The organism is Devosia sp. MC1541 (assembly GCF_012847305.1).
Lineage (GTDB): Bacteria > Pseudomonadota > Alphaproteobacteria > Rhizobiales > Devosiaceae > Devosia.
This window is the reverse complement of sequence record NZ_JABBDZ010000003.1, coordinates 1-114,349: the sequence shown is the minus strand read 5'-3', so window position 1 is coordinate 114,349 and position 114,349 is coordinate 1. Positions and strand designations below refer to the sequence as shown.

General features: G+C 57.9%; 109 protein-coding genes and 1 pseudogene. 52 read left to right on the top strand and 58 right to left on the bottom strand.

Annotation, left to right across the window (positions count from 1 at the left end):
• Positions 1-18 precede the first annotated feature (18 nt).
• Together HKD40_RS04955 and HKD40_RS04950 are read right to left on the bottom strand one after the other, a co-directional pair.
• A pseudogene (locus HKD40_RS04955) lies at positions 19-479 on the bottom strand (DUF5680 domain-containing protein).
• Positions 480-632: 153 nt separating this feature from the next.
• On the bottom strand, positions 633-1,523 hold the full coding sequence (locus tag HKD40_RS04950) for a LysR substrate-binding domain-containing protein (RefSeq protein ID WP_169194625.1): 891 nt from the start codon (positions 1,521-1,523) through the stop codon (positions 633-635).
• A gap of 107 nt (positions 1,524-1,630) precedes the next feature.
• On the opposite strand from HKD40_RS04950, the gene HKD40_RS04945 reads away from it, so the two are divergent.
• The gene (locus HKD40_RS04945; protein WP_169194624.1) at positions 1,631-1,822 is read left to right on the top strand and encodes a hypothetical protein; all 192 of its coding nucleotides are present in this window, start codon (positions 1,631-1,633) and stop codon (positions 1,820-1,822) included.
• A 36-nt stretch (positions 1,823-1,858) separates the two neighbouring features.
• Positions 1,859-2,332 carry a Cys-tRNA(Pro) deacylase gene (gene ybaK, locus HKD40_RS04940; protein ID WP_169194623.1) on the top strand — a complete coding sequence of 158 codons (474 nt, stop codon included), beginning with the start codon at positions 1,859-1,861 and terminating at the stop codon, positions 2,330-2,332.
• A 92-nt stretch (positions 2,333-2,424) separates the two neighbouring features.
• Here the strand turns inward: ybaK and HKD40_RS04935 are convergent, their stop codons facing one another.
• The 4 genes from HKD40_RS04935 to HKD40_RS04920 form a co-directional block, all read right to left on the bottom strand.
• Complete coding sequence (locus HKD40_RS04935) at positions 2,425-2,571, bottom strand: DUF1127 domain-containing protein (RefSeq protein ID WP_169194622.1); 147 nt, start codon at positions 2,569-2,571, stop codon at positions 2,425-2,427.
• Between the two features lie 252 nt (positions 2,572-2,823).
• On the bottom strand, positions 2,824-2,958 hold the full coding sequence (cydX, locus tag HKD40_RS04930; protein WP_169194621.1) for a cytochrome bd-I oxidase subunit CydX: 135 nt from the start codon (positions 2,956-2,958) through the stop codon (positions 2,824-2,826).
• 10 nt (positions 2,959-2,968) lie between these two features.
• The gene (gene cydB / locus HKD40_RS04925) at positions 2,969-4,114 is read right to left on the bottom strand and encodes a cytochrome d ubiquinol oxidase subunit II (protein WP_169194620.1); all 1,146 of its coding nucleotides are present in this window, start codon (positions 4,112-4,114) and stop codon (positions 2,969-2,971) included.
• Positions 4,111-5,706, bottom strand: coding sequence for a cytochrome ubiquinol oxidase subunit I (locus tag HKD40_RS04920; protein WP_199368577.1), 1,596 nt, complete (start codon positions 5,704-5,706; stop codon positions 4,111-4,113). Before HKD40_RS04920 ends, cydB begins: the two co-directional genes overlap by 4 nt.
• On the opposite strand from HKD40_RS04920, the gene cydD reads away from it, so the two are divergent.
• Both cydD and cydC read left to right on the top strand, forming a co-directional pair.
• A complete protein-coding gene (cydD, locus tag HKD40_RS04915; RefSeq protein WP_349236790.1) occupies positions 5,654-7,582 on the top strand; it encodes a thiol reductant ABC exporter subunit CydD in 1,929 nt (642 codons plus the stop codon). The genes HKD40_RS04920 and cydD overlap by 53 nt on opposite strands.
• Positions 7,579-9,231 carry a thiol reductant ABC exporter subunit CydC gene (gene cydC, locus HKD40_RS04910; RefSeq protein ID WP_169194618.1) on the top strand — a complete coding sequence of 551 codons (1,653 nt, stop codon included), beginning with the start codon at positions 7,579-7,581 and terminating at the stop codon, positions 9,229-9,231. The genes cydD and cydC overlap by 4 nt, the downstream gene beginning before the upstream one ends.
• On the opposite strand, the gene HKD40_RS04905 is transcribed toward cydC, so the two are convergent.
• Positions 9,228-9,950: a Crp/Fnr family transcriptional regulator gene (locus tag HKD40_RS04905; RefSeq protein WP_169194617.1), complete on the bottom strand. Its 723-nt coding sequence runs from the start codon at positions 9,948-9,950 to the stop codon at positions 9,228-9,230. The genes cydC and HKD40_RS04905 overlap by 4 nt on opposite strands.
• A gap of 174 nt (positions 9,951-10,124) precedes the next feature.
• On the opposite strand from HKD40_RS04905, the gene HKD40_RS04900 reads away from it, so the two are divergent.
• The 3 genes from HKD40_RS04900 to HKD40_RS04890 are packed head-to-tail and all read left to right on the top strand — an operon-like array spanning position 10,125 to position 12,990.
• Positions 10,125-12,383 (top strand): heavy metal translocating P-type ATPase, encoded by a 2,259-nt coding sequence (locus HKD40_RS04900; RefSeq protein WP_169194616.1) that lies wholly within the window; start codon positions 10,125-10,127, stop codon positions 12,381-12,383.
• Entirely contained in the window at positions 12,380-12,787 is a 408-nt protein-coding gene (gene cueR / locus HKD40_RS04895) for a Cu(I)-responsive transcriptional regulator (protein ID WP_169194615.1), read from the top strand. The genes HKD40_RS04900 and cueR overlap by 4 nt, the downstream gene beginning before the upstream one ends.
• 2 nt (positions 12,788-12,789) lie before the next feature.
• Entirely contained in the window at positions 12,790-12,990 is a 201-nt protein-coding gene (locus tag HKD40_RS04890; protein WP_169194614.1) for a heavy-metal-associated domain-containing protein, read from the top strand.
• Positions 12,991-13,050: 60 nt separating this feature from the next.
• On the opposite strand, the gene HKD40_RS04885 is transcribed toward HKD40_RS04890, so the two are convergent.
• The 3 genes from HKD40_RS04885 to HKD40_RS04875 form a co-directional block, all read right to left on the bottom strand.
• Positions 13,051-13,998, bottom strand: coding sequence for a substrate-binding domain-containing protein (locus HKD40_RS04885; protein ID WP_169194613.1), 948 nt, complete (start codon positions 13,996-13,998; stop codon positions 13,051-13,053).
• A gap of 65 nt (positions 13,999-14,063) precedes the next feature.
• A complete protein-coding gene (locus HKD40_RS04880) occupies positions 14,064-15,089 on the bottom strand; it encodes an ABC transporter permease (protein WP_169194612.1) in 1,026 nt (341 codons plus the stop codon).
• Positions 15,070-16,608, bottom strand: a complete 1,539-nt coding sequence (locus HKD40_RS04875; protein WP_169194611.1) for a sugar ABC transporter ATP-binding protein — start codon at positions 16,606-16,608, stop codon at positions 15,070-15,072. The genes HKD40_RS04880 and HKD40_RS04875 overlap by 20 nt, the downstream gene beginning before the upstream one ends.
• 191 nt (positions 16,609-16,799) lie before the next feature.
• Here HKD40_RS04875 and HKD40_RS04870 point away from each other — a divergent pair, with 191 nt between their 5' ends.
• Positions 16,800-17,819: a LacI family DNA-binding transcriptional regulator gene (locus HKD40_RS04870; RefSeq protein ID WP_349236789.1), complete on the top strand. Its 1,020-nt coding sequence runs from the start codon at positions 16,800-16,802 to the stop codon at positions 17,817-17,819.
• Here the strand turns inward: HKD40_RS04870 and HKD40_RS04865 are convergent.
• Entirely contained in the window at positions 17,816-18,736 is a 921-nt protein-coding gene (locus tag HKD40_RS04865) for a helix-turn-helix domain-containing protein (protein WP_169194610.1), read from the bottom strand. The genes HKD40_RS04870 and HKD40_RS04865 overlap by 4 nt on opposite strands.
• A gap of 159 nt (positions 18,737-18,895) precedes the next feature.
• Between HKD40_RS04865 and HKD40_RS04860 the strand changes: the two genes are divergently transcribed.
• The 4 genes from HKD40_RS04860 to HKD40_RS04845 all read left to right on the top strand — a co-directional run bounded on the left by HKD40_RS04860 (position 18,896) and on the right by HKD40_RS04845 (position 24,989).
• Positions 18,896-20,974, top strand: coding sequence for an ABC transporter substrate-binding protein (locus HKD40_RS04860; protein WP_169194609.1), 2,079 nt, complete (start codon positions 18,896-18,898; stop codon positions 20,972-20,974).
• 139 nt (positions 20,975-21,113) lie between these two features.
• Positions 21,114-22,124: an ABC transporter permease gene (locus tag HKD40_RS04855; RefSeq protein WP_169194608.1), complete on the top strand. Its 1,011-nt coding sequence runs from the start codon at positions 21,114-21,116 to the stop codon at positions 22,122-22,124.
• Between the two features lie 56 nt (positions 22,125-22,180).
• Complete coding sequence (locus HKD40_RS04850; protein WP_169194809.1) at positions 22,181-23,314, top strand: ABC transporter permease; 1,134 nt, start codon at positions 22,181-22,183, stop codon at positions 23,312-23,314.
• Positions 23,315-23,324: 10 nt separating this feature from the next.
• Positions 23,325-24,989 (top strand): ABC transporter ATP-binding protein, encoded by a 1,665-nt coding sequence (locus tag HKD40_RS04845; RefSeq protein WP_169194607.1) that lies wholly within the window; start codon positions 23,325-23,327, stop codon positions 24,987-24,989.
• Between the two features lie 62 nt (positions 24,990-25,051).
• Here HKD40_RS04845 and HKD40_RS04840 read toward each other — a convergent pair whose 3' ends face one another.
• On the bottom strand, positions 25,052-26,506 hold the full coding sequence (locus tag HKD40_RS04840; RefSeq protein WP_169194606.1) for an alpha-glucosidase/alpha-galactosidase: 1,455 nt from the start codon (positions 26,504-26,506) through the stop codon (positions 25,052-25,054).
• 98 nt (positions 26,507-26,604) lie between these two features.
• Between HKD40_RS04840 and HKD40_RS04835 the strand changes: the two genes are divergently transcribed.
• The gene (locus HKD40_RS04835) at positions 26,605-27,471 is read left to right on the top strand and encodes an AraC family transcriptional regulator (RefSeq protein ID WP_169194605.1); all 867 of its coding nucleotides are present in this window, start codon (positions 26,605-26,607) and stop codon (positions 27,469-27,471) included.
• A 65-nt stretch (positions 27,472-27,536) separates the two neighbouring features.
• Here HKD40_RS04835 and HKD40_RS04830 read toward each other — a convergent pair whose 3' ends face one another.
• From HKD40_RS04830 to HKD40_RS04815, 4 genes are all read right to left on the bottom strand, one after another.
• Positions 27,537-28,274: a glucosamine-6-phosphate deaminase gene (locus HKD40_RS04830; RefSeq protein ID WP_169194604.1), complete on the bottom strand. Its 738-nt coding sequence runs from the start codon at positions 28,272-28,274 to the stop codon at positions 27,537-27,539.
• Positions 28,275-28,493: 219 nt separating this feature from the next.
• Positions 28,494-29,594, bottom strand: a complete 1,101-nt coding sequence (locus HKD40_RS04825) for a Xaa-Pro peptidase family protein (RefSeq protein ID WP_169194603.1) — start codon at positions 29,592-29,594, stop codon at positions 28,494-28,496.
• A 141-nt stretch (positions 29,595-29,735) separates the two neighbouring features.
• Positions 29,736-31,319, bottom strand: a complete 1,584-nt coding sequence (locus HKD40_RS04820; protein WP_169194602.1) for an ABC transporter substrate-binding protein — start codon at positions 31,317-31,319, stop codon at positions 29,736-29,738.
• The gene (locus tag HKD40_RS04815; protein WP_248305913.1) at positions 31,316-31,984 is read right to left on the bottom strand and encodes an XRE family transcriptional regulator; all 669 of its coding nucleotides are present in this window, start codon (positions 31,982-31,984) and stop codon (positions 31,316-31,318) included. The genes HKD40_RS04820 and HKD40_RS04815 overlap by 4 nt, the downstream gene beginning before the upstream one ends.
• 204 nt (positions 31,985-32,188) lie before the next feature.
• Between HKD40_RS04815 and HKD40_RS04810 the strand changes: the two genes are divergently transcribed.
• The 5 genes from HKD40_RS04810 to HKD40_RS04790 are packed head-to-tail and all read left to right on the top strand — an operon-like array spanning position 32,189 to position 36,205.
• Positions 32,189-33,193, top strand: coding sequence for an ABC transporter permease (locus tag HKD40_RS04810; RefSeq protein WP_248306590.1), 1,005 nt, complete (start codon positions 32,189-32,191; stop codon positions 33,191-33,193).
• On the top strand, positions 33,190-34,092 hold the full coding sequence (locus HKD40_RS04805) for an ABC transporter permease (RefSeq protein ID WP_169194600.1): 903 nt from the start codon (positions 33,190-33,192) through the stop codon (positions 34,090-34,092). The genes HKD40_RS04810 and HKD40_RS04805 overlap by 4 nt, the downstream gene beginning before the upstream one ends.
• A complete protein-coding gene (locus tag HKD40_RS04800; protein ID WP_169194599.1) occupies positions 34,092-34,925 on the top strand; it encodes an ABC transporter ATP-binding protein in 834 nt (277 codons plus the stop codon). Before HKD40_RS04805 ends, HKD40_RS04800 begins: the two co-directional genes overlap by 1 nt.
• A complete protein-coding gene (locus HKD40_RS04795) occupies positions 34,922-35,650 on the top strand; it encodes an ABC transporter ATP-binding protein (protein ID WP_169194598.1) in 729 nt (242 codons plus the stop codon). Before HKD40_RS04800 ends, HKD40_RS04795 begins: the two co-directional genes overlap by 4 nt.
• 60 nt (positions 35,651-35,710) lie before the next feature.
• Positions 35,711-36,205, top strand: coding sequence for a GAF domain-containing protein (locus tag HKD40_RS04790; protein WP_169194597.1), 495 nt, complete (start codon positions 35,711-35,713; stop codon positions 36,203-36,205).
• Positions 36,206-36,358: 153 nt separating this feature from the next.
• On the opposite strand, the gene putA is transcribed toward HKD40_RS04790, so the two are convergent.
• Entirely contained in the window at positions 36,359-39,736 is a 3,378-nt protein-coding gene (gene putA / locus HKD40_RS04785; RefSeq protein WP_169194596.1) for a bifunctional proline dehydrogenase/L-glutamate gamma-semialdehyde dehydrogenase PutA, read from the bottom strand.
• Between the two features lie 124 nt (positions 39,737-39,860).
• Between putA and HKD40_RS04780 the strand changes: the two genes are divergently transcribed.
• From HKD40_RS04780 to HKD40_RS04770, 3 genes are read left to right on the top strand one after another with little or no spacing between them, the layout of a single operon-like run.
• Positions 39,861-40,328 carry an Lrp/AsnC ligand binding domain-containing protein gene (locus HKD40_RS04780; RefSeq protein ID WP_169194595.1) on the top strand — a complete coding sequence of 156 codons (468 nt, stop codon included), beginning with the start codon at positions 39,861-39,863 and terminating at the stop codon, positions 40,326-40,328.
• Positions 40,329-40,377: 49 nt separating this feature from the next.
• Positions 40,378-41,256, top strand: coding sequence for a hypothetical protein (locus tag HKD40_RS04775; RefSeq protein WP_169194594.1), 879 nt, complete (start codon positions 40,378-40,380; stop codon positions 41,254-41,256).
• Positions 41,249-41,611 carry a hypothetical protein gene (locus HKD40_RS04770; RefSeq protein WP_169194593.1) on the top strand — a complete coding sequence of 121 codons (363 nt, stop codon included), beginning with the start codon at positions 41,249-41,251 and terminating at the stop codon, positions 41,609-41,611. Before HKD40_RS04775 ends, HKD40_RS04770 begins: the two co-directional genes overlap by 8 nt.
• Here HKD40_RS04770 and HKD40_RS04765 read toward each other — a convergent pair.
• From HKD40_RS04765 to HKD40_RS04735, 7 genes are all read right to left on the bottom strand, one after another.
• Positions 41,608-42,555: a BadF/BadG/BcrA/BcrD ATPase family protein gene (locus HKD40_RS04765; RefSeq protein ID WP_169194592.1), complete on the bottom strand. Its 948-nt coding sequence runs from the start codon at positions 42,553-42,555 to the stop codon at positions 41,608-41,610. The two genes, HKD40_RS04770 and HKD40_RS04765, sit on opposite strands and share 4 nt — an antisense overlap.
• A complete protein-coding gene (locus HKD40_RS04760; protein ID WP_169194591.1) occupies positions 42,552-43,217 on the bottom strand; it encodes an N-acetylmannosamine-6-phosphate 2-epimerase in 666 nt (221 codons plus the stop codon). The genes HKD40_RS04765 and HKD40_RS04760 overlap by 4 nt, the downstream gene beginning before the upstream one ends.
• Positions 43,218-44,093, bottom strand: a complete 876-nt coding sequence (locus tag HKD40_RS04755; protein ID WP_169194590.1) for a carbohydrate ABC transporter permease — start codon at positions 44,091-44,093, stop codon at positions 43,218-43,220.
• Complete coding sequence (locus HKD40_RS04750) at positions 44,090-45,010, bottom strand: sugar ABC transporter permease (RefSeq protein WP_169194589.1); 921 nt, start codon at positions 45,008-45,010, stop codon at positions 44,090-44,092. The genes HKD40_RS04755 and HKD40_RS04750 overlap by 4 nt, the downstream gene beginning before the upstream one ends.
• A gap of 127 nt (positions 45,011-45,137) precedes the next feature.
• Complete coding sequence (locus tag HKD40_RS04745; protein WP_169194588.1) at positions 45,138-46,379, bottom strand: extracellular solute-binding protein; 1,242 nt, start codon at positions 46,377-46,379, stop codon at positions 45,138-45,140.
• Between the two features lie 49 nt (positions 46,380-46,428).
• The gene (ugpC, locus tag HKD40_RS04740) at positions 46,429-47,490 is read right to left on the bottom strand and encodes a sn-glycerol-3-phosphate ABC transporter ATP-binding protein UgpC (RefSeq protein WP_169194587.1); all 1,062 of its coding nucleotides are present in this window, start codon (positions 47,488-47,490) and stop codon (positions 46,429-46,431) included.
• Positions 47,491-47,633: 143 nt separating this feature from the next.
• Positions 47,634-48,482 (bottom strand): MurR/RpiR family transcriptional regulator, encoded by an 849-nt coding sequence (locus HKD40_RS04735; RefSeq protein WP_169194586.1) that lies wholly within the window; start codon positions 48,480-48,482, stop codon positions 47,634-47,636.
• A gap of 110 nt (positions 48,483-48,592) precedes the next feature.
• Here HKD40_RS04735 and murQ point away from each other — a divergent pair, with 110 nt between their 5' ends.
• From murQ to HKD40_RS04695, 8 genes are all read left to right on the top strand, one after another.
• Complete coding sequence (murQ, locus tag HKD40_RS04730; protein WP_169194585.1) at positions 48,593-49,519, top strand: N-acetylmuramic acid 6-phosphate etherase; 927 nt, start codon at positions 48,593-48,595, stop codon at positions 49,517-49,519.
• A 1-nt stretch (position 49,520) separates the two neighbouring features.
• On the top strand, positions 49,521-50,009 hold the full coding sequence (locus tag HKD40_RS04725; protein ID WP_169194584.1) for a GNAT family N-acetyltransferase: 489 nt from the start codon (positions 49,521-49,523) through the stop codon (positions 50,007-50,009).
• Between the two features lie 5 nt (positions 50,010-50,014).
• The gene (locus tag HKD40_RS04720) at positions 50,015-51,040 is read left to right on the top strand and encodes a glycoside hydrolase family 3 protein (RefSeq protein WP_169194583.1); all 1,026 of its coding nucleotides are present in this window, start codon (positions 50,015-50,017) and stop codon (positions 51,038-51,040) included.
• 28 nt (positions 51,041-51,068) lie between these two features.
• On the top strand, positions 51,069-52,727 hold the full coding sequence (locus HKD40_RS04715) for an ABC transporter substrate-binding protein (RefSeq protein WP_169194582.1): 1,659 nt from the start codon (positions 51,069-51,071) through the stop codon (positions 52,725-52,727).
• Between the two features lie 83 nt (positions 52,728-52,810).
• The gene (locus HKD40_RS04710; protein WP_169194581.1) at positions 52,811-53,788 is read left to right on the top strand and encodes an ABC transporter permease; all 978 of its coding nucleotides are present in this window, start codon (positions 52,811-52,813) and stop codon (positions 53,786-53,788) included.
• A 3-nt stretch (positions 53,789-53,791) separates the two neighbouring features.
• Positions 53,792-54,679: an ABC transporter permease gene (locus HKD40_RS04705; protein ID WP_169194580.1), complete on the top strand. Its 888-nt coding sequence runs from the start codon at positions 53,792-53,794 to the stop codon at positions 54,677-54,679.
• Positions 54,676-55,494: an ABC transporter ATP-binding protein gene (locus HKD40_RS04700; protein WP_169194579.1), complete on the top strand. Its 819-nt coding sequence runs from the start codon at positions 54,676-54,678 to the stop codon at positions 55,492-55,494. Before HKD40_RS04705 ends, HKD40_RS04700 begins: the two co-directional genes overlap by 4 nt.
• A complete protein-coding gene (locus HKD40_RS04695) occupies positions 55,491-56,396 on the top strand; it encodes an ATP-binding cassette domain-containing protein (protein WP_169194578.1) in 906 nt (301 codons plus the stop codon). Before HKD40_RS04700 ends, HKD40_RS04695 begins: the two co-directional genes overlap by 4 nt.
• 90 nt (positions 56,397-56,486) lie before the next feature.
• Here the strand turns inward: HKD40_RS04695 and HKD40_RS04690 are convergent, their stop codons facing one another.
• Positions 56,487-57,236: an SDR family oxidoreductase gene (locus HKD40_RS04690; protein ID WP_169194577.1), complete on the bottom strand. Its 750-nt coding sequence runs from the start codon at positions 57,234-57,236 to the stop codon at positions 56,487-56,489.
• Between the two features lie 348 nt (positions 57,237-57,584).
• Between HKD40_RS04690 and HKD40_RS04685 the strand changes: the two genes are divergently transcribed.
• A complete protein-coding gene (locus HKD40_RS04685; RefSeq protein ID WP_349236788.1) occupies positions 57,585-58,634 on the top strand; it encodes an alanine racemase in 1,050 nt (349 codons plus the stop codon).
• Positions 58,635-58,637: 3 nt separating this feature from the next.
• On the opposite strand, the gene HKD40_RS04680 is transcribed toward HKD40_RS04685, so the two are convergent.
• The gene (locus tag HKD40_RS04680) at positions 58,638-59,414 is read right to left on the bottom strand and encodes an SDR family oxidoreductase (RefSeq protein WP_169194576.1); all 777 of its coding nucleotides are present in this window, start codon (positions 59,412-59,414) and stop codon (positions 58,638-58,640) included.
• A 20-nt stretch (positions 59,415-59,434) separates the two neighbouring features.
• Positions 59,435-59,818, bottom strand: a complete 384-nt coding sequence (locus tag HKD40_RS04675) for a RidA family protein (RefSeq protein WP_169194575.1) — start codon at positions 59,816-59,818, stop codon at positions 59,435-59,437.
• A gap of 179 nt (positions 59,819-59,997) precedes the next feature.
• On the opposite strand from HKD40_RS04675, the gene HKD40_RS04670 reads away from it, so the two are divergent.
• The gene (locus tag HKD40_RS04670) at positions 59,998-61,455 is read left to right on the top strand and encodes a M81 family metallopeptidase (RefSeq protein ID WP_169194574.1); all 1,458 of its coding nucleotides are present in this window, start codon (positions 59,998-60,000) and stop codon (positions 61,453-61,455) included.
• Positions 61,456-61,989: 534 nt separating this feature from the next.
• On the opposite strand, the gene HKD40_RS04665 is transcribed toward HKD40_RS04670, so the two are convergent.
• From HKD40_RS04665 to HKD40_RS04640, 6 genes are all read right to left on the bottom strand, one after another.
• Positions 61,990-62,838: a MurR/RpiR family transcriptional regulator gene (locus tag HKD40_RS04665; protein WP_169194573.1), complete on the bottom strand. Its 849-nt coding sequence runs from the start codon at positions 62,836-62,838 to the stop codon at positions 61,990-61,992.
• 46 nt (positions 62,839-62,884) lie between these two features.
• On the bottom strand, positions 62,885-63,961 hold the full coding sequence (ugpC, locus tag HKD40_RS04660; protein ID WP_169194572.1) for a sn-glycerol-3-phosphate ABC transporter ATP-binding protein UgpC: 1,077 nt from the start codon (positions 63,959-63,961) through the stop codon (positions 62,885-62,887).
• Between the two features lie 81 nt (positions 63,962-64,042).
• On the bottom strand, positions 64,043-65,263 hold the full coding sequence (locus HKD40_RS04655; protein ID WP_169194571.1) for an extracellular solute-binding protein: 1,221 nt from the start codon (positions 65,261-65,263) through the stop codon (positions 64,043-64,045).
• A 37-nt stretch (positions 65,264-65,300) separates the two neighbouring features.
• On the bottom strand, positions 65,301-66,143 hold the full coding sequence (locus tag HKD40_RS04650) for a carbohydrate ABC transporter permease (protein ID WP_169194806.1): 843 nt from the start codon (positions 66,141-66,143) through the stop codon (positions 65,301-65,303).
• A gap of 89 nt (positions 66,144-66,232) precedes the next feature.
• Positions 66,233-67,120: a sugar ABC transporter permease gene (locus HKD40_RS04645; RefSeq protein ID WP_169194570.1), complete on the bottom strand. Its 888-nt coding sequence runs from the start codon at positions 67,118-67,120 to the stop codon at positions 66,233-66,235.
• A 12-nt stretch (positions 67,121-67,132) separates the two neighbouring features.
• The gene (locus HKD40_RS04640; protein WP_169194569.1) at positions 67,133-68,287 is read right to left on the bottom strand and encodes a Gfo/Idh/MocA family oxidoreductase; all 1,155 of its coding nucleotides are present in this window, start codon (positions 68,285-68,287) and stop codon (positions 67,133-67,135) included.
• A gap of 355 nt (positions 68,288-68,642) precedes the next feature.
• Between HKD40_RS04640 and HKD40_RS04635 the strand changes: the two genes are divergently transcribed.
• Positions 68,643-69,131 (top strand): hypothetical protein, encoded by a 489-nt coding sequence (locus tag HKD40_RS04635; protein WP_169194568.1) that lies wholly within the window; start codon positions 68,643-68,645, stop codon positions 69,129-69,131.
• Between the two features lie 187 nt (positions 69,132-69,318).
• The gene (locus HKD40_RS04630) at positions 69,319-70,752 is read left to right on the top strand and encodes a M81 family metallopeptidase (RefSeq protein ID WP_169194567.1); all 1,434 of its coding nucleotides are present in this window, start codon (positions 69,319-69,321) and stop codon (positions 70,750-70,752) included.
• On the opposite strand, the gene HKD40_RS04625 is transcribed toward HKD40_RS04630, so the two are convergent.
• Together HKD40_RS04625 and HKD40_RS04620 are read right to left on the bottom strand one after the other, a co-directional pair.
• The gene (locus HKD40_RS04625; protein WP_169194566.1) at positions 70,749-71,468 is read right to left on the bottom strand and encodes a copper homeostasis protein CutC; all 720 of its coding nucleotides are present in this window, start codon (positions 71,466-71,468) and stop codon (positions 70,749-70,751) included. The genes HKD40_RS04630 and HKD40_RS04625 overlap by 4 nt on opposite strands.
• Positions 71,465-72,379, bottom strand: a complete 915-nt coding sequence (locus HKD40_RS04620) for an ROK family protein (RefSeq protein ID WP_169194565.1) — start codon at positions 72,377-72,379, stop codon at positions 71,465-71,467. The genes HKD40_RS04625 and HKD40_RS04620 overlap by 4 nt, the downstream gene beginning before the upstream one ends.
• A 364-nt stretch (positions 72,380-72,743) precedes the next feature.
• Here HKD40_RS04620 and ugpB point away from each other — a divergent pair, with 364 nt between their 5' ends.
• The 5 genes from ugpB to HKD40_RS04595 all read left to right on the top strand — a co-directional run bounded on the left by ugpB (position 72,744) and on the right by HKD40_RS04595 (position 77,711).
• Positions 72,744-74,063, top strand: coding sequence for a sn-glycerol-3-phosphate ABC transporter substrate-binding protein UgpB (ugpB, locus tag HKD40_RS04615; protein ID WP_169194805.1), 1,320 nt, complete (start codon positions 72,744-72,746; stop codon positions 74,061-74,063).
• 65 nt (positions 74,064-74,128) lie between these two features.
• Entirely contained in the window at positions 74,129-75,013 is an 885-nt protein-coding gene (gene ugpA / locus HKD40_RS04610) for a sn-glycerol-3-phosphate ABC transporter permease UgpA (RefSeq protein WP_169194564.1), read from the top strand.
• A 9-nt stretch (positions 75,014-75,022) separates the two neighbouring features.
• Positions 75,023-75,862, top strand: coding sequence for a sn-glycerol-3-phosphate ABC transporter permease UgpE (ugpE, locus tag HKD40_RS04605; RefSeq protein ID WP_169194563.1), 840 nt, complete (start codon positions 75,023-75,025; stop codon positions 75,860-75,862).
• Between the two features lie 5 nt (positions 75,863-75,867).
• A complete protein-coding gene (locus HKD40_RS04600; RefSeq protein WP_169194562.1) occupies positions 75,868-76,965 on the top strand; it encodes a sn-glycerol-3-phosphate import ATP-binding protein UgpC in 1,098 nt (365 codons plus the stop codon).
• Positions 76,965-77,711 (top strand): glycerophosphodiester phosphodiesterase family protein, encoded by a 747-nt coding sequence (locus HKD40_RS04595; protein ID WP_169194561.1) that lies wholly within the window; start codon positions 76,965-76,967, stop codon positions 77,709-77,711. Before HKD40_RS04600 ends, HKD40_RS04595 begins: the two co-directional genes overlap by 1 nt.
• A 55-nt stretch (positions 77,712-77,766) precedes the next feature.
• On the opposite strand, the gene HKD40_RS04590 is transcribed toward HKD40_RS04595, so the two are convergent.
• From HKD40_RS04590 to HKD40_RS04570, 5 genes are all read right to left on the bottom strand, one after another.
• Positions 77,767-78,243 carry a GAF domain-containing protein gene (locus tag HKD40_RS04590; protein ID WP_248305927.1) on the bottom strand — a complete coding sequence of 159 codons (477 nt, stop codon included), beginning with the start codon at positions 78,241-78,243 and terminating at the stop codon, positions 77,767-77,769.
• Positions 78,244-78,363: 120 nt separating this feature from the next.
• The gene (locus tag HKD40_RS04585; RefSeq protein WP_169194559.1) at positions 78,364-78,906 is read right to left on the bottom strand and encodes a biotin transporter BioY; all 543 of its coding nucleotides are present in this window, start codon (positions 78,904-78,906) and stop codon (positions 78,364-78,366) included.
• A gap of 7 nt (positions 78,907-78,913) precedes the next feature.
• Complete coding sequence (locus HKD40_RS04580) at positions 78,914-79,570, bottom strand: energy-coupling factor transporter transmembrane protein EcfT (protein ID WP_169194558.1); 657 nt, start codon at positions 79,568-79,570, stop codon at positions 78,914-78,916.
• Positions 79,567-80,241: an energy-coupling factor ABC transporter ATP-binding protein gene (locus HKD40_RS04575; RefSeq protein WP_169194557.1), complete on the bottom strand. Its 675-nt coding sequence runs from the start codon at positions 80,239-80,241 to the stop codon at positions 79,567-79,569. Before HKD40_RS04575 ends, HKD40_RS04580 begins: the two co-directional genes overlap by 4 nt.
• Before the next feature lie 67 nt (positions 80,242-80,308).
• Positions 80,309-81,397: a LacI family DNA-binding transcriptional regulator gene (locus HKD40_RS04570; RefSeq protein WP_169194556.1), complete on the bottom strand. Its 1,089-nt coding sequence runs from the start codon at positions 81,395-81,397 to the stop codon at positions 80,309-80,311.
• Between the two features lie 56 nt (positions 81,398-81,453).
• Here HKD40_RS04570 and HKD40_RS04565 point away from each other — a divergent pair, with 56 nt between their 5' ends.
• Entirely contained in the window at positions 81,454-82,617 is a 1,164-nt protein-coding gene (locus HKD40_RS04565) for an MFS transporter (protein ID WP_169194555.1), read from the top strand.
• A gap of 77 nt (positions 82,618-82,694) precedes the next feature.
• On the top strand, positions 82,695-83,093 hold the full coding sequence (locus HKD40_RS04560) for a hypothetical protein (protein ID WP_169194554.1): 399 nt from the start codon (positions 82,695-82,697) through the stop codon (positions 83,091-83,093).
• A 124-nt stretch (positions 83,094-83,217) separates the two neighbouring features.
• Here HKD40_RS04560 and HKD40_RS04555 read toward each other — a convergent pair whose 3' ends face one another.
• The 5 genes from HKD40_RS04555 to HKD40_RS04535 form a co-directional block, all read right to left on the bottom strand.
• Entirely contained in the window at positions 83,218-83,919 is a 702-nt protein-coding gene (locus HKD40_RS04555) for an ABC transporter permease subunit (protein ID WP_169194553.1), read from the bottom strand.
• A gap of 3 nt (positions 83,920-83,922) precedes the next feature.
• Positions 83,923-84,606, bottom strand: coding sequence for an ABC transporter permease subunit (locus tag HKD40_RS04550; protein WP_169194552.1), 684 nt, complete (start codon positions 84,604-84,606; stop codon positions 83,923-83,925).
• A gap of 6 nt (positions 84,607-84,612) precedes the next feature.
• Complete coding sequence (locus HKD40_RS04545) at positions 84,613-85,374, bottom strand: transporter substrate-binding domain-containing protein (RefSeq protein WP_169194551.1); 762 nt, start codon at positions 85,372-85,374, stop codon at positions 84,613-84,615.
• Positions 85,375-85,449: 75 nt separating this feature from the next.
• Positions 85,450-86,217 (bottom strand): ATP-binding cassette domain-containing protein, encoded by a 768-nt coding sequence (locus HKD40_RS04540; protein WP_169194550.1) that lies wholly within the window; start codon positions 86,215-86,217, stop codon positions 85,450-85,452.
• Between the two features lie 26 nt (positions 86,218-86,243).
• Positions 86,244-86,837: an XRE family transcriptional regulator gene (locus tag HKD40_RS04535; RefSeq protein WP_169194549.1), complete on the bottom strand. Its 594-nt coding sequence runs from the start codon at positions 86,835-86,837 to the stop codon at positions 86,244-86,246.
• Positions 86,838-87,128: 291 nt separating this feature from the next.
• On the opposite strand from HKD40_RS04535, the gene HKD40_RS04530 reads away from it, so the two are divergent.
• Positions 87,129-88,037, top strand: coding sequence for an arginase family protein (locus HKD40_RS04530; RefSeq protein ID WP_169194548.1), 909 nt, complete (start codon positions 87,129-87,131; stop codon positions 88,035-88,037).
• 197 nt (positions 88,038-88,234) lie between these two features.
• Positions 88,235-89,953 (top strand): ABC transporter ATP-binding protein, encoded by a 1,719-nt coding sequence (locus tag HKD40_RS04525; protein WP_210257023.1) that lies wholly within the window; start codon positions 88,235-88,237, stop codon positions 89,951-89,953.
• A gap of 83 nt (positions 89,954-90,036) precedes the next feature.
• On the opposite strand, the gene HKD40_RS04520 is transcribed toward HKD40_RS04525, so the two are convergent.
• The 12 genes from HKD40_RS04520 to HKD40_RS04465 form a co-directional block, all read right to left on the bottom strand.
• Positions 90,037-91,278 (bottom strand): NAD(P)/FAD-dependent oxidoreductase, encoded by a 1,242-nt coding sequence (locus HKD40_RS04520; protein ID WP_169194546.1) that lies wholly within the window; start codon positions 91,276-91,278, stop codon positions 90,037-90,039.
• Between the two features lie 134 nt (positions 91,279-91,412).
• On the bottom strand, positions 91,413-92,258 hold the full coding sequence (locus HKD40_RS04515; RefSeq protein ID WP_169194545.1) for a nitrilase-related carbon-nitrogen hydrolase: 846 nt from the start codon (positions 92,256-92,258) through the stop codon (positions 91,413-91,415).
• Complete coding sequence (locus HKD40_RS04510) at positions 92,255-92,950, bottom strand: DUF1028 domain-containing protein (RefSeq protein ID WP_169194544.1); 696 nt, start codon at positions 92,948-92,950, stop codon at positions 92,255-92,257. The genes HKD40_RS04515 and HKD40_RS04510 overlap by 4 nt, the downstream gene beginning before the upstream one ends.
• The gene (locus HKD40_RS04505; RefSeq protein ID WP_169194543.1) at positions 92,950-94,233 is read right to left on the bottom strand and encodes an FAD-dependent oxidoreductase; all 1,284 of its coding nucleotides are present in this window, start codon (positions 94,231-94,233) and stop codon (positions 92,950-92,952) included. Before HKD40_RS04505 ends, HKD40_RS04510 begins: the two co-directional genes overlap by 1 nt.
• 14 nt (positions 94,234-94,247) lie before the next feature.
• On the bottom strand, positions 94,248-94,595 hold the full coding sequence (locus HKD40_RS04500; protein WP_169194542.1) for a RidA family protein: 348 nt from the start codon (positions 94,593-94,595) through the stop codon (positions 94,248-94,250).
• 68 nt (positions 94,596-94,663) lie between these two features.
• Positions 94,664-95,470 (bottom strand): ABC transporter permease, encoded by an 807-nt coding sequence (locus HKD40_RS04495; RefSeq protein WP_169194541.1) that lies wholly within the window; start codon positions 95,468-95,470, stop codon positions 94,664-94,666.
• Positions 95,470-96,327, bottom strand: a complete 858-nt coding sequence (locus HKD40_RS04490) for an ABC transporter permease (protein ID WP_169194540.1) — start codon at positions 96,325-96,327, stop codon at positions 95,470-95,472. The genes HKD40_RS04495 and HKD40_RS04490 overlap by 1 nt, the downstream gene beginning before the upstream one ends.
• Positions 96,327-97,406 (bottom strand): ABC transporter ATP-binding protein, encoded by a 1,080-nt coding sequence (locus tag HKD40_RS04485; protein ID WP_169194539.1) that lies wholly within the window; start codon positions 97,404-97,406, stop codon positions 96,327-96,329. Before HKD40_RS04485 ends, HKD40_RS04490 begins: the two co-directional genes overlap by 1 nt.
• A gap of 306 nt (positions 97,407-97,712) precedes the next feature.
• Positions 97,713-98,378 (bottom strand): GntR family transcriptional regulator, encoded by a 666-nt coding sequence (locus HKD40_RS04480; protein WP_169194538.1) that lies wholly within the window; start codon positions 98,376-98,378, stop codon positions 97,713-97,715.
• 87 nt (positions 98,379-98,465) lie between these two features.
• Complete coding sequence (locus HKD40_RS04475) at positions 98,466-99,644, bottom strand: M20 family metallopeptidase (protein ID WP_169194537.1); 1,179 nt, start codon at positions 99,642-99,644, stop codon at positions 98,466-98,468.
• 294 nt (positions 99,645-99,938) lie between these two features.
• A complete protein-coding gene (locus tag HKD40_RS04470) occupies positions 99,939-101,294 on the bottom strand; it encodes an amidase (RefSeq protein ID WP_169194536.1) in 1,356 nt (451 codons plus the stop codon).
• Positions 101,295-101,377: 83 nt separating this feature from the next.
• Positions 101,378-102,376, bottom strand: a complete 999-nt coding sequence (locus HKD40_RS04465) for an extracellular solute-binding protein (protein WP_169194535.1) — start codon at positions 102,374-102,376, stop codon at positions 101,378-101,380.
• A 1,082-nt stretch (positions 102,377-103,458) separates the two neighbouring features.
• Between HKD40_RS04465 and HKD40_RS04460 the strand changes: the two genes are divergently transcribed.
• From HKD40_RS04460 to HKD40_RS04415, 10 genes are all read left to right on the top strand, one after another.
• The gene (locus HKD40_RS04460) at positions 103,459-103,860 is read left to right on the top strand and encodes a hypothetical protein (RefSeq protein ID WP_169194534.1); all 402 of its coding nucleotides are present in this window, start codon (positions 103,459-103,461) and stop codon (positions 103,858-103,860) included.
• Positions 103,861-104,207: 347 nt separating this feature from the next.
• Positions 104,208-104,645, top strand: coding sequence for a hypothetical protein (locus tag HKD40_RS04455; RefSeq protein WP_169194533.1), 438 nt, complete (start codon positions 104,208-104,210; stop codon positions 104,643-104,645).
• Positions 104,642-106,081 (top strand): O-antigen ligase family protein, encoded by a 1,440-nt coding sequence (locus tag HKD40_RS04450; RefSeq protein ID WP_169194532.1) that lies wholly within the window; start codon positions 104,642-104,644, stop codon positions 106,079-106,081. The genes HKD40_RS04455 and HKD40_RS04450 overlap by 4 nt, the downstream gene beginning before the upstream one ends.
• Positions 106,081-106,872, top strand: coding sequence for a metallophosphoesterase (locus tag HKD40_RS04445; protein ID WP_248305923.1), 792 nt, complete (start codon positions 106,081-106,083; stop codon positions 106,870-106,872). The genes HKD40_RS04450 and HKD40_RS04445 overlap by 1 nt, the downstream gene beginning before the upstream one ends.
• Positions 106,873-106,914: 42 nt before the next feature.
• Positions 106,915-107,394: a Wzz/FepE/Etk N-terminal domain-containing protein gene (locus tag HKD40_RS04440; protein ID WP_169194530.1), complete on the top strand. Its 480-nt coding sequence runs from the start codon at positions 106,915-106,917 to the stop codon at positions 107,392-107,394.
• 659 nt (positions 107,395-108,053) lie between these two features.
• On the top strand, positions 108,054-108,455 hold the full coding sequence (locus HKD40_RS04435) for a hypothetical protein (protein ID WP_169194529.1): 402 nt from the start codon (positions 108,054-108,056) through the stop codon (positions 108,453-108,455).
• A gap of 113 nt (positions 108,456-108,568) precedes the next feature.
• Complete coding sequence (locus HKD40_RS04430; RefSeq protein ID WP_169194528.1) at positions 108,569-109,243, top strand: hypothetical protein; 675 nt, start codon at positions 108,569-108,571, stop codon at positions 109,241-109,243.
• Entirely contained in the window at positions 109,240-110,679 is a 1,440-nt protein-coding gene (locus HKD40_RS04425) for an O-antigen ligase family protein (protein ID WP_169194527.1), read from the top strand. The genes HKD40_RS04430 and HKD40_RS04425 overlap by 4 nt, the downstream gene beginning before the upstream one ends.
• Positions 110,676-111,473 (top strand): metallophosphoesterase, encoded by a 798-nt coding sequence (locus tag HKD40_RS04420; protein WP_169194526.1) that lies wholly within the window; start codon positions 110,676-110,678, stop codon positions 111,471-111,473. Before HKD40_RS04425 ends, HKD40_RS04420 begins: the two co-directional genes overlap by 4 nt.
• A 37-nt stretch (positions 111,474-111,510) precedes the next feature.
• Positions 111,511-113,640: a Wzz/FepE/Etk N-terminal domain-containing protein gene (locus HKD40_RS04415; RefSeq protein ID WP_169194525.1), complete on the top strand. Its 2,130-nt coding sequence runs from the start codon at positions 111,511-111,513 to the stop codon at positions 113,638-113,640.
• Positions 113,641-113,921: 281 nt separating this feature from the next.
• On the opposite strand, the gene HKD40_RS04410 is transcribed toward HKD40_RS04415, so the two are convergent.
• The coding region (locus HKD40_RS04410) for a transposase (RefSeq protein ID WP_210257022.1) at positions 113,922-114,349 on the bottom strand (428 nt) is incomplete at its 5' end.

The following is a 114,349-nucleotide window of genomic DNA, read 5'->3' as shown; positions in this document are numbered from 1 at the left end:
CAAGGGGAGGGGGCACTCCTAGGCCTTCACCAGCCCGCCAAAATACTCCAGCGCATAGGCTTCCACCCCACCGACTAGAATAGCCTCGCGCCCGCGAAACTGCTCCGGCCCACCGTCGTTTCGATCTTGATAGGTGCAGCCGCCACTGAGCCAGACAAAGCCACCGAGGAACCGCCCTTTGCGGTAGAGCGCCGATAAGGAGTCTTGGATGATGGCGCCTGCCTGCCCTGCGTCGATCAAATCCGGCCGCTTTATATAGCCGTAGTAGTTCATGGCCCAGACCGGCTCATTGCGGTGCCAGAGCACTTCTTGCCCCAGAAAATCTGTTCGCCGAAATAGCTATCAAGATAGCGCCAATCGCCCTCCTCTCATGCGATCTCGTTTGCGCCCTGCCGAGATGGCGTCACCTTTGCCCCGCCACCGACATAGCTTGCAGCCTTGGCCCGAACGATGATGCTATTAAGCTCTTCGCTGTCCATACCCCTGCCCTCCCTCACGCATAGATTATGCGCGTCAGAGACAGCCTACGTCAGCATTCCACCTAAGATCGAGCGGGCCCGAACTTGGCGTTTCTGCGCCGAGGCTGACGAGCTTGGTGCTGCACAACGACGCCCTCGCCTGCCAGCAGCATCCTAAGCTCTCAAAACCGACGTTGCCTCCAATATCCACTCTCGAAACACCTTCACCTTGGTCCAATTTCGTCGCGACTGCGGATAGACCAGCTGATAGGTGCACCCGTCCCAGCCCAGTTCGGGGAAGGGTTGTACCAGTCGCCCGCTCGCCAAGTCATCGCGAAATAGCGCCGGCGTAATCATGGCAAAGCCTCTCCCTGCCCCCGCCGCTGCCGCCTCCAACACTTGCGTGTCGAGTGTCACCACGCCCCGGGCCATTGCGGGATAGTCGTCAATGCCCATCATCGCGAACCACTGACCAATCCATTGGTCACTTGGAGAAATCGCTGGCGCGCGGAGCAGGTCTCTCGGCTCCCGAATGCGATGCCTTTCGATGAAGTCACCGCTCATAATCGGCGTGAACTCCGCCCGCAACAGCTCGTGCCCAACCACGCCCTCCGGTAACTCACCCCAAGACGCAATTATGCCGACGTCGAACATGTCTTTTTGGAAATCGACGTTCTCCACCCGACTGTTGAACCGCACAGCAATGTCGGGGTGAGCCACCTGAAACAGCCCGATATTGGCGGCGAACCAGCGCGTGGCAAAAGTCGGCAGAGACAATATGGCCAATGTCCCGCTGACATGCTGATGCGTCTGCGCAAAACTATTGCGCAGGATATCGAAGGCCTGCAGCACATCCGGCGCGAGGCGCTGCCCTACTTCGCTCAGCTCCACCTGCCGCGCTTTTCGCACAAATAGTGCTGCGCCAATCCGCTCCTCCAAGAGCTTGATCTGATAGCTCACCGCCGCCTGTGACATGCCCAGTTCTGCAGCGGCGCGCGTAAAACTGAGCTGTCTCGCGACAGCCTCGAAAGCCCGTACGGAGGTCAGAGGCGGAATATCAGACATAATCTCACCTTATACCTTCCCACCGGCATTCAATTGGAAAATCGCGATATACTCGCGCTAAAGCAGAGCATGAGCAAATCAAAGACATAAGGCAAGGATGTGTTCTGATGCTTCCATTTGCACTGCTCGAACTTCCCGCACTGCTGTTCATCAATACTTGGGGCAAGCGCGGCACCGGCCCGCTCTACATGTCCTCTGAACCTCTATCACCGCATTTGCGCCGCGATATCGGGCTCGACGCCATCCGGGATGAGCGTGCCGAAAACCCCTCGCCAATTCCCCCCGATCGCATAAAGTGAGGCCACTGTTTCGCTTTCTCATCTCAGCCGACGGCCATGTCAAAGACCACGCCCGCCACTGCCGCTCTCACCAAAGCCGGCATTTCCTTTGAACTCGCGACCTACGACTACGACCCAAATGCGGAACGCGTGGGCTTGCAGGCGGCCGAAGCCATGGGCGTGTCACCGGCTGAAGTGTTCAAAACGCTCATGGCCGAGCTCGATGGCAAGCCAATCTGCGCCATCGTCCCCTCGGATGAAGAAGTGAATATGAAAAAGCTGGCTGCGGCTTTGGGTGGCAAGTCGGCGCATATGATGAAACCCGTCGATGCCGAGCGCCTCACCGGCTACAAGGTCGGCGGCATTAGCCCTTTGGGCCAGCGCAAGCTGGTGCCGACGGCGCTTGATGAAATGGCAACGCTCTACGACGAGATCTATCTCAATGGCGGTCAGCGCGGATTGCAGATCCGCATCAAGCCCGATGATCTCGTCTCAGCGCTCAACTGTGTCACCGCCGATCTGACACGTTAGACCACCCCCAGAAACGACAAAAGGCGCCCTGCAGGACGCCTTCATCGGATAGTCTTTTCTCTGCCGCCTTGGGCGACCGAGACGTTCGCTTATTAGGCTACGTAGGTGCCGCGTGCGATCGACTTGATGTCACCCTTGGTGATGCCCAGGTCGTTCAGCTGACGGCTGTCAAGGCTGTTCAGTTCACGCAGAGTGCGCTGGTAGCGGGCGTAGTCAGAAAGCTTCTTTGCGATGTTCATTTCGGTTCCCCTTCGGTTGATGACCCCTATGTAGACCTAAGTCGTAGTGATTAGAAGATGGCCAATCTGCACATCCGTTATGCACTAGATGCAAGTGATGGGGCAATCTTGGTTAAGCAAGGGTAAATTCGAAAAACCCAGCGAAACTCGGCAAAAATGAGGCAGCCCGCCTTAATCGCCATAGCAAAGGGCCGCACATCATCTGCATGATGTGCGGCCCTGCTTAATTTACAGGCAGATAGTTAGACCTGCCTACTCGCTTTTCGTCTCAGCCATGCGCGCAGCGCGGGCCACGCGAATGTCGTCCTTCATCTCGAACCACATGGCATTGATGATGCCGAAGGCGCAGGCCAGGCCGAGGCCGAGGATCCATGCAAAATACCACATACGACTGCTCCTAGTAGGCGTTGGGGTTTTTGGTGAGATTGTCGGCCGTAACCGGACCACGCATCACGCGGAACACCCAAGCGGTGTAGGCAACGATGATGGGCAGGAAGATAACGGTCGCAACCAGCATAATGAAGAGCGTCAGATGGCTCGACGATGCATCCCACAGCGTCAGGCCCGAGCCTGGAACCGTCGAGGACGGCAGCAGGAACGGAAACAGCGAGACACCAGCTGTCGAGATGATCCCGAAGATCGCCGCGCTCGTTGCCAAGAGCGTGATCAAATGCTTGCGGCCGATAAAACCGAGCACCGCCACGACCAGACCCACGAAGGCCAGAATCGGCGCAGTCACCATCCAAGGATATTTGCTGTAATTCAGCATCCAGCCGCCCTGCACCAGCTCAACCGACTTGGCGAGCGGGTTGATCGGCGCTGCCGGGTCAATCACGCTGGTCACCACATGGCCGCTCATGAACGCAACCCAGAAGCCGCCCAGCGCGAACAGCACCAGTGTTCCAACAGCAGCATAGAGCCCGAACATGCGCGCCCGTTCTGCCATTGCCCCTTGGGTGCGTCCGGCAATAACAGCCGCGCCCTGCGCACTGATCATGCCAACGCTGACTAGGCCGCACAGCAGTGCAAACGGCATCAACAGCTGGAAGAAGTTGCCCGTGTAGAAGATGCGCATGGTGTCGTCAAAGTGGAATGGCGCGCCCAAGAGCACATTGCCCACCGCCACGCCCATGATCAGCGCTGGCACAAAGCCACCGATGAACAGGCACCAATCCCACACAGCGCGCCAAGTCGGGTTATCGATCTTGCCACGGAACTTGAACCCCACTGGACGCAGGATCAGCGCCAGAAGGATAACGAGCATGGCAAGGTAGAAGCCCGAAAAGCTCACCGCATAGAGTGGAGGAAACGCGGCAAAGATCGCGCCACCACCGAGAACCAACCACACCTGATTACCTTCCCAAGTCGGGCCGATCAGGTTGAGCAAAATACGGCGTTCTTCATCGCTCTTGGCAGCGAAGGGGAGCAGAGTGCCCACCCCCATGTCGCGGCCACCCATCACGGCAAAGCCGATCAGCAGCACACCGAGCAGTACCCACCAGATCAGGCGGAGTGTTTCGTAGTCGAGAGGGATCGAGCTCATGCGACGATCTCCTTGTTTTCCTTGGTCGCCGGAAGGGCAGCCATGACGTAGTCCTCATCTTCTTCCGGAGTGAAGAGCTGATCCTTCGGACCCGCCTTGATGATTTTGACCATCAGAATGATCATGATGACCAAGAGCACGCTGTAGAGCAGCACGAAGAAGCTCAGCGACAGGACTAGGTCGAGCACGTTCAGACCCGAGGCGGCGTAGAATGTGGGCAGAACCCCTTCCACGACCCAAGGCTGTCGGCCGAACTCGGCGATGAACCAGCCTGCTTCAATCGCGATCCAAGGCGTTGGCAGCATGAACACCGTGAACCACAGCAGCGGCTTGTTGGTGTCGATCCAACCCCGCGACGCGCGGTAGAACCACAACGCGAAGAAGGCGATGTAGAAGAACCCGAGACCCATCATAATGCGGAAGGTCCAGAACAGCGGCCATACGCTTGGCACGGTGTCGGCAGCAGCCAGCGCGATTTCTTCCGCAGTCGCGTTCTCGACATCAACGCGATACTTCTTGAGCAGCAGCGCGTAGCCAAGGTCCGGCCAGGTCTCTTCAAAGACCGCACGGGCATCGGTGTTCGCGCCGTCGGCGCGAATTTCAGCCAGCGCGTTATAAGCGATCAGACCCATACGGATACGATCTTCGGCGCGCTCAACCAGTTCGTGAATGCCCGGCAGTTGCTGATCGAACGAACGCGTCGTGATCAGACCACCAACCCACGGAACCGAGATGTGGAAGCCAACGTCTTCGCCGTTCGAGCCGGGGAAGGCGATGATCGACCACGGAGCCGGAGCCGGCTCGGTTTCATACATGGCTTCGAGTGCAGCGATCTTCATGTGCTGGTGTTCCGTCGCGACATAGCCGCTTTCGTCACCGAGCACGACCACCGACAGCGCCGAGGCCAAACCAAAGCTTGCCGCCACAACAGCGGAACGCTTGGCCAATTCGACATGCTTGCCCCGCACAAGGAACAGCGCCGAAATGGCGAGAATGAACATGGCGCCGCAGAGATAGCCTGCGCTTACCGTGTGCACGAATTTTGCCTGCGCCACTGGGTTGAAAATCACCGCCATAAAGTCGGTGACTTCCATACGCATGGTGTCAGGATTGAACTTGGCCCCAACCGGGTTCTGCATCCACCCGTTGGCAACCAGGATCCAGAGCGCCGAGAAATTGGCGCCAATTGCGGTCAGCCAGGTCACAACCAAGTGACCCACCTTGCTCAGACGATCCCAGCCGAAGAAGAACAGGCCGATGAAGGTCGCTTCCAAGAAGAAGGCCATCAGGCCTTCAATGGCGAGTGGCGCCCCAAACACGTCACCGACATAATGGCTGTAATAGCTCCAGTTCATGCCGAACTGGAACTCCATAACCACACCGGTGGCCACGCCCATGGCGAAATTCACGCCAAAAAGCGTGCCCCAGAACAGGGTAGCCTTGCGCCAGACCTGTCGGCCAGTCATGACATACACGCTCTCCATGATCGCCATCATGAAAGAGAGCCCGAGCGTCAGGGGAACAAATATGAAGTGATACATGGCGGTGGCAGCGAACTGCCATCGCGATAAGTCAACGACCAACATGTCGATCATGGCATTGTTGCCTTTCGTTAGGGCGGCCGGAAGCAAGGTCGCCAATGCCTGTCCTGTAACGCATCTAAAATCTGACACCTTGATTCAGATCAATGCTCCCCGAAAAGTGCCGTGTATGTTCAAACGCATGACCCGCAGCTCCCCTCCCAGCGCACGCCGGCCAGAAAACTCGGTCTCGCACACGTTAAAACTCCTGCAAACACAGGGGGGAGCAGCGCTTTGGCTGTCTATCGCCGCACCCATATTGGCAGGGGTGTTACTGGTCTGGCAGGCATGGATTTTGGCCTCAACCCTGGGTCAGGCCATCGAAAATGTCGCACCGATCAGCACATTGTTACCAGGAATTTTCATTCTTCTGGGGATAGTTCTGGCCCGTGCAGGGCTTTCGGCAATCGCCGATCACACCGGAATCATCGCGGCTGAACGGATCAAGCTTCACCTCCGTCAGACGCTCTTCAGCCAGCTTCTGGCAAAACCGCCTCGCGCGGCCAATTCTGCCGCCTCTGGCCTTGCCGCCGCCTCCATTGTCGATCAGGTCGAAGCGCTAGAAAGCTATTTTGCGCGCTACATCTCCGCCTCGGCACAGGGCATCGTGCTGCCACTGGTGTTTGGCGCGATTATTCTACCCATCGATTGGGTGGCGGGCGTGCTCTTCCTCGTCAGCGCGCCGCTTATTCCTATCTTTATGGCCCTTGTCGGCTGGGGCGCGCAGGTCGCGACCGACCGTCAGGCCAAAGCCCTCAGCCACCTCTCAGGCCGTTTCAGCGATCGCCTGCGTGGTCTTCTCACCCTCAAGCTCTTGGGCCGCGAAGAGGCTGAAACCGAAGGCATCGTCTCCGCCAGCGAAGCGCTGCGCCAGCGCACGCTCAAGGTCCTGCGCATTGCCTTCCTGTCGTCGGCCGTCCTCGAATTCTTCGCCGCTCTCGGCGTCGCGGGCGTTGCGCTTTATGTCGGCCTCACCTTCATTGATTATCTCCACCTGCGCACGAGCCCCCTCACCTTGCAGCTGGGCATGTTCCTCTTGCTGATGGCGCCAGAGGTCTACAACCCGCTGCGTGTGATGGCGGCGCAATATCATGATCGTGCCTCGGCCAAGGCTGCGCTCAATGAGATCGAAGCCAATCTCGGTACTTTGTCAGACGAGCGCGTCGACCACACGGACAACGCGCCCCTCCCCGGCAAGCCCATCGCCCTTGAGGCGAACAACGTCACCCTGCGCACACCCGATCACATGCGCGCCGTCATCGAACACGTCACGCTCCGCGTCGAGCCGGGCCAGCACATTGCCCTCCTCGGCCCCAGTGGCTCGGGCAAGTCGACCCTGCTCGAAGCCCTTGTTGGCCTGCGCGACGCCGAAGGCGACATTCTGCTCGATGGCCGCCCGTTGAGCGAGTGGTCCGAGCCATCCCTGCGCGGCCGCACATTTATCCTCACGCAGAAGCCACGCATCATCCACGCCTCGCTTGCGGACAACATGGCCTTAGGCCGCCCTGCCGCCAGCCGCGCCGACATTGAAAAGGCCGCCGAACTCTCTGGTGTCCTCGGCTTCACGGCGGGTCTGCCCCTTGGTCTCGACACCATCATCGGCGAAGACGGCGCAGGCATTTCGGGTGGTCAGGCACAGCGCGTCGCGCTGGCGCGCCTCTTCCTGCGCGATGCTGGCTTGATCATCCTCGACGAGCCCACCGCTCACCTTGATGCGGCGCTCGAGCAAGAGATCATTCAGTCCATTACCCGCTATGCGCGCGGCCGCACCCTCATCGTCGCGACGCACTCGCCTGCCGTTGCTAAAAATCTCGATAGAGCGTGGCGCGTCACGCCCACGGGTCTTGTTGAAGCGCCGCTCTCCGCCCGCGCGAAAGGCGTCGCATGAAAGCCATCCTCACCTTCGCCCCGCTCTTCCTGAAGCGATGGAAGTCGTTTTCGGCAGCCTTACTCTTGGCGCTCGTCACCCTTATCGCGGGCGTGTCTCTGCTCGGCGTGTCCGGCTGGTTTATCACCGCCACATCACTGACCACGCTTGGTCTGGCATTCAATTTGTTCGTGCCATCGGCCGGTATTCGCGCACTGTCCTTCGTGCGTATTCTAGCGCGCTATTTTGAGCGCCTCGTTGGTCACAATGCCACCCTCAAGCTGCTGTCGGATTTACGCGGCTGGCTCTTTTCCAGCCTCTTCCCCCGCCTGCCCCTGCCCGACCGCTCCTTGCGTCATGGCGATCTCGTCAGCCGCCTCACCACCGATGTGGATGCGCTGGACACCGCCTTTCTCGTCGGCATCGGCCCGCTGGTCGCAGCGCTCTTCGTAGGCACGGTGATGACCGTCATATTGGCGCTGTTCCTGCCCGGTGCTGCGCTCATCTATGGGCTCTGCATTGCCGCAGCAGCCCTACTCGTGCCCCTTGCCATGATCACTCTCTCGCGCCGCGCCGGTCGTGCCAGTGTTGAAGCCAGCGCCGCCATGCGCATGAATGTGCTCGACGCTGTGTCCGGCCATGCTGATATTGTGGTGCTCGGCGCGCTTGGCACGACACAGGATCGCTTCGCCGAAGCGGCCGCCACAGCCAGCGCGCTGAAGCGGCGCCTCAGCCTCTACACCACCTCCGGCAGCTTCGCCGTCCAGATCGCGGCAGGTCTCGCGCTTGTCGGCACGCTTTGGTTCGGTCTCGTCGCACTACAAGCCGGCACGATCGACGCCCCGCTGATGGCTGCCCTCCTGCTTGCCGTCATCGGCAGCTTTGAGGCCACCAATGTCATCATTCGCAGCACCTCCAAGGCCACGGCCGCCATGGCTGCTGCCGAGCGCCTACAGGCCCTCGCCAATATCGATATGCCCATTGCCGAACCGGCAGTGCCCAAAGCATGGCCGAACGACGCCCCGATTACTCTGACGGGCCTCTCCTTCAGCTATGGAGCAAACCAGCCGGTTCTCAACGACATCGATCTCACCATCGCGCCCGGCGAACGCATCGCTGTCATTGGCCCCAGTGGCGGCGGCAAGTCCACGCTTTTGCGCCTACTCCTGCGCTTGGTCGAACCGACCTCAGGCAGTATTTCGGTCGGCGGGATCGCGCTCGATCAATTCGCCACGCGGGACGTTCACGCCCATTTCGCGCTTTTGAGCCAAGACAGCCCCGTGTTCATCGACACCATTCGCAACAATCTTCTCATTGGTCGCGATACGGCGTCCGAGGACGATCTATGGGCGGCCCTCGCCAAGGCGCAGCTCGATGATCATGTCCGCAGCTTACCCAAGGGCTTGGATACCATCATCGGGGAAGCGGGCCGCACGCTCTCCATGGGTCAGGCGCGTCGCCTTACCCTCGCGCGTGTTCTGTTGTCCAACGCACCGGTGCTCCTTCTCGACGAACCAACCAATGCGCTTGACCGTGAAACCGAGGAAGCCTTCTTCGCCGTGCTTGCGCAGGCAACGCGCGACCGCACAGTCGTGCTCGTCACCCACGCCACCATTCCCGAGGGGACGGTGGATCGGGTGCTCACGCTCAATCATGGTGAGTTGGTTTAGCCGCAGCGCAGACGGAGCAAAGCCAGATCGGGCACATGGATCGTACGATAGTGCTCGACGGCAATAACGCCTTCGGTTTTCAGCTTGGTCATTTGGCGGCTGACGGTTTCGATCGTCAGCCCCAAAAAGTCGGCAATATCGGCGCGGCTGAGTGGCAGATCAAACTGCGCCCCATCCTGATCATCGGTCGGGTCAATATGGGTCGCGATCAAGTACAAAAAGCTCGCGACCTTTTCTGCCGCGCTTTTCCGGCCCAGCGTCACCATCCAGTCGCGTGCTTCATCCAGCTCACGCAGCGCCTGCATCATGATGCGATGCTCAAGTGGCGCACTCTGTTGGATGAGATTTTCCAGCGCCGACTTCGGGATCATGCACAGATCAACTTCGGAGGCAGCTTCCGCGCTCACCCGGCTTTCGGTAGCAAAGGGGCGGCCCAACAGATCAGGCGCAAACTGCAGCCCCACCACTTGCTGGCGTCCATCTTCCAAAACCTTGGTCAGCTTGATCACCCCGCGCAGCACATTGCCGAACGCCTCAATCGGCTCGGCGTCGGCCATCAGGGGGTCGCCCGGGTCCTTGCGAACGCGACGTGTGCTGCGGGAGAGTGTAGAGAGTTGTTCGGCGTTGAGCGCCCCGCAAATGCCTTGGTGACGCGCTTCGCAGCTTTGGCAAAGCACCGGCATCTCCGAGTTATGGATATCTTTCCGAACCGTTTGCATGTCCACGCCCCCTCTACAGAGTCTTTTATAGCTCCGCCCCCACACAACTATAAGAACGATAAATGACGCTGTGCCAACCGGTCGCAGACCAACATTGGGCAAACTAATACATTCAGGCCACTTGACCTTACCATCATTGGAACCTTTATATGCTTCAGGGCGAGGTTCATTGACATGCAGACAAACGTCCAGAATTTACATCCCGAAAAGCCTGTAACGCTCGACATCACCGGCATGAGCTGTGCTTCATGTGTGTCTCGCGTTGAAAAAGCTCTGCTTAAAGTTCCCGGTGTTGACGCCGCCACTGTCAACCTCGCAACCGAACGCGCCCGCATTTCCGGTGGCGACACCGAAGCGCTGATCGCGGCTGTCAAAAAGATCGGCTACGAGGCGGCCCTGCGCCCCGAGCAAGCCCCCACCAGCGCCCACTCCCACCACGACGAAGACGCAGCCGTGCTCAAGCGCGATGTCACAATCGCAGCGATCGCCACAGCACCGCTCTTTGCTCTTGAAATGCTTGGGCATTTTCACATGCCCTTTCACCACTGGCTGATGGGCATCGTTCCCATGCAGACGCTTTGGTATGTCTACTTTGCCCTCGCAACCTTCGTGCTCTTCGTGCCGGGCCTAAGGTTCTTCCGCCACGGACTGCCCGCCCTCTTCCGTGGCGCGCCGGAAATGAACTCGCTGGTCGCTCTCGGCGCAGGCGCAGCTTGGCTCTATTCCAGCGTCGTCACCTTCGCGCCCGGACTTGTGCCCGCCGAAACGCGCTTTGTGTATTTTGAAGCCGCCGCCGTCATCGTCACGCTCATCCTTGTGGGCCGCTGGCTCGAAGCCAAAGCCAAAGGGCGCACGGGTGCCGCCATTCGCTCCCTCGTCCAGCAGCAGGCCAAAACCGCTCGCGTCGAACGCTTCGGCGCGCTGCATGAAATCGACATTGCCGATGTGCGCGTGGGCGACATTATCGAAGTCCGTCCCGGCGAGAAAATCGCCGTCGATGGTGAGGTTGTGGACGGGCAAAGCCATGTCGATGAAAGCATGCTCTCGGGTGAACCCCTGCCCGTCGCCAAACGCATTGGCTCCGCTGTCGTCGGCGGCACGCTCAACACCTCCGGCAGTTTCCGCTTTCGCGCCACCAAAATCGGCGCCGATACCATGCTCGCCCATATCATTCGAATGGTCGAAGACGCTCAGGCCGGAAAACTCCCCATTCAAGCCGTGGTCGATAAAATCACCGCTTGGTTCGTGCCTGTCGTCATCGGTCTCGCGCTCATCACTTTTGGGCTCTGGATGATCGTTGGCGGCGAGCAGCGCCTCAGCTTCGCTTTGGTCAATGCCGTCGCCGTGCTCATCATCGCCTGCCCCTGCGCTATGGGGCTAGCCACCCCAATGTCGATCATGGTGGGCACGGGCCGCGCCGCCCAACTCGGCGTGCTGTTCCGCAAGAGCGAAGCCCTCCAGCAATTGCGCGACGCGCGCATTGTCGCTTTTGACAAAACCGGCACGCTCACCCTCGGCAAACCGGTCCTCACTGACCTCATCCCCTTCAATGGCTTCGATCGCGCCACCGCCCTCTCCTTGGCCGCTGCCGCTGAAGCCCGCTCCGAACACCCTATCGCCACCGCCATCGTTTCGGCTGCCAATGCCGAGGGCCTGACCCTGCCCACGATCCAGGCTTTCGACAGCGATCCGGGGCGCGGCATCACGGCCACCATCGACGGGCGCGCGGTGCGCGTCGGCTCGTCCAAACTCCTCACCGGCATAGCTCTCTCATCGGCCAAAGCCTTGGTTGACGATCTCGCCCAACAGGGCAAAACACCGGTCTTCCTCGCCGTCGACGGAACGCTCGCCGCCGCCATTGTCGTGGCCGACCCGATCAAGCCGTCGAGCAAAGCGGTCATCTCCGCCTTACACCAGCAGGGCCTCAAAACCGCGATGATTTCGGGCGACAATCGCGTCACCGCGCAAGCCATTGCCACCCAGCTAGGCATTGATGAGGTTCACGCGGAGGTTTTGCCCGCCGACAAGGTTGCCACCATCAAGGCCATGAAGGCCTCCGGGACAATCGTCGCCTATGTCGGCGATGGCATTAACGACGCCCCCGCCCTTGCTGAAGCCGACATTGGCGTGGCTGTTGGCTCGGGCACGGACGCCGCTATTGAAAGCGCCGATGTCGTCCTCTTGGGCGGCGACCTCAAAGGCGTCGTCGACGCCATCACAGTCAGCAAAGCCACGCTCAAGAACATTTGGGAGAACCTCTTCTGGGCCTTCGGCTACAATGCCGTGCTCATCCCCGTCGCAATGGGCGCGCTCTACCCCAGCTTTGGCATTTTGCTCTCACCCATGATCGGCGCGGGCGCGATGGCGCTGTCCTCGGTCTTCGTCATCGCCAATGCCCAGCGCCTGAGAACACTTTCCGGAGTAAGCCTATGAACATCGGACAAGCCGCCGAGCATTCCGGCGTTACCGCCAAAATGATCCGCTATTATGAGCAAATCGGACTGGTGCAGGCGCCCAAGCGCACCGGCAGTAACTATCGCGTCTATAGCCCAGATGAGATCCACGTCCTGCGCTTCATCAAACGCTGCCGCACTCTCGGGTTTTCGGTCGAAGAAACTGGAACACTGCTGTCGCTCTGGCGCGACAAATCCCGCGCCAGCGCTGAGGTCAAAACCATTGCCACCAGCCATATTGATGCGCTGCAAACCAAGATTACCGAGCTGCAAAGCATGGTCAAAACCTTGACCAATTTGACCCACTGCTGCCACGGCGACGACCGCCCCGACTGCCCCATTCTGGATGATTTGGCTGGCGTTCCGGCCCACAAAGGAAACTGAAGATGAGCGACACCACCACCTTCAGAGTCAACGACATGACCTGTGGTCACTGCGCTGGCACCATCCGCAAAGCGCTCGAAGAGGCGCTTCCCGGCAGCGCCATTGAGATAGACGTTCCGACCCACAAAGTCAGCTTCTCTGGTGACAAGGCCAAAGGCGAAGAGGCCATTCGCGAGGCCGGCTACACGCCCGAAGCGGCCTAACTCGCAAACAAAAAGGGGCGCCCGCAAGCGCCCCTTCTCTCATCCTGGGAGGATAACCGATCAGAATGGGCTGTCTGGGAAGTAGAACTGCGCAGCATTCTCCTTGGTGATCAGAGGCGAGCCCAGAATATAGCTGCCCGTTACTGGACCATTGGAGGTGAAGTGCGCCACAGTCACGTCCATAGCGGTCGCGATCTGTGCTGGCGGATAGAGCACGTCGACAGGAACGAGTTCGTCGCCGTCCATCACGCCCTTGATGATTTCCTTCATGCCAGCGCCGCCGACAACGAACATTTCCTTTTCGCGGCCAGCCTGCTTGATGGCTTCGACCACGCCTAGGGTAATGTCGTCGTCCTGCGCCCAAACCCCATCAATGTCTGGGAAGCGGCTCAGGAAGTCCTGCATCACTTCAAAGCCATCGTCGCGGTTCCAGTTGGCGAACTTGTTGTCGAGCACGTTGATGCCCGTACCTTCAATGGCGCCCATGAAAGCGTCAAAACGTTCTGTGTCTAGCACGGTCGGAATACCGCGCAGGATGACGATATTGTCGCCTTCCCCGAGACGGGTCTTCATGTACTCAGCAGAGTTCACACCCATTTCGGTGTTATTGCCCGAAACATAGACGTCCTGAATGGACGGATCGGTCAAACCACGGTCGACCACGGTGATGAATGCACCCGTCGACTTTACCGCACGAACAGGCTCGGTCAGGGGTTCGGATTCAAACGGCAGAACCACAAGCGCCTGGATTTGCTGCACCGAAACCAGATCTTCAAGATCGCTCGCCTGATCTTCCGGGCCGTCAGCCGTGACGATGATAATGTCGATGTTGGAGTGCGCTGCCTCCAGACGCTTTTCCGCTTCAGCGGCATGCCAGTTCAAACCACCCATAAAGCCGTGGGTGGCGGCTGGGATGGAGACACCGATTTTGATTTTCTCCTGAGCGATAGACGCGCCAGTCAGCATGCTGGTGGCCAACAGGCCCAGTGCCAATGCCTTAATAGTCATATTCTACTCTCCCTTGTTAAAGGCGCTCCTCACGCCTTGCTACCGCGCTTTTTTGAGCGCGGAATTCATTCCGCCGCCTTTTTGCGACGCGTGTTCAACGACCCGCGCTGCAGATAAACTGCGGCAACGATGATCACCCCTTGAACGGCCCCGTTGAGGTAGTTGGAGATGATCTCGGTCAGATTGAGAATGTTGCCGATTGAGGTCAGGATCAGCGCGCCGATCACCGTGCCGCCGACCCGGCCAAACCCGCCCTTGAGCATGGTCCCACCAATGATCACCGCGGCAATCGCTTCCAATTCCCACAGCACACCCGTCGCCGCCGAAGCCGAGCCCAGACGCGGCACATAGATGATGGTGGCGAGCGACACGCAGAGGCCCTGCAAAATATAGGTCCAGGTCCGCACCCGATCGACCTTAATAGCCGAATAGCGCGCCACGTGTTCGTTCGAGCCGATCGCCATGCAATAGCGCCCAAAAGCGGTGCGGTTCATCAGCACCCAGCCAACAATGGCCACGGCGATAAACACCCAGACCGGATAGGGCACGCGCAGGAAGCTATCGTAATAGACCGGGCGGTAAATCTCGCGCGCCCCGGAGTTGAGCGAGAGCGTGCCACCATCGGCGAAATAGGTCACCAGCGAGCGGTAAATCCCCATCGTCCCGAGCGTCACGATAAAGGCTTCAATTTTGGCCTTGGTCGTCAGGAAGCCGTTGATGAACCCCGCACCAACACCGAGAATAATCGAGCAGCCAATGCCGATGAGCACGGTCCATACCGAAGCGCCCATGCTGGCCACGGTCCAGTTCATGATGATGATCATCACACCAGCGATAAAAGCCGCCATCGAGCCAACCGACAGGTCGATGCCGCCTGCCGTAATGACGAAGGTCGCTCCCACCGCGATAATGCCGATGAACGCCGAGCGGGTCAGGATATTGGTGATATTGCCTTCCGCCAGAAACAGCGGGTTGAGCACGTAACCAAGGATGACCAGCAAGATCAGCGCCAATAGCGGCCCGAGCGTCTTGAGATCCAGCCTGAACCCTTTTGCGGGTTTGGTCGCCACTTCAGGCACTGATACGGTCATGCTCTCCACCCTGTTTAATGCCCGCGGCGTAACGCATAATTTCGCCCTCGGTGATTTCTGCGCCTTCCAAAACCCCAGCGATCCGCCCCTGGCGCATCACCACCACCCGATGGCTAAGGCCGATCACCTCCTGCAACTCCGATGAGATCAGGATGATGGATTTCCCCTCGGCCGCCAGCGCGGCGATGATGTGATAGATTTGCTGCTTGGTACCGACGTCAATCCCACGCGTTGGCTCGTCCATAATGACGATCTGCGGGTCACTCTCCATGGTTTTGCCCAGCATCAGCTTTTGCTGATTGCCGCCGGAAAGCTTGCCAACCTGTACTGAGGGATCACGGGCGCGAATGTCGAAACGGCGCGTCGCGCGCGCCAGCGCCTCTTCTTCGCTCTTATTATTGAGGAACCAGTTTTTGAGGTGCTTTTTCAGCGTCAGCAAGGTCAGGTTGGGCTGCAATCCCGCGCTGAGCAGCAACCCCTTCCCCTTACGATCCTTGGTCATATAGGCCAGTCCGGCATCGACCGATTTTGAGACATCGGCGAAGTCCCGCAGCTCACCGTCGAACCGCACCACGCCACTGGTCTTTTTGGTCAATCCCACCAGGGCCTCGGCCATCGCTGTGCGTCCCGACCCGATTAGCCCGGCAAAGCCAAGAACTTCGCCGCGTTTGAGGTCAAAGGAAGTACTGCCAATGCCCGGTCCCGCCAGATTACGGACGGACAGCACGACTTCCGCATCGACATCAGGCTCGTGCTTGGGCGGATAAAGATTGGAGAGCTCACGCCCCACCATCATTTGCGCAATCGCATCTGGCGTGAGGTTTTCGGTGCCAACGGTGGAGATCAATTGCCCATCCCGCAACACCGTCACCCGCTGTGCCAGCTCCATGATTTCGTCGAGCTTGTGGGAGATAAAGATCACTGCCACGCCCTTGGCCGTGAGACGGCGGATCTGCTCGAACAGCGTTGCCGTTTCGCCCACGGACAGGACAGCCGTCGGCTCGTCCATAATCAGCACGCGCGCTTCACGACTAATCGCTTTGGCGATCTCCACCATTTGCTTGTCGGCAACCGAGAGCGCGCTGATCCGCGTGTCCGGATCAATGTTCACATGCAGTGTATTGAGAATGGCTTGGGTCTGCTCGCGCATCGCCTTGGCGTTGAGAAACAGACCACTCTTCAGCTCGCGCCCGAGGAAGACACTATCGGCCACCGTCAGATGCTCAGCCAGCAAGAGCTCTTGGTGGATGACCACAATGCCCAGAGCTGCGGCTTCTCCATTGGGAGGCAGCACCACAGTTTCGCCGAGATATTCGATCGTGCCGGAGGTTGGTTGCTCGATGCCCGACAGGATCTTAATCAGCGTGGATTTTCCCGCGCCGTTCTCGCCAATAATAGCGTGCACTTCACCGGGACGAATATCAAAGTCGATGCTGAACAGCACCGGCACATCGCCGAATGATTTCGAAACGCGATGAGCCGCCAAGACCGGCCGCGATGACTGGGCTTCACCCTGCATCGTTGTCTCCTCCATCCCGCCACGGTGCATCTTTGGCACTCATTGACTGAATAGTGATGTAAACCTTTTCATGAGGTATGTAAAGGTTTACAGTCTGCACAAATGACTATGCAACTTAGCAAGGCGCCTATACCGCTGTTGAGCTTTGTGCTGGATTTGAATCCAGTCCGTTGTGCAAGGGTTTAGAGAACGTGCAGCAGACCAAGCTGGCAACTATTGAAGACGTCGCCGCCATGGCAGGCGTGTCTATTGCCACTGTCAGCCGCGCTCTCAATGAACCCACCAAGGTCGCAGAAAAGACTCGCCTGAAGGTCACTGAAGCTGTCGCCAAGACAGGCTACACGACCAATGCGATGGCCCGCTCCCTTCGCATGCGCCGCTCCAATATGATCCTCATTCTCGCCCCCGACGTTGGCGACCCGAATTTCTCCAACATTCTTGTTGGTCTGGAAACCGAGGCCAGCAAGCGCGGCTATGGCCTGCTCATCGGCAATACCCAGAACGACCCGGCGCGTGAAGCCAACTATCTGCGCTTCATCAGTTCAAACCAGGCGGACGGGCTGATCCTCTTCACCGGGCACCTGCCCTATGGCTACGCCCAGACCGAAGAAGTCTCGCGCCTCCCGCCCATGGTCGCCGTCAGCGAGCCGGTGGTTGGCGCACATGTTCCCTTCGTCGGGGTCGATAATTTTCAGGGCGCGCGTGTCGCAGTTGAATACCTCATCGCCCAGGGCCACAAGCGCATCGCTTTCGTCGGGAAATCGGGCCGTGAAACCAGTCGCCTTCGCGAAGAAGGCTATCGCGCCGCGCTCACTGCTGCGCGCCTTCCGATCGAGCCCAAACTCATCATGGATGGCGACGGCACCACCGAGAGCGGTCGCGCTGCGGCCGAACTCATGTTCGTGCGCGACATCCTCCCCACCGCCTTTTTCTGCGTCAACGACGCGACTGCCTTGGGTGTCACCATCTGCCTCAATACCCGCCGCTATAGCCTGCCGCAGGATTATTCGGTCATGGGGTTCGACGATATTTCCTTTGCCAGCTTCATGGCCCCCTCGCTCACGACGATGAAGCAGCCGCGCTCCACCATTGGCGAAGCCGCCATGGGTCTACTTCTGGAAACACTGAGCGAGGCGCGGCCTAAGCAAAAGGAAATCCTCCTGCGCGCCGAGCTCATCGTCCGCAACTCCGTCACCCGGCCGAAACACTAAAAAATTCGGTTCTCGCGCATGTGGCTCGGGGTCATCCCATACGCCTTGCGGAAATGCTCATAAAACTGCGTCTGGCTCGAAAACCCGGCCTGAAATGCAATATTGGCAACCGCCATGTCGGTATCGAACAACAAGCTGCGCGCCCGGATCAGCCGCATTCGAATAACGAATTTCTGGATCGAAATATGCATCACCTTGGTGAAGAGGTTGGTGGCGTAGTTCGGATGCAGGCCCACGGTCTTGGCAATGTCGTCGACGCTGAGCGGATCGGTAATATTCTCAACAATGTGCCGCACCATGCGCACCACATAGCGCACCGGGCTCGCCGTCCGGCTGCGGGCCGAGCTCTTTTCCACCCAAGCGGGCAGCAGCGTGTCCCAGCCCACAATTGCGGCACGACGAAACATGGTACCGATCTCAGAGCGCACAAGATCGGAGCGCAAGGCGTTGCCCGAGCGATAATCGCCATGCCAGCGCTCCAGTGTTTCAAGCCCGATACAGTCGGGCGAAAGCTGGATCACTCCACCGCCCATGAGCGTTTCGGTCAGCCGCCCCAATTGCGGCATCTCCAAAAACGCATCCATCGGCAGGTAGATATTGAGTTGCTTTTCTAGGTCCGTTCCGGTCAACCCGACCGTCTGATGCGGTATCCCCCCCCAGAACGCTACCAGCCTATTTTGCCCGACGGTCAGCGGCCCTCCGTCGAAAACATAGTCCATTGAACCGCCCGTTAGCCAATTAAACTCGATATGGCCATGAGTGTGGGGTTCGGCCATAATCTGCGGCTTGAAAGAGCGAATACCAAAGCGCCCGAAAGCTTTGCCCGAAGCATAAAAGCTGCGATCGGATCGTGGCGTTGGGCGCGGCGCAAGACCTGCTGCTCGACCCGGTGATGGCGTAATCTGTTGTGGCGTCATAGATTATTCAGACTTCTTAGAAACCCGAAACTATCCATTACTATTCCGGATTGCGTCAACATACGCAAGAGTTAGGCTTTCTGTCCGAGCGAAGTTCAGGGTCGAAGAGGAGAACCGACCCGAGAGCGTCACGCTGTCTTCGCATCGCGGGAGGAAATCATGAGAAAGCATATCTATGCCCTTAGCGGGGCAGGACTACTGCTGTCCGTATCGCTAACTGCATTAACTGCTCAAGAACATTCTGGCGCTCTGCCAGCACCACCAGACTTTGCAGCGCAAAGTGAACCCAACTTTGTCAGCCTGTCTGACATTCAGGAGTTCCGTGCGCTCGATAAATATAACGAGCCCGATTGGGTCACCAAGAAATTCGTCGAAGCTGGCACGCTGCCGCCTGTCGCCGAGCGTCTCCCCAAGGAACCGCTGGTTTACAAAACGGCCAACATGCCGGATGGCGTTGGCGTTTACGGCGACGTCATGCGCCACGTCATCGGCGGCCGCCCAGAAGGCTGGAACTACATCGGTGGCCAAGCTCAGGGCTGGGGCGGCATCGACATCGGTCTTTCCGAATGTCTGACCCGCACAGGCCCACTCTTCACGGTTAAGGCCGAAGAGCTTGAACCCATGCCGAACCTGGCAAAGAGCTGGGAATGGTCAGAGGACGGTCACACCCTCACCATGCACCTCATCGAAGGCGCGAAATGGTCTGATGGCGACCCCTTCGATAGCGAAGACCTGATGTTCTATTGGGAAGATCACGTTCTCGATGCAAACGTCTCCCCGCTCAATGGTGCAACGCCCGAAACCTTTGGTGTCGGCACGACGCTAGAAGCCATTGACGCTTACACCGTCAAATGGACCTTCAAGGAAGCCTTCCCCAAGCAGTACCTCTGGGCCATGGCCTATGGCACCTTCTGCCCCGGCCCTGCGCATATCCAGAAGCCGCAGCATCCAAAATACTCCTCGAACACCTACGAGCAGTATAAAAACGCCTTCCCGCCAGAGTTCATGAACATGCCTTCGATGGGCGCATGGGCTGTGGTTGAATATCGCCCAGACGATATCGTCGTCATGCGTCGTAACCCCTATTATTGGAAGGTCGACGATCAAGGGAACCAGCTCCCTTACCTCAACGAAATGCACTACCGCCTCTCGACTTGGTCGGATCGTGACGTGCAGGCTGTTGCTGGCTCGGGCGACTTCTCCAACCTTGAACAGGCCGAAAACTACGTTGAATCGCTGCGTCGTTCGGCTGAAGACACCGCACCAGCGCGTCTCCAGTTCGGCGCGCGCACAATCGGCTATGCGCTCCAGCCAAACCTCTCCGGCAATGGATGGGGTGAGCCTGATACCCGCGCACAGGCCGTCCGCGAACTCAACCGCGACCTCAACTTCCGCAAGGCAATTTCGATCGGCCTCGACCGTCAACGTCTTGGTGAATCGCTCGTCCGCGGTCCGTTCACCGCCATCTATCCCGGTGGGCTTTATGCCGGCACGTCCTTCTACGACGCAGCCTCCACCGTCTACTATCCGCATGACCTCGAGGTTGCTAAGTCGCTGCTCGATGGTCTCGGCCTCGTCGACACCGACGGCAACGGCGTCCGTAACTTCCCAGCCGACACTGCAAACGGCGCAGACGTGGAAATCACCCTCCTCGCCAACTCCGACTATGGCACCGACACCAATCTTGCCGAAGGCGTCATCGCGATGATGGAACCGCTCGGTCTGCGCGTCATCGCCAATTTCCAGCAGGGCAATGCCCGTGACGATGCCGCCGCCGCAGGTCAATTTGATTGGGCGGTCAATCGTCAGGGCGCTTCGATGGTCTCGATCGTCCAGAATACGGCCGAACTTGCTCCTACAGGCCCACGCGTACATCCATTCCACCGTGGCGGAACCGATGGCACGCTCGATCTGCTGCCATTCGAAGAAGAGCTCGTCTCAGTGGTCAACAAGTTCATTGCCACCAATGACAATGCTGAACGCGCCGAGCTGATGAAGCAGTATCAGAGGCTCTACACAGAGAACGTCTACTCTATCGGCCTCACCCAATATCCGGGTGCGCTGATCATCAACAAGCGCTTCGCCAATATCCCCGCTGGTGCGCCAATCTTCATGTTCAACTGGGCTGAAGATAGCGTCATCCGTGAACGCCTCTATGTCCCAGCGGACAAGCAGGCTGACCACGAGCTGCATCCAGAAACGCTACCGGGCGAACCAGGCTCTGCCGGTCCCGTCTGATTGCAACATCGAAGGGTGGCCCACCGCCACCCTTCACCGCCTTTATCCCATTAAACGCGCGCCGCTCTACCCCACGAGACCGGTGTCTGACCCAAGGGTCAGGACAGGGGCCTAGCCCCTCAGCCCAGCGAGGCCATGCATGCTCCGTTTCCTTATGATGCGCATCTTGGGAGCCATCCCGCTCCTCCTCCTCTTGAGCATCGTCACATTCGCCATCATCCAAGCTCCACCCGGCGACTATGCCGACTACATCAAGTCCATGCTCATCAATCAGGGCGGGGTTCGGCCCGACCTCGCCGAGGCGCAGGCAGAGATTTATCGAGAGGCCAACGGCCTCAACGATCCGATCATCGTTCAGTATTTCCGCTGGATCACCGGCATTATCACCCGGTTCGATTTCGGCCACTCGCTCTACTACAATAAGCCCGTCGGCAATGTGATCGCCGAGCGCCTCCCCCCGACCATTGCCATAGCGCTGGTCTGCCATATCCTCGCTTCGCTCCTCGGCATCGGCCTCGGCATCATCGCCGCGACCCGCCAGTATTCGTGGACCGACACCTTCCTCGGCATCATCTCCTTCCTCGGCATGACCGTGCCGCGCTTCCTCATGGCCATCATCATTCTTTATGTGCTGGTCTTTAAGCTCAACGTCTCAGAAGTCGGCATGTTCTTCTCTGCCCGTTATGGCGGCGCGCCATGGAGCTGGGACAAGTTCGTCAACCTGGTGCAGCATGTCTGGCCGGTGATCTTCGTCGCCACCTTCGGCGGCCTCGCCTACAACATGCGTGTCATGCGCGGTAATTTGCTGGACGTTCTCAACGCCCAATATGTCGAGACGGCTCGCGCCAAGGGTCTCTCCGAGGGCGCAGTGATCATGAAGCACGCGGTCCCTAACGCGCTCCACCCGCTCATCGCGTATCAGGGCGTCGCCCTGCCCTACATGCTCACCGGTGAAATCGAGGTCGCCATCGTCTTTGGCCTCGCAACGGTCGGCCCGGCCATTGTCGGCTCCATGGGCGTTGGCGACGTTTTCGTCACCGCTAGCTTCATGCTCGTCCTCGCCACGACCCTGATCATCGGCAACATCATTTCAGACCTTCTTCTGGTTGCGCTCGACCCGCGTGTTCGTCTGGGAGGGCGTGCAGAATGACCGACACCACCAATGCCAACGGCACGCCCCACGACGCGCCCAAAAATGCCAGCCAGATGCACCAATCTGGCCCCGAAAATGCCAATGAAACGCCCATCGTCGCGAGCCGTCACGGCTCGGGCAACGAGACCTATGCAAGCCTAGTTTGGCGGCGTTTTCGTCGCTCCACCATGGGGATGATCGGGCTGATTTTGGTCTGCATGCTGCTGATCATGTCGGTCTTTGCCGACTTCTTCGCACCCATGGACCCCAAGGCTGCCAACCTCCCCTTTGCGCCGCCAGACCTCATCGCCTTTGAAGATCCAAACGGCAATTTCAGTCTAATCCCTTGGGTCTATCCCATTGGCGACACTGGCGAATTTGATCCAGTCACCTATCAGCCACTCACCGGCGCGGTGAAGGACGACCCAACGCCCACCGGCTTTTTCGTCCGGGGGTATGAATACCAAATGCTCTGGTTCATCCCTGCCAACATCCATTTCTTTGGCTCAACCGACGGTCGCCCGCTCCACCTTTTGGGCACAGACCGCATGGGCCGAGATATTTTGTCCCGCGGTATCCTCGGCTCCCGAATATCGCTTATGATCGCCCTTGCAGTGGTCGCACTCACGACAACAGTGGGCACGCTGGTGGGCATTACCTCCGGCTATATCGGTGGACGGCTGGATGCGTGGTTGCAGCGTTTTGTTGAGTTCGTTCTTGCCTTCCCCCAGCTGCCACTTTATCTGGCGCTGACCTCGCTAATACCGGTCACAGCGCCATCTAACCTATTCTTATCATTCGTTATTTTTGTAATGTCGGTGTTAGGATGGGCTCAGTTGGCGCGTGAAGTCCGCTCCAAAACCCTGTCGCTGGCCCGCATCGAATACGTCCGCGCGGCAATCGCAATTGGGGCTACGGATCGGCGCATCATTCTGCGCCATATCCTCCCTAACGTCTTGAGCCACATCATTGTTTCGGTGACGCTGGCTATTCCGACCGTGGTGCTTTTGGAGAGCTTCTTGGGTTTCCTCGGCTTTGCCGTGAAGCCGCCCCTCATCTCATGGGGGCTGATGCTGCAAGACACTGGTGCCTTCTCAGTCATCGGCTCCTACCCGTGGATCCTTGCGCCGGTAGGCTTTGTTCTTGTTACCGTTTTTGCCTTCAACGCGTTGGGTGACGGCCTGCGCGACGCCATAGACCCCTATTGAGGAGCGCGCCATGACACAAGAAAATCTCGCTCCCGCCGAACGCCTCGACCTCGGCCAACATGGACGTGAGCTCATCCTCGACGCTCGCAACGTTGGCGTTGATTTCAAAGTCGAAAATGGCATCGTCAACGCTGTCCGCGACGTGTCCTTCCAGCTCCACAAGGGTGAAACCATCGCCATTGTGGGCGAGAGCGGATCGGGCAAATCCGTAACCGCCCGCACCATCATGCGGCTCCTCACCAAGCGCGCCAGCATTCTCCCCCAAACGCGCATCTCATTGGCGGGGAAAGACATTGTCGCCATGAGCGATAAGGCGATGCGAAAACTTCGCGGCAATGATATTGCCATGATCTTTCAAGAGCCTATGAGCTCCCTGAACCCCGTTTACACCATCGGGCAGCAGCTGTGCGAAGTGATCCATTTGCACAATCGCGTCTCCCGCAAAGAGGCAATGACCCGGGCTGAGGCCTTGCTGGCCGAGGTCCAAATTCCTGATCCCAAGGCTCGCCTCCAACAATATCCGCACCAGCTGTCGGGCGGTCAGCGCCAGCGCGTCATGATCGCCATGGCTCTCGCCAATCGCCCGGACATTCTTATCGCCGACGAGCCAACCACCGCGCTCGACGTCACCGTTCAGGCCCAAATCCTCAATCTTCTCAAGGACCTCAAGGACAAGTACGGCATGGCAGTGATCCTCATCACCCATGACCTGACCATCGTCCGGCAATTCTCAGACTATGTCTATGTGATGCAGAACGGTCGTGTGCAGGAGCACAACGCCACTGAAGCGCTGTTCCAAAACCCGCAACACCCATACACCCAGCACTTGCTGGCCTCCGAACCCAAGGGCACCGCTGAGCCGCTCCCAGACGGCGCGCATGACACCGTGCTCGAAGGTCAAAATGTGAAGGTCAGCTTCACGCTTAAGCGCGGCGGGCTCTTCAATGCCGAGTTCTACGAGCTCAAGGCCGTGGACAATCTCGACATCAAACTTATGCGCCATGAAACCCTTGGTATCGTTGGCGAAAGCGGTTCGGGAAAGACCACATTTGGTCAGGCTCTTGTGCGACTCATCGGCAATCAAGGCGGCCAGATTACCTTCGACGGCCAGCGGATCGACGGGCTAGACCGAAACGGCATGCGACCGCTGCGCTCGCGTATGCAGATCGTCTTCCAAGACCCGTTCTCATCGCTCAACCCGCGCATGTCGATCGGCCAGATCATCGAAGAAGGCCTGATCGTCAATGGCATAGGCGCCAATCGCACGGAGCGGCTCGACCGCGTGCGGCAGGCCCTACGCGACGCTGGCATGCCCGACACCATCCTCCAGCGTTTCCCGCATGAGTTCTCTGGAGGTCAGCGCCAACGTATTGCCATTGCTCGGGCCATCGCGCTCGAGCCGGAGTTCATTCTCCTCGACGAGCCCACTTCCGCACTCGATCTTTCGGTGCAGGCGCAAATCATTGAACTGCTTCGCAAATTGCAGAACGAACGCGGCCTTTCCTACCTTTTCATCTCCCACGACCTAAAAGTTGTCCGCGCTCTCTGCCACCGGGTTATGGTGATGCAAAACGGAAAAATCGTGGAGCAAGGCCCGGTCAATGAAGTGCTGTTGAACCCGCAGACCGATTACACCAAGCGCCTTGTGCGTGCGGCGTTTGAAATCGCGGCTTAGTCAAAAAGGCGACGCCCCGCCGGGAGGACGGGGCGTCTTGAGGAACAGAGGAAGTCGTCGTCTTAGTGGTGCGCACCACGCATTTCGCGCAGTTCGTCCACGGAGCGGACACGCTTGCGCGCCGCCCCTTCCCAGTCACGTGTCTTGACCGTGGATTTCGCCACGCGTTCAGCCGCCGCTGGGATAGCATCGGCGTATTGCGGCAACCACTGAGCCTGAGCGACGACCATTTCGTCGACCATGGCCCAGACCTCGTCCGGCGTACAAATCGCGCCAACGAGTGGGTCGTGCAACACTGCCAATTTCAGAAGGTTGAGATCGCCCGTCATCGCTGCTTCTACCGACATGCGCTGCACCGACACGGAGACAGAACATGTGGCCGCACAAGCAGTTGGCAAAGTTATCCCCTCCACCATATTGATGCCGAAGCGGTCTACGAAACCCGGGCTTTCAATAATCGCGTCAGCGGGGAGATTGGTAATAATCCCATTGTTGCGGCGGTTAAAATGCCCGCGATAGGTGCGGCCAGTTTCCATTGCTTCAATGATATAACTGGCGTGTTCGGAGGTGCGTTTGTGCTCCGAGAGCGGTTTGTTGGCCTGCTCCTTGAACATCGGAAAATCGGTTTCAAACCAATTCCGGCGCTCAGTTGAATAGCGCAGATAGCCCCCGGTTTCCCCGTGGATCCAATCGCTCATATCGATCCAGCGGCTGATCTCTTCCGGGCGCTTGCGATACCAGGGCAGGTATTCCGAAAGGTGGCCATTGCTCTCTGTTGAGTAGACACCAAACCGCTTGAGGACGTCGATGCGGACCTTTTCCTGCTTTGAATACACAGGGTGTTTTTCAAAGCCAGCAATCAGCTCATCCGCCTCGATTTTCCGCCCTTTGGCGCGAACATCGATGTACCAAGTCTGGTGATTGATCCCGGCGCAGACATAGTCCAGTTCGTCGTCCGTCACGCCCAGAACATTGGCGATCTGATGCGCCCCATGCTGCACGCCGTGACACAGCCCCACGACATTGACGCCGCCATAGAGGTCTGCCGCCCAAGTGTTCATCACCATAGGGTTGGCATAGTTCAGGAACAGCGCGCCCGGCTCCGCTACTTCGCGGATATCCTTACAGAAATCGAGAATGACCGGAATATTGCGCTGGCCGTAGAGAATACCACCGGCGCAGATGGTGTCGCCCACGCATTGGTCGACGCCATACTTGAGCGGCACGTTGATATCGTGCGTAAAAGCCTCAAGCCCACCGACACGGACGCAGCTCATCACATAGCGCGCACCGGCAATTGCCTCACGGCGGTTGGTCGTCGCCGTCACCTTGGCCGGGAGCTTATTGACCGAGACAATCGTCTCGATAATCTGCCGGACCATATCGAGATTGTGCGGATTAACATCGGTCAGAGCGAACTCGCAATCGACAAACTCTGGAACTTTCAGCAGGTCGGAGATCAGGGTTTTGGTAAACCCGACCGAGCCCGCTCCAATGACGGTGACCTTAAACGACATAACTTCCTCCCAAGCGCCAAAACCTGCGCCTTGCCACTAGAGCTAGCGAGTTCCCACTATCTGGTGTAGAGAAAGCTTGTGCGAATAGGGGTAATTTTGTGCTCTCCCGTCTCGTTGCTCATGGGTTCGATCTCAAGCATATCCAGCCTCCGCGAGGGGCAGCGCATCTGCATTGCATGACCGTCAGCGCAGGCTTTGAGCAGCGCCGAAATGAGCACTATTCGTGGGATGGAATGAAGCGTGGCAGCGCGCCATTCCTTGTGTTGCAACACACCACACAAGGCGAAGGTCAGCTCGATTATGCTGGCGTGCGCCACAAGCTGACGCCGGGCAAAACCATGCTGGTGACCATGCCCCATGAGCATCGCTATTTTTTGGAGCGAGGCGGGCATTGGGAGTATTTTTGGATGCTGATCAGTGGGCGCGAGGCCATGCGCCTCAGCCTCGATATTTTGGCTACGGCCGGCCCCGTGCTCAGTCTGAGTGAAGCTGAGGTCGATACGCTTGCCGCCGCTACACTTACCTGTCTCACCGACAGCACCATGAGCGCGGGTAAAGCCTCTAGCCTCGGCTACGCCGCCCTGACCACGCTCTACGACGCCGCGTTTAGCGCCCTACCCGCCGCCGCCGCTGCTCATCCCGCTGCCATCGAGCGGGTGCTTAGCTACATCGAGCACAATATCTCAGCGCCGCTTCACGTCGAGCGCCTCGCCGCCATTGCCAGCATGAGCCGTGCCCATTTCGTACGCCGCTTTACCGAGACAGTCGGCAGTCCGCCTTCTCACTACGTTTTGAAACGCCGCATCGCCCGCGCCGAACGCCTGCTGCTCGCTACCGAAATGAGCGTCGTCGACATCGCTGCCATGACTGGTTTTGCCGACGGAAACTACTTCTCCAAGGTTTTCCGCCGCGTTCGCAACACCGCTCCGCTCGCCCATCGCGCCACCCGCTTCGAGGCGAGGTAGTTTCACCCAAAGAAAAGGGCAGAGGTTTCCCCCTGCCCCTTCAAAATCATAGTCGTCAGGCAAACTTAGCCTTCGATGTCGCCCTTGGCAGCGGCGTCGCAATAGACCACGACCTTGCCGTGGGCCTGAAGAGCCGAGGCAGGGCAGTCAGTGCTCGGTGCCGATGCAAACGCGGCCTTGAGGGCCTCGGTCTTATTGGCGCCCAGCGCCACCAGCACGATTTCCTTGGCATCGACTATGGTACCCACGCCCATAGTCACAGCGCTTGGCGGCGGCAGTTCGCCAGCAGGGAAGTCCGAAGTATTGGCTTCAATGGTCGATTGGGTCAGCTCAACCTGACGGGTGCGGCTATCGAAAGCGGAACCGGGTTCGTTGAAACCGATGTGACCGTTCTGGCCAATCCCGAGGAGCTGCAAATCAATGCCGCCACGGGCAGTGATAGCGGCTTCGTAGGCGGCGCAGGAGGCTTCGACTTCCCCTTCAACGCTCGGCAGATGCGCGTCCGCAGCAGGCAGGTCGACGTGACGGAAGAGATGCTCTTCCATGTAGCTGCGGAACGAGGCTGGGTGACCTGCAGGCAGGCCAACATATTCGTCGAGATTGAAGCTCGCGGCCTGAGCAAAGGCCATCTCGCCCTTTTTAAAGCGCTCAACAACCTCGGCATAAATCGAGATAAAGGTCTTGCCAGTTGCTAGGCCCAAGGTTGCTGCGGGTTTTGCCGACAGGGTTTCTGCGAGGTGGCGGGCGACAGCAGCGGCAACTTCTTCACGCGAGTTAAAAACGCGGAATTCTGGCTTGGTCATAGCAAACACAAATCTCTATTCGGGCGCGCAATGAACGCGCTGCAACACGGACGAGCCCAAGTCGCAGAAGGCGTGTGGCTTGAGCAGAAACGGGTCATCAGATGTCTCTGAAGACCGCCATTGAATGGGTCACGCTCGCAGCGGTGTCAATAACTTCGCTCTGATGTAAGCAAGGGTGTCCCCGACCAAAGTCGTAGACACCCGGTTTGTGTGGCAGATTTAACCCGCAGCAACGGCGGTGCGCGCCATTTCCGAGAAGATCTTGGCCTTGCCATCGCGGATGATGACAATCTCCTCAAGACGCAGGCCGAAGCGGCCCTGCAGATAGATGCCCGGCTCGATCGAGAACACCATGCCGTTGTCCAAAATAGTCTCCGACGCGCCGGTGATGTAAGGCGCTTCGTGCACGTCGATGCCCAAGCCGTGGCCAGTGCGGTGCAGGAACTTATCCCCGTACCCGGCGGCAGTGATAACATCACGTGCTGCCTTATCAACGGCGCTGGCTGGAACGCCTGGTACGGCGGCCGCGAGCGCCGCCTGCACAGCCGTATCGACCAGATTGTGGATCTCGTCATAACCTTCAGGCTTGGACTTAAAGAAGCCCATGCGGGTCATGTCGGAAGGATAGCCGCCAATACGACCGCCTGTGTCGATCAATACCGCGTCCCCAGCCTTGAGCTTGGTGTCGCCGGTATGGTGGTGCGGGAAGGCGCCGTTTGGGCCGAAGCAGACCGAGCAGAACACGGTTTCAGCACCACTGGCCTTATAGTAGCCCTTGATGAAGTCTGCGACTTCGATCTCGGTCATGCCTTCCTTGAGCTGAGCAAAGGCAGCTTCAACGGCACGGTCATTGAGCAGATGCGAGGCCTTGATTGCGGCCTCTTCGGCTGCATCCTTGCGCGAACGCAGATAGCCGACAGTATCCGCAGTGAAGCGACGGCTTGCACCCGGCAGCGCGTCGAGAACCAGCAGCGCGAAGTCCGCGCGCATGGTTTCGTCAAGCACAACCGATGGTGCGCTGCGGTCAATGCCGGTGGCGTCCAGCAGCTGCTCCAATGCCGCGTTCGGGCCTTCAGCGTCTGACCAGGGGAAGAACGGTAAATCTGTGTGCTGACGCGCCGCATCGGCGTTCAGCGCAGGCATGAGGAACCCGGCATAACTCTGGCTCACCATCAACATCACCGGGCGCTCATCGCCATGCGGCGAGAGATCGGCCAGATAGACCATATGGCTGGATGGGCCAATTACCACGAGATCCGTGGCAGTGGCGGCCATGCGCTCGCGCAGCTTTTCGAGGCGGGCGGCGAGAATGGGGTTCATGATGCAAATCCTGCAGGTTTAAGAGGTCCGAAGCCGGCACGCGGCCGGCTTCGGTTTTTTGTCTTTTGGGCCTAGCTGCTCCCGCCCCTTCCTCCCATTGCTGGGGAGAGGCGGAAGCAATCAGACAAACATCACAAGAACTTAGTTCTTGGTGACGAGACGGTAGTAAACGAAGTCCGAGTTCGAACCGTTGACGTAACCGTTGACATTGTTCGCCATGCCGATGTTCAGGGCTGCCTGGAACATGATGACAATCGGGCCATCTGCCTGAACCTGCTTCTGCAGGTCGAGGTAGATCTCGTTACGCTTGTCCATGTCAGCTTCAGCAAGAGCTGCAGTGACCTTGTCGTTCATTTCCTGCGGAACGGCCCAAGCATTGCGCCAAGTGGTGGTCGCTGCGTATGCGTCGTCGGCATTGTTGGAATTGTACGCAAACGCCTTAGCGTTCGAGTGCGGATCCATGAAGTCTGGGCCCCAATACAGCAGCATCGCCTGGTGGGTACGTTCACGGTACTTGGTGATGACCTGAGCGCCGGTGCCTGGCAGGATTTCGAAGTTGATACCAACTTCAGAGAAACCAGCCTGCAGCGACTGCGCGATGTCGGTGAATGGCGCCGAGTTGATGACGTCGAGCGTCACGTTGAGCGGCGTTGCAACACCAGCGTCAGCCAGAATCTGCTTAGCCTTTTCAACGTCGTAGGTGAACGGGGTGTCTTCCAGAGCGCCTGGGAAGCCCTTTGGCCAGAAGGCCTGGTGCTTTTCCATCTGACCCTTGAGGAAAGTCTGGGTCATGCCGTCATAATCGACGAGGTAACGCGCAGCTTCCCAAATAGCTGGGTTGGTCAGCTCTTCGGTCTTCTGGTTGAACGAAAGGAAGTGAACAGCCGACTGCGGATAGGTCTCAACCTTAACCGCATCGCCCAGACCACCGATCTGATCAGGGGTCAGGTTCTTGGCCATGTCAACGTCGCCCGAGGTCAGCAGCAGCTGCTGAGTTGCGGCTTCAGCCACGTGGCGGATGATGACCTGTTCCATGGCCGGAGCGCCGCCCCAGTAATTGGCATTGGCCTGCATACGGACCATTTCTGCCGCACGGTAGTCGGTCAGAACGAATGGACCCGAACCAGCCGAATTGGAGTTCAGCCAAGCATTGCCCCAGTCGCCGTCAACTTCGTTGGCGCTGACGAGAACCTGGTCAACAATCGAGCCCGGACGTGCTGCAAGCACGTTGAGAACGAATGCCGAAGCGAAGTCGCCCGACCAACGAACGGTAACGGTGTTGCCGTCAACAGTGACCATTTCGTCGATGTTTTCTGGGGTCCAGCCGAGCTGGGTCAGAATGAACGCCGGGGTCTTGTTGAGGGTCACAACACGCTTGAAGGTGTAGTGCACGTCTTCTGCACGGACAGGGTTGCCCGATGCGAAGGTTGCGCCTTCGCGCATGGTGAAGGTCAGCGACTTTGCCGCTTCGTCTGCAACCCAAGAGGACGCCAGACCCGGTGCGAGAACCGTGGTGTCTTCTGCTGCGTACTGCACCAGGTGGTCATAGAGGTTGGCGTTGATTTCGCCAGCCGAGAATTCATAGGCCTGTGCCGGGTCCAGCGCGACGATATCGTCGATGTTCTGGGCAATGACCAGTGCGTTTGCAGGGGTTGCTGCGTTTGCACCAACTGCCGCAGGCAGGGTGAGCGCAGTCGCCAGCAAGGCAGCGCGGAAGAGCTTCATGAGCGTTTCTCCTTAGGGTTTATTTTACGAGCCGGCTTGTTTGCGCCGGTTTTGGTTGTGCTCTGTCCAGCGCGCGGGCCGGCGTTTGAGCGAAAGAGTGTAAGGGTTCCCGTCCACAGCAGACGCGCCGGCTGATCGGACAAATTGAACCACGAGTGCGGAAGGTTGCCGCGATAATGCAGGCTATCGCCCGCGCTCATCACCATGTCTTCGCCATCGAGGCGTTGAGTGATTGACCCTTCCAGTACAAAAATAAGTTCTTCGCCCTCATGGGCAACGGTTTCGGAGCGATAGCCCGGCGGCACAGTCAGCAAAAAGCTAGACAATTGATTGCCCGGAAAGTCTGCGCCGATCCGTTCGTAGACGACCGAGGATCCGTCGACCGAAAAACGATTGCGTTCCCCTGCCCGCGTCAAAGCGTTGGCGGTCGTGGGAGCGGAGATGAAGTAGTCGATTGGCACCTCAAGGGCGCGCGCGATCTGCGCCAAGGTTCCCAAAGATGGCGTCGCATGGTCGCGTTCGACTTGGCTCAAATAGCCCACCGAAACCTCAGCGGCCTGCCCTAGTTCCACAAGGGTCAAATGCTGCTGACGACGGCGTGCGCGAATGAGTGCACCAACCTTCGGGTGATCCGCTTGGTTCACTTTCGCGACCGCTTCTGCCATACCCATCCCACCAAAATTTTTTTGATATAAGCAAAATTGCTAGTATGGTGAAAGCGAAATCTGCAGCCATTGAAACCGCAAAATGAACTTTTTTTGCGGTGCTAAATTGCTGTTTCTAATAAAGGAAATTACGTGGCGCTCGACCAAACATCGACACCATCGGCAAGCCCGAACAAAAACCGGAATCGGCGCCTCAAGCGTCAGATTTCGGCGGTTGCCGGCTTTGTCATAACTCTTTTCCTCACTTTTCTTGGCCTTTTGGCGATAACCTTCTTTATCGGCCGTGTGATCCCGATTGACCCGGTTCTGGCAGTCGTCGGTGACCGTGCAACGCAGGCTCAATACGACGCCGCCAAGATTGCGATGGGGCTAGATCAGCCGCTCTGGCAGCAGTTCATCACCTATGTCGGTAATGTCTTCTCAGGCGATCTGGGCAAATCGGTGTCCACTGGTCGTGACGTTGCTGACGACATCAGCCGCTTCTTCCCCGCGACCTTTGAAATGGCCACCTTGGGCATTCTCATTGGCGTTGCTATGGGTGTGCCGCTTGGCGTCACAGCTGCCGCCAAGCAGGGCAGCTGGATTGATCAGATCATCCGCGTCATTGGCCTACTGGGCTATTCCGTTCCGGCCTTCTGGCTCGGTCTCGTCGGCCTTGCCTTGTTCTACGCTCACCTGAAGTGGGTTGGCGGTCCGGGCCGATTGGACATTTTCTATGATGGTCTAGTGCCCCCGATCACTGGCATGATCCTCATCGATAGCGTCATCTCCGGCGATTTCGACATCTTCTGGAATGCGGTTTCTCACCTCATTCTCCCGGCGTCTGTCCTTGGCTTCTTCTCGCTCGCCTACATCGCCCGCATGACGCGTTCCTTCATGCTCGATCAGCTAAGCCAGGAGTTTGTCACCACGGCTCGCGTCAAAGGTGTGCCGGAGCGCGTCGTCATCTGGCGCCATGCGTTCAAGCCCATTCTCGTGCCGCTGATTACTGTTATTGGTCTGTCCTATGCGGGTCTGCTTGAAGGCTCGGTGATGATCGAAACCGTGTTCTCCTGGCCCGGCATTGGTAACTATCTGACCTCTGCACTGCTCAACGCCGACATGAATGCTGTGCTGGGGTCTACCCTTGTCATCGGCGCCGTGTTCATCGTCATCAACAAAGTTTCGGACGTGCTTTATCGCGTCCTCGATCCGAGGGCCCGTTCATGACCACTCGTGATTGGCTACTTGCCGATTCCCCGACTTCGAAGCTTCAGGCCAATGTGGGTCGCGCCTATCGCGTCTTCACCGCTCTGCTGCGCAATCCCCTCTCGGTTCTGGGTGGTGTGATCATTCTGGTGCTGCTGTTTACCGCAGCTTTTGCGCCATGGATTGCCCCCTATTCGCCAACCGGCCAAAACCTTGGCAATCGTCTTCTGCCGCCTTCGGGTGACCACTGGATGGGCACCGATGAGCTTGGGCGCGATATCTTCTCGCGCGTCGTCTATGGCTCGCAGATTACCCTCACCATCGTCATGCTGGTGGCGCTGATCTCGGCTCCACTCGGTCTCTTGGTCGGCGCCATTGCTGGCTACTTCGGCGGCTGGGTCGACAAAATCCTCATGGGCTTCACCGACATTTTCCTGTCGCTCCCTAAGCTCATCTTGGCTTTGGCCTTCGTGGCGGCGCTTGGCCCTGGCATCAACAATGCCATTATTGCCATCGCCATCACTGCTTGGCCGGCCTATGCCCGTATCGCGCGCGCTGAAACGCTCACCATTCGCAATGCCGAATACATTTCGGCAGTGCGCCTATCCGGTGGTGGTCCAGTCCGTGTGATCGTCAAGCACATCCTGCCGCTTTGCACCTCGTCGATGATCGTTCGCGTCACCCTCGACATGGCAGGCGTCATCCTTACCGCTGCCGGTCTTGGCTTTATCGGCCTTGGTGCACAGCCGCCGCTTCCAGAATGGGGCGCCATGATTTCGCGTGGCCGTACCTTCATTCTCGATCAGTGGTGGGTTGCCACCATGCCAGGCTTCGCCATCATCATCGTCTCCTTGGGCTTCTGCTTCCTCGGCGATGGTCTGCGCGACGTGCTTGACCCCAAGAGCGAGGGTAAGAGCTAATGGATACTCTTCTCAAAGTTGAAAACCTGCGCGTCAGCTTCCCCACCAATACCGGTCGCGTCGAAGTGGTGAAGGGCCTGTCCTTCAACCTTGGCCGCGAACGGCTGGGCATCGTGGGCGAAAGTGGTTCGGGCAAGTCGATGACGGGCCGCTCCATCCTCAAGCTGATCCGCAAGCCCGGTCAGGTCACTGCCGACAAGCTTGAGTTTGATGGCATCGACCTCATGGCCCAGTCCGACAAGCAGATGCGCGCCATTCGTGGCGCCCGCATTTCCATGGTCATGCAGGACCCAAAGTTCTCGCTCAACCCGGTCATGACCGTGGGCGATCAGATCGCCGAAGCTTTGGTCACACACCAGAAGCTACCGCGTACGGATGTTCACGCACGCATTATCGAAATGCTGCATGCTGTCCGTATCAACGATCCAGAACACGTCGCTAAGCTTTACCCGCACGAAGTCTCGGGCGGCATGGGCCAGCGCATCATGATCGCCATGATGCTGATCCCCAAACCTGAACTGCTGATTGCGGACGAACCAACCTCGGCGCTCGACGTTTCAGTGCAGGCTCAGGTGCTCGATATCATCGATGACCTTGTCACCAGCAAGGGCATGGGCTTGATCCTAATCAGCCACGACCTCAACCTCGTTAGCCGCTATTGCGACCGCATCCTTGTGATGAACTCGGGCCAGGTTGTTGAAGAATGCGTCGCCAGCGAGCTGCACAATGCCAAGCATCCGTATACGCGTGGCCTTCTGGCCGCCATGCCGGTGCTCAACGAAACCCGTGACGAACTTCCTGTGCTCGACCGCACACTATGGGCTGGCACATGACCGCGATTGAACTCAAAAACCTCGACATTTCCTATGGCGACAGCAAGGTCGTGCATGGGGTGAACCTCTCCATTCCTGAGGGCGAAAGCTTTGCCCTCGTCGGTGAAAGTGGCTCGGGCAAATCGACGATTTTGCGCGCCATTGCTGGTCTTGCACCAGAATGGACCGGCGAGATTTCGGTGCTCGGCAAGCCGCGCAGCCACAGCATTGACCGCAGCGTGTCGCGTCAGGTCCAGATGGTGTTTCAGGACCCATATGGGTCGCTGCATCCGCGCAAGACCATTGACGATGTGCTCACTGAGCCTCTGGCCATTCACGGTATTGGCAATCGCGATGAGCGCGTTGAAGAAACCTTGCGCAATGTCGGTCTCGACAAGCGTTTCCGTTTCCGCTTCCCGCACCAGCTTTCGGGTGGTCAGCGCCAGCGTGTTGCTATTGCGCGCGCTTTGATGCTCGAACCCAAAGTCATGCTGCTCGATGAGCCGACCTCGGCGCTGGACGTTTCCGTTCAGGCTGAAATTCTGAATTTGCTCAAGCGCCTCCGTAAGGAACAGGGCCTCACCTATCTCATGGTGACGCACAATCTGCCGGTGGTGAGCTTCCTCTGCGACCGCCTTGCGGTCATGCAGAAGGGTCGGATTGTCGAGATTGCTGACGTCGCAGATCTTAAGCGCGGCGAGCTGAAAGAACCCTACTCGCGCGAATTGATGGCCGCTAACCACTAGGCGCGACCATTGGCCTTTCCCTGCCCTGCTCCAGGGCGCATCTCAGGACTATTTTGAGACATGACTGACCATACTAAAGCTCTTGTGGCCTTCGACGCCGCTATTGCCAAGGCAACCACTGCCGACGACGCCTTCTCGGCTCTGCAGACGTTGGTGCGTGACGTTGTTGGCGCAAAGCTCTTCACCGTCATGCTGGTCGACTGGGACCTCGAGGTCTCCCGCCGCGCCTACACCAGCCACCCGGAAACCTATCCAACTTCTGGCACCAAGCCGCTGAACTATGGTCCGTGGTTCGACATCGTCCATGGCAAGCGTGAATGCTATGTCGCCAACACCATTGAAGACATCGCCAAGGTTCTGTTCGACCACGAAACCATCAACGCGCTGGGCTGCCAGTCGGTGGTGAACTATCCGGTTATCGTCAAGGACAAGCTCATCGGCACCATGAACATGCTGGACGTTGAGGGGCACTTCACACCCGAGAAGGTTGAAACCATCCGCAACGTACTCGGCACCCCAGCCAAGCTCGCTGTACTGGTCGCCACGACGCTCTAAGGCCTTACGCACACGAAATTTGAAGCGCTCCCTTGGGGGCGCTTTTTTTGTGCCTGCCATCCATAATTGCGTCGTCACGCCTGCTCCACACACCAAAAGGCCCTCCCGTGGGTCAGCACAGGAGGGCCTCGCAGGTCGAAACCTGAAGCTCGTTTAGACGGCCGCAGAAGCCATCAAGGTCGCATTGCCACCAGCAGCAGTGGTGTCGATGCAGACATGACGCTCATGCTGCAAGCGCACGATATCCTGCGGGCCTGTGAGCAGCGGAGTAATCACGCCTTGGCGCTTGGCGAGATCCTGACGGATCGTACGCAACGTGTCGGCGTCACCGAACCAAGCGATTGCGTCGAAATGCTCGCCGCAAGCACGCCAGTTTTTTTCGGTCTTGTCGGCAAAGAACACGCAGCCAGTTGCTTCTGCCATGGCCTTTTGCGCCGCAATATCGGCGTCCGTTGGTCCAAGACCGAGGAAGACACCACGCGGGAAGGCATGCAGCGTATTGGTTTCACCCGTCGGACCAGGCAACTCGATCGCTGCCGTCTGCAATGCACCCGCACCCTTGGTGAAGCGTGGCAGATAGTTCGGGCCACCAGCCTTGGGGCCTGTGCCCGAGAAGCCTTCGCCGCCGAACGGCTGGCTGCCTACGACCGCACCAATCTGGTTGCGATTGACGTAGATATTGCCGCAATGAACCTGCTCCGCAATCGACTTCACACGGGTCGAAATACGAGTGTGCAGACCAAAGGTCAGGCCATAGCCCGATGCATTGATCGCTTCGATCACCTTGGGCAGACCCTCGGCCTTGAAGGTCGCGACATGCAGCACAGGACCGAAGATTTCTTCAGGCATGTCTTCAATACCGCCGACCTTCAAAATGGTCGGAGCCACGAAAGTCCCGCCTGCAGGAGCCTTCATCTGGTGGATGATATTGGCCGTGCGCTCGGTCACATAAGCATCGATCTTGGCCTTTGCGGCAGCATCGATCACCGGGCCAACATCATTGGCAATGTCCCAGGTATTGCCCAGACGCAGCTCATCCATCGCCCCCTTTATCATGGTGATGGTCTTGGCCGCACAGTCTTCCTGAACGTAGAGAATGCGCAGGGCCGAGCACCGCTGACCAGCCGACTGGAAGGCCGAAGCGAGGATGTCGCGCACCGCCTGTTCGGTCAGCGCTGTGGTGTCTACGACCATAGCATTGAGACCACCGGTTTCCGCGATAAGCGGCGCGGATGGATCGAGGTACTCCGCCATCGAGCTTTCGATGCGCTTGGCTGTTGGCAGCGAGCCAGTGAAGGCAACACCCTTCACATCTGGGTTGGAGGTCAGAGCCGCACCCACGTCCGGACCACCCGGCAGCAATTGCAGAGCATCAACCGGAATACCCGCGAGACGCATCAGCTCAACCGCACGGTAAGCCACCAGCGGGGTCTGCGGCGCAGGCTTTGCTAGAACCGGATTACCCGCGACGAGAGCTGCCGCAATCTGGCCGGTGAAAATGGCCAGCGGGAAGTTCCAGGGCGAAATCGCCACGAACGGCCCACGGGCTTCGCCACCCAGGTTTTTCGCTTCCGCTGCGTAATAGTGAAGGAAATCGACCGCTTCACGCACTTCCGCGATCGCATCATTCCAGCTCTTGCCTGCTTCACGAGTGAGCAGGGCAAAGAATTCTGCCGTATTGGCCTCAAACAGTTCTGCCGCACGGGTCAGCGCCGCAGCGCGGTCTGCGACCGGCACCTGTGCCCAGTTGGACTTAGCGGCATAGGTCGCCGCTTCCGCCACTTGCTCCGGTGTCGCGTCAATCACTGTGCCAACCACATCGCTGTGGTCTGCAGGGTTAATCACTGGCTTTGCAGCGGTGTCCGCGCGGCTCATCGCGCCATAAGGGGCCGCCACCCACTGATGGGTGCGGAATGCTTGGCGTGCTGCATCGAGCTGACCGAAAGCTATTGGGTCGGTCAGGTCATAGCCACGGGAATTAGCGCGGTTGGGGAAGATATCTCCCGGCATTGGGATCGCTGCATTGTGCAATTGGTCGCCGAGCGCTTCGAGCTTAGCAATCGGGTCTTCGGCAACGGTCGTCGCTGGAATGTCCTTGTCGGCGATCTGATAGACGAACGAGCCATTCGCGCCGTTCTCGAGCAGACGACGAACGAGATAGGCGAGCAGGTCTTTGTGCGGGCCGACTGGCGCGTAAATCCGCGAGGTCGTCTGGTGCTGCTGGCGCACGACTTCATGGAGCTGATCACCCATGCCATGCAGACGCTGCAATTCCCAAGTGTCGGTGCTGCGACCAGCTGCCTGCGCTAGGTGTAGAATAGCGGCAACGGTGTGTGCGTTATGGCCCGCAAACTGCGGATAGATGTTCTTGGAGGCAAACAGCTTCCGCGCTGCAGCCATATAGCTGACGTCCGTAGCGGCCTTGCGCGTGAACACGGGATAGCCTTCAAGGCCCATCACCTGCGCGCGCTTGATTTCGGCGTCCCAATAGGCGCCCTTAACGAGGCGGACCATGATACGGCGACCAAGGCGTTCGGCGAGCGCATCGAGCCAGTCAATGGCAGGCAGTACGCGCTTGCCATAGGCCTGCACGACAATGCCGAAACCATCCCAGCCCGCCAGTTCTGGAGTTTCCAGAACAGCTTCGATGACGTCGAGCGACAGATCGAGACGATCCGCTTCCTCCGCGTCGATGTTGAAGCTCATGTTAGCCTTCGCAGCGACAATGGCGAGCTTACGGGTCGCATCGACGAGTTCGGTCATTACGCGGTCGCGCTGCGCCACTTCGTAACGCGCATGCAGCGCTGAAAGCTTGACCGAAATACCCGGATTGTCGCGAACTGAACCGTGGACACAGTGAGGGGCCAGCGAGGTGATCGCATGCATATAAGCATCGAAATAGCGCTTGGCGTCCTCCGCGGTGCGGGCCGCCTCGCCCAGCATGTCGTAGCTATAGCGATAGCCCAGAGCTTCTGGCTTCTTAGCATTGGAAATCGCTTCGTCAATCGAACGGGCGAAGACGAACTGACCTCCAAGAATACGCATCGCCTGCTGAACAGCGGTACGGATCACCGGTTCGCCCAGACGTGCTACAACACGGTGGATGACATTGGTTGGGCCAACTTCTGGCTGACCGAGAACCTGCGAGGTGAGATTTAGCGCCCAAGAGGAGAAATTGACGAGGTTGCTTTCCGACGCCCCAAAGTGGCTCGCCCAGTTCGCGCCGCCGATCTTGTCTTGGATCAGCGCGTCAACGGTTTCATTGTCCGGCACGCGCAATAGCGCTTCGGCCATGGACATGAGCGCTAGGCCTTCTTCGGTGTCGAGACCGTATTCGGAGAGGAAGCTCTCCATCAGGCCGAGCTTTGCGCCGCTGCGCACCGCTTCCACCAGTTCTACCGCGCGGGCCGAAATCGCCTTGCGATCTTCCGTGGTAAATTCGGTGGCAGTTATCAGCGAGCGGACAAGGCTGGACTCGTCAGCGTAAATGCGTTCGTGCAGAGCGCGACGAGCGTCAGAAGCGGAAACCATGGGGCGAGACCCTAATAAGAAATCCGGATGATATTGCCAGAAGGCGATTAGGCGATTTCACTGATGATATGGATTTTTCGCGACATACGTGCGATTGTTTAACCCCACTGCAGGACAATCACCCATGAAAGATGCCATCAACAGTCCAATCGACCAGATCGATCGTAAGATCTTGGACGAACTGAGCAAAGACGGCCGTATCAGCGTGGCTGAGCTGAGCCGCCGGGTGAACCTTTCGAAGACGCCGTGTCAGGCCCGAATTAAACGGCTGGAAGAACAAGGCTATATCCTAGGCTATCGCGCGGTGATCGATCCTAAACGCCTCGGCCTGCCACACGTTGCCTTTGTCGAAGTCAAACTCAGCGATACGCGCAAGGCGGCGCTCGAAGCCTTCAACAAAGCGGTCCGCGCCCTCCCCGAGGTCGAACAGGCCCATATGATCGCCTCAAGCTTTGATTATCTGCTCAAAGTCCGTACCAAGGACATAGCCGCCTACCGCGAAGTTCTGGGCGAAAAGCTCTCGGCGCTTCCGCATGTCGCGCAAACCTCCACCCATGTCTCGATGGAAGCGGTCAAAGACGACGCGGAGTGAGTGTACTGTCGCAGTAGTGTTGGCCGAATAAGCTTGCTATGACGCGCCCATGGCCATTAGCGAACTTATCACCAGCCCAGAAGATGCACGCCAACGTGGCGCCTATCCGAGCATTTTCAAACCCTTGGTCGCAGCCGACGGGCTGCTGTTTCGCCTGCCCATTTCTGGCCGCGTACTCACGCCAGTACAGGTCTCAAAGCTCAGCGAGATTTTGCTCCCCCTAGGCGACGCCCGCATTAGCATCTGTTCGCGCGGCACTTTAGAGGTTTCCAGCATCTGGCCCGAGGTTTTCGCCCCCGCTATTCGCGATGCCATTGTGGCAGTCGTCGAGGTCGAACCTGAATTCTTCGTCGACCATAGTCCGCTACTCGGGCTCGACCCAACTGATGACCCAGCCACTGCCCGCCTCGTCACACTTTTCAAAGAACGCACTGCGCCTCTCGCCGCCCGCCTCGGCAATACGGTTCACCTCATCGTTGATGGTAGGGGTGCCATCACACTCGACGGTCTCGACGCTGATGTCTGCGTGACGGCGCAAGGTCATGATCTTTGGGCCGTCACGATTGGCGGCGGTAAACCGCAAACGGTCGATTTCGACACCGCGGTCTCTACAACACTGGCCCTGCTCAGCGCCCTCGCCGCCCTCGGTCCAGAAGCCCGCGCTAGCGATCTCTTCGTGCCATATTCAGCCAGAACAACATCCACAGAGGCCCCACGCCTCGGTCGCATTGGCCTGCTCGGCGGCGGCACCAGCTTTGCGCTGAGCCTTCCCAAAGTCGGTCTGCCGGCATCCGCGCTACAAAAGCTCGCCCAAGCGGCCAGCGCGGCATCTGTCCCTGCCCTTCGTCTCGCGCCTCATTCTGTGCTAATGATCGACAACGCCAGTGATGCTCTCATCGCTTCTGCCCGGGAATCGGGTCTTGTTTGAACACGCGGCCGCAAAGCTCCTGTGGGACCTGGATCAGGTGAAAACCTTCGATCTCCGCGACCAAGATGTAGAAACAGCCCTCAGCGCGGCCAAACCGGGCGCGCGCCTGATCCTCGCCCTTGGCGAGGGCAGCGACAGCCAAAAGCTCGCAGCACTTCTCACCGCCAATGGCTATGGTCGTTCGATCCTCACCCTTATTGAAAACCTCGGCCAGGGCGACGAGCAATTGCGCTCGCAAATGGCCGAGTTCTTTATGCTCGCTGATGTCGGTCGAAATGCCATCTGCGCCGTCAGCGTTGTCGCCGTGCCGCAAGGCGCACCAACAAGCAACACCACGCCGGGGCCTTGGGGCTAACCGAGCGTCGGCTTATGCGTTAGCGTCGCTTTCCACGCAGCATCACCACTTGACTGCAGCCGCGCCGCCGTCAAAGCCGCATTGGTCTCAAGACGCGTGACATCGGAACCGGGCAGCGAGGCGCGGATGGTGTCGAAAATTATCGGGTGCAAATTGAGCACGCCGCCAACATAGCCCACAGGCCTACGACCTACCCGCGCAATGAGCGCCTCGCCCAAAGCGGCAAGCTCTTGCCCCGCCCGAACGAGAATGCCCCGCGCAATCTCATCGCCGTCATCGGCCGCCCGCGCCACGCCGACGGCCAATTGGCCAATCCGGCCACGGTCCCCGGCATAGACAAAGCTGCGAACAAAGTCCCAGCCCTGCCCGCCGACAAGCTCGAACATGCGTTTGCCGAGCGGGCTCGCTTCAGCCGCAGGACCGAGCCGGTCGATCTGGCGATAGAGCGCATCAAGCGCACGCAGTGCAATCCAGCTGCCCGACCCGCCATCATCGATGAGGATGCCTCGACCACCAACGCGAATACTGGGTGCGTCACCTGCCGCAATATGCACCCCAATCGAGCCGGTACCGGCAGAGATGAGGTGCCCCTCACCCGGCGCAAACGCCCCCATATAGGCCAGCACAATATCGTCGATCAGCACAATAGCGTCGCTGGGTAGCGCAAAAATGCCAGAGACCAGCACCAGCATATCGTCGCGCACTGCCGAGCCAAAACCGGTCATACCGACCGTCAGCGACTGAACCGCATATCCAGCAGCTGTCACCTCGGCAGTTATAGCTTCGAAGGCAGCAGTGATCCGTAGCTTTTCGGCTGGGTTGAACAGATGCGCCGTCGCGCCGGAAGTTTTGCCCTGCGCTACTTCAACACCGGTTTCATTCACGGCGACCCAGCGGCTGGCCGTGCCGCCAATGTCCAGCCCCAGGTGCACCGCAGTGCTCATGTGGGGACGCCTTGGGAAACAAAGGCTCGGGTAATTTCGCGCGGATTGGTAATCATGGTGCCGACAACAACTGCGTGAGCGCCAGCGCTGAAGGCGCGCTGAACGAGGTCAGGTGTGTTGTAGCGCCCCTCGGCAATCACCGGAAGCGTTTGCTGGGCCGCCAATGTTTCGAGCAGCCGATAGTCTGGCTCAGTTGGCTTAGGCTGGGTGTATTCGGTGTACCCAGAAAGCGTGGTGGCGAGATAAGTCGCCCCCCAATCTGCCGCCTTCAGTCCCTCATCCAGCGTCGAAATATCGGCAAAGACCTCGGCACCTAACTCGTCCCGAATTCGACGGATGAGAACACTAGGATGTTCGCCATGACGCGGGCGCTCGGTACAATCGAGCGCCACAACCTCCGCCCCCGCCTCAACGATAGCCGCAGCGGCCTCGAAGTTAGGAGTGATGTAGACCGGGCGGTCGTCTGCAAACACCTTGTGAATGCCGATCACCGGCAGACCCGCAGCTTTGACAGCCGCAATATCGGCCGGGCCATTGGCTCGCACCGCGACAGCACCACCGTCGCGAGCCGCAAGCGCCATAGCGCCCATAAAGACAGCCCCGTGCAGAGGATTATCCGCACGCGCCTGGCAAGAAACGACGAGGCCTTTTGGAAGGTGCACTTATTTAACCGCGCCTGAAGTCATGCCAGCGATGAACTGCTTAGAAAGAATGATGTAGATCAGAATGATCGGCGCAGCGGAGAGGGTCAGCCCCGCGAAGAGCACACCCCAATCGGTCGTGTATTCGCCCATAAAGGTGGTGAGACCCTGCGGCAGGGTTTTCAGATCGTCATTCTGGATAAAGACCAGCGGGAAGAAGAAGTCATTCCAGATTGGCACGACGTTCTGAATGGCAGCGATCACCATTGCCGGACGCACCAGAGGCAGCATGATCGACCACATGATCCGCGCTTCCGAAGCGCCATCCATACGGGCGGCATCTTCGAGCTCATTGGGCAGCGTGCGGATGAAGCCGGTCATAATGAAGATGGTCGTTGGCAGACCCATCGCCGTATAGACGAAGATCAGTGAGAGCTGATTGTTGAGGATCTGCAGATCACGCAACAACATGAAAAGCGGAATGATCGCTAGCTTCAGCGGCAGGGTCAGGCCCGCGAGGAAGAACATCAGAATAAAGGTCGAGCCTTTGAACTGATAGCGCCCCAGCGCATAGGCGGCCATAGTCCCGAGCGTCAGGATCAGCACCATGGACGAGCCGGTGACGATGAACGAGTTCATCAGATAGCGCAGGAAATTGGTCTGCGTCCAAATCTTCATGAAATTGGCGATCTGCCCAAAGTCCGGCAGAGCATAAGGCGACTTGAAGATTTCCGGCGTCGTCTTGAACGCCGAGAAGACCATGATGACGATCGGTCCGAGCATGATGATGGTGTTGGCGATCAGAATGACCTGCAACAGACCATCACGCCCCAAGGTGCCGAGCAGGCCCTTACGCTGATAGAATTTGTTATCGGCAGCAGCGGAAGCAGAGGTCATATCTGGATCTCACGAGCGCGCAGGCGGGTGGTGATGACAGCAGCCACGACCGCAATAAAGACGAAGATGAGCACAGCCAGCGCACTGCCAAGGCCAAAGTCCTGTTGACCGGCAGAGACGTTGCCGAAGGCGGTTCGGTAGAAGTAGAGGCCGAGCACGTCCGAGGAACCGAACGGCGACCCATCAAGGCCTGCCATGATGTAGGGCAGCTCGAACCAGTTGAATGCGCCCACGAAGAGCAAGGTGAAAACGATTGTCGCGGATGGCGCGACCAGCGGCCACACGACCTTGGTGATCTTCACCCATTCGCTCTCGGTTTCCATGCGGACGGCGTCAAGGATTTCGCCCGGAATGCGCTGCATGCCCGCAAGGAAGACGAGCGTTGGGAAACCAACCATATGCCATGCCTGCGCGACAATGATCGACCACAGGGCCGTGCCCGACTGGCCGAGCCAGGGTTGTGCCAACCAGCCCAATCCTACCGACTTCAGCGTCAAATTCACCACGCCGAACATTGGATGGTAGAAGAGCTTGAAGAGGTAAGCCACGATAATGGTCGAGAGCACCACGGGCAGGAAGACGGCGATCCGGTGGAAGCGGGCGCCGGGCAGTTCACGCCATAGCGCATAGGCGAGGATGAAGCCCAAGCCGTTCTGCAGCACCATCAGCGCGAAGAATACTATGACGTTGTTCTTGAAGGCATTCATTGTCCAGCTGCGGTAAGGCTCGACGAAGAGCACCGTGTGGAAGTTTTCAAGACCAACGAAGTCGCCGCGCTTCAGCCCCTGCCAATCAAAGAAGGAATAGGCGAAGGCGGACAGAATTGGATAGACGATAAAGAGCGCCACGAAAGCCAGCGGCGGCACAATCAGCATGGTGATCCAGAGACCGCGACCGGTCATACGGAGTTGAGGCATTTTGGTGCTCGCTTGGGCTTAATAGTCAGGCTCTATGCGCTGGCCCTGCCTCCCCCGACCAGCGGGAGAGGAAGGGCAGGTGCATGCCGATGCACCGAGGCACAGCCTCGGTGCGAGGGATCAAGAGTTACTTCTTGAACGGTTCATACCAAGCAGCCAGACCGGTGGTGAGCGCTTCACCAATAGCTTCCGGAGTGGTTTCGCCCGAGAACAGCTTCTGCATTTCGCCCTGGATCAGGACCGAACCCGAAGGTTCGCCAAAGCGGAAGTGTGCCAGCATCAGGTAAGGAATCGAGTTCTGGTTAAGCTCGTTGATTTCAGCCAGATCTTCGGTTTCGAACTTCACGCCTGGAACAGCCGAAAGGGTCTTCAGCTCATCAGCCATAGCCTGACCGAATTCGGTCGAAGCGAGGTAGTTGAGGAACTTGAAGGATGCTTCCTTGTTCTTGCCAGCTTCGTTGATGGCATAGCCACCGTCGAAGTAAATGGCGACGAGCTTTTCGTCGTCAGCGGCTTTGCCCGGAGCGGCGAACATGCCGGTCTGGATGTCTGGGTTCATGGTCTTGAAGGTCGAGAGTTCATACGAACCACCGACGAACATTGCCGCCATGCCCGAAGCGAAGAGCTGCTGCATCGACGGATAGTCGAGACCGATGAAGCCTTCTGGGAAATAGTCCTTGGCGAGTGCTGCGATATCGCCGAGCGCGCCGGTGAAGCGCGGATCGTTGAAGTCGGTGGTGCCAGCGACCAGCTCATCATAGAAAGCGCGACCGAACAGGGTCGAACCAAGACCGAAGGTGACGGTTTCGTTCTGCCAAGCCGTTGCGGTGCCGTTGGCGAATGGAATAACGCCAGCGTCCTTGAGCTTCTGCGAAGCAGCAATCAGCTCTTCCCAAGTGGTCGGTTCAGCAATGCCATGCTGGTCGAAGATCGCCTTATTGTAGATGACGAGCTGGGTCTGCGATGCGAATGGGATCGCATACAGAGTGCCGTCAGCGCGCATCGATTCAGCCTTGAGAGCGGCTGGATTGAAGTTGGCAATCGCAGGAACGTTCTCAACGGTCAGCGGCTCAAGATAGCCACCCACTGCGAGGTTTTCGAGGCCACCATAGGCACGAACCTGAGCAATATCAGGACCGGTGCCGCCAGCCAGTGCGGTGGCGAGAATGGTGTTGTAGTTCGTCGCTTCGAAAGTTTCGAACTTGACGGTGATGCCCGGGTTGGCGGCTTCGAAGGTCTTGATAAAGCCTTCGTAAGCGGCCTTGTCTTCCTGGCGCCAGGACCAGAATGTCAGGTCCTGAGCGAAAGACGGGGCAGCAATCAGCATGGCGGCAAGTGCCGAACCGATGCGGAGCATATTGGTCTTCATGAGTTCCCTCCCAATGAAATCGACCTACTAAAATGGTACTTGGCCGGAGCTAAATGCGCCGACCATCCGTTGCGGAAAACAGATGCGCGCTACCAGGCAGCACCGTCACGGTTACTGCGGTGTCGGGCTGATAGAGATCGTCCGGCCCGGTGCGAGCAGCTAGCAGGGTGCCATCGACTAGGCGGACATACACATAGGCGTTGTCGCCTAGGTATTCGGTGTAAACCACGTGCGCGGCAAAGCCCGCAGCTGTGATATCGCGGCTGAGACCAACAGCGTCAGAACGCAGGCCCAGCTTAAACTCATCGCCCGCGGGCAGCTCACCAACAGAGACGGAGCCGCCATTCCCGGCGAGCTCAAGCCTATCCCCGGCGCGCACCACGTCAACGAGCGTCATGCGCGGCGACCCAATAAAACTCGCGACGAACGTATTAGCCGGCGTTTCATACAGCTCGCGCGGGGAGCCGACTTGTTCAATACGACCCGCGTTCATGACCACGATCTTATCGGCGAGCGTCATCGCTTCAACCTGATCGTGGGTCACGTAAATCATCGTACCGCCAATCTGGCGATGTAGACGAGCGATCTCGAGGCGAACTTCCGAGCGCAGCGCCGCGTCAAGGTTAGAAAGTGGCTCATCGAGCAGGAAGACGCTTGGCTTACGCACCAAGGCGCGACCAATAGCGACGCGCTGGCGCTGACCACCAGAGAGTTCGCGCGGCTTGCGCTTCAGCAGCGGCTCTAGGCGCAGCATGCGGGCTGCTTCTGCAATGCGGCTTTCGACTTCTTCCTTGCTTAGCCCCATGAGGCGCGCGCCAAAGGCCATGTTCTCGTAAACATCCATATGCGGGTAGAGCGCATAGGACTGGAACACCATGGCGATGCCGCGCTTGGACGGAGGCACGTCATTCATCAACTGGCCGTTGAGATAGAAGTCACCGCCGGTGAGCGGATCGAGACCAGCGATCAAACGGAGGAGTGTTGACTTGCCGCAGCCCGAGGGACCGACAAAGACGACGAATTCCTTATCGCCAATCTCAAGATCAACGCCATGCAAGACGTCAACGCTTCGGAAGCTTTTCTTGATGCCACGTAGCGAAAGTTGAGCCACGTTAAATCTCCCCTACACCTCAGAAAGACTTCCCGGGTCTTTCAACGTCCTACTTAGGACATGTGATCTTGGAATAGTAAATTCCACAAACCCACATGTGTCAAGAATATAAAATTACAACCCAGACGACGAATTCCGACAGTTCAGACTTTAAGGATCGTCACGGCTGACTCGCTGCCCTGAATGTAATCGGTCGATCCTGGCTGGCGGCGTAACAGCAGGATGAAAAGCATATCTGTGAGAATGAATTGGGCGTCGCGCGAGGTTATTGCTGACGAGCGCACGCGTTCTTCATCACCCACCGTAAAGAGGTGAATATCGGCCAGATCGATCAGTGGGTTTGGCTGCAGGCCGGTCACCGAAATGACCGTTGCACCGCGTTTCTTGGCAACTTCCGCCGTGCGCAGGGTTTCCAAGCTACGGCCGGAATGGGACAGCGCCACAAAGACATCGTCCTTTGTGAGATTTGCCGCGTTCACCAGCTGAATATGGGTGTCGTTGTCGAGCATAACGACACGTCCAAGCTTCATCAGCTTGTAAGAAAAGTCCCGCGCCACAAGGGAAGATGCGCCAACACCGCTGAGTTGGATGCGGTTGGCGCCATGCAAAGCCTCAAGCGCCAGATCAATGGTTTGCTCGGAGTTTGCGGCCGTGGTTTCGCGCATGGACAGAAGCTTAGAACCGATCAGCTTCTGCAAAATAGTCATGTAGTTATCGGCAGAATCGATCGAACCGTGGATGACGCCACCGGGCGCCTGCCATTCCATCGCCTTGGCTTTGTTCACCGCCAACTTGAGCTGCTGATAACCGGAATAGCCGAGTTTCTGGCTGAACTTAACGACCGCGGATTGGCTACGCCCCGTTGCCTCCGCTAGGCCTGAAGAGGATAGCGCCAACATCTGTTCAGGCTGGTCTATAATGAATTGTGCGATCTGCCGATCAGCCTGCGTTAACGTGTCCAAATGGGCACTTAACAACCTGAGAACTGACATGCTCGCTCCCCACGATCATCGTTTCCACATATGGAATACATAATTCCAAGTTTGATTGACAGCCGGAATATTCGCTCCTAGCATCAAATCAATCCATGAGTGAAGGCACGATGTCCAAAAGCACCCTAATTGCAGAACTTGAGCACCTCGTGTCGGAAGCTCGCAATCCGGAAACCATGCAGATCGACTTGATGTCGACCGAGCAGATTCTTGCCGCGATGAACGCGCAGGACGCAAAGGTTGCGGAAGCTGTACGACACGAACTCCCACAGATCGCCCAAGCCGTTGATCGCATTGTTGATGCGTTCCGCAAGGGCGGGCGCCTGATCTATATGGGCGCAGGCACTTCGGGCCGTCTTGGTGTTCTCGACGCCTCTGAATGTCCACCAACCTTCGGCGTGCCGGACACTATGGTGGTTGGCATTATCGCGGGTGGTGACACTGCCCTGCGTTATCCCATCGAAGGCGCGGAAGACGATCGCAGCGAAGGTCAGCGCGATCTCGTTCGTGTGAACGCCACTGCCAATGATGTTGTCGTCGGCATCGCCGTCAGCGGCCGTACCCCTTATGTTATCGGCGCGCTGGATTATGCCAAGTCGCTCGGTGCCGTTACCGTTTCGCTCACCTGCAATCCGAATTCGCCAATCGCCAACATGGCTGACATCGCGATCTCGCCGCTGGTTGGCCCAGAATCATTGACCGGTTCGACCCGTCTCAAGTCGGGCACCGCGCAGAAGCTCGTGCTCAACATGCTGACAACCGCCAGCATGATCCGTATCGGCAAGTCCTATGAAAACCTCATGGTCGACGTGTCAGTGAGCAATGAAAAGCTGGCTGCCCGTGCGGTGCGTATCATCGGCGAAGTGACCGGCCTCGATACTGCCGAAGCTGAAATTTATCTCGACCGTTCAGGCAATAACGTTAAGCTCGCTATTCTGATGGCCCTTACTGGCCTCGATAAGGATGCAGCGACAACTGCTCTGACAAGTGCAGATGGCTTCCTCCGTCGCGCTGTCAGCGAGAACAAGGCGGACTGAAATGGACCTTCTGGTCAACCTCTATAGTCGCAAACTAGAAGAGCTTGGCGAGCGCACTACGGGTGTGGAGGCGACCATTCGGGTCGCCCTGCCCCCGGAAATGCATATTATTCAGAATTGGGTGCGTGAGCATTTTTCTGAATACTGGGTCAGTGAACTGACAGTGGCCATGGCGCATCAGCCGCCGGGGTGCCTCGTAGCTATTGTTGACGGCAAGCTCGTCGGCTTTGCTTGCTACGATGCGACCGCCAAGGGCTTTTTTGGGCCAACGGGCGTTGACGAAAGCCAGCGCGGCAAAGGCATTGGCCTCGCGCTATTCCATCGCACACTCGTCGCCATGAAAGCCCAAGGCTACGCCTATGCGGTGATTGGCTCGGCTGGACCGATCGATTTCTATAAAAATGCGGTAGGCGCCCTACCCATCCCCTCTGACAACGAAGACATTTACCAAGGGCTGCTTCGGATTAAGAAGCCGCTCGTCGAGGACTAGTATCTATGTCGACCTCAACTCCACTCGCACTTTTCGTTGGCATGCCCAGCCCTGAGTTGTCGGAAAATGAGGTCGCGTTTTTCAAAGAAGCCAATCCGTTTGGCCTGTTTCTGTTCAAGCGCAATGTGCAGAATAATGACCAGGTTCGCCGTCTCGTCGCCCAGTTCCGAGAAGCTGTTGGGCGCGACAATGCTCCGGTCTATATTGATCAGGAAGGCGGGCGCGTGCAGCGCCTCGACAATGGCAACTGGCCCCTATTCCGTCCGCTAGGTCACTTCGGCCAATTGGCAAAAATAGATTTGGACCTAGCCAAGCATGCGCTGCGTCAATCCCATCTAGCGATGGGCTCGATGATGAGCGAAATGCATATCGGCTCCGGAACGGCCCCCGTGGTCGACCTCGCTCGCGCCGGGACGCACGCCATCATTTCCTCGCGCACGTTCAGCTCTGATCCGGAAATCGTCGCCGTTCTCGGGCGCGTCGCTATCGATGCGCTGCTCGAGACTGGCTCTATGCCCATCATGAAACATGTCCCCGGCTATGGCCGCGTTGAGGTCGACCCGCACCACGTTCTGCCCGTGGTGCATGCCGATGTGGCCGATCTCATGGGTACAGACTTCCTGCCCTTTATGCGCCTCAAGGACACGCCTTGGGCCATGGTCGCGCATCTGATTTTCACCAGGATTGACCCAGACCTGCCGGCGTCAATCTCGCCGAAAGTCTGTGATCTCATCCGCAATACTCTCGGCTATGACGGCGTTCTGACCACCGACTGCCTCACCATGGACGCCCTCTCAGGCACATGGGACAGTCGCGTCACTGCCGCGCTCGATGCCGGTTACGATATCGCCCTTCACAGTCAGGGCGACCTTTCTCAAAGCGAAGCTGCATGCAAAGCTGCTCGTCCGTTGAGCGAGGTAAGTCTGAAGCGCATTGCTCGCGCCGAAGCCAGACTGGGGACTACTCGCGTGGACGTACAAGCGCTCCATGCCGAGGTTGAAGAAATTTTCAGGGAGAGTGGCATCGCCTAAAGCGAGCCGCCAAACAAGGAGACTGAAAATGAAGAAGCTCATGCTTCTCGCGGCAACGTCCGCAGCAGTGTTGACCATGGCTGCGCCTGCTTTTGCGCAGAACGTGCTGACCATCTCGTCGGAACAGACGACAACCTTTGTTCGCAACTTCAATCCATTCGGTCAGACATCTGCCCGCTTCACCACGCTCCACTTCATGTATGAGCCATTGGTGGTATTTAATCGCCTGAACGGCAACGAGCCGCACTTCCGTCTTGCCGAAAGCTTTGAGCTGGCTGACGATCTGATGTCGATAACCTTCACCTTGCGTGAAGGCCTCAAGTGGTCGGACGGTGAAGCCCTCACTGCTGACGACATCATCTTCACCTATGACTATATCGCCAAGTTCCCGGCTCTCGATTTCATCTCGGTCACCCAGCAGCTGAACTCGGTTGAAAAGGTCGATGATCGCACCGTTCGCTTCAACCTCAAGGAAGCCAACTCGCTGATCGCTAACACCATCGTCGACATGCCGATCGTGCCCGAGCACATCTGGGCGTCGATTGAAGATCCGGTGACCTTCGCCAATGAAACCCCTGTGGCTTCCGGTCCAATGACCGAAATCACCCGTTTCACCCCGAACGTCTACGAACAGTGCCGTAACCCGCACTATTGGGACAATGACAACCTTGCCGTTGACTGCCTGCGCATGCCGCAGCTGGCCGACAACCCGCAGGTTCTCGCGGCTCTCGCTGAAGGCTCGCTCGACTGGGCAACCAGCTTCATCCCGGACATCGACAACACCTTTGTTGCCAAGGACCCGGAACACCACAAATATTGGTTCACCCCATCGAGCCTCGTCTCGCTGCAGATGAGCCAGGTTTCGCCAGACGAGAACGCTCGTAAGGCTTACACCGACGTCAACTTCCGTCGTGCGCTGAGCATGATCATTGACCGTCAGACCATCGTCGACATCGCTGGCTATGGCTATCCGCTGGTCAATGGCGATCCATCGGGCCTAGGCGAACTCTATGCGTCCTTCGGCAATCCGGAAGTGAAGGCACAGTTCGGCCAATACGGCGAATTCAACTATGACGCTGGCGTCGCTCTTCTGGACGAAGCTGGTTATGTTGACGCCGACAATGATGGCTTCCGTGACAATCCGGATGGCTCCAAGCTCGAAATCGACTTCATGGTGCCAAACGGTTGGACCGACTGGATCGACGCGGTTCAGATCTCCATGGAAACCATGCAGCAGGCTGGCCTCAACGTGAAGATGAGCACGCCAGAAGCCGCCGTATGGACCGCAGCGCTGATCTCGGGCGAATACTCCATGACGCTGAACGCACTGGCATCGGCTGCCGACCCGTACTTCCCGTACATCCGTTCCTACAACCCGGATGATTTCGGCAAGTCGCGCTTCACCGCACCACACTGGTCGAGTGAAGAGGTTTCCAAGCTCCTGTCTGAATACAAGCAGAGCAAGGACCCGGCCACTCGTAAGACCGCGATGGACAAGATTCAGCTGATCATTGCTGAAGCGCTGCCAATCGTGCCGCTCTACAACAGCCCATCGTTCTACGAGTACAACACCAAGCGCTTCACGGGTTGGGCTGATGCCGAAAATCCGAAGTACTCGCCTGTTGTCTCGAACGCTAACCCGGCGCGTGTTCTGCAGCTGCTCGACCTCGACCCGGTCGCTCAGTAATCACCACTAAAAGGGAGGGCGTTGAACGACGCTCTCCCGACCCCCGCGGCGGAACGCGCGGGACACAGAAGGGATGACAGCTGATGGCTTTCCTGCTTCGGCGGCTCGCATTCTATTTCGCCGCCTTTATCGTTGCTGCGACAATCAATTTCTTCCTGCCGCGCCTTATGCCCGGCGATCCTATCCAGATCATGTTTGCGAGCGCGGGTTCTGAACTCAGCCTCGAAAATCTGAACGCTCTGAAGCTGACATTTGGCTTCATCGATGCGCCGATTGGCGAGCAATATCTGGCCTATCTCAAGAGCGTATTTACCGGCGATCTCGGCCGCTCGATCAAGTTCTTCCCGCTGCCCGTGACAGAGCTGCTGATGCGCGCTCTGGTCTGGACGCTGGGGCTAATGGGCCTCGCCACCGTTCTGTCGTTCGTCTTGGGTACCTTGCTCGGTGTTATGGCCGCTTGGCGTCGTGGCACGATATTCGACTCCTTCGTGTCCCTACTGGCGATTTTTGCCAGCTCGGTTCCGGCCGTTGTGGTGTCGCTGGTGATGCTGTTCATCTTTGGCTACACGCTGAAATGGTTCCCCAATGGCTATGCTGCAGACCCCATGCTCGATCCCGCCTTTAGCGGCGAGTATATCTGGAGCGTCATTCGTCACGGCACTCTGCCGCTGCTGACCATGCTATTCGTCATGACCGGCGGCTTCGCCGTGACCATGCGCAACAATATGATCAACCTGTTGGGCGAAGATTACATCGTCATGGGTCGCGCCAAGGGCCTCTCCGACAATCGCGTCATGATCTGGTACGCGGCGCGTAACGCGCTGCTGCCGACCGTATCGAGCCTTGCCATTGCATTGGGCACAGTCCTCGGTGGCGCGCTGGTGGTGGAAGTGGTGTTCAACTACCCCGGCCTCGGCAACACGCTCTACCAAGCCATTCTGGCTCGCGACTATCCCGTCATCCAAGGGCAGTTGCTGATCATGACCGCCGCAATGCTGGTCTCCAATTTTGTCGTCGATCTGAGCTATGTCCTGCTCGATCCGCGCTTGAAGAAGGCGTAAGTCATGGACCTGCTCAACCAACTCAAACATAACAAGAAAGCCGTGATTGGGCTTTCGCTGTTGTTCCTTATCATCCTCGTCGCGATCTTCGCGCCGTTCCTAACGGAATACAGCCCAACCCAGCGCGTTGGCCGTCCGCACCAGCCGCCTTCTGCGGACCACTGGCTGGGCACAACCCGCCTTGGGCATGACGTGTTCACCCGCCTGATCTATGGCGCCCGCGTTTCTCTCGCCGTGGGCTTTGGCGCAGGTCTGCTCATCACCGTGATTGGCACCGTGCTGGGCATTATTGCGGGCTATAAGGGCGGTGTGGTCGATGAAGTGATCAACTTCTTCACCAACATGGTCCTCGTTGTTCCCAACCTGCCGTTGTTGCTGGTTCTGGCCGCATTCATTGGTCAGGCTAGCCCCTTGGTAATCGCCCTTATTTTGGGGTTTACCTCATGGGCCTGGGGCGTGCGGGTCACCCGTTCGGAAACCCTTTCCATTCGCCAGCGCGACTATGTCAAATCCGCCGAAATGCTCGGTGAACCGGCATGGCGCATCATGGCGCTCGAGATTTTCCCGAACCTGATCTCCATTGTTGGCATCAACTTCATCGGCTCGGTTATTTACGCCGTCATCACCGAAGCTACCCTTGAGTTCCTCGGCCTTGGCGATCCGAATACCGTCTCTTGGGGCATCATGTTGTTCAACGCGCAGAACGCTTCGGCGCTGTCAGTTGGCGCGTGGTGGGACCTGCTCTCGCCTTGCTTTGCTCTGGCCGTGCTGGGCCTCAGCTTGGCGCTCATCAACTTCGCCATCGACGAGATCGCCAATCCGCGTCTGCGCACCGGGGGCATGCTGACACGTTGGACCAGAATGGTCCGTCTTGGAGAGGGCAAGCTATGACCTATCCCGTTCTCTCAGTTCGTAACCTCAACATCGACTATATTGGCGCGGACAAGAATTTCAGCGCCGTTAAAGACGTCAGCTTCGACATCGCACCGGGCGAGTTTTTTGGCCTCGCTGGAGAGTCCGGCTGCGGCAAGAGCACGATCGCTTTTGCGATTAGCCGCCTGCATCGCCCCCCGGCCCTGATCCGTAAGGGCAGTGAGATTATCGTTGGCGGCCGCGATGTGCTGCAGCTCAACGACAAGGAGCTGAAAAGCTTCCGTTGGCGCGAAGTGGCCATGGTGTTCCAGAGCGCGATGAACTCGCTCAATCCGGTTTTGACCATCGCAGACCAGTTCTACGATGTGCTGAAAACTCACACCAAGGTCACCCGCGCCGAAGCCCGTGAGCGGGCAGCAGAACTGCTCAAGCTGGTCGACATTTCGCCGGATCGCCTCGACGTTTACCCGCACCAATGTTCGGGCGGCATGCGCCAACGTATTGTTATTGCTATCTGTTTGTCGCTCAATCCAAAGCTGCTGATCATGGATGAGCCAACGACAGCGCTCGACGTGGTGGTGCAGCGCGAAATCCTTCAGCGCATCGACGTACTACGCAAGCGCTTGGGCTTTTCCGTGCTGTTCATCACCCATGATCTGGGGCTGATGGTGCAGGTCAGCGATCGCATTGGCATTATGCTCAGTGGCGAGATGGTCGAATGCAACGACAGCCAGACGATCTATAATTCGCCCCAGCACGACTACACCAAGAAACTCTGGGCCTCGATGCCCAAGCTCCATGGCGAGCAAATCCGCCCGGAGGCATCGGCATGAGCCAGTCACCAGTTCTCGCCCTCGACAATGTCTCAAAAGTCTTCGGTCGGGCCACCAATCCGGTCTATGCCGCACGCTCGGTCAGCTTTGGCCTTCATGCCGGTCGCACCCTCGCCCTGGTGGGCGAAAGCGGCTCCGGCAAGACCACGGCTGCACGCCTCATCATGCGAGAGTATACGCCAGAGGAGGGCCAGTTGATGTTCAATGGTCAGCCGCTCGGCAAGGCCAATACCAAGGCGCTCAAGGACTACAGAGCTTCGGTGCAGATGGTGTTTCAGGACCCATTCTCGTCGCTGAACCCAACGCATACAATTTTCTACCATCTCGAGCGCCCGCTCAAACTGCATCAGAAGCAGCTCAATAAGGCGCAGCGCCACGAGAAGGTCGAAGAGCTGCTGCGTCGCGTCCGCCTCGACCCCGAGCTGGTGATGAAGAAATATCCGCACGAGCTTTCGGGCGGTCAGCGTCAGCGTATTTCGATTGCCCGCGCTTTGGCAGTGAACCCCAAGGTCATCGTTGCCGACGAGCCAACGTCAATGCTCGACGTATCGGTGCGCCTTGGCGTGTTAAACTTGCTTAACGATATGAAAAAGAACGATAATCTCGCTCTTCTCTATATCACACACGACATCGCCACTGCCCGTTTTGTCGCCGAGGACATCATGGTGATGTATGCGGGGCAGATCGTCGAATGGGGCGCAACCGACAGCGTTCTGACCAATCCGCAGCACCCCTATACCCGCCTCTTGTTGGCGGCGGTGCCGGACCCGGATCGACGCTTCGATGCGGCGCAACCGGGTGAGCTAGAACAGATCGAAGACATTCGCCGTCGCTCCGCCCTGCCCCAATCTAATATTCACCAGATTGCCGAGAACCACTTCATCCGCCCAATGGCCGAATAAAATTTAGGAACGCGCGGGGGAAGCCTCGCGCGTTGCTTGGTCGGCGAGGATCGCCGTCAACAAAATACGGATCGGTCAAAGTTACAGCCCTCAGCCACGCCCTACGAATGGCATTGTAGTGGCCATTACGGTCATGGTGAGTACATTTGCGTCTAGGGGCAAATTTGCCATGTAGCTCACGGCCTTAGCGACGTGTTCGACGTCCATTGTTGGCTCAACCATGGTCTGGCCATTCGGCTGTAAAATGCCGGTGGTCATGGCTTTGGTCATGTCGGTCTGGGCGTTGCCAATGTCGATTTGTCCAACCGCAATGTTGAAGGCGCGACCGTCTAGCGAGGAAGCCTTGGTCAGGCCGGAAATCGCATGTTTTGTAGCGGTATAGGGCGAGGAGTTCGGGCGGGGCGTTGTGGCTGAGATGGAGCCATTGTTGATGATCCGGCCGCCCTGTGGGGACTGCGCTTTAAACTGCTTAAAGGCGAACTGCGTGCAGAAAAATGCCCCGTCTAGGTTAGCAGACACGACATTGCGCCACTGTTCTTTTGTCAGATTTTCCAATGGGATAGGTGGCGCGCCCATGCCGGCATTGTTGACCAGAAGATCGAGCCGGCCCCAATGGGTGATGACGGTTTGGAAGGCTGCTTCGACGGCGTCACGGTCGCCGATGTCGACTGGTACGGTGAGAGTCTGCTGGCCACTCGGGTCGAGTTCGTGCGCGGCTTCGTCTAGGACGGTTAAGCGACGACCGAAGAGGGCGACGGAAAAACCATCTGCAAGCAAGGACTTAACGATTGCCTTGCCGATCCCCGTTCCGCCACCAGTGACGATTGCAACCTTGGTCATGACGCCCTCCCGTTTTGACTTATAGCCATATTCCACGGTTCAGGTTTTGTGTCTCTAGTCTTGTAACTCTTGGGCGTTTGAGTGGCATTTGGCTGGCACTTAAGGGCCTGCGGGTAGGCCTTCACTGGGCACTTTGGTGCATTTTCGGGGCCGTGGCGTCGCATTCACATCGTTCCGCCGTTTTAGTGTAACTGATCGCCGCTGAGCGTGGAAAATGAACGGCCCATTTTCAAGAATCCAAGGCGGAATGAAAATCGGCACAACCCGCACTATTGTGTTGTTTGAGGCTGACGGCACACCCAAGGCAGGTTAGTTTTGGCCAACCCAAGTTCATGCTGAGAGTGTATCGTGCTCACTATTGAAACGCCGACCCCCGTTGTCGATCTCGACCGTGTTGATGCCAATCTGACCAAGATGCAGGCTTATGCCGATGCGCACGGGTTGAAACTGCGCCCGCATATTAAGACGCATAAGATCGTACAGCTGGCGAGACGCCAATTGGAGCTCGGCGCTGTCGGCATCACCTGCCAAAAATTGCAGGAAGCGGAAGTGATGGCCGATGCGGGGATCACCGATATTCTGATCTCCTATCCGCAGATCGGGTCGTTTAAAGCAACACGCCTGGCTGAACTGGCAAAGCGCGCGGACATGACCGTCGCCGTTGATAGTGTCGAAGGCATTGCGACGGCCGCTGCTGCTGCCGAGGTCGCGGGAAAGCCGATCAAGATTCTCGTTGAGTTCGATAGCGGCATGAAGCGCACGGGCGTGCAGACCGTGGAACAGGCCACGGCTTTGGCGGTCGCGGTCGCTGCGGAGAAGAACCTTGTTCTCGAAGGTCTCATGACCTACCCGACCACGGAGCAGACCGCGCCCTTCGTGGCAGAGGCTAAAAAGCAATTCGCGGACAAGGGCCTTGAAATTCGCACGGTCTCGAGCGGCGGCACGCCGAGCGCTTTCCAGACCCACAAGAGCGCGGGCGTGACTGAACTGCGCGTCGGTACGTATATTTTCAATGACCGCATGATGATGGAAGCAGGCGCGGCCACGCTTGAAGAGACCGCTTTGCATCTTTACGCGACAGTCGTCAGCCGCCCGACGGAAGACCGCGCTATTATCGATGCTGGTAGCAAGACGTTCACCAGCGACATGGCGGGTGGCAGTGCCAAGGGCCATGGTCTGGTGCTTGGATATCCAGACGCCATCATCGAGCGCATCAGCGAAGAGCACGGCATGCTCGACGTTTCAGCTTGCGCGACAAAACCTGTGGTTGGCGAAGTGCTGGAAATCGTGCCGAACCACGTCTGTCCGGTTGTGAACCTGCATGACCGCCTCACGATTGTGCAAGGCGGCCAGGTGATTGGTGAGTGGAAGGTGGATGCACGAGGGCTGACGCGCTAAGCGTCAGCGACCGCGCAGGACCTCATCCACAAAGCGCAGATTGCCTGCGGTAAGGCCGGCGTCGACAGGAATGGTGACGCCGGTGACACCCGATGCAGCATCGGAAATCAAGAACAGCGCGGCATTGGCCACTTCTGTTGGACTGACCATGCGGCCCAAAGGATAGTGCGGCAACACATTGTCCAGAAGCGTACCATCGGCCGCGAGGCGATGATCCCAGGCCGGGGTGCGAACCGAACCGGGCGCCACGGTATTGGCGCGCACATTCTTCTCGCCATATTCAACAGCAATGCCCTTGGCATAGGCGACAAGGCCTGCCTTGGCCGCCGAGTAAGCCGGGTTGCCGTAATGGCCTAGCGCATTGACCGAGGTGACAAAGACAATGCTGCCCTTGTTCGCCGAGGCCATGGCTTCGGTGATCGGGTCAACCAGCGCATAAGCGCCATTGAGATTGATCGCCATTTCGCTGGCCCAGACATCATCATTGAGATGACCGAAGTGTTCAGCGCGGGTGAAGCCAGCGTTGGCGACCACACCATCGAGTGGGCCGTTGGCTTCCAGATAGGCGGAGATGGCGGCGCGCGTGGCTTTGGCATCGGCCTGATCGAACAGGACCGAACCTGCAATCGGCAGGCCCTCTAGATCTGCGGCGGTGCGGTCGGCACCGATGACCTTGGCACCAGCATCGGCAAAAACCTGCACCAGCGTGCGGCCAATGCCGCCACCAGCGCCAGAAATCAGAACGGTTTTGCCATCAAGGCGAAACGGCGATTGGGACATGGGAGACGTCTCGGTTTAACTTATGGGCCTTTATAGGCGATGCAGTCGATTTCGACTTTGCAGTCGACCATCATGTGGCTCTGAACGGCGGAGCGGGCTGGCGGATGTTCGCCAAAATAGCTCTTGTAAACCGCGTTAAAGCTCCAGAAGTCGCGCGGATCATCGAGCCAGACGCCACACTTGACGACATGCTCAAGCCCGTAGCCAGCTTCTTCGAGGATCGCGATGAGGTTCTTGATGGTCAGATGGGTCTGTTCGACAATCCCATGCCCAACAATTTCGCCATCTTTCATCGACACTTGGCCAGAGACAAAGAGGAAGCCATTGGCTTCAACAGCGCGGGCAAATGGCAAGTTTTGGCCACCAGCGCCTGCTTTCTCGGCTCCATAACGCTTGATCGGCATTCTGCACCTCCAAAACACGGGTTTTATGTAACGGAATTTCGTTATTGAAGGCAGCATAACGGCAATTTCGCATCCGCGGCGATAAAATCGAACTCAGAATGTAAATTTCTTACGTGATCAGCGCAAAAACATGGTGTAGCGTTTGAGGACCTCAGCGCGACCAAAGTTTGGATAGAAAATTGCGCCTCTTCACTGCGGCCCTAGCGACCGAAACAAACACTTTTTCTCCCATCGCCGTCGATAAGCGCGCTTTCGAAGCATCACTTTATGCAAAACCGGGTGAGCATCCGGCGACGCCTACACTGTGCAGCGCACCGATCACTGTTGGCCGTGAAGTGTGCGCGCGCGAAGGCTGGACGCTGATTGAGGGCTCGGCCAGTTGGGCAGACCCGGCTGGCATGGTGGCACGCGCCACCTATGAAGAATTGCGCGACGAAATTCTGGAGCAGATTAAAGCCGCTCTGCCGCTCGACGGTCTGGTGCTTGGCCTGCACGGCGCGATGGTGGCGCAGGGCTATGACGACCCGGAAGGCGATTTCCTCTTCCGTGTGCGCGAAATCGTTGGGCCAGACGTGCTGATCTGCGCCGAGCTTGATCCGCATAGCCACCTCACCGCCAAGCGTGCGGCGCAGGCCAATTTCTTCGTCTACTTCAAAGAATTCCCGCACACTGATTTCGTTGATCGCGCGCGAGACCTTTGGGACATCGCGGTGAAGGCGCTCAAGGGCGAAGTCACGCCCCATATGAGCATTTTCGATTGCCGCATGATCGATGTGTTCCCAACCTCAAAGCAGCCGATGCGCGGCATTGTTGACCGCATGATGGAGATGGAAAAGACCATTCCCGGTCTGCTCTCGCTCTCGGTCGTGCATGGCTTCATGGCAGGCGACGTGCCGGAAATGGGCACCAAGGTTGTCGCCATCACTGACAATAATCCCGCCCTCGGCGCGGAACTGACCGAAAAGATCGGCCGCGAACTGTTCGATCTGCGCGGCACCTTCATGGTCAGCCAGGTGGACGAAAAGACTGCCGTGGCGCAGGCGCTTGCTGCAACGCAGTTTCCAGTGGTGATCGCCGACGTATGGGACAATCCGGGCGGCGGCACTTCGGGCGATGCGACCGTGCTCTTGGAAGAGTTCATGGCGCAGGGCGCAACCGGCCTTGCTGTGGGCACAATCTGGGACCCGATTGCGGTGCAGATTTGTTTTGCAGCGGGCGAAGGGGCAGAAATCCCCCTGCGCTTTGGGGCAAAATCGGCGCCGTTTACAGGCAGTCCTATTGACCGCACGGTGACGGTGAAGAAGCTCGTGCGCAATGCCGAGATGAAGTTCGGCGATAGTTTCGCGCCGTTTGGCGATAGCGTTTGGATCCACTTCGACGGGATCGATGTGATCCTCAACTCGACCCGCGCGCAGAGCTTTGACCCGAGCCTCTATTCGGTGATGGGAATTGACCCAACCAAGCAGAAATATCTGCTGATCAAGTCGACCAACCATTTCTACGACAGTTTTTCGAGAATAGCGTCGCAGATCATCTATTGCTCGGCGGGGAAACCCTATCCGAACAAGCCAGCTGAAACCAACTACCGCAAGGCGCGTAAGGACATTTGGCCAATGGTGGCCAATCCTTGGGCGTAAGCAGCGGTTTTATTGAGTTGAGAAGCGGGGTTTTGGCCCCGCTTTTTTTGTTTTGGGGGGAGTTCGCGGGGATGGGAAGGCCCCCTCACCCGGCCCTCTGGGCCGACCTCTCCCCCAGAGGGAGAGGTGAAGAGGTGTGCTCGCGTGGCGCCGGCATGGGCTGGCTTGGCGGACGATCTGGTTCGTCGCGGGCACGGTCTGGATCACCCGATCAAATCGGGTGATGACGGGGTGGAGGGGCGTGGGAGTATGTGTAGGGGCTAAAGGCCCCCTCACCCGGCCTGCGGCCGACCTCTCCCCCAGAGGGAGAGGTAAGAGGTGTGCTCGCGTGGCGCCGTCGCTGGGTGACTTGGAGGGCGATCTGGTTCGTTGCGATGACGGTCTGGATCACCCGATCAAGTCGGGTGATGACGGAGTGGAGGGTACGAGGAGTTGTGTAGGGGCTGAAGGCCCCCTCACCCGGCCTGCGGCCGACCTCTCCCCCAGAGGGAGAGGTAAGAAAGGGAGAGGTGAGAAAGAGACGGGTAAGGAGCGTTAGTCGCCTAGCGGTTGGGCGTCGTCGCCGTCGCGGTGGATGACCAACTGGTGCTTAATGCGGCGCATGCTGACGACGGCTTGCGGGCCGAGGCGGGCGGCGACGGTCTGGGAGAGAATGTCGAGCACGGCCAGGAAGGAGTAGCGGCTCGGCGTGGGGCGGAGAATGTCCTGATTTTCACGCCAGGTTACAGGCACGAAAATGTCGGCCTGCGCGGCCATGGGGGAATTGGCACGGGTGAGCACTACGCAGGTCGCGCCGTATTCCTTGGCCACCGAGATCGCATTGACCAGCGGCATGTTATTGCCCGAGAGCGAAAAGGCGACGACCACGCTTTCCGCTGGAGCGGAGGCAGCCCGCATCATCTGCATTTGATGGTCAACCGAGGATGCCACCTTAAGACCCAGCCGGAAGAAGCGGGCTTCGGTTTCCGTGGCCAGCATGGAGGACGCGCCTCCGGAGCCAAAGGTCATGACGAAACTGGCCCGTACAATGGCTTCGGCAGCGCTATCGATGGCGTCGAAATCGCAGGTCTCGAAGGTGTCATAAACCGTCGATTGAATGCCGTTGATGACGCCCTGGGCGATTTCGCGCACGCTGGACGGACCAGATGAGGGCGCGAAATAGCGCTGACCGACGAAGCGGGACTGTGCCAGACGGACTTTAAAATCGGCGTAGCTGTCACAGCCGAGGCGGCGGCAGAAACGTGTCACCGTTGGCGGCGACACGTCAGCTTGGGCGGCCAAGTCCACGATGGACATTTTGAGAGCGCCATCGACGTCTGCAAGAACGATATCTGTCAACACGCGCTCTGAGCGTGTGAAACTATCCTTCTCGGTCTGTAGCATTCCCACTAGGTCCAGCATGAACTTACCCCGCTAATGTCGTAGCGGCTTAGTACACAGCCAGACCGTTGGCGTCGAACAGGTGAGCCTGTGCCAAATCGAAGCCCTGTGTAACCTTCTGCCCATCGGCCAGGTTCGGATTGCCTTCGAAGAGGCCGATGAAGTTTTCACCGGCTGGCAGGGTCGAATAGGTAATCGAGTGGATACCGAGCTGTTCGACAATGCTCGGGGTGACTTCGATTTTGAAATCGCCGCCATTGAGCTTGAGGTGTTCAGGACGAATGCCCAGGGTCACCTGCTGGCCAACAATCGCGGTGCTGGTGCGCGGCAGACCGATGGTGCCCAGAGCACCCAGATCGACCTGAGCGGTCGTGCCATCGGCCGAGGTCACCTTGCCGGTGATGAAGTTCATCTTGGGCGAGCCAATGAAGCCAGCCACGAAGAGATTGTCAGGCTTGTGGTACAGCTCGAGAGGGGAGCCGACCTGAGCAATATTGCCGTGATCAAGGACGACGATCTTGTCGGCCATGGTCATGGCTTCAACCTGATCGTGGGTCACGTAGATCATGGTCGAGCCGAGGCGCTTGTGCAGCTCCATAAGCTCGATACGCATTTCCGAACGAAGCGCTGCGTCAAGGTTGGAGAGCGGTTCGTCGAAGAGGAAAATCTTAGGCTGGCGGACGATCGCGCGACCGATCGCAACGCGCTGGCGCTGACCACCAGACAACTGGCCCGGACGGTGCTGCAAACGGCTTTCCAGCTGGAGCACCTTGGCGGCGGCGGCGATGCGCTTGTCGACTTCGGCCTGCGGCAGTTTTTCAACGCGCAGCGGGAAGGCGATGTTTTCATACACCGACATATGCGGGTAGAGCGCATAGGACTGGAACACCATGGCAATGCCACGCTGAACCGGGGGAAGATCGTTGACGGGCTTACCGCCAATTTCGATGGAGCCCGAGGTGACGTCCTCTAGGCCCGCAATCATGCGGAGGAGCGTGGACTTGCCGCAACCAGATGGGCCGACGAAGACCACGAATTCGCCTTCGGCGACGTCCAGATCAATGCCTTTAATGATGCGTGCTTCATTAAAGGACTTTTCGAGGTTTTTGAGGCTCAACTGCGACATGGTTGTCGGCTCCCGACGGCATTATTCTCTCTTGGGTGCCGCCGCCCCGGTTGGCAGGGCGGCGACTAGGTCGGACAGACCTTACTTGTACTGCTCGAGTTCGCCGGCAGCCTTTTCGAGGGCCGCAGCTGGCTCAGCAGCGCCGGTGACAACCGACTGAACCAATTCGATCATGACGTTCTGCAGGCCGATGTAGTCAGCAAACAGAGGCTCTGGACCACCAAACTCGATACCGTCGAGGAATGGCTTCCAGTATGGCTTGGCAGCAACCATTTCGTCGGTCTGTGGCTGGAGTGGACGCAGTGGGGTCAGACCCTGAGCCATTTCAGCTGCGAACTGGCGTTCACCGTCGGTGAGGAACTTGGCAAGGCTGATAGCCTGTTCTTCAACACCGGTGCCCTTGAAGATTGCAAGAGCGTCGGTGATCAGGAGCGTGCCTGGACCCTGTGCGTCTGGACCACGTGGAAGGTCAGCAACACCCCAGTTCATGCCAGCTTCGGTCGCCAGGTTTGCAGCACCTGGGGACGCTTCGATCATGGCAACGCCACCATCGAGCCAGATCGCGCGAACTTCGTTCTGTTCGTAAGCGGTTGGGCCTTCTTCCGAGTAAGGAACGATTGCCTTGATCGCTTCGAGAGCGGCCAGAACCTGTGGCGAGTTCAGGGTGATGTTGCCTTCAGCATCGATCACCGAACCATTGTTGGTGTAAACCCAGTGCAAGAACTGGTGCATGGTGTTGTCGAAGGTCTTGGCGACCAGACCATAGCCAGCAGCGTCGGTCTTTTCGGTGATCTGCTTAGCGAAAGCGATCTTTTCTTCCCAAGTCTTCGGTGGGGTTTCTGGATCGAGGCCAGCTGCGGTGAACAGGTCCTTGTTCCAGTAGAAAGCCTTGGTCGAGAACGCGACTGGAACGCCCCACTGGGTGCCGTCGAAGGTTACGGTGTCCGGTACGTAGTTGTAGTAGGACGCCTTTTCTTCTTCAGTCATTGGGACTTCGACGATGAGGTCGTTGTCAGCAAACTGCTTGAGAGCGCGCGAACCGACGTAAGCCATAGCAACTGGGGTACCAGCAGCAGCAAGCGTGGTTACCTTGTCCTGGCACTGGCCCCAGCCAACGATTTCCGGAACGATTTTGAAGCCTGGGTTGGCAGCTTCCCACTCAGCAAAGCTTTCAGCATAGCCTTCAGTGAGTTCGTCACCGCAGTTGATGAAAGTGATTTCTTTGTCCTGCGCATAGGCAGCGGGTGTGGCAACGGCCACAGCCAGCAGGGATGCAGCAAGCAAACCAGATGTCTTCAGCATATTAGTCTCCCTTAAAAATGGGCCCCTTCGCCCATAGTTACTGTTTCACGGCACCAGCTGTGAGGCCGGCGACGAGATATCGCTGCAGGAACACGATGACGATCATGACCGGCAGAATTCCGATGAAGGACGCAGCCATCAACTCGTTCCAGATGACTTCCTGCTTGCCGAAGAAGGCGAAGAGGCCAACTGGCAGCGGCATGAATTCGGTCTTGGAGTTGAAGGTCAGCGCGAAGATGAACTGCTGCGCATAAGCACCGATGAAGGTCATGATGGCGACCACAACAATGCCCGGCATAGCCAATGGCAGGATGACACGGCGCAGGGTGTAGAGACGGCTTGCGCCATCGACCCATGCGGCTTCGTCCAGCTCCTTGGGAATGCGCATCATATAGGTACGCAGCAGCCAGATGGAGGACGGGATGAGGAAGGCCGCACCCGGCACAATCATCGCCCAGTAAGTGTTCAGCAGGCCCAGGCCGCGCATCAGACGGAACAGCGGGATGAGCAGAACTGCACCCGAGAACATGTTCACGGCCAAGAACGCACCCAGCATCATTGCCGACCCGGTGAACGGGAAGCGGGCGAAGGCATAGGCCGCAGGCACCACCACCGCGATCACCACAATGGTGACGACTGTGGAGATGAAGAACGAATTGAAGATGTGCATGCCTAGGGCCGGCACAGACTTCCACATGGTGAAGTAGGCGTCGAACGAGCCGTTCTTCGGGATGAAGCTATACGGCGTCGAGAACAGCTGCGAGAGCGGCTTGAGCGAGACAAGGAACCCTTCAATGAAGGGCGCCAGGACGAAGAACAAGAACACGGCAATACCAGCGTAGAGCGACGCGATCTCGTACCATTTGTAGCGGTCGATCATCGGCTTTGAAGAGCGAAGTTTTACACGCTTTGGCTTGACGGTTGCAGGGCTGTCGACAGCCGCGACTTCGGTGGTGCGAGCGACGTCACTCATTTGGCTTCTCCCTGCTGGAGCTTACGAACGGCACGGAAGTAGACGAGGCAGAAGGCAATCACGAAGATAGAGATCACCACAGCACGCGCTGCGCCTTCGCCGTATTTGCGGCTACCAATTGCAGTCTTGTAGGTGTCGATGATCATTGTGGTCGTCGAGTTGGACGGACCGCCCTGCGTCAAGATCCAGATGATGTCGAACGAATTGAAGGTTGCGATCAGCGACAGCAAGCTCATGGTGATGATCGCAGGGATCATCATTGGAACGGTGATGCGGCGGAAGCGGTAGAAGCGCCCTGCCCCGTCGGTCCACGCGGCCTCATAGAGGTCCTTCGGGATCGACTGCATTGCCGCGAGGAAATAGATGGTGACCATCGGCACACCGATCCAAACGTCGGTGACGATTGTTGCCCAGAATGCTGTGTCGCCGTAAGCGAGGAAGGCAATCGGACCATTGGTCAGGCCGAAGTTCTGCAGCAGACCGGAGATCATGCCGAACTGGCCGTTATACATCCAACCCCACATAAAGATGCCGATCGACATGGGCACAACCCAAGGCGGCATGGTGAGGATACGGAATAAGGTCTGGCCCGGGATGGCGGCGTTCAAAAGTACCGCGCCAAACATGCCGACGATCATCTTGATGGACACCGAGAAGAAGGTCCAGATGAAGGTACGAATGATGACTTCAGTGAAATTGCCCGCACCAAAGATGCGCTGGTAGTTGGCCCAGCCGACCCAATCATAACTCGCCTTCAACGATGCGTTCGTGAAGGAAAGGACGATCGTGTCTACCAGCGGGTAAGCCACGATCGTTAAAATGTAGATCAACGCCGGGGCCAGCAGTGCCAGAGCGAAGAGGGTTGCGCTACGGGTACTGGTCATATGGCGTTCTCCTTACGCGTCGTTGCCGAGAGCGGCGTCGAAACGACGCCAGATCGGGGCCATATCGACCACGGTTTTAGTATTCATCGCTTCGTCCATGCACAAAGCGACCAAGCCTGCTTCAAGAGCGTCAGTTACCGAAACCGGGAGCGGCGCGCCTTCCAAGCAATGCTTGAGAATGTCTACTGCCATCTGCTCATCGGCACCGTAGTGCGAGGAGAGGTCAGAGACGATGTATTCCTTGTCGATGAGGCGCTCAGAGGTGCGCGCATCGGTGACCTGGAAGTAATTGCGGACGAAATCACCTTCAGCCATGCCCTTAGCGCCGATGACGGCGAAATGACGGAAGTCATGGGGCACGTTGAGGTTGGTGTGGAAGCTCAGGGCCGCGCCATTTTCATACTGAACCATGGCGGTCTGATAGTCGATGAGATCACCATCAGTATCGAAAACACTGTCGCCAGCTTCCCAGCCGGAAGGCTTGCGGTAGTAGACCTCAAGATCGTTGATACCAGCGTTCTGCGGAGCGTTTTCCGGGGTGAAGCTGCGACGGCCACCAAAGCTGGAGACGTAGCGCGCACGGCACCCCATGACGCCATTATAGAGATCAATGTCATGGCAGCATTTTTCGAGCATGAAGCCGCCAGCATATTTGCCGTGACGACGCCAATCGCGCATGAAGAAGCCACCGTGATAGGGCGGAATATGTTCGGACGCTTCGATGGACGCAATATTGCCCAGCTGGCCTTCGGCCTGCGCACGGCGGAGGTCGACATAAAGGGGCGCATAGCGCAGCACCAGACCAACCATGACATTGTCTGAGCCGTACTGAGCAATCAGCTCGGCCAGCGCCATCGTGTCTTCGACCGAGGTCACCACTGGCTTTTCAGAGAAAATTTTCATTCCGCGCTCGAGACCGATGCGGATGTAGTCGAGATGGGTGTGATTGGGCGAACCAATCATCAGCAGGTCCAGATTGCCCTGATCGATCAGGTCTTCGATGCTGTCGTAGGCCTGGCCGACGTTGACGCCATGTTCTTGTGTATAGGGAAGGCCCGCAGGAGCAGGGTCCACATATCCGACGATCTCAAATTCGGACGAAGCCAGAGTGAATACTCTGGAGAGATAACCCAGCCGATAACCGAGGCCGACGATACCTACGCGCATACTTTGAATTCCCTACCCTGATCGTTCTCCGGTCAGCCCCTCAGCCCACCAGATTTGTGTAAACGATTTTCAAGACTAGTCAGCGAGGGTAAGGATTGTCAACTGGGTTTACGGTTAAAAATAATACCAATCTGAACCGCCCGGTATTCCGCCAGTTGTGCTTGTATAACTGCAACTTAGCCTAAGAATTAGGCGCGTTGCTCACACAATCCTTGTAGACAAGAAACAAATGCGGAGGCACAGTCATGCGATTGGCATCATCCTAACCCTTTCAGAGGGAATAGGTATCCTGTCGATGACTGAAAATTTTTAACAGAGAAGACGCACGTCCCTCAACCGCTATGGCAAGAGTATAATGTCCCTGTCGCAGAACCCATTTCCCAACGATCCTGATCGCAGTGCAATCTGGACCATGCTGGTTCCGCGCGATATCGAGGCCTATGTTAAGGCCGATTGGTCGATGGTGGAAGACGACTTCGTCACCACTGATTTCTTCGGCGTCAACGGGAATGGCAAGGACAATCCAGACGGCTGGACGATCAGCTATCCGACCCTTGAGCTTTATCGTGATGAATGGCTTCGGCAGGCGCGCGAAGGTCAGTCGGTTGTTTATGCCGAAGACCAAGAAGCCGGTATTCACCGCGCCACCAGCCTGACTGAAATTGAAATCAGCGGCGAGCGGGCGATCGCACACAAGAAGTTTGATGGCGAGATCAAGCGCGCCGATGGTGAGGTTGATCGCCTTAATTGGCAGACCGTCTATTTCTGCCGCAAAGTCGAAGGCCAGTGGAAGCTCACAGGTTTTGTTGGCTACCTGCCCTATCCAATGGGCAAGCCGGTTTAATCAGCGCACTCCAATCGTTCCGCTCGGCGCTCACGGCATGAGCGCGGGACGCCGAGCCACTGAAAGTAAACCACACACAATTGTTCGGCATCGCCTTTTGCCCTGCCGTTCTTCATCATCAGCCTCATTCTGACGAGGCGCTTTGAGAAGCGCTCGACAGTGCATTCTACCTAAGGGAGGAAAAGCCATGCGTATTGCTGTTGCGGGCCTGCACATCGAATGCAGCACTTATAATCCGGTTCTGAACCGGCAGGCCGACTTCCGCACGCTGCAGGGCCCGGCCATGCTCAAGGACATCTATTTTGATTTCCTGACGCATTTCCCGGCTGAGTTCGTCACCATTTTCCACGCCCGCGCCATTGCTGGCGGCCCTGTCGCCCGCGACACCTATGAAACATGGAAGACCGAAATCCTTGAGGGGATTAAGGCTGCGGTGCCCGTCGACGGCGTTTACCTGCCAATGCATGGAGCGATGTTCGTTGAGGGCATGTTCGACGCCGAAGGCGATTTCATCGCCGCAGTGCGTGAGGTGGTCGGGCCGGATGTGCTGATTTCCGCAAGCTATGATTTGCATGGCAATGTCAGCCAGAAAATCATCGACAATCTCGACATGTTTTCGACCTATCGCACCGCCCCACATATCGACGTACAGGACACGATGCGCCGGGCTGTGACCATGCTGGTGCGGGCGCTGCGGACGGGCGTAAAGCCTGTGCTGGGTTGGGTGAAGGTTCCGGTGCTCCTGCCAGGCGAACGCACCTCAACGCAGGATGAGCCTGCGCGCACCTTCTACACCACTATCCACGAGACCGAAGAGCCGATGGGCATTTGGGATGCGTCGTTCCAAGTGGGCTATGTGTGGGCGGACGAGCCGCGTTCGACCGCTTGTGCGATTGTGACGGGCACGGATAAGGCGGTGCTGGAAGTCGCAGCGAAATCGCTGGCGCAGAAATACTGGGACCTGCGCGAGGAGTTTGTGTTTGGCATGGAGGTGGGCTCGATCGAAGAGTGCGTCGCCAAGGCCATTGCGAGCCCCACCGCGCCAGTTGTTCTGGCAGAATCGGGCGACAACCCAACCGGGGGTGGCGTATCGGATCGTGCCGAGGTTTTGGCTGAGTTGATCAAGCAGAATGCTCAGGGCGTGGTGTTTGCGGGGATTACCGACAAGGCCGCGACCGAGGCAGCTTATGCGGCAGGTGTCGGGGCCAAGGTCCAGCTGCACATCGGCGCGAGCCTTGATCCGGCGAGTACGCCAGTCGATGCGGAAGCGGTTGTGAAATTCTTGCTGGAAACCGACGATGCCAAACTGCGCGAAGCTGTGGTGACCATCGGTGGGATCGATCTGGTACTCAGCATTCGCCGTCGCCCGTTCCACAACATCATCGACTTCACCAAGCTTGGGCTTGATCCGAAGTCGGCCAAGATTGTGGTGGTGAAGTCGGGCTATCTGTCGCCGGAGCTGGGCCCCGTCGCCAATCCGGGGATTATGGCGCTGTCGCCCGGCGTGGTCGACCAGTTTGTGGAACGCACCGAGCGCAATCATACGCCGCGCCCGACCTATCCGTTCGACAAGAATTTCGACTATACGCCAGAAATGAAGTGGTCTCAGCGCGCTCTTTAGTGCGCTGAGAGGACGGCTCGAAGTTCGAGCACTTTATCGCGGGAGGTGACGCGGCGGTTGGGGCTGACAAAGCCCAAGCGCTTCGCGCCTTCCGTGTCCTCTGCCGGAGCGCGCTCCGAGCACGAGGCGTGGACAACCGACACCGGCACACGATTGAGAATGCGACGGGCATTGACCGAGGACACGCCTGAACCCGGCATAATGGTGATCCGCCCCTTGGCGGCTTCGTGCATTTTGGCGATGTCTTCAATGCCAGCCTCAGCGGAAAGCTGACGCCCTGACGTCAAAATCGTATCGAAGCCGAGCGCAATGGCCTGTTCGACGGCTTCTTCAACATCAGGCACGAGATCGACGCAGCGATGCAGTGTGCGAGGCGTGTCGCCCGCCATCTGGCAGAGGATTTCGAGGCGGCGCATATCGAGCGCGCCACTGGGCAGGCTGGCGCCCAAGACAACGCCGAGATGATTGGTCCGGGCGGTTTCGATATCGCTGATCATAATGGCCAGCTCGTAATCGTCGAAGACGAAGTCTCCGGCGCGGGGACGCACCATCATGCGGACGGGGATCGGCGTGCTCGATGCCAGTTTCGCCAAGCCAGCAAAAGGCGTGAGCCCGCCATATTCGAGCGACGAGCAGAGCTCGATGCGGTCAGCGCCGCCTTCGACTGCCGCTTGAATGCCCGAGAGGCTATCAACGCAAACTTCTAGCAAGGTCATACCACGCCCTCCGAATAGGCCAAGCTTGCAGCGCCGATGAGGCCTGCATCGACAGTCAGTTGGGCTGGAACGATGAGTGGTCGGTCAAGCTTGCGCAGAATGCGCGGGCGAACGGCGGCGTCAAGCGCTGCCACTAGCTCGGGACTATTCCCTAGGCCACCGCCGACGGGGATAATGTCGGGGCCAAGCACGTTCACCAGCAAGGCGAGCGGGGCCGCAAGGAGCTCGGTGTAAAGCGTCATGGTCTGGGTTGATTGAGTATCGCCCTGCCCCCATGCGGAGACAATGTCGAGGCTCGAGAGCGTTTGGCCATGGATTTGGGCATGAAGGCGCTCCAAACCGCGGGCGCCGCCGATGGTGTCGGTGCAGCCAAGCTGGCCACAACCGCACGCCATATGCGCAATTTTGTGCGGCCAGGCCTGGGTTTCAGTTTGGACAATGGTGGCGTGGCCCCATTCGCCAGAGAACCCGCCAGCACCGCGAATGAGACGTCCATCGGCAATAATGCCGCCACCGACGCCGGTGCCGAGAATGACGCCGAAGACGACGTTAAACCCCTTGCCCGCGCCCGCATGGGCTTCGGCCAAGGCGAAACAATCTGCATCATTGCCGACGATGACGGGGCGAGAGAGCTTGGCACTGAGATCTGGCCCGAGGGCACGACCGTTGATGCACGGGATATTGGCAACCGTGGCGACATTGGTTGCCGGGTCAACGACGCCAGCAATGGAAATGGCGATGGCCGCCCCTGCAGGTGCGCCGCCTTGGGCGATGAGTGCCGCGATGGCATCGGCAAAGGCGTCAAAGTCGTGCGCTGGTGTGGCGACGCGACCGAGCGAGACAATATCTGTCGCACTGTGGGCAACTGCGGCCTTAATCGTGGTGCCGCCAATATCGAAACAGGTGATCATGAGAGGCTGGCGACTTCCCTATAAGGCACGGCCGATGCTTACGGCGTGTGACATGGGTTTGCCTGCGCCGCAAGAGTCCGCAGCGTAATCCAGACCACCGCGGCGTCCGGCACCCCATATTCGATCACAAACACAGCTGCGACGGATGGTTGTGCACTGTCATGGTAACGTCACCAAAGCTTCAAGGAAGCGTCAAGCAGCATCGTTAGAGGAGCCATGCCCGCAGAAAACGTCGGCGGGTACGACACCAAATTCGGTGAGCTGAAACGGAAAAATCCGCAGCTCAAATGTCGTTCACGAAATCCAGTCTGGCGGGACTTGGGTCGATGCTGACCTGTCCTATGGGAGACAGAAGATGAAGACGATGAACCGCGCGGCACTTGCCGCTATCACCCTTGCCCTGAGCACCTCGGTTGCCTTTGCGCAGACCGAACTCAACTGGTGGCACTCCATGGGTGGCGAACTGGGCGAACGCGTGGAAGCGCTTGCTGCAGACTTCAACGCCAGCCAGAGCGAATTTAAGGTCGTTCCGTCCTATCGTGGCGAATACGAAGAATCCATGATCAGCACCATCGCCGCCTTCCGCGCTGGCGAGCAGCCGCATCTGGTGCAGGTTTACGAAGTTGGCACTGGCACCATGATGGCTGCCAAGGGCGCTGTTCTGCCCGTTTACGAACTGATGGCAGCACATGGCTCGAACTTCGATCCATCGGCATTCTTGCCAGTCGTGACCGGCTATTACACCGACACCGAAGGCAATATGCTTTCGATGCCGTTCAACTCCTCCACCCCAATTCTCTATTACAACAAGACCGCTTTCGAGAAGGCAGGGCTTGATCCAAACGTCGCGCCAAAGACCTGGGCCGATATCGAAAACTTCGGCAAGAAGATCGTTGAATCGGGCGCTGCCACGTGCGGTACGGCCATCAGCTATTCGGCCACCTGGATCGGCACCGAAAACCTCTCGTCGCTGCACAACGTGCCATACGGCTCGCTGGAAAACGGCTTTGGTGGTCTCGGCACCGAACTGACCTTTAACCACGACCTCTCCGTTCGCCTCTGGGAAAAGCTGGCTGAATGGCAGAAGACCGGCATCTACCAGTACGGTGGTACCAGCGGCGGTTCGGACAATGCGCCACGCTTCTACGCTGGCGAATGTGCGATCTTCATGGGTTCCTCGGCCTCCCGCGCTGGCGTTCTCGCCAATGCCAAGGACTTTGAAGTTGGCTTCGGCATGCTGCCATACTTTGACGACGTCGACGGCGCACCGCAGAACTCCATCATTGGTGGCGCAACTCTGTGGACCCTAGCTGGCCACGAAGACGCTGAATACAAGGGCGTAGCGCAGTTCCTGAACTACCTCTCTTCGGCTGAAGTTCAGGCCAAGTTCCACCAGGAAACGGGTTACCTGCCTGTTACTCAGGCCGCTTATGAGCTGACCAAGAGCCAGGGCTATTACGACGCAAACCCAGGTTCGGACATCGCTATCCAGCAGATCAACCTCAACCCACCGACTGAAAACTCGAAGGGCGTTCGCTTCGGCAACATGCCGCAGATCCGTACCGTGATCGACGAAGAGTTCCAGGCCGTTCTCAATGGCTCGAAGTCTGCCAAGGAAGCGCTTGATAGCGCCGTTGCCCGCGGCAACGACATCCTTCGCGAATTTGAATCTGCCAATCAGTAAGCAGTCTTAATCCGGAAGGGCCGGCGAAAACCGGCCCTTTCTTTGTTTTGCGGATACGGCGGACGATGGAAACAAAACGTACGACATTCCCGAATAAGGGCCTGCCATTCTTACTGGTCGCCCCACAGTTGATCATCACGCTAGTGTTCTTCATCTGGCCGGCGGCACAGGCCGTCAAATCTTCTTTCGAACGCGCTGACCCATTTGGGCTTTCGACCAAGTTCGTCGGTTTAGCGCATTATGCGCGCCTCTTTAGCGACCCGCTCTATCTGGCCTCTATCGGCCGCACGGCGCTGTTTGCAGCATCGGTTACAGCCATTTCGATGGGCTTTGCGCTGATCCTGGCCGTTGCCGTCAGCCGCGTTATCCGTTCGGCACAGACCTACACCACGCTGCTGGTCTGGCCCTATGCTGTGGCCCCCGTGGTTGCGGGCATTCTGTGGTGGTTCCTGTTCAACAACGCCACCGGCATTCTTCCCTATTTCATGCGCTATGTGGGGATTGATTGGGATTCTGCACTCAATGGCGATCACGCCATGACCTTGGTGATCATCGCTGCCAGCTGGAAGCAGATTTCCTACAATTTCCTGTTCTTCGTGGCTGGCATGCAGTCGGTTCCACACGCGCTTACCGAAGCTGCGGCGATTGATGGTGCGAGCCCATGGAAGCGGTTCTGGACCATTATCTTCCCGCTGCTCTCGCCGACCACGTTCTTCCTCTTCATCGTCAACATCAACTACGTGATGTTCGACACTTTCGCGATCATCGCGTCGACCACTGAAGGCGGGCCAAACCAGGCCACCAACACGCTGGTCTACAAAGTATACGCCGACGGCTTCATCGGTCTCAACCTGGGCTCCTCTTCTGCGCAGTCCGTGGTCCTGATGCTCTTCGTTATTGTCCTCACCTTCGTGCAGTTCCGCTACGTGGAACGCCGCGTGCAGTACTAAGGCCCACTCATGGTCGAGAACCGTCCATTTCTCACCATCCTCACGCACCTCGTTTTGGTGCTGGGGGTGCTGATCATCGCCTTTCCTGTCTATGTCGCGCTCATGGCGTCGACCCACGACGAGGCCACGCTAAACATGGCAGCGCCTTTGCTGCCAGGCGGGCATTTGTGGGATAATCTGGTCACTGTCTGGACCTATGATCCACCGGGCCTGCCGCCATTCTGGACTATGGTCTGGAACTCCACGATGATGGCTTTCATCATCATGGTGGGCAAGGTGGTGATCTCGATCATCTCCGCCTATGCCATCGTCTACTTCAAGTTCCCCTTCCGCGTTCTGGCCTTCTGGCTGATCTTCGTCACGCTGATGTTACCGGTCGAAGTGCGCATCATTCCGACCTATGAAGTGGTGGCAAACCTTGGCTTGCTCAACAGCTACGCTGGCCTGACCATTCCCCTGATCGCGTCGGCAACCGCGACCTTCCTGTTCCGTCAGTTCTTCATGACGGTGCCTGACGAATTGATGGAAGCTGCACGCGTTGATGGCGCAGGGCCGATCAAGTTCTTCATCGATATTCTGCTGCCGCTCTCGCGCACCAATATCGCAGCGCTCTGCATCATCCTCTTCATCTACGGCTGGGTGCAGTATCTTTGGCCCCTGCTCGTCACCACACGCGAAGAGCATTTCACCCTGATGATGGGCGTTAAACAAATGGCTGGGGCGCAGGAAGTCGACCCACAGTGGAACCTCATCATCACCGCGGCCGTGCTGGCCATGCTTCCCCCCGTCCTCATTGTTATCTTCATGCAGCGCCTGTTCGTTAAGGGCCTCGTGGACACGGAGAAATAATCGAAATGGCTGGTATTGAGCTCAAAGAAGTTCGTAAGGTCTATCCGGGCAATGTCGCCGCAATCCACGGCGTCGATCTCTCGATCAAAGACGGCGAGATGGTTGTTCTCGTCGGCCCATCAGGGTGCGGAAAGTCCACTCTCTTGCGCATGATCGCAGGTCTTGAAGGCATCACCTCAGGTACCATCTCGATTGATAATCAGGTGGTGAACCAGAAAGAGCCCGCCGAGCGCGACATCGCTATGGTGTTCCAGAATTACGCGCTCTATCCGCATATGAGTGTGCGTCAGAACCTCGAATACGGCCTCAAGAACCGCAAAACCCCGAGTGACGAAATCGACCGTCGCGTGGCCGAGGCAGCACGCATTCTGGAAATCACGCCGTTCCTTGATCGCAAGCCGCGTCAACTTTCGGGCGGTCAGCGCCAGCGCGTCGCCATGGGCCGCGCCATCGTGCGCCAGCCTAAGGCGTTTCTGTTTGACGAACCGCTGTCGAACCTTGACGCCAAGCTGCGCGGTCAGATGCGCATTGAAATCCGCCGCCTGCAGCGTTCGCTCAAAACCACCAGCGTCTATGTCACCCACGATCAGCTCGAAGCGATGACCCTCGCAGACCAGCTGGTGGTGATGAACGGTGGCCGGATCGAACAGGTGGGCACGCCGACAGCGATCTATGATCGTCCGGCTTCGCTGTTTGTTGCCAGCTTTATCGGCTCTCCGCCGATGAATCTGATCTCAACGAGCGCGCTGAACTCGTTCTCGGCGCTGCGTGCCTTCCCTGAGGGGACGGACATTTTGGGCATTCGCCCCGATGTCTTGACGCTCGAACGCCCGACTGAGGCGCATTTGAGTTTTGACGTGGTCGCTGAGCTGATGGAGCCCATTGGCGGCGAAAGCCATTTGCACCTCAAACTCAAGCACTCTGAGCAGTCGATCATTCTCACAATTGCAGGCCGTCCGGCTATCGCCGAGGGTACGAGCATGACCGTGTTCGCCCGCACCGCCGATATTCACCCCTATAGCTCTGCCACAGGTCGCCGTACCGACGACGCACCAGCCACGCAGACGCAGTCGTCCCATTCCGCTCAAGTTGAGATTGCCTAATGACCAATACGCTTCCAACCGGCCCCATTCGCGAAGAAGTTCAGGCCCACCGCGGCTCGTCGGCACTCGCGCCGGAAAACACCATCGCGGCCTTTCGTCGTGCCGCAGAAGATGGGGCGAAGTGGGTTGAACTCGACGCCGCCCTCAATGCCGACGGCACGCTGATCGTCATCCACGACGATACTGTCGATCGCACGACCAATGGCACCGGAAATCTCGGTGCCCTAAGCACTGCAGACATCGAAACCCTCGATGGTGGCAGCTGGTTTGGGGCTGAGTTCGCGGGCGAAAAGATCCCGACGCTGGATGAGGTGATCGTGGCGCTGGGTGAGTTTGGTCTCAACATCAATGTCGAGATCAAGCAGCACCCGCATCACCAATCGGTGGAGCAGCTCACCTCGGCTGTTGCCGCAGCGCTCGCTAAGCGTCCGGCACACATGCAGATCATGATCTCGAGCTTTGATCCTGATTGCCTCAAGGGCATGCATAAGCTGATGCCAGAACTGGAACTGGCCATGCTCTGGGGCCGCATTCCGGATGATTGGGAAGCGCTGCTCGCCGCTATTCCGGCGACCACCATCCATGCCCATTTCAAGGGGCTCAGCATTGGGCTCTTGGAACAGACCTCGGCCAAGGGCATCAAGGTTCGTGCCTGGACGAGCAATGACACGGTGGAGCTTGCCAGTTTCTGGCGCGCGGGCCTTACCGGGGTGATCACCGACGATCCGCGGATCTATCTCAAGTAAACAAAAAGGGCGGGTGTTGCGACACTCGCCCTTTTTGTTTGATCTCGACGCGCTCTTAGGAGAGCACGAGGACGACGGCTGCTGCTGCGCTCAGCGCATAGGCCTTGGCCACCACGTCTGGGGTGAAGTGGCCTTCGACGTTGAGCATGTTGAGCGTGCCGATAGTGGTACCAGCGACAACGATCGGCAGGTTCAGCATGGACTTGGCGTTACGCGCGAACAGGGCCTCGTGCTCAGGGAGCAAAGACGCCACTTCGTCAGCAGAATTGAGCACCAGCGCTTCGCGCTTTTCAATCAGGGTCTGCTCCCAAATGCTATCGCCGATCTCATCGACACCTGGCGCTGGATAGAGGTCCTGCGTGTCGGAATAGGCGCGGTACATCAGCCCTTCTTCGTGGTCCAAGGCCAGAATGGTGAAGATGGTGGTGCCGACCAAAGTGTTGGCAAGCGCATGGAGCGCAGCATAGGCCACTTCCGGCTGGTTTTCAGGCTCCGCCATGGCAGCGGCGAAAATGGCGTGGGGATCGGTCATGGTGGTCAAGGGAGTGTCTTTCAGAATATGCGCCAGAGCGCAGGTGGCTTTGCCGGATCGCTCTGGCAAAGCCTTTGTCTTTGAACGGGGTTTAGCCCGTAGTCGTCACCGAGGACAAGATTAGCGAGCGGTAATAAGCGGGTAGGACTGCTTGACGGTGAGCGCAACGGCGGCTGCAACACCGGCTTTGAGCAGATCGCCAGGCACGTAAATGGCCATCGCCATCAGCGCCTTATCGAGGCCAATGCCAGCCACTGCGGCCATCCACGGCGTGCCGATTGCATAGCTGAGGACAACGCCGCCGAGCACGCAGAACACGAATAAGTTGAGGAAATTGAGCTTGCCCCAAGCGCGTTCGGTGAGGAAGCCAATGAGGAAGGCGACCGGGATCCAGCTGAGGAAGAAGCCACCCGTTGGGCTGGCCAAGACGCCCAAGCCACCGCGACCACCCGAAAGCAGTGGCAGGCCGATACAGACCAGAACTGTGAACAGCACCAGAGACAGCGCGCCCCGCTTGGCGCCCAGAATAGAGCCCGCCAGCATGGCCCCCATGGCCTGCGCCGTGATCGGCACGCCGATGGGCAAAGCAATGGGCGGAATGATGCCAAGGGCAGCAACGATTGCGGCAAAGAGGGCGATATAGGCGAGATCTCGAGTGTTCATGGTCTTCCTATGGCTTGGGAGGGGGCCGCAGGCGCGAAAACAGATCTTTCGGGCTCTTGGCATCGTCCGGATCAAATGACCGGGCTTCAATGGCGTCACCGATCTCGGTTGCCATTTTGAGGGTCCGAACCAGAAGCGGCACGACAAGCGCAAGCACATTGCGCTCAAGGCCGCGGGCGCGTTGGGCTTCGCGCACCTCTTCGAGTTGTTCGGCAATCAGGGGAATGAAACGCAGGGCCAGCGAAATGGTCAGGCCAATCTTGGTGGGACTAATGCCCAGATAGGCGAGCGGGCGCACGGCCAAGCTTATGGCCTCGATCATGGCGCTGACTTTTGTGGTGATCGACACGAGCGCGGCGAGCAAAACGAGCGCCGACAAGCGCAAGGCGACCGAGAGCGCCGACACCGGCTCAACGGTGAACCATTGGACGGCGAGCAGAATAAGGATGATCGGCAGGACGGGACGGATTTGCTGCCAGGCCAGGTTTAAATCGAGCCTGGCGAGACGGAACAGAAGCAGCGCTGTGACCACAGCCGCGAGCTGGAGCCAGATGTTGGGTGTGAGCACCAAAGCGGTGCTGACAAGGGCCAGCGCGAGGAGTTTTACGCCGGGCGGGAGCGCATGAAGGGGGGATTGCTGATGGACGTAGACGCCAACGCTCACGCCATCATCTCCTCGTAGCGCGGGATGATCTCACGCGGGGTGCCGTCAAGTACCACCCTGCCCGCTTCAAAGGCGATCATGCGATCAAAATCGGCCAGAAGATCGAGATCATGCGAGACGACGATGGTTTGCTGGGGCAGCTCGGCGATGAAACGCGAGATGAGGCGTTTGTTGCGCAGATCGAGCGCTGTGGTCGGTTCGTCAAAGACGATGATCTCGGGCTCCATGATCAGCACAGAGGCAATGGCGAGCATTTGCTTTTGTCCGCCACTGAGCAAATGCGCTGAGCGATTGCGCAGTTCGCCCAAGCCATATCGATCGAGCGCAGCATCGACGCGCGCTGTGACCTCATCCTTGGGCAGCTTGAGGTTTTTCAAGCCGAAGGCGAGATCTTCCTCCACCATGGGAAAGACGATCTGATTGTCGGGATTTTGGAAGACGAAGCCGACGCGGCGGCGTATGGCTTTGCTGTCTTTGGCCGTCGATAGACCGTCGAGTGTGACGGTGCCGTCTGTGGGGACAACGAGGCCATTGAGCAGACGTGAGAAAGTGCTTTTGCCCGACCCGTTGCTGCCAACGATGGCGATGCGCTTTTCCGATAAAGTAAGGTTCACATCCGACAGCACGGCGACGTCGCCAAAGCGGTGTGAGACCGAGCGCAATTCGATCAATCTCGTTCCTCGACTAACCGCGCCTTCAGTGCGCGGCCATAGGAATAGGCGGGATGGTGTGCAGTAATCAAGCCGAGGGGAGGCTTTTAACAGACTGCGCCAACAGGGCTGCGTTATCAAAGCTGCCCGAGGATTGACGGATAAAAAGCCGGGGCTCCAGCACTACACTCGCCATTTTTTCAGCGCCCGACGTTTTTGCCATGCATACAAGTTCTACCGCCTTTGCGCCCATAGCATCGGCAGGCATGTCGACGGAGGTCAAGGAAGGGCGGACGAATTCGGAGGTGTGGTAATTGTCAAAGCCAACCACCGCCATGTCGCTGGGCACGCGCAAGCCCGCGTCGGCCAAAGCGGCCATAGCCCCCAGCGCTTGGCGATCGGTGGCGGCGAGAATGGCCGTTGCTGTGGTTTTCTCGGCCACAAGCTTGGTCACAGCGCGATAGGCTTGGGCCTCATCATAGACGCCCTCAATAACCTGCCCTGTGACACGGTCTTCCTCAGCTAGGCGCTGTTGAAACCCATCAAGGCGGTCGCGGAAGTCTGGCCAATCGCTATTGCTGGTGAGGAAAACAATGGTGCGATTGCCCCGCGAGACGAGGTGATCGGTCGCCTCATAGCTGGCGCGGCGATTGTCGACCGTGACGGTGACATAACCCTCGGAGGGTTGCTGGCCGATGATCACGGCGGGCACGCCCATTTGTTCGGGGGCGCGACGGAGGGGGCCGTCCTTGGCACCGGAGCAGATGATCACGCCATCCAACTGGCGCGCCACGAACTGATCGATCGCGGACTCGCGCCGCTCATCGCTGGCTCCGACAATGGTCAGGAGAATGGAGAGGCCCGCCTCGGTGGCCGCGCCTTCGATGCCCGCCAGCATTTTGGCGTAATAGGCATTGAGCACAGGCATGGCGACGCCAATGGTATCGGTGCGCGAGGTCGCAAAGGTCTTGGCGAGAAGGTTTGGAACATAACCCATGGCTGTCGCGACGTCGGTAACCCGTTTTCGGGTTTCTTCCGTGACGGGGTAATCGGCCTTGGCCAAGACGCGGGAAACCGTTGCCACAGAGACACCCGCGGCTTTTGCCACGTCTCGAATACCGATTTTTTTGCGCAGTTCCATGGTCGCCAGAACATCAGAGATAGCGAGTTGAAGCAATTACAGTAACCGGTTACTGTAAGTTTTCAAATGACTGCTATTTGAACAGTGACGCGATGATAAGCCTACGAGCCCAGATTACGGCGGTTTTCGCCCTACATGCCCTTGGCAATGCCACGCTCCATACGCGCATCCCCGACATACAGCTGGCCAATGGCATGGGCGACGCGGCACTCGGGCTGGTTTTGATGGGCGCGCCGTTGGGCTCGATGCTGGCCTTTCCAATACTCAGCCGCTCCATTGAGCGCTTCGGCACCAAAGCTGTGACCCTGCTTGGGTTCTTCCTGTGCCTAGCCGCGATTCCGCCTATGGCGGTGATCCCCGGTGTGATCCCGCTCTTTATCCTGATGGCGGTGCATGGCTTTGGTTCGGCAATGTCAGCAATGGCCATGAATGTCGAAGCGGACCGTGTTGAGGCGCAGATGGGCCGCCGCATCATGAACAGCTGCCACGGTGCGTGGAGCATCGCCTATGTCGGGGCCTCAGCCGTGGGTGGCGTGATCCGGGGCGCGGACATCAGTGCCCTTGTGCATTTGGGCAGCATTATTCCCTTAGCGCTGATTGCAATATTTGTTCTCGAAGCAAAGTCTGAACCCGCGCCGCCGCGCGCCTATGCGCCGACCGCACAGAAAAAGCGGTTTGCCATGCCGAGCTTAGTGCTGTTGGCATTGGTTGCTGTTGGCCTTGGAGCAGAACTGATCGAGGGGTCTGCCCGGGTATGGTCGACCATTTTGATGCGCGACACCTTCGAGATCGCTGCCATTTTTGAATCAGCCGCGCTCCCGGCCATGGTTGGAACGATGGCCTTGGGCCGGCTCATCGCTGACCGATATATCGATAAGTTTGGACCAGTTCCGGTCGCTCGCACCTTGCTCACCGTCGCCATTATTGGGCTCACAGTGGTCAGTCTTGCGCCGCACCCGGGATTGGTGCTTGCGGGCTTTGCGATTTTGGGCGCGGGGATTTGTGTCATCTACCCGCTATCCATTTCGGCTGCAGCGCGATTGGGCAATGCCCCTGCGTCGCAAAACGTGGCGACGCTGAGTGTCATCATCCAAGTGGTCATGTTGGTGGCCCCAATGCTCACAGGGCTATTGGCTGAATATCTGGGCGTACGCATGGCATTTGCGGCCTTGCTGATCCCGCTTGCCCTTGGCTGGCTCACGGCCGGATCGTTGGAGGATAAAAGCGACAAACAGGCCGTGGCCTCAGCAGCCTAGCACTGCGCGGGGCGCTTGACCTCGTCCCGGCGAGCGTCGAAAAGCGAAGGAAATATCGTCGTTTACACGAGACTAGTATGACCGCTCCAACCGCCGCCTTCGCCTTGCGTTTTATCACCCAACGTCCGCGGGAAGATGGCTGCGGCGGGGTGGTGTTGCAAATGCTGACAGAACGACCCTTTGACGAGATCATGGCTCGCATCGGCTGGGGCGAGAATGATCTGCGCCGCTCGACCTGGGACGATCTCATCCGCATCTTGGGCGAAGACGGTTGGCAGTTCGGCACGCCGGTCGAATGTACGAGCAGGGATGAGGTTCGGGGCATTGCAATCGTCCACGTCCATGACGATCACTTCATGCTCTATGATGCCGAAAATGCTGTTTTCTACGACCCGTTTGAGTTCGAAGGCCCGCAGGCGACCAGCAAGCGGATCCCCATGCGCTATTTGACCGTGGCCCGCCCCACCACTGCTTGAGCAATCGCTCAGGCTAAAAAGAATGGAGCAGGAGGCAAGGGGCAGCCTCCTGCTCTAAGGGTTCGAGACTGCTCCGGAAAGCACCCACTTCGAACCTGACTGTTGCGCAACCTTTGAGGCGCTCTTAGCGCGCCGACTGTTGATCGCGACGGAGATAGCTGGCCCAACGTCGTTCGGCGAAGCGGAAGATGCCAACGAGCACGAGGGACAGGACGAGGTAAATGACGCCGATGGCGACATAGGGCTCAAGCATAACGTAGCGGTTGAGCGAGATATTGCGCGCTACACCGGTCAACTCGAGCAGAGTAACCGTGGATGCGAGCGAGGTCGCATGCATCATCAAAATGGTTTCATTGCCATAGAGCTGCAGCGAACGTGTCAGCATGGCCGGCAGCAAAATGTGTCGCGTCATGGCGAGCGGGCGCATGCCGAAAGATTTTGCGGCTTCAATTTCACCAACCGGAATGTGGCGCAGGCTGCCTGCGAAAATCTCGGTGGTATACGCGGTCGTGTTCAGCACGAAGGCGAGGATCACGCAGATCAGCGGGCTGGACAGCCACGGCCAGAGGACGCTCTCGCGCACCAGATCGAACTGGGCCAGCCCATAATAAATCAGGAACAGCTGCACCAAGAGCGGGGTGCCACGGAAAAGCAGCGTGTAGCCCGCAACGGCGCCCGAAACATATCGATTGGCGGAATTGCGCGCTAAGGCGAGCGGCACTGAGGCGACGAATGCCAAAGCCAGTGACGCAATGGTGAGGAAAATCGTGAGCTGCGCACCCTGCGCGAAGAAGCCGAGATTGTCCCAGATGAGCTGAAAATTCATGGCTTATGCTCGCTTCTGACCAATGTCGGCACGCTTGGCAACGTAGCGGAGCACCAGAAGGGATAGCGCTGCGACCGTGAGATAGAAAACGCAGGCGACAAGATAGAAGGTGAAGGGCTGGCGGGTCGCTTCAGCCGCGCCTTTGACGCGGAACATGATGTCCTGCAGGCCGATCAGCGAGATCAGAGCCGTTGCCTTGAAAAGGACGAGCCAATTATTGGTGAAGCCCGGAATGGCGAGGCGCACCATCTGCGGCAGAACAATTGAACGCCAGATTTTGAACGGCCCCATGCCAAAGGCACGCCCGGCCTCGATCTGGCCTTCTGGGATGTTCAGAATGGCCCCGCGGAAGGTTTCGGTCATGTAAGCACCGGAGACCACGCCGAGCGTGACGGCACCGGCCACAAAAGAGTCGAACTCAATATAGGTGCGAATGCCAAGGCTCTTGGCGATCATCATCAGGAGCGCGGGCAGGCTGTAGTAGATGAGCAGCATCAGAACGAGGTCTGGGATGCCGCGCACGATGGTGGTGTAAACTTCCGCCGCGCCTCGCAGAGCCGCGTTGGAGGAGAGCTTGCACAGCGCAAAGCTCATGCCCAGGACTACAGAGATGACAAGCGCAACCAACGCCACCTGAATGGTGACGAGGCCTGCTGCCAGTACAGTGACAATGTAGTCCTGGATCACTTAGGCTTACTCTACCGTGAGGTACTTGGTTTCGATGGCAGCGAGCGTGCCATCGGCAACGACCTTGGCCAGACCTTCATTGATCTTGGCGAGAAGCTCGGTGTTGTCTGGTGCCAGCGCAATAGCAACGCCTTCGCCGAACTCAGGGGCATCGGCACCGGTGTAGGATGGGCCGACCAGCTCAAAACCTGCGCCGCTTTCGTCCTTGAGGAAGGAGGCGATGATCTGGGCTTCGTAGCTCATATGCAGGTCTGCACGACCAGCGGTGAGTTCGAGGTAAGGGGCCGAGCCGCCGTCATAGCGAACGATGTTCGCCGACGGGAAAGTCTTGGAGACGAAGGCATCCATTGGAGTGCCGGTCTGAACCGCAACGGTCTTGCCTGCAAGGCCTGCATCGGAAATGTCGAGGCCTGCACCCTCTTTCGCGACAAAGCGGAAGGTTGGGCGGGAATAAATATCGGAGAAAGCGAAGGTCTTGCGGCGTTCGTCGGTGACGGTGAGCGAGGAGATCAGCGCGTCATACTTGCCAGCCAGAAGACCTGGGAACATGCCATCCCAAGCGGCATTGATGATGTTGCAATCAAGCGCTGCAGCTTCACAAATCGCTTCCATCAGATCGATGTCGAAACCGACCAGCGCACCGGTCGAGTCGATCGATTCAAAGGGTGGGAAGGTCGCATCGGTGGCAATGGTGATCTGCTGGGCCATAGCACCGCTGGCAAAGGCGAACGCGCTTGCAGCGACAACGGTAAAGAGGGACTTCTTCATTCTGGATGTCCTTGTATTTGTCCGGCGTATCTGTCCGCACAGCGGAGGCGCGTTGACCGGTAACGCGCCGTGTTCCTAAAACCGTCCGGCCACAAACTGCTTGAGCCGCTCGCTTTCAGGGTCACCAAAAACCTTTTCTGGATGCCCCTGTTCTTCGATCACGCCCTGATGGAGGAAGAGCACTTGGCTTGAGACTTTGCGGGCGAAGGCCATTTCGTGGGTGACCACAACCATGGTGCGCCCCTCTTCGGCCAGGTCCTGCATGACCCGCAGCACTTCCCCGACCAATTCGGGATCAAGCGCCGATGTCGGCTCATCAAACAGCATCACTTCGGGGTTCATGCAGAGCGCCCGCGCGATCGCGACGCGCTGCTGCTGTCCGCCAGAAAGCTGGACCGGGTGACGATCATGGAACTGATCGCCAAGGCCGACCTTGGCCAAGTTGAGCCGGGCGCGCTCAACCGCTTCCGCTTTGCTGAGGCCAAAGACATGCATGGGCGCGGCGATGCAATTGTGCATGACCGTCATATGTTGCCAGAGGCAGAAATTCTGGAACACCATGGCAAGGCGCGCGCGAATGCGTTGCAGCTGGGCGCTATCAGCGGCCTTCAAATTGCCGGTCTTGCGGTCCGCGACAGTCTTGAGCACTTCGCCGTCGAGCGCGATTTCGCCGCGCGTGGGTTGCTCGAGAAAATTGACGCAGCGCAGCAGCGTGCTCTTGCCCGAGCCGCTCGAGCCAATGATGGAGACCACTTCTCCGGCCGCAGCGGAAAAGCTCACACCATTGAGAACGTCAACATCGCCGTAGCGTTTATGAATGTTGGCGACAGCCAGCTTGGTCATAGAGAGTATCCGTGGTGTCCCGAAGATTACGCTGGCGGCGGCACAATAACCCAAAGGGCCGTGCAGGTTTCAGTCTTGGACGGGTTTTCCCAAGTGTGCGGGATGGTGGGCGGGAAGGTCAGCGTATCGCCGGGGAGGAGGAGATATTCCTCGCTGCCGATGACGATGCGCAATTGGCCGGTTTGGACATGCACCAGATCCGCAGCGGCCTTGAGCGCATAAGGCTCGTGGCCAGAGCCGCCGCCCGGCTCAATCACCGAATAGAGCGCCATCAAATGCTCATTGCTCGCGCCGCTGACGAGGTATTCGCGCATTTTCTCGCCGCCAAGGCTGATCGGCACGCCAGCGCCCTTGGGCACATAGCTCGTCGCGGGGGGCTCGAAGATTTCGCCGGGCTTGACGCCGATCACGTCGCAAACACGTAGCAGTGTGGCGACCGAGGCTTGCACTTCGTCGCGCTCAAACCGGGAAATGAAGGATTTGGTGACGCCAGCGCGCTGGGCGACGTCATCAATGGTCAGTCCCTTGGACTTGCGGAACGCACGAAGGCGGCTGCCGACGCGAACATCAGCGGCATCCGTCGATGGAGGGACGTCATTTTCTGTGTTTTCGTCGCTCATCACGCACCAAAAAGGTTTACCCTGACGAACCTTATAGGTTCACCCTGAATTCGAACAATGTGCATGAAAAGCGTGCAAACGCACAAACCAGCCGCATATTCAGCCAAGTAAGGCCGCAAAAGCCTTGATCTTGTCAAGCTTTCAGCGCAAAAAAGTTTCGTAATACGAAACCTCTCAGCCGCAAATTGCCGCTGAGTGATCCTGTGCGAGCTTCGTTCACCCTGCGAACCGCGAACCAAGCAGGCACGGCCATCTGGTCCTGCGCCTGAGTGTATACACAAGAGTATCAGAATGAGTGATCAGAATTTGCGCGGCTTCGATCTCTGGGGCGCACCGTTTGATGGCGAGGCATCCCTCGGTTGGCCGGGTTCGCGCTATGCCCCAGCGAAGGTTCGCGAGGCGGCGCGCTGGATCAATATGCGCATTCAGGATGGTCGCATCTTCCGGCTCGAAACCAATCAGATTGAAACCGTTGGTGATAATCTGCTCGTCGACCGTGGCGACATTCAGATCGCTCATGCGGATACGGAAACAACATTCAACCGCGTGAGCGAGGCTGTCGCGGGCTCTATCCGCAACAGGCGTGTGCCGATTGTTATCGGCGGCGATGACAGCTTGCTGTTCCCGGTCGTCAGAGGCGTCCACGACGCCCTACCCGGTCGTATCGGTATCATCCATTTTGACGCGCACCTCGACCTTATGGACGAAAGTGATGCGCAGGGACGTTTGAGCCAGTCGAGCGGCATGCGCCGTTCGCTTGAGCTCGACCGCATTCAGGCCGCTGACTGCATTCAGGTGTGCGAGCGCCACTTCAACTTCCCATCCTCAGGGCAGTTCAAGTTTGACCACGGGCTGGCTCACATCTCTGCCCGCCAAGTCCTCAAGCAGGGCGTCGACGCCACGCTTGAGCAGGTGTTCAAGCAGGTTGAAGGCGCTGATCACCTGTATCTGTCGTTTGACATTGATGCGATCGACCCAGCCTTCGCGCCGGGCGCAGGGGCGCATGAACCGGGCGGCATCATGTCGGCTTGGGGCCTTGAGTTTGTTGAACGCCTCGCGCCTTATTGCTCGGCAATGGCGATCACCGAGGTCAACCCGATGATGGACGTCAAGGACATGACATCGACGCTGGCGGCATACCTTGCCTTCACCTTCGCCGTCGCAGGCAGCAAGGCCGCAGCACCGGGCGCCCGCCGCTAAAAATATGAAGCCGCATTGCTTTGCAGTGCGGCTTTTCCACTTTGTTGCGGCGTTTGACGCTCAAGTGCTATTGGTGCTTGAAGATTGTCGCACGACTCCAAGTGGCCCCACATACTCTTTGCGGGCCACAGTCGTGCCGTCGCACTTGGAAGCCAATGCCCCCAAAAGCCACTAGCCGCTCTAGTATCAGACAGGAGTTGTTCAGCGTCCTGAGCTTTTTGAGCCCACGCCGCCGTGTTCAGCTCGTTCTGGTCTTTCTTCTCTCGCTCGTGGGCGCTTTTGCGGAAATGGCGACGCTTGGGGCCATTATTCCCTTTCTCGCCATTCTGACAGGCGGCAGCGAACAGTGTAGCGCTCTCAGCGTGGTGTGTGGTCTCAGCCCAACCCAAATATCCTTCGGTTTTGCTGCGATCATCGCAACCGCCACACTGTTGCGATTGCTCTTGGCTTGGGTCAGCACGCGCTTTGCTTATGCTGCCGGTGCTGACCTCGGCTACGAGGTCTATAACCGCGCCCTGCATCAGCCTTATCGGTTTCACGTCGAGCGCAATTCCAGTGAAATCATTGCCGCGATCGGCCGCGTCAATCTGCTGATCACCAGTGTTCTATCCCCGATCATGCAAGGCATGGTGGCCTTGATCATCTGCATTGGGATCATTGCTGCCCTGATCACGGTTGACGTCACGACGGCGCTTATCGCGGCGGTGTCGATTGGGCTTTTTTATGTGGTGGTGACGAAGACCACGCGAAAACTGCTGGAGGCCAATAGTCGGATAGAAGCGGAAGCGGAAACGCAACGCGTCAAAATCCTGCAAGAAGGACTGGGCGGCATTCGCGACATTCTGCTCGATGGCACACAGGGGATGTATACCAAGCGTTTCCGCACCGCGACGTTCCGGCAACGCACCGCTCTGGCGACGAACCTTTTCATCCGCAGCACCCCCCGTTACCTCATCGAAGGTGCGGGCATGTTGGTTATGGTCGTGCTTGCGTGGTGGATCCAGAGCACGCAGGGGCTCGAAGTGGCTCTCCCTACATTGGGAGCACTGGCGTTGGGCGCACAGCGCATGCTTCCGCAGCTGCAAGTGGCCTATCTCGCCTGGTCGTCGCTGAGCGCCAGCAAGGCCATTGTCTCGGACGTCGTTGCGTTTCTCAACTTGCCCATGCCAACCGAGATCGATCCGAACGCGGCGGAACGCGCGATTTCTGCTTCGCCTTCACAGCCGGTGGTTGTCCTCGACAAAGTTGGGTTCGCCTATAAGTCAGATGGCGCGGCTATTCTGCGTGATATTGAGCTTGTCGTTCCGCAGGGGTCGCGCATTGGCTTTATCGGCAAAACTGGCAGTGGCAAGAGTACGCTGATCGACGTGATCATGGGCCTCTTGCACCCGACGAGCGGCGAAATCCGCGTTGGAGGCCAGGTGCTGAGTGACAGCAATCGTCGCGCGTGGCAGTCACGCATCGCGCATGTGCCGCAGTCCATTTACCTCACGGACGCTTCCATTGCGGAAAACATCGCCTTTGGCAGTGAGCGCCATCAGATCGACATGGCCCGTGTCAGCGCAGCAGCACAACGCGCGCAGATCGATAGTTATGTGCAGCAATTGCCCGAAGGCTATGACACGCACGTGGGCGAACGCGGGGTCCGGCTTTCTGGAGGCCAGCGTCAACGCATTGGTCTGGCGCGTGCGTTCTACAAAAATGCTGACGTACTGGTTTTGGATGAGGCGACCAGCGCGCTTGACGATGCGACCGAAACGCTGGTGATGAATGCAATTGCTGCCATCGATGGCGACATCACCGTTCTCATTATCGCGCACCGCCTGACAACGCTGAAGAACTGCGACGTCATCATGCGATTGGAGAAAGGGCAGATCGTCCGCCAAGGCACTTATGCTGAGGTTATTGGTAACTAAACGCGCGACCCGCTGCCGACGCGCCCCCCCACAAAAAAACATCCCGGCACCACGTGGCGCCGGGATGAGAATGTTCCGAAGTCTTAGACGTTATACTTGTCGTGGTACTTCTGCATCATGGCGATGTAGTCACCGACATACTTGGCATCGTACCAAACGCCGAAGAGGAAGCTCGAACGGCGACGGGTCTGGAACGGCAGGCCGAGGAAGTAGATGCCTGGCTGCTTGCCAACACCCATGTCGTGGATTGGCGTGCCGTCTTCTTCAAAGGTATCAACCTGGAGCCAGCTGTAGTCACGCTTGAAGCCCGACGCCCAGATGATCGAGGTGATGCCGGCTTCTGCCAGATCGAGCTCAAGGATTGGGTTGGTTTCATATTCCGTGGTCGGCAGCAGGTTACGGGCTTCCGGATATTCTGGAAGATCGAGACCATTGTTCTCGATGTAGGCGTCGATGACGTTCAGGGTATCGAGGTAGCTGTTGTTGCCGAACTCGATATTGTCAGCGAGATCGTTGGAGAAGGTCAGCTTACCGTTTTCGTAGCTGGCGGTACGACCGACGAGCACTGCGCCCTTGGAGGCGAGCAGGCGGTAGTCGATTGGCATCTTGGTGTGGACGCCCGAGATGGCGAGCGCAATGTTGCGCTTCACATCGCGATTGACGGTGTCCCAACGGCCAAGAACGCCAGTCCAGTATGCGCCTTCACGATCACGGTAGAAGCGTGGCGGACGGATGTGGCGACCGATGGAGTGGTAAACCTTGCGGCCCGCGGCAACGAGTTCTTCAGCGATCTGACCACCCGACGCGCCCGCGCCAACCACCAGCACTGCGCCTTCTGGCAGCTGGTCTGGGTTGCGGTAGTTGACCGAGTGGATCTGCATGACTGGCGCGTCTTCTGGCACCATCTTTGGATAGACTGGGGTCTGGAAAGCGCCAGTTGCGGCAACAACGTTGATGGCTTCGTATTCACCATCGGAGGTGACGACGTGGTAGCCCTGCTTCTTGTGGAGCTTGGTGACCGAGATCACCGAAACGCCAGTGCGGATCGGCGCGTTGTTCCGCTCCGCATGCTCGACGAGGTATTCAACGAGCTTGTCCTTGGGGGTGAAGACGTCCTGTGGAACGCTCTCGATCTTGCTGCTCGGAAGACGGTCATGCCAAGCCGGGCCGTTTGCGCGCAGCGAGTCCCAACGAGCGGTGCGCCAGCTTTCAGCGACGCGGCCCTTTTCCAGAACCACGTGGCTAATGCCAAGATTGGTCAGGTGCTCGCTCATCGAAATGCCAGCCTGGCCGCCGCCGACGACGATCGTGTTTACCTTTTCCATTGTATCTCAAGACCTTTTTTGCTGGGCACTAGCCCCAATTGTTTCAGGCTTCGGGAGAAGCAGATGCAAAAGCTCTCCCATGCACCGAGCCGTGGGGCTCGGTGGCGCAATGATTGTGAGTGGCCGTCGACCGCTTAGTTGGCGGGGGTAACCGTTTCGCCGACGAGACGACGCTGACGGATCACCGGGATGCCTTTTCGCAGCTTTTCCACCTGTGCCATGTCGAGGGTGGCAGTCAGCGTTTCCGGGCCGTGACCCGCACGCTTGAGCACAGTGCCCCAAGCGTCAACGATGACCGAGTGGCCGTAAGAGCTCTTGGTTTCGCCATCGACGACAACCGAACCACCGAGACCGCATGCGATAAGATGGCACTGGGTCTCAACCGCACGGGCGCGGGCGAAGAGTTCCCAATGCGCTTCGCCGGTGATCATGGTGTAAGCGGCTGGAAGCGTGATGATCTGAGCGCCCTTGAGGCGCAGAGCACGGAACAGCTCGGGGAAGCGGCCGTCAAAGCAGATGGCCGTACCGAAGGTGACGCCATCAAATTCCCAAGTGACAATGTCATTGCCGGGCTTGATGTAGTCGGACTCGCGGAAAGGACCATTGCCGAGATCGTCGATGTCAAAGAGGTGAATCTTGCGGTATTCCGCCAGCACTTCACCCTCGCGGCCAAAGACCACGGTGACGTTTTCGACGCGCGCTTCGCCTTCGACCTTGGCCAGAATGGTGCCAGCCTGAACCGACACTTTGTGACGCTTCGCAAAGGCCTGAGCCATGCGATAAGCAGGCGTTTCGGCGAGCGGCTGAGCAAGCGCCACAGCACTCTTTTGATCGAGGCCGTAGTAGCTAAAATACTCAGGCAGGATGAGGAAATCAGGCTTTTCAGCTGCCTGCATTGCCGCTTCCATCGCTGCTTCTGCTGCCGGAACTGTCTCCTCAGGAGACAGGCCCATGACTGTTTGGATTGCAGCTACTTTCATGCCTGCGCCCCTTCCTTAGCCAGAATGTCCAATGAGTTTGTGGCGCGACCACCGATATCGGGGTTGAGCACACGTTCGACGAAATTAGCCTGTTGGGGCGCATAAGCGTCCCAGAGGCGGCGCAGATCGGTCAAAGGTTCGGCCGATTTATCAACGCGCAGATCAACCACGCAGAAGTCATCATGTTCGGAGACGCGGAGCGCCGCCGAACCGAGTGGGAAGACTTCGCCGCCAGCGGCAAGGCCAGCGTCGAGAGCGGCGAGCAGACGCTCAGCAATAGGCTTATCGCTGGCAGCTTCCGCCGCCGCGATCATGGCTGCAGGAACGGTGTCGTTGCGCAGGATATTGCCAACCGCGACCATGCCCGGACCGAAAGCCTTGGCATGGATTGGTTCCTGATGGCTGCCTTGACGCGCTGCGGTATTGCCATTGCGATCAACAATCGCCAGCTCACGCCACTCAATGCCTGGTGCTGTGGCGACAGCGTCGAGAGCTTCCTGAGCGGAGAGGCCTGCACGCAGATAGCGGAGGGCCATGATGCCCAAACGCGGATCGGTGCGGTGCTGGGTGATCACAGCGCCTGCGTCGTGATTGACGAACAGGCAGCGCGCGCCCATGGCCATCGACGAAGTGGTGCCAGCAATGCCGAAGTGACCGGTTTGTGGGCAACGAAGTGCGATAGAGAAGGTCATTAGCTGAGCCTGAACAATGCACGCGATGGGGAGAAGGGCGTGATATCCACGCTGGTCTTTTCGCCCATCAGGACTTCGGAAACGAGCTTGCCGGTGATGCCGCCGAGCGTCAGACCGAGGTGGCCGTGGCCGCAGGCGTAGACAATGCGCGGGTCCTTCTTGGATGGACCAATGAAGGGCATGCTGTCTGGGGTCGACGGGCGGAAGCCCATCCACGTGTCCTGACGCTCGCCGAGGGCGGGCACCATTTTACGCGCTTTGTCTTCCAGCACCTTCAGGCGCGATGGGTTTGGCTTCTTATCCAGACCGCCCAGGTCCACAGTACCGGCTGCGCGGATCTGATGAGACAGAGGCGTGAGGAAGAAGGCATCCGAGAGATACATCAGCGGATGGTTGATCAGCCCTTCGGTGTTGTTGAAGGCAACATGATAACCGCGTTCGGTATTCATATTGAGACGATCGCCGACAGTCTTGGAGATGGCACGGGACCATGCGCCAGCGGAAACCACGAGGCGCTGCGCCACGACGGTTTCAGAGCCGGCCTCGACGCGGACTCCATCAGCGGTGCTGGTGATGTTGCCAGCCTTGGCCTGAACGAAACGACCACCACGCTTGATGATGTTCTGCGCTAGCCCGCGGCAATATTCTTCTGGGCTGTCGATAATGTAGCAGCCCGGGAAAATGGTGCCACCGACATAGCCCGGCGCCAGGTTTGGCTCCATGCCTGCGATGTCGTCGCGGGTCAGATAGGTCGCTTCAACACCTTCAGCACGACGGCGTTCGTTCGACTTCTTGGCACGCGCCGCTTCCGCTTCAGAGCGGTAGAGGTGGATTGAACCCTTGCCCTTAACGAAGCGGACGTTGCCCACTTCGTCCATGAGCGGGGCATTGCCATCTTCAAGCACGCGCATCAGCGAGCTCAGAGCGCTGATGATGCCATCCTGACGGCTCCGCAGCGAGGCCGAGAGGAAGGCTGTCAGCCAAGGCGCAAGATCGAGAAGGTCGCGCCAATATAGGGTCAGCGGACCATCATGACGCAGCAGCATGCCTGGGACATCACGCAGAATGCCCGGCGAAGCCGATGGAAAAATGCCCGATGGTGCCACGGTCGACGCATTGCCGAACGAGGCTGCGTTGCGGAAAGACACACCCGGAAGCGGTGGCGTTGGGTCGATAACAGTGACGTCACAGCCTTTGCGCAGGAGCCACAGCGCGGTGGAGAGACCCACCACGCCGCCGCCAATAACCGCAACCGTCAGCTTGCTGCTGTCGTTTACTTGCATTTGGGAAAGACCCCTTAGATCGCAGCGGTTACGATGACTTCAACATCGTAGCCTTCAGCAGCTGGCGGGCAGACACCTGCAGCGCGCGAAGGCTGGTTCTCTGGGTCGACCCATTCTTCCCAAGCGACATTCATCGCATCGAAATGCTTCTGATCGGAGATCCAGACTTCAGCGCGCAGGATCTTGGACTTGTCTGTGCCAGCTTCGGCCAGCCACTTGTCGACCTTCTGCAGGCAGAGGCGGGTCTGGTCTTCGATGCTGTCACCCTTGTTGCCGCACATGCCAGCGACATAGGCGATGCCGTTGTGGATGGAGACCATGGAGGTGCGCTTTAGGCGCTCGATGCGGACGATTTCAGTCATTTCAATTCACCGTATACTGGCCCTGAGGGCCGCAAATTAGATTTCATTTCGAGGAGAGTGCTGCGCCGTTAGAGGCGCAGGCTCTTCTGGAAGCCCATGGCTTTTTCGAGGATGGCCACAATGACAACCGACATGACGACCAAGGCAGTTGCCATTGCCGCGACTGTCGGATCATCGAAGTCCTTGATGTACTGGTAGGCTGCGACCGGGAGGACCTTGGTGTTGTCGTTTGAGAGGAACACGGCGATCGAGAAGTTATCGAGCGCTTCCACGAAAACGAAAACCGAGGCTGCCAGAATGCCGGACTTGAGCTGGGGCAGCACGATCGAGAAGAAGGTGCGGATCGGACCGGCGCCCAGGTTACGCGCAGCTTCTTCGATACGCGGATCAAGGCCGAGCAAGTTTGCCGACAGGGCGCGGATGGAGAATGGCAGAGCCAGCACAAGCATGCCCAGGCAAAGACCGAACAGGCCGATTTTGTAGCCAGCTGCCGAAAGCAGCGACAGCAAGGACACACCCGTCACCACGCCCGGAATGATCAGCGGGGAGAGGATGATCTGCTGGATCAAAGCCTTGCCCTTAAACTCGGTGCGGACCAGCGCATAGCTGGCCGGGATACCGATGACCAGGCTCAACGGGGTAACGATGAGCGCCATCAAGAACGAGTTCTTCGCAGCGCCCATGAACATGGGCGAGTTGTAGAAATTATAGTGCCATTCCAGAGAGAAGCCCTGAGGCGGCCACTGGAAATAGCGGGTAGCGCTGAACGAATGCAGCACAACAAACACTACGGGCAGCAGCAGGAAAGCGGTCGAAACAATCGCCAGCAAGGTGACGACGATGCCGTACTTGCCTTCGAGATCACGCCTAAACATTAGGATACCGCCTTCTCAATTTTCTTGGACACAAAGGTCATCAGCCAGATCGATGCAAAAGCACCAACAAGGAAGATCACTGCGGTCGCAGCTGCGTAGGGAATGTCGTATTCGACAAACATGCGATCGTAGATCTGGTTAGCGATCATGCGAACTTTGCCGCCACCGAGAACCATCGGGAACAGGAAGGAAGCGAGTGCGATCGAATAGGCCAGAACCAGTGTCACCATCAGGCCCGGCAACAGCATTGGCATGGTGATGCGCCAGAAGGTAACGATGCGGTTGGCCCCGAGGCTACGCGCTGCTTCTTCGACCGAAGTGTTGAGATTGCGCACGGCACCGATCAGGGTGAATACCGCAAACGGCAGCAGATAGTGGGCAATCGAGATGCCAACGCCGGTCCAATTATAAAGGAAGCGGATCGGTGCATCGATTATGCCGAGGCTCGTCAGACCAAGATTGATCAGCCCCTTGTTGCCAAGGAGAATGAGCCATGAATAGGCGCGAGTGACACCGCCGGACAGGAAGGTCACGGCGATGGCCAGCATAATCAAAGTACCGACCCACTCTCGCTTCGCCCGCACGATGACCATAGCCATAGGAACGGCCACAGCGACTGTGATGAGCGAAATAACGAAAGACGCCCAGAGCGTGGTGAGCAAGACAGCCTGGTTCGACCCAGACGACAGCACGCGCCAGTAATTTTCAAGCGTAATGGCACCAGCGAACTGGGTGCCTGGAGGCCCCTTGAGGAAAAGGCTGCTCAGAGCGAAATAGCCGTAAGCTGCGACGATGAAGAGACCAATCACCAGCGCAGGGGAAATCAGGTATTTGCTGCGGTCGTTTTTGCTTTCCATCAGTCCCTCAGCAAAATGGTGTGGGCTGGGTCGAGCAGGAGCTTTACGGCCTGGCCGACAGCAAAGCGTGCAGAATTGCTTGTGCGAGGCGCGTTGGCTTCGATCTTATGACCACCGACTTCGCAGTGATAAACGATGCGTTCGCCAAGCTCATGAGCCGAGTTGATGACGGACACGAGGCCCATACGCGCATCGTCCTCTGCCACCAGCTCGATGTGCGATGGACGGATCGAGATCTTGCAATCAGAGCCGACTGGCTTGGCTTCAGTGGTTGGAACGACAACCTTCTGGCCGCCAAGCTCGATGACCACTTCACCCTCTGACTTCGAGACGACCTTGCTTGGGAAGATGTTTGGCACGCCGAGGAAGCGCGCAACAAATTCGGTCTGCGGACGGTCATAGAGCGCGATTGGGGTATCGAGCTGTTCGATGCAGCCGCCGTTCATGACAGCGATGTAATCGGACAGATAGAGCGCTTCGTCCTGATCGTGGGTCACGAGGATCGAGGTGATGCCCAGCTTGCGCTGCAGATCGCGCAATTCGGCCTGCAGGCCTTCACGCAGGTGGCGGTCGAGCGCACCCAACGGCTCATCGAGCAACAGCAGCTTTGGCTTGATGACGACGGCGCGCGCCAGCGCGACGCGCTGCTGCTGGCCACCAGAAAGCTGGCTCGGATAGCGGTCGGCGAGATGGGTGAGCTGAACCATTTCGAGCACGTCACGGACGCGAACGGCCTGCTCTTCCTTGGATACGCCACGCATCTTGAGACCAAAGGCGATATTGGACTCGACGGTCATATGCGGGAACAGGGCATAGTTCTGGAAGACCATGCCGATGTCGCGGAAGTTCGGCTCAACGCGACTGATGTCCTGACCGTCGACGAGAATTTCGCCCGACGTTACATTTAAGAAGCCTGCAACCATGCGCAGCACGGTGCTCTTGCCGCAGCCCGAAGGGCCCAGAAGGGTAAGCAGCGAGCCACTGGGCACGTTGAGATCGAGGTTACGCACCGCTTCAAAGTTGCTGTACCGCTTGGTCAACTGCCTCAGTTGCAAGGTACTGCTTTTTAGAGTTTCCATAGCCGCCGGTTCCGTCAGAAGTGTAGGGGGGTGCGTCCGGGCGATTGCGGCGCCCGAGCACAGAGTTCATTTCGCCTCACGAGAGGCAGAGCGGATGCGATTTTGTCGGAAGATCCAGAATTGACCGGTCTCACTATGGGTGAGTCCGCTTTGGTCAATTCCTATTCAGCGATGCGGCGGCGGCGGCAAAGCCGCCTGCTGTGAGTACTTGCCGGGCGAGGCCCCAGACACGACCCTTATCTTATCCGGCAGTTTTCACCGCCGACGACAGCACCAGATATGCTGTCGGGATAAATCAGTCGTCGTTTATTGAGGTCCGAGAGGCATGACGAAACCGCGCATCAAATGCGCGCGCATCACTTTCTCAGCTTCATCAGCGTCCCGCACTCGGATGGCCGCGAGCAATTGCCTGTGCTCGTCGATTGCCCCAAGTGTGTTCTCACGGCTCAAAGCCGCGATATTGGTTTCGCTCATGAAAAACCCGGCGTAATTTTCAATGGCGTTCTGCAATTCAGCAACGCCGCACGCATCGTAAATCCTCCGATGGAACGCAGTGTTGTTACGCACGCGTTCGGTTCTCGCTTCTTCAGGCAAGGCCACTGCCAGTTCGATAGACGCCTCAAGAAACGCAAAATCGCTTTCACCCAACAGAGGGACTGCAAGTCGCGTTGCGTATCCCTCCAAGGCAATGCGGATTGCCCGAATACCTTCAAGTGCCGTTTTGACATTGGCCACGACCACCCCGGATGATGTCCGCTCCAGCAGACGATTACCGAGAAGTCGCGTGAAGGCTTCGCGCAGCGGGGTACGGCTCACACCGAGCCGCTGCGCCATTTCCACCTCGCGGAGACGCTGGCCGGGCTCCAAACGCCCGTCCAGGATCAGCGACCGCAAGAGTTCATAGACCACATCGGCTGAACTCACCGCCGACAGCCGGCGTCCCACCAGCTCGTCAAGTGCATCCACAGTCATGCAATATACCCCCGTATCTTCGCTATGATGCTGTCTAACCGCCACCACCATCACGCGACAGGGGGCATTCGAGCTTGTGGCTCGAACTTACCCTTTAACTGCTCCCTGCCCGTTCTTCCACAACTCAGAGATGAGCGTAGCAAAGACGGCACCGCGGCCAGCAATTGCACTCACCACGATTGTTTCGTCACGCGAGCAGATATCGTTGCAGATTGGACCCATGCCATCGATGGTTGGCACGCCAAGTGCACCACAGAAGCTCGCATCCGAACCGCCCGAGATATTGGTCAGCTCAAAGCAAGGCGCATCGATCTCGCGGGACGCGGCTTCAACGATTTGGTAAAGCGCAGCGGACTCTGCCGAACGCGCCCATGCAGGACGTGTCCAACCACCCTTGAGTTCAACCGAAACACGATCGGTTGCCACAGAGGCAACGAGACGCTCAACTTCTGCCTGAAGCGCCTGTGCAGCTTCTGGAGTGCGCGCACGCATATCAACGTGCAGCTTAGCGTGGCCCGGAATAACCTGACGCGCATCTCCACCCTGGAAGATACCAACGTTGACGATGGTGCCATTTTCGAGATTGGTCAGCGCTTCAATCTGCGGCACCAGCTGAGCCAGCGGACGGATTGCCGATGCACCCTTGAGGTAGTTCGCTGCAGCGTGAGCGGTCTGCCCCTTGGCTTCAACATAGAACGCACCAACGGCACCGCGCGAGGTGAAGTAACCACCACCCGGACGGCCTGGCTCAAGGGTAAGAACCCAATCAGCCTGCTGTGCATGCTCTTCGATCCAGCCACGCGAAAGCGGGCTACCCAGTTCTTCATCGCTGACGACGAGGAACTTGATCTCAGCAAAATCCGCGAAACCAGCAGTGGTCGCCACATCGATAGCGTTGAGCGCCAGCACGAGGCCACCACGCATGTCACCAACGCCTGGCCCCTCAGCCAGATCGCCCTTGATGGCAAATGGCCAAGATTCAAGCGTGCCACGCGGCCAAACTGTGTCGGCGTGACCAAGGATCATCAAGCGACCCTGACCAGTGCCCTTGCGAACCGCCCACAAGCGGTCACCGCGTTCCGGGACCTGCTCATAGTTCAGTTCAAAACCCTGACTCTTCAGGCGTTCGCCGATCCACTGCGACGTGCGCGTTACGCCTTCTACGTCGTAGGACCCAGCTTCAACACCAACGAGCTCGGCGATGTCCGCCAGCATCGTATCGAGTCTAGCCGCAAAAATTTCGCGGAATTCAGTAGCGACACCCATCGTCATTCCCTTCCTGTATACATGGATACAAGCATACAAAACAGCGCGTTGCAAGAGTGGACAGAAGGGCTTCGACACGCCCGGGTACTGCCCCTAAAGCCGCTATACCCGCGCCATATGTTCAAGCAGACGTTCAAATTTCACCGAAATTCCAAGGACTTTGGCGCACAGACGCGCGCTGTGCTGGCCCCGCATGCGTTCCGCCAAGCCGGATGCAGCGTGGAAAATTATGCTCAGACTGGCGGAACATCGTGATCGGCGGGAATTTGACCCAAGAATCAAGCATTGAAGCGATCAGCTCAAAAGCGCCGGCAGCACGCCGCGCTGAAGCTCGGCACCGATGTTCAAAAGCGCGAAATCGCTATGCATTGGCCCCATCAACTGGACGCCGATCGGGCACCCACGTCGATCGACCTGCACCGGCAAAGCGAGTGCAGGCAGGCCCGACACATTGGCTGGAGCCGTGAACCGAAGCGGATTATCAACACCCGCGTTTGGCGCGCCTAGGGGATTGTCCAGCACAGGCGCGACGGCCGCATGGATGGGCAAAGCCAGACAATCCATCTCGCCCATGAATGCTTGCCAAGTCGCCGCAATTTCCGTCTGACGCGTCTTATCGCGCTTATGTTGTTCGACGGTGATAGTGGCACCCTGCCCGGCCAAAGCGGCGAGAGCGGAGCCATACTCATTTCGTTTGGACGGGTAAGTGTCGGCATGACCTAGCGCCACTTCCCTAGCGCAGAGGCGCGACCACACTTCATAAATGTCAGGCGTGTCCGGTAATTTGCATGAAACCAGCACCATACCGGCCGTCGACGCAGCATCCAGCATGCGGCGATAGGCAGAGCTAACCTCAGCATCCAGTCCGCCTTCAAGAAGCTCTTCGCTATAGCCCAAACGCAAACCTTCGAGGCTGACCGCCGGAACCTCGCCCCTGCCCCCAATCATTGCCTTGAGCATCAAAGCGCAGCCTTGGGCGGTCGTCGCCATGGGACCGACATGGTCAAGGCTCGGCGCCATGGCGCAAACGCCTTCAACGCTAACCAAACCCCGGCTCGGCTTTAAACCGGTGAGGCCGCAATAGGCCGATGGGAAGCGGATGGAACCACCGGTATCACTGCCGACTGCACCCGCCGCAAGCGCTGCGGCAACGGCCACGCCGGAACCAGAGGAGGATGAGCCGACTCGAAACTGTTCACCCCAAGGGTTCTTCGGCACAGGCATAAGCGGGTGATGCGTCGAGCACGCACCCTCGGCCATAGCGAGCTTACCCAGAAGCACTGCGCCTGCTTGCAAAAGCTGGGAGACAACTGCCGCATTGCGGTGCGTTTGCCGATTGCGGTGAATGGCCATGCCATTTGAAGTCGGAGCGAAGTCCGTCTCACACAGATCCTTGACCGCGATTGGCACGCCGTGCAGCGCGCCGAGAATGCGTCCTTCCCGATAGGCTGCATCGCATGCGGCTGCCTGTTTGAGCGCCACGTCTCCCGTTACACAGATATAGGCCGCATATTGGGTATCGAGCACCTCAATGCGCTCTAAATAGGCCCGCGTGAGATCAACAGATGACACCTTGCCCTTGGCGAGGGCCACAGCGATTTCCGGAAGGGGGCGAGCAAGAAGGTCGGCGAGCAGAGAAGCGTTTTGCATGAGGCAGCAGCTAAACGGGGGATATAAAAAAGATCAGGTGGCGAACCACCTGATCTATCGCAACACCTAAATGTCTTTAGGGGTTAGCGGGCGATTTCGTCAAAGCGCACAGTCCAGTCGCTGACGTTTTCGTTGACGAGGCGGCCGTCCATAACAAAGCCGTCGCCATCAGCTGGGAGGGCTGCTGCGAGCTCTTCAGGAAGGGCAACATTCTTGTTTACAGGCGCCATGTTGACGCGAGCCAGCATTTCTTCCTGCGCACCCTTAGAGATGATGTAGTTGACGAACTGCGCAGCTTCGTCCTGGCTGTCGCCCTTGGTCATCATCATAACGTCGAAGTACATCGGCGCCGGCTTTGGCGCGACCATCTTCATGTTGAGGCCTTCCTTGGCGATCGCGTTCATGTGCGAGCTCTGGCCGATAAGGATCGAGCCTTCACCCTGAACGATCGACTGACGAGCCTGCGAGTCCGAAGAATAATAGAGCGAAACGTTCTCGTTCAGGTTCTTGAGAGCTTCAAAGCCAGCATCGAAATTGTCGATGGTGCCGCCGTTGATCTGGTTTGCAACCATCAGCAACGAGCCCGAATAGATCGACATCGCTGGCGCGATGATCTGGCTCTTATATTCTGGCTTCCAGAGATCTTCCCAAGAGGTCGGCGGCACGGTCACGACGTCAGCGTCATAAACGATGCCCATTGGGTAGTAATAAATACCAACCCAATCATCAGAGATCGCACCCTGGATCAGTTCACCACTGTTGGTCAGCTTGTCCTTCGGGATCTTGACGAAGAGTTCCTGGTCCTGGCCCGCTTCGCTGGCGATGGTGTTGGTTGCAAACCACACGTCAACCGACGGGTTAGCGCGCTCTGCCTGCAGCTTGACGAGACCCTCACCCGACGAGGACTGGGTGACCGCATTGACCTTAATGCCGGTTTCCGCTTCGAACTGCTGCGAAATGGCCTTGAGGCCATTTTCCCAGGTCGAGCCCCAGATCTGGATGGTGATTTCTTTGTCTTGGGCGAAGGCAGGCGCCGCAGCCAAAACGAAAGCAGAAGAGAGAAGAAGGGTCTTGATATTCACGATAGTCTCACATTCTCTATATTGAAACACACCGCTCAGCACCCTGCCCGGAAGCAGCAGAACAGATACGATGTAAAAATCGGATCGAGACGAGTGGTTCAACTCGCAGAGTGCGTGGCCCGTTGCCTAGCCATGACCGGGCGATGCAACCCAGCATCGTCCAGCAGGTCGTCAGTGTTTCCCTCCACCTCTGACCCAAACACACCTCCACAAGTATCACCGGTCAAAAATCCAGCCCTGACCAACTGGCAATAGACGCTGACGACAAACCGTCGCTGCTACTGCTGTTGATCGAACAAATTCCGTGACGAGACTCAGGGGTTCCCTCCATTTGTGCACACACGGATACCTGTATACAACGTGTACGCTGGGATACTTGCATACATTTGCTGAGCACAGCAAGAGGCTCCCATGGGGGGGGGATGCGAAAAAATTCACCCACCACGCTTTCCGACTATTCGTTAGGCAAATATCGCTCTCAATCAGCTAAGCTTGACAGCATTTTACACAGCCGCGGCGGCGCTGCGAGAGCGCAAACACACTCGCAACCCCTGACAATCCCGTGAAGAAGCGATGGCCGCGACACGCCCAAGCGCAGGAGCGGAACGCCCCACCGACCAATCCAGATGGTTACGCAGCGAAGAGTATCGCGGAATCAAAATGGATATCTGCGCACCAAAACTGCATGCGCAACGGACTGCACAGGCCGGCGCAATTTTAACATCTCATCCTCCACCACCCACGCAGCTCTGCGTTCCCGCGGAAGCCAAGAACGTGCTTACTCAAAGATATAGCGCGTGCCCGCACGAAACATAGCGACACATAAGGCACTAGAGTCGCACTCTCCAATATTAAAAATCAAGCAAAAACAAACATATAGATGTACCAGCAAAAATCCTTGGATAAATAAATTTAAGGACGATCAAGTCTAAAACTGAAACGTATTAGGTGATATTCACAAATACAATCAGACGAGAAAATTCCGATCAACTCATTCAACCGGCAATGAAATGGATAAATCTGAGTTCTAGAACGTATTCACTGCTGATATGATGCACCCAAAATCCTGGCAGGAGTATCCGATGAATACAGTATTCAAGCGCAGCTTAAGCGCACTTGCTCTCACCGTAGCCTTTGCAATTCCCGCCCATGCTCAGGCTGTCACTCAAGCTTCCGTTGTGGCAGCGTGCTCAGTTAGCGCAAACGCATGCATAGCTGCGCAGAACGCGTTTGTTGCATCTTTGCGTGCACAGGGCCTGACACCGGCGCAAATTGGCGCAGCTGTCGGCACAGTGGTTGCTGCTCTGGTTAACTCGGGCACTGTCGCACCTGCCATCATTGCCGCAGCAGCGCAGAACTCGGTTCAATATGCAGCAAGCACTGCACAGGCAAGCGCGTTTACACAGATCGCGGAAGTTGTAAGCTCGGGTGGCACTGTGACCCAAGACGTTATTCAGGTCGCATCGTCTTCCAGCCCAAACTGATTTGATTGCGCCATGAAATTTGTGACCGAGAATCACTCGGTCACAAATGCAAGCTAAATCACTATTTTCTTGCCGTACCGGGTGTACTTGGCACCTACTCGGAAACGCCCAATGTTTAGCCGCGTTACTCTTGCCTTTCTCTCCTTTTCGCTTTTTGCGACAAGCATGATTGTGGGACAACGAGAGCTGTCAGGGCTAATGCAGGTGGGTACGACCGACGAGAGCTTTTTCGAAACACTCCTTGGTCACGATAAATCTCAAGCCATTTCCTACAGATCTACAGATGACATTTTGCGACGCTGCATCAACGTCGCAGGCGGGCTCTATGGAGCTCTCCAGCCTGAGCAATGGCAGGAATTGGCACGGTTCAATTGCTAGAAACCGCGGACAACGCTGTTGCCCAAATGCCGAGCTACGCTTTGGGCTGGTATGCCAAGTCACTCTTCTCCTACCAGCTCGGGCAACCACAAGCAGCCGAGGCCGCACTGGTGCAAGCGCAGCATGTCGGTCGTCATGAACAATGGATCGCCGAAGGCCGGGTCCAACTCGCCGAAGACCATTTTACGACGCTCTCTCCCGCAGCGCTTTCGGGGCACCAGCAAGACCTTGAACTGCTCGCAAAATCCGCACGGGGCGTGGCTTCAGTTGCGCGTCGATACGCGACACAGCCTGATTTCCGCGAGCGCATAACCCTTATCGTTGAACAATTACCGCCGGAAGACCAGGTGCGTTTCCTCACCAACGTTCGTCGCGCAACTCAAACATTTGGCATGGTCATGCCATGACACTTGCTGACACTATACTCCTGAGAAATCGCTCAAGGTCATCGACCCAACCGCGCGCTTCGGCGGTCAATGGTGCACTGGCATTTGGCCTGATCACACTTGCCACTTTTGCCCCTATCCCGCTTGGTGCCAACAACGCTGTGGCATGGTCGATCAACGGGACCATTGTCGCCCTGATCGGCCTTATCTACTGCCTTGCCCTGATGTTCACAGGCGACGGCTTGCGCGTCGGGCTATCACGCTTTCTACCCGAAACCCTGCTGTCGACCATTTTGGGCGGTTTCATCATTTTCCAAATCCTGCCCTCCTCTCTGTGGGGCGGGAGTGTGGGGCTGGTCGATATCGACGGCAACAATTACGCTCTGAACCAAATCAGCGCGTCGGTCGGCATGACAATATTCTCCGCTGTCTGCTTCTTTACCTACGTGCTGTTTTTCTTCCTGGTCATCCAGGTGTCCGCTAATCGTCAGCGCGCCCTGTTCCTCGCAGAACTCGCTTTTGCGGCCATAATTGCGCATGCGGTTCTGGGCCTAATCGCGCTAACGCTTTGGAATGACAGCCTATTGTTTTTCGACAGGTGGGCGTATCACGGCGTTGCAACCGGGACGTTCGTCAACCGCAATTCGTACGGCACCTTCCTCGCGATCGGGTTTGTGCTTGGGGTTGGCCTCACGCTTCGAGCGGCGCTGAACAAGCGGAGCACTCTAGGCCAGCGCCTGCCGCGAGCCGACGAGAAATTCGTATGGGTCGGGCTGCAACTGGTCGGCACGGTTCTTATTCTTGCAGCGCTGCTCGCAAGTCAGTCACGAATGGGACTAGCAGCCGCACTGGCCGGCGGCGCCGTCCTCCTCATAATTACGTTGACGAAAACCAGCCTAGCCCGAAAGCGCATAGGACTTTTGGTGATGCTCGCTTTCATCGTTGTTGCGGGCCTAGCGTTTTTCGTTTTTGGCGACGGAACTTTAGACCGCCTTGGCAGTACAGAAGCTGACGCTGACGTGCGCCAGCAACTCTATGCGCAGGTCGTGCAACTGATCGAGGCGCACTGGCTGTGGGGAACCGGCGCCGGAACGTTCGAGCTCGTCTACCCCCTATTTCACCGCTGGCCAGTCAGTCCCGATCTCATTTGGGACAAGGCGCACAATACATACCTTACTCTTTGGAGTGAGCTGGGCCTCGTTTTTGGCACAATACCGCTGGTGATCTTCGCAACCATCGCCGCGCGCCTGATTGTTCTCATCAAACAGCGCCGCGAGGACTGGTGGCTTCCCGCCATGTCGTTGTCTGCACTTGTGGTGGTTGCGACGCACTCACTCGTCGACTTCTCGATGGAGATTCAGGGCGTGGTCTTGATGTTACTCTTCGTCGTTGGGATCGGGCTAGACTTTCGTGCCAAGAGTTCGGAACCCGCCCCCTTGCGCGAGGCAAAAAATTGATGTTGGACCGAATAAAAGCTTTGTTCGGCCGCCCAAAAACTGAGGGAACGAAAGCCCCAAGAGCCCGGGAAACACTTAACGACACCTATAGCGTCATTTACGCCATCGGCGACGTGCATGGTCGCCTCGATCTTCTAAAGCAACTTGAAGCCAAGATATTGGCGGATGGAGACCATATCGGGGGCCAAAAGCTCATTGTGCAGCTCGGTGATCTGATAGACCGCGGCCCTCACTCAGCTAAAACAATAGATCATATGCTCTCGCGCCCTGCCCGAGGCTGGCATCGCCGCGCCATTGTCGGCAACCATGAAATTACGCTGTGTGAAGCCCTACACAACAGCCGTGTGTTTGAACGCTGGCTTGGGTTTGGCGGCGTCGAGACCCTTGGCAGCTACGGCATTGGACAGCGCGAAATTCAAAGTGCGCTAGGAAACTCGCGACGCGTCAGCGAACTCCTCCAAACTGTCGTGCCCCCTGAGCACATTCAGTTCCTTCTGGCCCTGCCGCTAACACTGACTGTCGAAAACTTCGTGTTTGCGCACGCAGGCGGCCGCCCAGGAATTGCCCTCGGCGCTCAGGAGGAACGCGACTACCTCTGGTACACCGGATCGCGCGACGACATCCGAACCGATGGGAAAACGATCGTCCATGGGCATGAAATCGTGGCACTACCCGAAATCTTTCCTGGCCGCATCAATGTCGATACGGGCGCCTACAAGACAGGGATCTTGAGCGCCGTTCGACTAGAAAAGAATGTGCCGCCACGCACGATTCAAGCTACTGCTACATAGAGAATAAAAAACGCCATTGGCGTGTGACTGGGGGAATAATCTGTGGACGAAGTCGAAATCGATTTGCGCGGTATCGCCAATCTACTGCGACGCCGTATTCGGCTGATTGCCCTTACACTTGCAGTCGTACTCGGCGTGGCAATTCTTGCTTTAGTCGCTATGAAGCCTGTTTACACCGCTTCAAGCCTAGTGATGGTCGACACGTCCCGCAAAAACCTGCTCGAGGCTGAATACGCTGCGACAGCTCCGTCGGCGGATAATGCTCGCGTGGATAGCGAAGTCGAAATCCTGCGTTCCAATGCCGTCCTGCTGTCTGTGATCGTCAATGAAAACCTTATTGATGACGCTGAATTCGGCGTTTCAGAAGGGGGCCGCAGCATCGGGGATTTCTTCCGCGCCCTTCTGCCAAACAACTCCACGCAACGCATTGATGACCCACTTCAACAGGTCCTCAGAAAGTTCACCGATGCGGTTCGGGTGCAACGCCGTGGACTGACCTATCTTATTACCCACGGCTACTGATCGTCGTTCGGAAGAGCTGGTCCGTTCAACACCGCGCAGGACTGAGAAGCCCTGCGTCGCCTGTTGAGGCCAGAGCCGAAGGCACCGACCGCCGACATCGTGCGATGAGCGTAGAGGGTATCGCTGCTACGGGATGCAACGCCCCAAACAACACCATCGGCATCCTCGCACCCTGCCCTCATGCCGAATATCGCAACACGCGCGACTATTTCTTAGCCCAACGCGTATATAGCGAATAAATCACTTCGATCTCGAAGATTGCCGACATCTGCGCAGACAGGCGCAAATGTTCAGGACATGGCGCGCGGCATAGGGCTCGACGATCGTATCGACAGCAAGTTCCTCAATGCGGGCCCCGACAATGAGGACGCTCACGATTTAATTCGAATGATTCAGCGCTGGGTACGCGCGCGAGAAGAGCCAATCAAGCATCGCGCTAGTGCGCCAATAAGAATAAAATGCAGGGTGTCCTAAGCAAGAACACTCACCTCACACTGTGTTACAATATCGAAAACTCCAATAAAAACCGACCACTAAGACTCGCCACTCCCGTTTTGACAGCACAGCTAACGCTTCTCAGCGCGATCCCGAAGAATTTTGAGTTGCGACAATCTATTCGAGCCTGCTATGCTTGAAATAAATTATGGCAGGAGTTTCTTATGAAAACTGTTTTGAAGCACGGGCTCGCCGCCCTTGCTCTGACCGTAGCCTTTTCTGTACCAGCACACGCTCAGGCCGTTACCCAAGCATCTGTTGTTGCAGCCTGCTCGGTTAGCGCCAATGCATGTATTGCAGCACAGAACGGCTATGTTGCAGCACTTCGCGCACAAGGTCTATCTCCAGCGCAGGTTAGTGCTGCTGTTGGTACGCTAGTTTCGGCCCTTGTCAGCTCGCCATCCGTACCACCGGCCATTATAGCGGCAGCGGCTAACAATGCGGTGCAGTATGCTTCTAGCCCAGCTCAGGCTGCAGCTTTCACCCAGATCGCTACCGTTGTAAGCTCTGGCGGTACCGTTCCTCAGAACGTCCTTCAAGTTGCGTCGGCAGCCAGCCCAAACTGATCTGACGCTTAACCCGCTTTGCGTGATCGAGCCTGCCTCGGTCACGCCTAAAGCATTGCCTTACTACCTTCTTGCCGTACCGGGTGTACTTGGTACCTACTCGGAAACGCCGTATGCTTAGTCGAGTCATGCTTGTTTTCGTCACTGGCTCGCTGTTGGCTACGAGCGTTGTGGTCGGTCAACGTGAGCTTTCGAGCTTAGTACAAGCCGGCATCCCCGACCCAGACTTCTTTGAAGCAGTGCTCGCTGACGAAGTTTCACCTAGCCTGTCATATCGTGCATCCGACGACCTACTGCGCCGCTGTGTCAACATTGTTGGCGGGCTTTACGGCGCGCTCCAGCCGGAAGAGCGCACAGCGCGCGCACGCGCCATTTGCCTAGACATTGCTAACCAGACTGTGGAAGCCATGCCAAGTTACGCCTTGGGGTGGTACGCAAAATCGCTTTTCTCATACCAGCTTGCTCTAACGGAAAATGGTGATGCCGCGCTAATTAGCGCGCAGCAAATCGGCCGCCATGAGCAGTGGATCGCCGAGGGGCGCGTGCAATTGGCGGAGGATCATTTCTCTTCGCTCTCACCCCAAGCGCAGGCCGGACACGAACAAGATCTCGAACTCTTAGCGCAATCTCGCAGAGGGGTTGCCTCAGTCGCGCATCGCTATGTGACCCAGCCGGATTTCCGTGAACGGATCACATCAATCGTCGAGAAGCTTCCACCTGAAGATCAAACGCGGTTTCTCAACAATGTCCGCCGCGCTACGCTGGAGTTTGGGATGGTGGCGCCATGACCGACATCCCGACCCCACTAGCACCCAGCCGATCTTCCACAGCAGCTCAGATCCGCTCATCGCGACCAAACTCAATTCTGGCATTTTGCTTGGTGTTACTCACAGCGGCCGCCCCTATTCCACTGGGCGCTAACGGGCCTGTCGCTTGGTGTCTCAATGCTGGTTTGGTGAGTGTGATAGGTTTCGCCTATGCGCTCACTTTACTGCTAAACAAGCAGGCATTGCGCGTTGGTATCTCATCGCTTGGTGCAGAGACCATTCTCGCCGTGCTTCTCGGTGGCTTCATTCTCTTCCAGACCGTACCCGCCACCATGTGGGGCGGAACTGCAGCTCTAACCGACGTGGACGGCAACTCCTACCCCGTTGCTCAGTTAAGTGCCGCCGCCGGAGTGACTGTGCTTTCCGCACTCAATTACGCGGCATACGTAGTATTCTTCTTCCTGGTGCTGCAGATCTCAGCCAACCGCAATCGCGCCCTAGTCATGGCCGAGTTGGCATTTGCAGCAATCATCGCACACGCCGTCTTCGGCTTAATTGCACTCACGTTGTGGAACGACAGCCTGCTGTTCTTTGAAAAGTGGGCCTACCACGGGGTAGCTGTCGGCACATTCGTGAACCGCAATACATACGGCACGTTTCTAGCCATCGGGTTTGTTCTGGGTGTGGGATTAACGCTGCGTGCTGCACTGAGCCGGAGAAATGAGCGCGGCCAGCGTCTACCGCGAGCCGATGAGAAATTCGTCTGGGTTGGGCTGCAGGTCGTCGGTACGATCCTTATTTTCGCGGCACTTTTGGCAAGCCAGTCACGTATGGGGCTAGGCGCTGCTATCGCTGGCGCAACCGTGGTGGTGTTGATTGCATCCTTAAAGACCAAGCTCGCGCAAAGACAAAAAGGGTTGCTGGGCCTGCTGGCCTTTGCCGCAATCGCTGGCGTCGCACTGTTTGTATATGGCGGGGGCACTCTTGAGCGCCTCGGCAGCACCGAGGTCGATGCAGACGTGCGCCAACTGCTCTATATCCAAGTACTCCAAATGATCGAAAATCATTGGCTTTGGGGTACTGGGGCTGGCACTTTTGAGCTCGTCTACCCGCTGTATCATCGTTGGCCGGTTAGCCCGGACCTTATCTGGGACAAGGCACACAATTCCTATCTGACGATGTGGAGCGAGCTTGGCATAATATTCGGAAGCGTGCCGCTTCTAATATTTGCAGCACTTGGCACACGCCTGATCATTCTCATCACACAGCGCCGCGATGACTGGTGGCTTCCCACGTTGTCGCTCGCCTCCATCATTGTCGTTGGCGTGCATTCGCTGGTCGATTTCTCGATGGAGATACAAGGCGTAGTATTCATGCTGCTATTTGTTGTCGGCTTGGGTCTCGATTTCAGAACAAAATCTACGACTAGCCAAGCTCAAGGTGAGATCTCGAAATGATTTTCGAGCGCATCCGCACGCTATTTGCCAACGAGCACAGCGACCGCGAAATCTCAGCTCGCTCACGCGATGTCCTTAAGCAGAAATATAGCGTTATCTATGCGATCGGCGACGTTCACGGACGCCTCGACCTCCTCCGGCAGCTTGAAGCGAAAATCGTTGCGCACGAGGCCAATACTGGCGGCCCCAAGCTGATAGTACAACTCGGGGACATGATCGACCGCGGTCCACATTCCGCGCAGGTGATCGATCACATGCTTTCGCGAACGCCAGAAGGATGGAGCCGCCTCGCACTAGCAGGCAACCATGAAACAACGCTTTGCGACGCAATGTCGAATAGCACGATTTTCGAACGTTGGCTCGGCTTTGGTGGCATGGAAACATTAGGAAGCTATGGGATCGGCCAAAGAGAAATTCAGAGCGCTATTGGCAATCCCCGTCGCATTGCGGATTTGGTGCAGGCGTCCTTCCCACCAGAGCACATAAAGTTCCTCTTCGCTCTACCGCTCTCGATTTCAGTCGGCCATGCCGTATTTATGCATGCAGGGGGACGTCCCGGCGTGTCGCCAGACGCGCAGGAAGAGAAGGATATTCTCTGGTACACCGGCGAGCGCGACGACACGCGAAGCGATGGCGCCTTGGTCGTGCATGGCCATGAAATTGTTCCAGAACCCGAGATTTATAGCGGCCGCATCAACGTTGATACGGGCGCTTACCGGACTGGCATTCTGAGCGCTGTGCGCTTGGCAAGTGACGCGCCGCCGCGCGTCCTAAACACTTCTACCGACGTATAATATTGCGCAACTGGCGCACCAATGGGGGATGGTATCTGTGGACGAAGTCGAAATCGATTTGCGGGGTATCGCCAATCTGCTCCGGCGCCGTATTCGCCTAATCGCCCTTACAGTGGTTGTAACTCTGGGCATGGCAATTTTGGCTCTGGTTGCCATGACCCCTGTCTACACCGCGACCGGTCTCGTCATGGTGGACACCTCCCGCAAAAATCTTCTTGAAGCGGACTTTGCTGCCACGAGTTCATCGGCAGACAACGCGCGTGTTGACAGTGAAGTGGAAATTCTCCGATCCAACGCGGTGCTGCTCAGCGTAATCGTGAATGAGAACCTGATCGATGACCCTGAGTTTGGCGTGACCGTCGGCAGTGGGGCGGGCATAGGCGCTTTCCTTCGCTCGCTTCTGCCTGGGAATAATACCCAGCGTGTTGATGATCCCCTACAACAGGTGTTGACCAAATTCTCGAACGCAGTTCGTGTTCAGCGGCGCGGACTGACATACCTGATCTCGGCAAGTGTAACCTCCGAAGACCCTCAGCGCGCGGCTGATCTCGCGAATGCCCTTTCAGCCGCCTATATCGAAGAGCAGTTGCGTTCTAAGATTTCCACGATTAGCTCATCGCAGGAAATTATCTCGGCAAGACTTGAACAGACACAGCAGTTGCTGGTGGCGAGCGAAACCGCGTTTGACGACTTCATCAATGCCAATATTGACCGAATGGCCGGGCAAGAAGGTTTTGAGAGCGTTCGAGAGCTGCGCAATCAGCTCACTCAGACAATCGCTCGCAATCAGCAAGTAACCACTCTCGCTGGCGCAGTGGAAGCCTCGCTACAGACCCGTAATTGGAGCGACCTTGTCGCAACCTTACAGTCTGATGCCATCAACAGCCTCAATGAGCAGCGCGCAGCGCTGGCACGCCAATTGGCGGATACGGATTCGGGGTCAATCGCCGCAATCGATCTGCGCGAACAGCTCGAACAGCTCGAAGCCAGCATGAGCCTGCAAGCCGGCTCTGAACTCGCTGCTTTGCGTGCAGAATTGCCGACGCTGCAAACGCAGGCCGATAGCTTGCGGCGCGAGCTGCGGTCTGGCCTGATGGACTCTAACCTGCCGGTGGATATCCTCACCCAACTTTATGCCCTTCAACAGTCGAGCGAACTGGTTCGGGCCCAATATCAAACATTGTTGGCTCGCAATTCCGATCTGCAGGTGCAGGCAGATTTGCAGGTTGCAGACAGTCGCATCGTCGCCCCAGCGCTCGCACCTATGGCGCCCAGCTTCCCAAATCCTCGCCTTATTCTGCTTCTGGCGGGCCTTGCCGGTCTGGGCCTGGGTGTTGGTCTGGCGTTCGTTTATGAGCATTACCTGGGGGGCTTTACTTCCGAGGATCAAGTCGGGTCCGTACTCAAAGTTCCTGTCCTGGCAGAAATCCCGCGCCAAAAAGGCCTTGACCAAACGGACGGCCATTCAGTGGCTGACATGCTCGTCGATGCGCCGTTGTCGATCTATTCAGAAGCCGTGCGCCGCATTCGCTCTGGCATAGACAATGCCGTGCGTCGTCGTGGAACCGCACAAGAAGGCAAGGGCATCGTCATCATGATCTCCTCGACTTCGCCGGGTGAAGGCAAGTCGACCATTTCCCTCTCCCTCACGCGCGCATACGCATTGAGCGGGAAGCGAACAATCCTCATCGACGCCGACATGAGAAAACCATCGCTGCATCGACACATTGGTTTGCAGCCCGGGACCGGCTTGGCGGAAACGCTTCTCGGCACCTCTCCGGAAAAGCAAATGGCGGTACGCGATCCAAAGACGACGGCCATGCTTCTCCTCGGATCGCGCAGTTCAGATATACCGACTGACCAGTTGGTTATGTCAGATGACTTTAGTCGCTTGGTTGATGCTTGCCGTTCGTCATTTGACGTGACCATCATAGATACGCCGCCTATCGGCCCGGTTGTGGACGGAACGCATGTCGCGCCGTATGCGGACGCTATCCTGTTCGTCACGCGCTGGTCAGCAACAAATCAATCTGAAGCAAAGCGCGCTGTGTCACGCTTGGTGGAAGCTTGCGATTATCCGCCGGTCATTCTGTCAATTTTGAACCAGCAAGAAGGGTTCAGCTCGCGCTACTATAACAAGCGCTACGGCGGTTACTACACGGCATAACGTTGCAAAAATCCCGCATGAACGCCGGTAGACACCGCTAGTCTTCCGGCATTTTGCCCCCCAATCCTGATATCGCAGGCCAGAGCGCAGTATGAAGCCAAGTGTTCGCACTTCGCTAGCGACTTCGCCGCGCTCTTACCCCCCGACACACTGATTATGACGCCAGCCTCCACTGTTGATTGGGCTGTCGAAGTGTGAAAACGCCAAACAAGACGATCGTGTCCCTCGGCGTGGTGTAACTGAGGCAGGGCCTCCACGCATATCCGGCTTGGCCGGGTTGGTCAGCGTGCGGGGACTGCCGGCAGGCTGACGAGGGGATCATCGCTCAACGGGGCGACGGATTCCAGCGTCATGTATCTGGCGCGCTGCACAGCCCACTCATCGTTCTGCTCAAGCAGGATGGCGCCAACGAGCCGGACGATGGCATCCTCGTTGGGGAAGATGCCCACCACCTCGGTCCGCCGCTTCACCTCGCCATTTATCCGTTCTATCGGGTTGTTGCTATGCAGCTTGGCCCGATGCTCCCTGGGGAAGCTCATGTAGGCAAGGACGTCGTGCTCGGCCTCGTCCATGATGGTGGCGAGCTTGGGCACCCGCGGACGGATCTGGTCGGCAACGGCGCGCCATTGGGTGCTGGCGGCCTCCGGCGTCTCCTGAGCGAAGGCCGTGGCGATAAAGGCACTGGCCACGCGGCGACCGCTCTTGCCGG

What these genes read in the sequence shown, in the direction of transcription:
- HKD40_RS04470 (WP_169194536.1), bottom strand. Translation starts at nt 101,294, where the DNA reads ATGCAAAACGCTTCTCTGCTCGCCGACCTTCTTGCTCGCCCCCTTCCG.
- HKD40_RS04700 (WP_169194579.1), top strand. Translation starts at nt 54,676, where the DNA reads ATGACCTATCCCGTTCTCTCAGTTCGTAACCTCAACATCGACTATATT.
- HKD40_RS04705 (WP_169194580.1), top strand. Translation starts at nt 53,792, where the DNA reads ATGGACCTGCTCAACCAACTCAAACATAACAAGAAAGCCGTGATTGGG.
- HKD40_RS04555 (WP_169194553.1), bottom strand. Translation starts at nt 83,919, where the DNA reads ATGAATTTTCAGCTCATCTGGGACAATCTCGGCTTCTTCGCGCAGGGT.
- HKD40_RS04855 (WP_169194608.1), top strand. Translation starts at nt 21,114, where the DNA reads ATGCTCCGTTTCCTTATGATGCGCATCTTGGGAGCCATCCCGCTCCTC.
- HKD40_RS04830 (WP_169194604.1), bottom strand. Translation starts at nt 28,274, where the DNA reads ATGACCAAGCCAGAATTCCGCGTTTTTAACTCGCGTGAAGAAGTTGCC.
- HKD40_RS04460 (WP_169194534.1), top strand. Translation starts at nt 103,459, where the DNA reads ATGAATACAGTATTCAAGCGCAGCTTAAGCGCACTTGCTCTCACCGTA.
- HKD40_RS04755 (WP_169194590.1), bottom strand. Translation starts at nt 44,093, where the DNA reads ATGACCTCTGCTTCCGCTGCTGCCGATAACAAATTCTATCAGCGTAAG.
- HKD40_RS04805 (WP_169194600.1), top strand. Translation starts at nt 33,190, where the DNA reads ATGACCACTCGTGATTGGCTACTTGCCGATTCCCCGACTTCGAAGCTT.
- cydB (WP_169194620.1), bottom strand. Translation starts at nt 4,114, where the DNA reads ATGAGCTCGATCCCTCTCGACTACGAAACACTCCGCCTGATCTGGTGG.
- HKD40_RS04600 (WP_169194562.1), top strand. Translation starts at nt 75,868, where the DNA reads ATGGCTGGTATTGAGCTCAAAGAAGTTCGTAAGGTCTATCCGGGCAAT.
- HKD40_RS04630 (WP_169194567.1), top strand. Translation starts at nt 69,319, where the DNA reads ATGCGTATTGCTGTTGCGGGCCTGCACATCGAATGCAGCACTTATAAT.
- HKD40_RS04595 (WP_169194561.1), top strand. Translation starts at nt 76,965, where the DNA reads ATGACCAATACGCTTCCAACCGGCCCCATTCGCGAAGAAGTTCAGGCC.
- HKD40_RS04535 (WP_169194549.1), bottom strand. Translation starts at nt 86,837, where the DNA reads ATGAGCGACGAAAACACAGAAAATGACGTCCCTCCATCGACGGATGCC.
- HKD40_RS04665 (WP_169194573.1), bottom strand. Translation starts at nt 62,838, where the DNA reads ATGCTACAGACCGAGAAGGATAGTTTCACACGCTCAGAGCGCGTGTTG.
- ugpB (WP_169194805.1), top strand. Translation starts at nt 72,744, where the DNA reads ATGAACCGCGCGGCACTTGCCGCTATCACCCTTGCCCTGAGCACCTCG.
- HKD40_RS04765 (WP_169194592.1), bottom strand. Translation starts at nt 42,555, where the DNA reads ATGAGCACTGCGGTGCACCTGGGGCTGGACATTGGCGGCACGGCCAGC.
- ugpC (WP_169194572.1), bottom strand. Translation starts at nt 63,961, where the DNA reads ATGTCGCAGTTGAGCCTCAAAAACCTCGAAAAGTCCTTTAATGAAGCA.
- HKD40_RS04545 (WP_169194551.1), bottom strand. Translation starts at nt 85,374, where the DNA reads ATGAAGAAGTCCCTCTTTACCGTTGTCGCTGCAAGCGCGTTCGCCTTT.
- HKD40_RS04845 (WP_169194607.1), top strand. Translation starts at nt 23,325, where the DNA reads ATGACACAAGAAAATCTCGCTCCCGCCGAACGCCTCGACCTCGGCCAA.
- HKD40_RS04715 (WP_169194582.1), top strand. Translation starts at nt 51,069, where the DNA reads ATGAAGAAGCTCATGCTTCTCGCGGCAACGTCCGCAGCAGTGTTGACC.
- HKD40_RS04420 (WP_169194526.1), top strand. Translation starts at nt 110,676, where the DNA reads ATGATTTTCGAGCGCATCCGCACGCTATTTGCCAACGAGCACAGCGAC.
- HKD40_RS04655 (WP_169194571.1), bottom strand. Translation starts at nt 65,263, where the DNA reads ATGCTGAAGACATCTGGTTTGCTTGCTGCATCCCTGCTGGCTGTGGCC.
- HKD40_RS04800 (WP_169194599.1), top strand. Translation starts at nt 34,092, where the DNA reads ATGGATACTCTTCTCAAAGTTGAAAACCTGCGCGTCAGCTTCCCCACC.
- HKD40_RS04725 (WP_169194584.1), top strand. Translation starts at nt 49,521, where the DNA reads ATGGACCTTCTGGTCAACCTCTATAGTCGCAAACTAGAAGAGCTTGGC.
- HKD40_RS04640 (WP_169194569.1), bottom strand. Translation starts at nt 68,287, where the DNA reads ATGCGCGTAGGTATCGTCGGCCTCGGTTATCGGCTGGGTTATCTCTCC.
- HKD40_RS04745 (WP_169194588.1), bottom strand. Translation starts at nt 46,379, where the DNA reads ATGAAGACCAATATGCTCCGCATCGGTTCGGCACTTGCCGCCATGCTG.
- cydX (WP_169194621.1), bottom strand. Translation starts at nt 2,958, where the DNA reads ATGTGGTATTTTGCATGGATCCTCGGCCTCGGCCTGGCCTGCGCCTTC.
- cydD (WP_349236790.1), top strand. Translation starts at nt 5,654, where the DNA reads ATGGCGGTGGCAGCGAACTGCCATCGCGATAAGTCAACGACCAACATG.
- HKD40_RS04790 (WP_169194597.1), top strand. Translation starts at nt 35,711, where the DNA reads ATGACTGACCATACTAAAGCTCTTGTGGCCTTCGACGCCGCTATTGCC.
- HKD40_RS04520 (WP_169194546.1), bottom strand. Translation starts at nt 91,278, where the DNA reads ATGGAAAAGGTAAACACGATCGTCGTCGGCGGCGGCCAGGCTGGCATT.
- HKD40_RS04650 (WP_169194806.1), bottom strand. Translation starts at nt 66,143, where the DNA reads ATGATCGACCGCTACAAATGGTACGAGATCGCGTCGCTCTACGCTGGT.
- HKD40_RS04905 (WP_169194617.1), bottom strand. Translation starts at nt 9,950, where the DNA reads ATGCAAACGGTTCGGAAAGATATCCATAACTCGGAGATGCCGGTGCTT.
- HKD40_RS04690 (WP_169194577.1), bottom strand. Translation starts at nt 57,236, where the DNA reads ATGACCAAGGTTGCAATCGTCACTGGTGGCGGAACGGGGATCGGCAAG.
- HKD40_RS04540 (WP_169194550.1), bottom strand. Translation starts at nt 86,217, where the DNA reads ATGACCAAGCTGGCTGTCGCCAACATTCATAAACGCTACGGCGATGTT.
- HKD40_RS04485 (WP_169194539.1), bottom strand. Translation starts at nt 97,406, where the DNA reads ATGGAAACTCTAAAAAGCAGTACCTTGCAACTGAGGCAGTTGACCAAG.
- HKD40_RS04775 (WP_169194594.1), top strand. Translation starts at nt 40,378, where the DNA reads ATGGCCATTAGCGAACTTATCACCAGCCCAGAAGATGCACGCCAACGT.
- HKD40_RS04500 (WP_169194542.1), bottom strand. Translation starts at nt 94,595, where the DNA reads ATGACTGAAATCGTCCGCATCGAGCGCCTAAAGCGCACCTCCATGGTC.
- HKD40_RS04900 (WP_169194616.1), top strand. Translation starts at nt 10,125, where the DNA reads ATGCAGACAAACGTCCAGAATTTACATCCCGAAAAGCCTGTAACGCTC.
- HKD40_RS04815 (WP_248305913.1), bottom strand. Translation starts at nt 31,984, where the DNA reads ATGGCAGAAGCGGTCGCGAAAGTGAACCAAGCGGATCACCCGAAGGTT.
- HKD40_RS04875 (WP_169194611.1), bottom strand. Translation starts at nt 16,608, where the DNA reads ATGCAGGGTGAAGCCCAGTCATCGCGGCCGGTCTTGGCGGCTCATCGC.
- HKD40_RS04625 (WP_169194566.1), bottom strand. Translation starts at nt 71,468, where the DNA reads ATGACCTTGCTAGAAGTTTGCGTTGATAGCCTCTCGGGCATTCAAGCG.
- HKD40_RS04795 (WP_169194598.1), top strand. Translation starts at nt 34,922, where the DNA reads ATGACCGCGATTGAACTCAAAAACCTCGACATTTCCTATGGCGACAGC.
- HKD40_RS04840 (WP_169194606.1), bottom strand. Translation starts at nt 26,506, where the DNA reads ATGTCGTTTAAGGTCACCGTCATTGGAGCGGGCTCGGTCGGGTTTACC.
- cueR (WP_169194615.1), top strand. Translation starts at nt 12,380, where the DNA reads ATGAACATCGGACAAGCCGCCGAGCATTCCGGCGTTACCGCCAAAATG.
- HKD40_RS04675 (WP_169194575.1), bottom strand. Translation starts at nt 59,818, where the DNA reads ATGCCGATCAAGCGTTATGGAGCCGAGAAAGCAGGCGCTGGTGGCCAA.
- HKD40_RS04750 (WP_169194589.1), bottom strand. Translation starts at nt 45,010, where the DNA reads ATGCCTCAACTCCGTATGACCGGTCGCGGTCTCTGGATCACCATGCTG.
- putA (WP_169194596.1), bottom strand. Translation starts at nt 39,736, where the DNA reads ATGGTTTCCGCTTCTGACGCTCGTCGCGCTCTGCACGAACGCATTTAC.
- HKD40_RS04695 (WP_169194578.1), top strand. Translation starts at nt 55,491, where the DNA reads ATGAGCCAGTCACCAGTTCTCGCCCTCGACAATGTCTCAAAAGTCTTC.
- HKD40_RS04735 (WP_169194586.1), bottom strand. Translation starts at nt 48,482, where the DNA reads ATGTCAGTTCTCAGGTTGTTAAGTGCCCATTTGGACACGTTAACGCAG.
- HKD40_RS04720 (WP_169194583.1), top strand. Translation starts at nt 50,015, where the DNA reads ATGTCGACCTCAACTCCACTCGCACTTTTCGTTGGCATGCCCAGCCCT.
- HKD40_RS04450 (WP_169194532.1), top strand. Translation starts at nt 104,642, where the DNA reads ATGACACTTGCTGACACTATACTCCTGAGAAATCGCTCAAGGTCATCG.
- HKD40_RS04430 (WP_169194528.1), top strand. Translation starts at nt 108,569, where the DNA reads ATGCTTAGTCGAGTCATGCTTGTTTTCGTCACTGGCTCGCTGTTGGCT.
- HKD40_RS04590 (WP_248305927.1), bottom strand. Translation starts at nt 78,243, where the DNA reads ATGACCGATCCCCACGCCATTTTCGCCGCTGCCATGGCGGAGCCTGAA.
- HKD40_RS04475 (WP_169194537.1), bottom strand. Translation starts at nt 99,644, where the DNA reads ATGGGTGTCGCTACTGAATTCCGCGAAATTTTTGCGGCTAGACTCGAT.
- HKD40_RS04865 (WP_169194610.1), bottom strand. Translation starts at nt 18,736, where the DNA reads ATGACGCCACAACAGATTACGCCATCACCGGGTCGAGCAGCAGGTCTT.
- ugpE (WP_169194563.1), top strand. Translation starts at nt 75,023, where the DNA reads ATGGTCGAGAACCGTCCATTTCTCACCATCCTCACGCACCTCGTTTTG.
- HKD40_RS04495 (WP_169194541.1), bottom strand. Translation starts at nt 95,470, where the DNA reads ATGTTTAGGCGTGATCTCGAAGGCAAGTACGGCATCGTCGTCACCTTG.
- HKD40_RS04635 (WP_169194568.1), top strand. Translation starts at nt 68,643, where the DNA reads ATGTCCCTGTCGCAGAACCCATTTCCCAACGATCCTGATCGCAGTGCA.
- HKD40_RS04490 (WP_169194540.1), bottom strand. Translation starts at nt 96,327, where the DNA reads ATGGAAAGCAAAAACGACCGCAGCAAATACCTGATTTCCCCTGCGCTG.
- HKD40_RS04680 (WP_169194576.1), bottom strand. Translation starts at nt 59,414, where the DNA reads ATGTCCCAATCGCCGTTTCGCCTTGATGGCAAAACCGTTCTGATTTCT.
- HKD40_RS04880 (WP_169194612.1), bottom strand. Translation starts at nt 15,089, where the DNA reads ATGACCGTATCAGTGCCTGAAGTGGCGACCAAACCCGCAAAAGGGTTC.
- HKD40_RS04505 (WP_169194543.1), bottom strand. Translation starts at nt 94,233, where the DNA reads ATGCAAGTAAACGACAGCAGCAAGCTGACGGTTGCGGTTATTGGCGGC.
- ugpA (WP_169194564.1), top strand. Translation starts at nt 74,129, where the DNA reads ATGGAAACAAAACGTACGACATTCCCGAATAAGGGCCTGCCATTCTTA.
- HKD40_RS04620 (WP_169194565.1), bottom strand. Translation starts at nt 72,379, where the DNA reads ATGATCACCTGTTTCGATATTGGCGGCACCACGATTAAGGCCGCAGTT.
- HKD40_RS04890 (WP_169194614.1), top strand. Translation starts at nt 12,790, where the DNA reads ATGAGCGACACCACCACCTTCAGAGTCAACGACATGACCTGTGGTCAC.
- HKD40_RS04860 (WP_169194609.1), top strand. Translation starts at nt 18,896, where the DNA reads ATGAGAAAGCATATCTATGCCCTTAGCGGGGCAGGACTACTGCTGTCC.
- cydC (WP_169194618.1), top strand. Translation starts at nt 7,579, where the DNA reads ATGAAAGCCATCCTCACCTTCGCCCCGCTCTTCCTGAAGCGATGGAAG.
- HKD40_RS04585 (WP_169194559.1), bottom strand. Translation starts at nt 78,906, where the DNA reads ATGAACACTCGAGATCTCGCCTATATCGCCCTCTTTGCCGCAATCGTT.
- HKD40_RS04435 (WP_169194529.1), top strand. Translation starts at nt 108,054, where the DNA reads ATGAAAACTGTTTTGAAGCACGGGCTCGCCGCCCTTGCTCTGACCGTA.
- HKD40_RS04945 (WP_169194624.1), top strand. Translation starts at nt 1,631, where the DNA reads ATGCTTCCATTTGCACTGCTCGAACTTCCCGCACTGCTGTTCATCAAT.
- ybaK (WP_169194623.1), top strand. Translation starts at nt 1,859, where the DNA reads ATGTCAAAGACCACGCCCGCCACTGCCGCTCTCACCAAAGCCGGCATT.
- HKD40_RS04445 (WP_248305923.1), top strand. Translation starts at nt 106,081, where the DNA reads ATGTTGGACCGAATAAAAGCTTTGTTCGGCCGCCCAAAAACTGAGGGA.
- HKD40_RS04455 (WP_169194533.1), top strand. Translation starts at nt 104,208, where the DNA reads ATGGCAGGAATTGGCACGGTTCAATTGCTAGAAACCGCGGACAACGCT.
- HKD40_RS04950 (WP_169194625.1), bottom strand. Translation starts at nt 1,523, where the DNA reads ATGTCTGATATTCCGCCTCTGACCTCCGTACGGGCTTTCGAGGCTGTC.
- HKD40_RS04885 (WP_169194613.1), bottom strand. Translation starts at nt 13,998, where the DNA reads ATGACTATTAAGGCATTGGCACTGGGCCTGTTGGCCACCAGCATGCTG.
- HKD40_RS04710 (WP_169194581.1), top strand. Translation starts at nt 52,811, where the DNA reads ATGGCTTTCCTGCTTCGGCGGCTCGCATTCTATTTCGCCGCCTTTATC.
- HKD40_RS04935 (WP_169194622.1), bottom strand. Translation starts at nt 2,571, where the DNA reads ATGAACATCGCAAAGAAGCTTTCTGACTACGCCCGCTACCAGCGCACT.
- HKD40_RS04530 (WP_169194548.1), top strand. Translation starts at nt 87,129, where the DNA reads ATGAGTGATCAGAATTTGCGCGGCTTCGATCTCTGGGGCGCACCGTTT.
- HKD40_RS04565 (WP_169194555.1), top strand. Translation starts at nt 81,454, where the DNA reads ATGATAAGCCTACGAGCCCAGATTACGGCGGTTTTCGCCCTACATGCC.
- HKD40_RS04850 (WP_169194809.1), top strand. Translation starts at nt 22,181, where the DNA reads ATGCACCAATCTGGCCCCGAAAATGCCAATGAAACGCCCATCGTCGCG.
- HKD40_RS04510 (WP_169194544.1), bottom strand. Translation starts at nt 92,950, where the DNA reads ATGACCTTCTCTATCGCACTTCGTTGCCCACAAACCGGTCACTTCGGC.
- HKD40_RS04515 (WP_169194545.1), bottom strand. Translation starts at nt 92,258, where the DNA reads ATGAAAGTAGCTGCAATCCAAACAGTCATGGGCCTGTCTCCTGAGGAG.
- murQ (WP_169194585.1), top strand. Translation starts at nt 48,593, where the DNA reads ATGTCCAAAAGCACCCTAATTGCAGAACTTGAGCACCTCGTGTCGGAA.
- HKD40_RS04480 (WP_169194538.1), bottom strand. Translation starts at nt 98,378, where the DNA reads ATGACTGTGGATGCACTTGACGAGCTGGTGGGACGCCGGCTGTCGGCG.
- HKD40_RS04820 (WP_169194602.1), bottom strand. Translation starts at nt 31,319, where the DNA reads ATGAAGCTCTTCCGCGCTGCCTTGCTGGCGACTGCGCTCACCCTGCCT.
- HKD40_RS04780 (WP_169194595.1), top strand. Translation starts at nt 39,861, where the DNA reads ATGAAAGATGCCATCAACAGTCCAATCGACCAGATCGATCGTAAGATC.
- HKD40_RS04425 (WP_169194527.1), top strand. Translation starts at nt 109,240, where the DNA reads ATGACCGACATCCCGACCCCACTAGCACCCAGCCGATCTTCCACAGCA.
- HKD40_RS04645 (WP_169194570.1), bottom strand. Translation starts at nt 67,120, where the DNA reads ATGACCAGTACCCGTAGCGCAACCCTCTTCGCTCTGGCACTGCTGGCC.
- HKD40_RS04825 (WP_169194603.1), bottom strand. Translation starts at nt 29,594, where the DNA reads ATGAACCCCATTCTCGCCGCCCGCCTCGAAAAGCTGCGCGAGCGCATG.
- HKD40_RS04560 (WP_169194554.1), top strand. Translation starts at nt 82,695, where the DNA reads ATGACCGCTCCAACCGCCGCCTTCGCCTTGCGTTTTATCACCCAACGT.